Here is a 109989-nt window from a genome sequence, read left to right as displayed (position 1 = left end):
TTCGGCGATGCGGCTCGGCGTCACCGATTTCGGGATGACCACGAGCCCATTGTCGATGTGCCAGCGAATGATGATTTGCGCGGGCGTCTTGCCGTGCCGTTGCGCGATTTTCGCGATCGTGCCGTCCGAGAGCAGCTGGCCTTGGCCGAGCGGGCTCCAGGACTGGGTCGCGATGCCGCGCGCCGCATGGGCCTCGCGCAGGGCGCGCTGCTGAAAGCGGGGGTGAAGCTCGATCTGGTTCAGAACGGGCGCGACGCCGGTCTCGCCGATCAGCCTGTCGAGATGCTCGGCCGTGAAGTTGGAAACGCCGATGGATTTCGCCCGGCCTTCCTCCCTCAGGCGAATGAATGCCTTCCATGTGTCCACGAAGAGACCGCGTGCGGGCGAGGGCCAGTGGATGAGGTAGAGATGGACATGATCCGTGCCGAGCCGCTTGAGGCTTTCCTCGAATGCGCGCAGCGTGCTGTCGAAACCCTGATTCTCGTTCCAGAGCTTGGTGGTGAGGAAGACGTCGTCTCGCGTCACCGATCCCTTTCGTAGACCCTCACCGACGCCGCGCTCGTTCTCGTAGATCGCGGCCGTGTCCACATGGCGATAGCCGACATTCAGGGCCTCGGCCACCGCGCCCGTGGCCGTGTCGTCCGGCACTTGCCATACGCCGAGGCCGACCTGCGGGATGGACCGGCCATCGTTCAGGGGGATCGAGGTCTGTTCGCTCATCGCATCGTCTCCAGTCGATCTGCCCGCCGCCTGTGATTGGTCAGGCGGACTTACGGAAGCTTCCGAAGCAGACAGTTCGGGCGGAACGGGGAAAAGTCGAGAGGGCCAGCCTCGCTTGCCGTGCGGCGGCTGGCCGATCTCACGCGAGCTCGGCCGACCGGACGATGTGAAGACCGGGACGGGCGGTGAGGACCGCGTCGAGAAGCCGGCTGGCGATGCGCTCGGCCGGATTGATGCGCAGAGCCTTGGGAAGGATCGGTCCGGCCGCGCCGGCGAGCGTAAGCGCGATGCGCTCCATCGCGCGATGCTCGGACCGCTCGCCGCCGATCAGCCCCGGCCGTAGGATCGTCGCGGACGAAAAGCCCAGTTCCTTCACCGCCTGTTCGGTCTCGCCCTTGACCCGAGGATAGAGAAAAGGCGAGCCGGCGTTGGCGCCTGCTGCTGAAACGAGCGCAAGGGTCGGCGTGCCCTGCGCGCGCGCCAGCCGCAGGGCGCTGAGGGTGAGGTCATGATCGACATGCCGGAAAGCCGCTGCCGAACCCGCCTTTCTTCGCGTCGTTCCGAGCGCTGAGATTACGGCCTCGGCTGCCCACCATTCCGCCTGCTCGGGAAGGTGCTCGAAGTCGATCTGCGCCGCCCGCAGTTTTCCCTGCGCGGGAATGGCACGGCGTACGGGCGCGATGATCTCTGTGAGGCGAGGATCGCGCAGCGCCTGCTTGAGAACCTCACCGCCGACCAGACCCGTCGCGCCCAGCAAGAGAAGCCTCATTCCCGTCCCTCCCTCGTTTGGCTCTGCTCACCTTAGAAGCCGCGCCACGAGGGCGCCAAGCAATCCCTCGGGAACAATCGCGCGGTTGCATCTCTTGGCCCTTCATCACGAAGCGAGCCTCGTTTCTCAGCACGGAAGAAAGAATGTTCGGAAGTCACAAGAAGGTCCGTTACGCCGTCGTCGCGGGCGGCCAGATCTCGCAGCAGGCGTTCATGCCCGGCATCGCCCGCACCAGCAATTCGGAACTGACGGCGCTCGTCACGGGCGATCCGGTGAAGGCCGACAAGCTGGCCAAGCTCTACGGCATCAAGGCCTGGAGCTACGAGCAGTATGGCGAACTGCTCGCCTCGGGCGAGGTGGACGCGGTGTATGTCGCGACCCCCAATTTCCTGCATCTCTCCTATGCCGTCCCGACGCTCGAAGCCGGCATCCACGTTCTTCTGGAGAAGCCCATGGCCGCCAGCGTCGAGGAGGCCGAGGCCATCCTCGCCGCGCAGAGGAAGGGGGGCGCCAAGCTGATGATCGCCTATCGCCTGCATCACGAGCCGGGAACGGTGGAGATGATCACCCGCGCCCGCAAGGGCGAGTTCGGCGAGTTGCGCAGCTTCGTTTCGACTTTCACCCAGAACATCCGCGAGGAGAATTCGCGCGGCCACAACGGCTATTGGTGCGGCCCGGTGCCGGACATGGGGACCTATCCCTTGAACGCCGTGCGCAACCTGTTCGGTCTGGAGCCGATCGCGGTGCATGCCGTCGGGACCAAGACGCCCAGCCGCGGTTTCAACTTTCACGATACGGTGGCGGTGACGCTACTTTTCCCCGGCGATCGCGTCGGGCAGTTCACGGTGAGCTACGCAACCGCACCCTCGGAATCCTTCGACCTCGTCGGCCGCACGGCGAGCATCCATGCCTCGCCCTGCTTCATGTTTGGGCCGAGCACCGGCATCACCTATGTCGAGAAGACCGACGCTGGCGAGACGAAGCACGAGTTCGACCCGGTCGAGCAGTTCGGAAACGAAACCGAATATTTCTCCGACTGCATCCTGAACGACCGCCAGCCGGAAGCCGACGGCGAGGAGGGCCTCCTCGACATGCGCGTCCTCGCCGCCGTCGAACGCTCCTTGGAGACAGGGGAAACGGTGATGCTCGAGCCGAGGACGCGCGATCGCCATGTCGAGCCGGACCAGGCGCGCAAGCTGAAGCCGGCGAAGGCGCCGAGCGAGGACGAGATGATCAACATCATTCCGCAGTCGGCTTAGGCGAGTTTTGAACAGGCGGCGCGCGCGGTGTGTTTCGCCGCGCCGCCCGTTCGCCGCCTGAAGCGTTGTCAAACCGGAACGTAGGTCGAGGCCTTGACCCGCTTCAAGGTGAAACTCGTGCTGATGGAGCGCACGTTCGGCAGTTCCGTCAGCGCGTTTTTCACGGTCGCCTCGTAGTCGCGAACGCTGCGCGACACGACCTGCAGGAGATAGTCGTGCTCGCCGCTCAGCGAATAGCATTGGAGGATTTCGGGCACGTCGGCGACGGCCTTCTCGAACTCCTGCAGGCGCTCGCGTCTATGCTCGACGATCCTGACGAAACAGAACACCACGATATCGAAGCCCACCGCTTCGGGGTCCACGAGGTATCGCTTCTCGCTGACGATGCCGGCGTCCTGGAGCCTTTGGAGCCGGCGCCAACAGGGCGTGTGGCTGAGCCCGGTCTGCTCGCCGAGCTCGCGCATGGTCAGATCGGGCTTCTGCTGGATGACCCGAAGTATGCGCCGGTCCGCGTCGTCGATCTCCATCGGCGGGGCCTCCCGTCCCCTTGGATCACAGCCTGTCACCTCTGGTGGGCGCTCGGGAGGATGCGGTCCTCGGAGAACGTATCATTCTGGGACAGAATCGCGAAATGAGTTTGAAACGGCTCTAAAAGAGGGACCGTGGCCTCTTCGCATCGTGCCAACGTCATGATGCTGGGAGGCACGTCATGACCAAGTTTCTGACGCTGGACGACAAGTACACGGCGGAGCAGGGCTCTGTTTTCCTGACTGGTATCCAAGCTCTGGTTCGCCTGCCGATGACGCAGATGCGGCGGGACCGGGCCGCTGGCCTCGACACCGGCACCTTCATCTCGGGCTATCGCGGCTCGCCGCTCGGCGGCTACGATCAGCAGCTCCTCAAAGCCCGCAAGTTCCTCGACCAGCATGACATCGTCTTCCAGCCCGGCCTGAACGAAGATCTCGCTGCGGCGGCCGTCTGGGGCAGCCAGCAGCTTCGCCTCTCGCCAGGGGCGAAGAAGGACGGCCTTCTCGGCCTCTGGTACGGCAAGGGGCCGGGTGTCGACCGCTGCGGCGACGTGTTCAAGCACGCCAATGCCGCAGGCACCGCGCGCCATGGCGGCGTGCTGGCCATTGCCGGCGACGATCACACCTGCAAGTCCTCCTCGATCCCGCACCAGTCCGACCACGCCTTCATCTCGGCGGTGATGCCGGTTCTCTATCCATCGTCGGTTCACGAGTTCTTGGAACTCGGCCTGCTCGGCGTCGCCATGTCGCGCTATTCCGGCTGCTGGGTGGGTTTCAAGGTCATTTCCGAGACGGTGGAAACCTCGACTGTCGTCGATCTCGCGCAGGAGAAACGGCAGTTTGTGCTGCCCGGCGATTTCGACCTGCCGGAGGGCGGTCTGAACCTGCGCTGGCCCGACCCGCCGCTGGTGCAGGACGAGCGGTTGCAGGAACATAAGGCCTATGCCGCCATCGCCTTCGCGCGCGCCAATGGCGTGGACCAGGTTGTGGCGGACAGTCCGAACGCGCGCTTCGGCATCGTCGCCTCCGGCAAGGCCTATGAGGATGTGCGCCAGGCGCTGGCCGAGTTGGGCCTGCGCCAGCCAGAATGGGACGCGATCGGCCTGCGCTTCTACAAAGTGCGCATGCCCTGGCCGCTGGAGCCGCAGGGCATCAGGGCCTTTTCGCAAGGCCTGGAGGAGGTGCTGATCGTCGAGGAGCGGCGCGAGATCATCGAAAACCAGATCAAGCAGCAGCTTTTCAACTGGCGCGCCGACGTGCGACCGCGCATCATCGGCAAGTTCGACCACGACGACCATCCGTTCCTATCGCTTTCGGCGGGGCTGACGGTCTCCACCGTCGCGCGGGCGATCGCCGATCGTGTGCTGCGTCTCGACTTGCCGGCCCCCCTTGCCGCGCGCATCCGCGAGCGGCTGGCCGTCGTGGAGGCAGCGGAGGCGCGCGGCAGCGCCCACACGGCGCCGGTGATCCGCCTTCCGCATTACTGCCCCGGATGCCCGCACAACACCTCCACTCGCGTGCCGGAAGGCTCCAAGGCGATGGCCGGGATCGGCTGTCACTTTATGGTCCAGTGGATGGACCGCAACACCGAAACCTTCACCAATATGGGCGCGGAGGGCGTGCCCTGGACGGCGATCGGGCGCTTCACTGAGGAGCGTCACCGCTTCGTCAACCTGGGCGATGGGACTTACTTCCATTCCGGTCATCTGGCGATCCGCCAGTCCGTCGCCGCCGGTGCGAACATCACCTACAAGATCCTTTACAACGACGCCGTCGCCATGACGGGCGGCCAGCCGATCGACGGCGTGCTGACGCCGCAACAGATCACGCATCAGATGCAATACGAGGGCGTCGCGCGCATCGTCCTCATGTCCGACCGGCCGGACGTCTACAGCCCGACGGAACTGGCGCCGGGGACCGAGATTCGACACCGCGACGAGATCGACGTCGTGATGCGTGAGTTGCGCGAGGTGCCGGGCGTCACGGTGATCGTCTACGAGCAGACCTGCGCCGCCGAGAAACGGCGTCGGCGCAAGCGCGGCACGGCGGTCGATCCCGACATCCGGCTCTGGATCAATCCGGCCGTCTGCGAGGGCTGTGGGGACTGCTCGCAGACCTCCAACTGTATCGCGGTGGAGCCGGAAGAGACCGAGATGGGGCGCAAGCGCCGCATCAACCAATCCGCCTGCAACAAGGACCTTTCCTGCGCCAAGGGCTTCTGCCCGTCCTTCGTCACCGTGCGCGGCGCCAAGCCGAAGCGTCGCGAGGCGCTGGGTCGCCCGGATACCGCCGCGCTGCCCGAGCCGACGCTGCCGGAGATCGACCGCGCCTGGAACATCGCCGTCACCGGCGTCGGCGGCAGCGGGGTCTTGACCATCGGCGCGCTGCTCGGCATGGCCGCGCATCTGGAAGGCAAGATCCCGATGATCCTCGACATGGCGGGTCTCGCCCAGAAGGGCGGCGCCGTTCTCAGCCATGTGCGCATCGCGCGGGCCGACCGGCCGGTCGCCGCACCGCGCATCGCGGCGGGGGGCGCCGATCTGCTTCTGGCCGCCGACTCCGTCGTGGCGGCGTCGAAGGACAGCATCGTCCTTTGCGATCCCGCCCGCACCCACGCCGTTCTCAACACGCGGACCATGCCCGTTTCGGATTTCGTGCGGCAGCGCGACTTTGACTTCAAGGAAGCGGCGGTCGAGCGCACGGTGGAGCGGGCCGTCCGCCACCGCGAGAATTTCCGCAATTTCTCCGGGCTCGCCGTCGCTCTGTATGGCGACGAGATCGGGGCCAACATGCTGATGCTGGGCTACGCCTGGCAGAAGGGCTTGGTGCCGCTGGAGCGCCAGTCAATTACCCAGGCGATCGAGATCAACGCGGTTTCGGTGCCCTTCAACCTCGCGGCCTTCGACTGGGGCCGGATTCTGGCCGACGATCCCGCCGCGATCGCGCATCTGATGGAGGATGAGGAGCGCCCGAAGCCTCTGGCGGAGATGACCAACGAGGAAATCATCGCCCATCGCAAGGCGCATCTCACCGCCTATCAGAATTCGGCTCTCGCGCGGCGCTACGGCAAGCGGGTGGAGCGCTTCGCACGCGCCTCTGCGCAATGGGACGAGAAGGGCGATCTCGCTCGCGCCGTCGCCATCGGCTACGCGAAGGTGCTGGCCTACAAGGACGAGTACGAGGTCGCGCGCCTTTACAGCGAACCGAGCTTCCGCGAAGGGCTCCAAAAGACGTTCGACGGCTCCTTGCGCCTATCCCTCAACCTCGCGCCGCCCATGCTGCCGGGCACGGACGCCAATGGGAGGCCGAAGAAGCGCGAGTTCGGCGCCTGGATACTGCCGGTCTTCGGCCTGCTCGCCCGCTTCAAGCGTCTGCGCGGCACAGCGTTCGATCCGTTCGGGCGCACGGCCGACCGCAAGCTCGAGCGCCGGCTCATCGCGCTTTACGAGGCTGATCTCGATTTCGCCGAAGCGCACGTGTCTCCCCTGACCTTTGCCCCGACCAAGGCGCTGCTGGGGCTGGCCCAGGACATCCGCGGATTCGGCCCGGTGAAGGAGGCGGCCTTCGAAAAGGCCATGGCGAGGCGCGAGGCGCTGCGCGCCGAGATCGAGGCGGCGCGGGGGGCGCTGGTGGCGATCGCGGCGGAATGAGTTCGAGTTCGGGAGGACGCTGATGTTCAACAATTCCATGGTGTTCGACCTCGGCGACGAGGTGAACGCGCTGCGCGATATGGTTCACCACTGGTCGCAGGAGCGGCTGAAGCCGATCGCGGCCGAGATCGACCGCACCAACAGCTTTCCGAACGAGCTCTGGCGCGAGATGGGCGCGCTCGGGCTTCTCGGAATCACAGTGGAGGAGGAGTTCGGAGGCGCGGCCATGGGCTATCTCGCCCATGTCGTGGCGGTGGAGGAGATCGCCCGGGCCAGTGCTTCCGTCTCGCTTTCCTACGGCGCGCATTCCAATCTCTGCGTCAACCAGATCCGCTTGAACGGCTCGCCCGAACAGAGGGCGCGCACCTTGCCCAAGCTCGTTTCGGGCGAGCATGTCGGGGCGCTCGCCATGTCGGAGGCAGGGGCGGGGTCCGATGTCGTTTCCATGCAGCTCAGGGCCGAGAAGCGCGGCGACCGCTATGTCCTGAACGGCACCAAATATTGGATCACCAATGGCCCCGATGCGACGACGCTCGTGGTCTATGCCAAGACCGACCCGGCGGCGGGCTCGCGCGGCATCACCGCCTTCCTGATCGAACGCGGGATGCAGGGCTTTTCCTCCTCGCCGCATTTCGACAAGATCGGGATGCGCGGCTCCAACACGGCTGAACTTCTGTTCGAGAATGTCGAAGTTCCCTTCAAGAACGTGCTGGGTGAGGAGGGGCGGGGCGTCCGGGTCCTGATGTCAGGGCTGGATTATGAGCGCGTCGTCCTGTCGGGCATCGGCCTCGGCGTCATGGCCGCCTGCATGGACGAGATCATGCCCTACATGGTCGAGCGCCGGCAGTTCGGCCAGCCGATCGGCTCGTTCCAGATCATGCAGGCCAAGATCGCCGACATCTACACCAAGCTGAACTCGGCGCGAGCCTATGTCTACGAAGTGGCGCGCGCCTGCGACCGGGGGCGGGTGACGCGCCAGGACGCGGCGGCCTGCGTCCTCTATGCCTCCGAGGAGGCGATGAACGTCGCGCATCAGGCCGTGCAGGCCATGGGCGGCGCCGGCTACATGAACGAGATGCCGGTCTCGCGCCTGTTCCGCGATGCCAAGCTGATGGAGATCGGGGCGGGAACCAGCGAAATCCGCCGGATGCTGATCGGCCGCGAACTGGTCGGGGCGCAGCGCTGATGGGCGTTCTCCGGTCGAAACTCGTCGCCGGCTCGGCCCAGTTCGCCGCCAACCGGGCCGCCCATCTCGTGAGCATCGCCGAGATCGAACGTGTCGCCGAGACGGTGCAGGCCGGCGGCAGCCCCTCCGCCCGCGCGCGGCATGTCGAGCGCGGTAAGCTCCTGCCGCGTGACAGGGTGAACCATCTCCTGGACCCCGGCTCGCCCTTTCTCGAAATCGGCACCTTCGCCGCGCATGGGCTCTATGACGACGCCGTTCCCTCGGCTGGAATGGTCGCCGGCATCGGCCGGGTCTCGGGTCGCGAGGTCATGGTTCTCGCCAACGACGCCACGGTAAAGGGCGGCACCTACTTTCCGCTGACCGTGAAGAAGCATTTGCGGGCGCAGGAAATCGCAGCCGAAAACCGCTTGCCCTGCCTCTATCTCGTGGATTCGGGCGGCGCGAACCTGCCCTACCAGGACGAGGTCTTCGCCGATCGCGACCATTTCGGCCGCATCTTCTTCAACCAGGCGCGCATGTCGGCGGCCGGCATTCCACAGATCGCGGTGGTCATGGGCTCCTGCACGGCGGGCGGCGCCTATGTCCCGGCCATGTCGGACGTCACCATTATCGTGCGCGAGCAGGGCACGATCTTCCTCGCCGGGCCGCCCCTGGTGAAAGCCGCGACGGGCGAGTTGGTTACGGCCGAGGATCTCGGCGGCGGCGACGTTCACACCCGCCTGTCCGGCGTTGCGGACGCTTTGGCCGAAGACGACCGGCACGCGCTGGCGCTGGCGCGCCAAGCGGTCGCCAGCCTCAACTCCGAGAAGCGGGCCGCCCCTGCGCTTCAAGCGCCCGAAGAGCCGGCCTACGACCCGGAGGAGATCCTGGGCGCCGTGCCCGCCGATCTGCGCACCCCCTACGACATTCGCGAGGTGATCGCCCGGATCGTCGACGGCTCGCGCTTCGACGAGTTCAAGGCGCGCTATGGCGAGACGCTGGTCTGCGGCTTCGCCCATGTGTTCGGCATTCCCGTCGGCATCGTCGCCAACAATGGCGTTCTCTTTTCCGAAGGCGCGCTCAAGGGCGCGCACTTCGTCGAGCTCTGCTCCCAGCGCTTCATTCCGCTGGTCTTCCTCCAGAACATCACAGGCTTCATGGTCGGGCGCAAATACGAAGCGGGCGGCATCGCCAAGGACGGCGCCAAGCTCGTGACCGCCGTCGCGACCACCGCCGTGCCGAAGGTGACCATGCTGGTCGGCGGCTCCTTCGGCGCCGGCAATTACGGGATGGCCGGTCGGGCCTATTCGCCCCGCTTCCTCTGGACCTGGCCGAACAGCCGCATCTCGGTGATGGGCGGCGAGCAGGCGGCGGGGGTTCTGGCAGATGTGCGCCGCGCCGCCATGGCGAAAGCCGGACGCGACTGGTCCACCGAGGAGGAGGAGGCGTTCAAGCGGCCGACCGTCGAGATGTTCGAGACGCAGTCCCGCCCGCTCTACGCCTCCGCTCGTCTGTGGGACGATGGGATCGTGGACCCGCGCAGGAGCCGCGAAGTCCTGGCGCTGTCGCTGTCGGCTTCGCTGAACGCGCCGATCGAGCCCACGCGCTTCGGCCTGTTTCGGATGTGAGGAGAGGCGCGATGTTTCATAAACTCCTCGTCGCGAACCGGAGCGAAATCGCGGTTCGCGTCATGAAGACGGCCCGGCGGATGGGCATCCGCACGGTCGCCATCCATTCCGATGCCGATCGGAACGCGCTGCATGTGCGCGCCGCCGACGAGGCCGTGCTGATCGGCCCCGCGCCCGTCAGTGAGAGCTATCTCAAGGGCGAGGCCATCGTTGAGGCCGCGCGCCGGACGGGCGCGGAGGCCATTCACCCCGGCTATGGATTCCTGTCGGAGAATCCTGGCTTCGTGGAAGCGGTCGAGGCGGCGGGCCTCGTCTTCGTGGGGCCGCCCGCTTCGGCCATTCGCGCCATGGGCCTGAAGGATGCGGCCAAGCGCCTGATGGAAGCGGCCGGGGTGCCAGTGGTTCCCGGCTATCACGGCGTCGACCAGCAGACGGAGACCCTACGACGCGAGGCCGCCGCGATCGGCTATCCCGTCCTCATCAAGGCGCGGGCCGGCGGCGGCGGCAAGGGCATGCGACTGGTGGAGCGGCCGGCGGATTTCGCGGCCGCTCTGGAGGGCGCGCGGCGCGAAGGGCAGGCGAGCTTCGGCGATCCTGCGGTTCTGATCGAGCGTTATGTCACCGCGCCTCGCCATGTCGAGATCCAGGTCTTTGCCGATGGCCATGGCCATGTCGTTCATCTTTTCGAGCGCGACTGCTCGCTGCAGCGCCGGCACCAGAAGGTCATCGAGGAAGCGCCGGCGCCGGGCATGACCGAGGAGGTTCGCGAGGCCATGGGCCGCGCCGCCGTGGAGGCCGCGCGCGCCATCAGCTATCGTGGCGCCGGCACGGTGGAATTCATCGCCGACGGCTCGCAGGGGCTGAGGCCGGACCGGTTCTGGTTCATGGAGATGAACACGCGGCTCCAGGTGGAGCATCCCGTCTCCGAGGCGATTACCGGGCTCGACTTCGTGGAGCTGCAACTGCGCGTCGCGGCCGGAGAGGAGCTTCCCTTCCGGCAGGAGGACTTGCGCATTCGCGGGCACGCTGTCGAGGCGCGGCTTTATGCCGAGGATGTCACCAGGGGCTTTCTTCCCGCGACGGGCCGGCTCGACCATCTCCGCTTTCCCCCGGCCGCAGCGTTCGAACCCAGCCCCTTGCGCATCGACAGCGGCGTCGAGGAGGGGGACGAGATCACGCCCTGGTACGACCCGATGATCGCCAAGGTGATCGTCCACGGAAGCGATCGGCCGGCCGCTCTCAGAGCACTAGCCGAGGCGCTGAACGGGATCGAAGTCGCCGGCACGGTCACCAATATCGCCTTCCTCGCCCGCCTTGCGCGGGAGGCGAATTTCGTGGCGGGAGATGTCGATACCGGTCTGATCGGGCGCGCCGGGGAAGCGCTGCTTCGAGCGGGCGAACCCTCGGCGGACGCGCCAATTGTGGCCGGCTTGGCGCTCGCTGGACTGCTCGATCCACCCGAGGGAAACGATCCCTGGTCGCGCCTGCGCGGTTTTCGGTCCTGGGGCCGACCGGACTTTGCCTTACGACTGGTGCGGGACGGAGAGGAAATCGAACTCTCGCTGGCGCTGATCGAAGGGGGCGTGCGCCTTTCCGACGGCGCGACGGTCCGGCTTCACCGCGACGGGGCACGGGTCGTGGTGGAACGCGAGGGCCATCGCCGCTCCCTCGGGCTCGTGGTGAAGGGAAGCCGCGCGACGGTCTTCGAGGCCGGGGGCGCGGCGACCTATTCGCTGCCCGACCCGCTCGACAGAACCAGGGGGAACGCTGCGGGCGGAAACGCCATCTTGGCCCCGATGCCCGGCCTTGTGACAAAGCTGTGGGTTTGCGCGGGCGAGCGGGTCTCAACCGGTGATCCCGTCGCGGTGATCGAGGCCATGAAGATGGAGCACACGCTTAACTCGCCTCGCGACGGGGTGATCGGCGAAATCCTCGTCGCCGAAGGGGCGCAGGTCAGCGACGGCGACAGTCTCGCGGTTTTGGAGCCTGCGGCGGATGGGTGAGCGGGTTGTACTGTTCGAGATGGGTCCGCGCGACGGGTTGCAGAACGAGGCACGAGCGATCCCCACAGCGGACAAGATCCGCCTGATCGATCTCCTCTCGGCCGCAGGCCTCTCGAAGATCGAGACCACAAGCTTTGTCAGCCCCAAATGGGTGCCGCAGATGGCGGATGCGTCCGAGGTTCTGGCAGGCATCTCCCGGCGTTCCGGCGTCACCTACGCCGCGCTGACGCCCAATCTACGCGGGCTGGAGAGAGCCATCGCGGCCAGGGCCAATGAGGTCGCGGTCTTCGCCTCCGCTTCGCAAGGCTTTTCCCGCGCCAACATCAATTGCTCGATTGCCGAAAGCCTGGCGCGCTATGCCGGCGTCATCAAGGCGGCGAAAGCGGCAGGGCTGCCGGTGCGCGGCTATGTCTCCTGCATCACGGATTGCCCCTATGACGGGCTTGTAGAGCCAACGGCCGTGAGTGCTGTTGCAAACGCGCTTCTCGACCTCGGCTGCTACGAGGTGAGCCTTGGCGACACGCTCGGCCGGGCGACGCCGGAGAGAGTCGGCCGGCTCCTGCATCACCTCCTGTCCGAGCTGCCGGCGGCGCGGCTGGCGGCCCATTTCCACGACACGTCGGGCCGGGCGCTCGAAAATCTGGAGGTCGCCTTGGGAGCGGGGCTGCGCAGTTTCGATGCCTCCGTGGCGGGGCTGGGCGGCTGCCCTTTCGCGCCCGGGGCCAAGGGCAATGTGGCGACCGAGGCCGTCGTGGCGCGCCTTGCCAAACTCGGTTTCGAGACCGGCATCAACACTTCTCGGCTGGCCGAGGCCGCCGCATTCGCTCAGAGCTTGAGGAGCCCGGCATGAGCTACGAGACCTTGGCCGTGGAGAAGGGCGCGCACGGCGTCGTGACGCTCACCCTGAACCGGCCGGAAAAGCGCAACGCGCTGTCGGCTGCGATGATCGGCGACCTGACGCGGTTTGCCGCCGAGTTGAACGAGGAAACGGGCGTCCGCGCCGTTGTGCTGCGTGGGGCCGGCGAGGTGTTCTGCGCGGGCGGGGATCTGGGCTGGATGAAGGCGCAGGTCGAGGCGGATCGGGCGACGCGCATGGACGAGGCACGCAAGCTCGCCGGCATGTTGAAGGCGCTGAACGAGTTGCAGACTCCGCTGATCGGCGCGATCCACGGCGCGGCCATGGGCGGGGGCGCGGGTCTCGTCAGCGTCTGCGATGTCGCGGTCGCGACCTCCGACGCGCGCTTCGGCTTCACCGAAACCCGCCTCGGCCTCATCCCAGCGACGATCGGACCCTATGTCATCGCACGGCTCGGCGAAGGCAGGGCGCTGCGGGTTTTCATGTCGGGGCGGGTGTTCGGCAGCGAAGAGGCGGCGAGCCTCGGTCTCGTGGCACGCGTGGTCGAGCCTTCGTCGCTCGATCAGGCCATCCGTGAGGAGGTCGCACCCTATCTTGCGGCCGCGCCCGGCGCGGTGGCGCGCGCGAAGGCGCTGGCGCGGCGGTTGGGCTCAGCCATCGACGAGACTGCGATCGAGGTTTCGATCGCGGCTCTCGCGGATTGTTGGGAAACGGAGGAGGCGCGGGCGGGCATCTCCGCGTTTCTGGAGAAGCGTTCGCCGCCTTGGGCGATCGCCTCGGCGTAATAGTCGGGCGGCACCGCCCAACCATCCCGCCTTACGCGTCAGGCCGCCTCGTAGTCCTTCGCGCCCGTCTTGGCCGCTGCTGCGCCCCGATCGCCCCGCCAGCCCAGCGCCGGCGCGACATGGGTCAGGATGCTTTCGATCACATGCGCGTTGTAGGCGACGCCGAGCTGGTTCGGCACGGTGAGAAGCAGCGTGTCCGCCTCCGCAATGGCCTCGTCTGCCCTCAGGTGCTCGATCAGGCGATCGGGCTCCGCCGCATAGGACCGCCCGAACACCGCGCGCATGTTGTCGATCACGCCGACCTGATCGGTGCTGTCACCACGACCGAAATAGGCCCGGTCCTCGTCGTTCACGAGCGCGAAGATCGAGCGCGAGACGGACACGCGCGGCGTCCTCGCATGGCCGGCCTCCTTCCACGCCTCGCGATAGGCCCTGATCTGCCGCGCTTGCTGGACATGGAACGGCTCGCCCGTCTCGTCCGCCTTCAGCGTCGAGCTTTGGAGGTTCATGCCCTGCTTGGCCGCCCAGATGGCGGTGGCGTCTGACGCCGAACCCCACCAGATGCGCTCGCGCAGGCCGTCTGAATGCGGTTCGATCCGAAGGAGGCCCGGAGGGTTTGGGAACATCGGGCGCGGGCTCGGCTCGGCGAAGCCTTCGCCCTTGAGGAGTTCGAGGAAGACCTCCGCGTGCCGACGGCCCATGTCGGCGTCGCTTTCGCCCGGCGCGGGCTGAAAGCCGAAATGACGCCAGCCGTCCACGACCTGTTCGGGCGAGCCTCGGCTCAGGCCGAGCTGAAGACGGCCGCCGGCGATGAGGTCGGCCGAGCCCGCGTCTTCCGCCATGTAGAACGGATTCTCGTAGCGCATGTCGATGACGCCGGTGCCGATCTCGATCCGGCTCGTCTTCGCGCCGACCGCCGCAAGAAGCGGGAAGGGCGAGGCGAGCTGGCGCGCGAAGTGATGGACGCGGAAGTAAGCGCCGTCCGCGCCGAGCTCCTCCGCCGCGACGGCGAGGTCGATGGACTGGAGCAGCGTGTCGGCGGCGGAGCGGGTGCCCGATCGCGGCGAGGGCGACCAGTGGCCGAAGGAAAGGAAGCCGATCTTTTTCATGCGATGGTTCTCGCGGCAAATCGGGACCAGCGCGCACACGCTCCGATCACGATGGAAGAACGTGCGCCCCGGCGTGCAGATGCGCAGCCAAGACCTCGTCCGTATGCACCGCAACTTAAGCTGCCTCTGGCCCGATATGAACGGCAACCGATGATGAAGCAGTGTTCAGTTCTAGTGAACGATCAACCGGTCATTTGACATTTCGATACTTGTCATTCGTTCGCAGAAGAGCATCACCAACGGCGCGCTCGGCCTCGACCGATCAAGCCGTGTCTTATGCGTCGTCGCCGTTCTGGTCTGTCGAGTTTGCCGTGTCGGACTCGCCATTTCGCCGTTCGACTATCGCGGCGTGAATGCCGGGTCGTTTCGCAAGCCTAGCGACGCTATTGCGAACGCTGTCGGGAGACACGCGGACGAGCTGCACCACGAGATCGTTCTGGCCGTTTTGGCCGATCGTTTCCCTGACGCGCCGGATCTGTCCGCCCCGGACCTGAAGAAGGCTTTTCAGGTCTCCGGGCGAAACCGCATCATGGTCGGCCCGGATGCGCACCACGCAGCTTTAAAGACGCGTGCGATAGGCGTCCTCAAGCGGTTTCATTCCGGCGAGGATCACGAGAATGATGACCGTCGCGGCCCCTGCGGCGAAATACAGCCCGCCACCCGCGGCCAGCCCCAGCGCCGCCACGGCCCAGATGCTGGCGGCCGTAGTCAACCCGCGTACGATGTTTCCCCTGAGGAGGATCGCGCCGGCCCCCAGAAATCCGACGCCGGAGACGACTTGCGCCGCGATACGGGAGGGATCAAGCGTCACATGCTCCATCTCGGTCGCGTGCTGGAAGCCATAGGCCGACACGATCATGAAGAGACATGCGCCGACGCAGACCAGCATGTGCGTTCGTATGCCGGCCGACCAGAGAAGCCGCTCGCGCTCGAAGCCGATGAAACTGCCAAGGGCTGCGGCGGTCAGAAGCCGCAGGACGATGTCGCCATTCGAGATCATTGCCGGCTAATGATCACGCGCGCGTGAGGTTCCCGTGGGCGGACTCGAGGTCCGCGCCTGGAGCAGGCAGTGCTATCCGACATGATCGGACTGACGCTCGGCTCTCTCGGAGCCCATGCATTCCTCAGCCTATTCGTGCCGCCTCGATCGCGGCAACATCGATCTTGCGCATGGTCATCATCGCCTCGAACGCGCGTCGCGCTTCCTCGCCGCCGGCCGCCAAGGCCTCGGTCAAGACACGCGGCGTGATCTGCCAGGACAGGCCCCAGCGATCCCGGCACCATCCGCAGGCGCTTTCCTGGCCGCCATTGCCGACGATCGCGTTCCAGTACCGGTCGGTTTCCGCCTGGTCGTCCGTCGCGATCTGGAAGGAGAAGGCCTCGCTGTGCTTGAACGCCGGCCCGCCGTTGAGCCCAAGGCACGGCACGCCCGCGACCGTGAATTCGACGGTCAAGACATCGCCCGCCTTGCCGGACGGAAAGTCGCTCGGCGCGCGATGGACCGCCGTCACCGCGCTGTCGGGAAAGGTCTCGGCATAGAAGCGCGCGGCCGCCTCGGCCTCGCGATCGAACCATAGGCAGATCGTGGTCTTGGGGCTCATGCGTCCTCCTCCATAACCGAGCCTGAAGGTTCGGCTTTTCCCATCACGCCGGCCAGATCGTCAGGTCAGATACCGGCGGAACCAGTCGATGGTGCGGGTCCAGGCGAGCTCGGCCGCCGCCTGATCGTAGCGCGGCGTCGAGTCGTTGTGGAAGCCGTGGTTCACGCCGGGATAGATATGAGCCTCATAGGTCTTGCCGTTCGCCTTCAGGGCGGCCTCGTAGGCGGGCCAGCCCTCGTTGATGCGCGTGTCGAGTTCGGCATAGTGGATTAGAAGCGGTGCCCGAATGCGGGGCACGTCCTCCGCCCTCGGCTGGCGTCCATAGAAGGGCACGGCGGCGCCGAGATCAGGCCGCGCCACGGCCGCCGCGTTGGTGACGCCGCCGCCATAGCAGAAGCCGGTGATGCCGATCCGCCCCGTCGTCGCCTCGTGCCCGGTCAGGAAATCCACGGCCGCGAGGAAGTCGTTCATTAGCTTTTCGGGATCGACCTCCGCCTGCAGCTCGCGCCCCTTCTCGTCGTTTCCGGGATAGAGTCCGACCGACGTGAGCCCATCGGGCGCGAGCGCGACGAAGCCGGCCTTGGCCACGCGGCGCGCGACGTCCTCGATATAGGGGTTGAGGCCTCGGTTCTCGTGCACCACGACAACGCCCGGCACCTTGCCGGTCGCCTTAGCCGGCTTCACGAGATAGGCTCGCACCTCGCCATGCCCGTCGGGCGAGGGGTACATGATGTATTCGGGGACGATCTCGGGATCGGTGAACTCGACCTGAGTGGCCAGCGCGTAGTCCGGGCTGAGAGCCGTGAGGATCGCGGCCGCCGTCAGTCCGCCGACCGCGAACTTGGCCGCTCGCTCCAGAAACTCGCGCTTCGTGACGCGGCCATGGGCATAGCCGTCGTAGAGCTCAAGAAGCTCGGGATGGAAGTCCTTGGCCGTCAGGCGTTGGGTCATGAATCATCCTCCTGCCGAGACTTGAGCATCCTTCGCAATGCTTAGCAACGACGGGAGCGGGGTCGCCGCGTCGCGACCATGCGCGCAATTGTCTCGGAAGGGTTCGGGCGATTCGCCGTCGAAGCGCTCCGAACTTCCATCGCGAGCGGGGCAAGCTCAAGTGTGCGAGTACGCCACATGGAATCTTAAACCGTTTCATTCCGGGTTCTGGGCCTCGTGCGAAGCCGACCCTCCTGACAGGACGGCCCGGTTCGGCCAAAAAAGGGGCCGGGGCTGGCCGTTCGGGAACAGCCGTGCTCAGTTCGTTGCTGGCGATCCGTCTTGAGGAGGCCTTCCGGCGCCGATGTGCGGCGGGGGATGAGGTGACGGTTCGCCCAATGCGGACGAGGCATCGATCCAACGTTCGGCTCACCCGGTGGGCCGCGCAGGCGGATCGTGCCGTGTCATCCGACGGCTCGGCGGAGGCTGGTTGCAGGCTTCGCCGCCGGCCGGTTTCGCGCCTGCCTGTGATCCCTGCCGGATCGGGGCCAGCTCGAATTCTATCGACCGCCACGGCGGTCCAGTCTGAGGGAGTGGGAGAGACATGAAATTCGGTGTGCCCCGGGAGGTCCGGGCGGGCGAGCGGCGCGTGGCGCTGACGCCGGAAAGCGTCGGGCGGCTCGGCAAGTTGGGTTACGAATGCCTGGTGGAAACCGGCGCCGGAGATGCCGCGCGCTTTTCCGACGAAGCCTATGCCGCAGCCGGCGCTAGGGTGGTGCCCGATGCCGCTGCGCTCTGGGCCGATGCCGACATCGTCGCCAAGGTTCGCCCGCCGGAGTCGGAGGAGGTCGAGAAGACCCGCTCCGGTCAGATCCTCATATCTTTCCTTTACCCCGCTCAGAGCCCCGAGCTGCTGGAAAGCCTTCGCGAGAAGGGCGTCACCGCGCTCGCCATGGACATGGTGCCGCGCATCAGCCGCGCCCAGAAGATGGACGCTCTGTCCTCCATGGCCAACATCGCCGGCTATCGAGCCGTGATCGAGGCGGGCAACCAGTTCGGCCGCTTCTTCACCGGACAGATCACGGCGGCCGGCAAGGTGCCGCCGGCCAAGGTGCTGGTGATCGGCGCGGGCGTCGCCGGGCTCGCCGCCATCGGCACAGCGCAGTCGCTGGGCGCGCAGGTGCGCGCCTTCGACGTGCGGCCGGAGGTGGCCGAGCAGATCCAGTCCATGGGCGCCGAGTTCCTGTTTCTCGACTTCGCGGATGCCGCCGACGGCGCGGCGACCGGCGGCTATGCCGCGCCCTCCAGCCCGGAGTTCCGCGCCAAGCAGCTCGAACTCTTCCGCGCCCAGGCGCCGGAGGTCGACATCGTCATCACAACGGCCCTCATTCCCGGCCGCGACGCGCCCAAGCTGTGGCTCGCCGACATGGTCGAGGCGATGAAGCCCGGCTCGATCGTGGTGGATCTCGCCGCCGAACGGGGCGGAAATTGCGATCTCACCGTGCCCGACGAGGTGATCGAGACCGCGAACGGGGTTCGGATCGTCGGCTACACCGACTATCCCAGCCGCATGGCGACCCAGGCCTCGACGCTCTACGCCACCAACATCCGCCACATGATGGACGACTTGACGCCGAACAAGGACGGCGTGCCGGTGGTCAACATGGAAGACGACGTCATTCGCGGCGCGACGGTGACGCACGCCGGCGCCATCACCTATCCTCCGCCGCCGCCCAGGATCCAGGCCATCGCCCGGCAGCCGGCCAAGAAGGCGGTCGAAGAAACGGCAGGCGAAAAGGCGCTGCGCGAAGCGGCGAGCGCCAAGAAGGCGGGCCAGCGACAGGTCATGCTGCTGGCGGCCGGCGCCGTTCTTCTCATGCTGATCGGCCTCACGGCGCCGCCGAGCTTCCTGCAGCACTTCGTGGTCTTCGCCCTGTCCTGCTTCGTCGGCTACCACGTCATCTGGAACGTCAGCCATGCGCTGCACACGCCGCTGATGGCGGTGACCAACGCGGTCTCCTCCATCATCATTCTCGGCGCGCTGCTGCAGATCGGCTCGTCCGGCTGGATCGTGACGATCCTGGCCGGGCTCGCCATCCTCATGGCGTCCGTCAACATCTTCGGTGGGTTCATGGTGACCCGCCGGATGCTGAAAATGTTCCAGAAGAGCTGAGCGGGGAGCCGATCACATGAGCCAAGGTCTCGTCGGCGCGTCCTATATCGTCGCCTCCATCCTCTTCATCCTGTCCCTGGGCGGCCTGTCCAACCAGGAAAGCGCCAAGCGCGCCGTGTGGTACGGCATCGTCGGAATGGCGCTGGCCGTCTTCGCCACCATCACCGGGCCCGCCGTCGGCGCGCTCTGGCTGGTCGTGCCGCTTATCGTCATCGGCGGCCTCACTGGCGGCTGGCTCGCCGGCCGCGTGCAGATGACGCAGATGCCTGAGCTCGTCGCCGCTCTCCATTCCTTCGTCGGGCTGGCCGCCGTGTTCATCGGCTTCAACGCCGATATCGAGGCGGCCCATGTCGCTCATGCGCTGGCCACCGGCACAGGCGACCTTCTCACGGGCTTCGCCGCGACGCTCGCCCATAAGACGCCGGTGGAACTGTCGATCATGCGTGTCGAGGTGTTCCTCGGCGTGTTCATCGGCGCCGTCACCTTCACCGGCTCGGTGGTCGCCTACGGCAAGCTCTCGGGGCGCCTGGATTCCAAGGCGCTGGTCCTGCCCAATCGGCATGCGATCAATCTGGCGGGCCTCGTCGTCAGCCTGATCCTAGGCCTTGTCTACTTCAACGGGGCCGGCATCTGGACGCTGATCCTCGTCGCGATCCTGGCGGGCGCGCTCGGCTGGCATCTCATCATGGCGATCGGTGGGGCGGATATGCCCGTCGTCGTTTCCATGCTGAACAGCTATTCCGGCTGGGCGGCGGCGGCGATCGGCTTCACGCTGTCGAACGATCTCCTGATCGTCACCGGCGCGCTGGTCGGCTCGTCGGGCGCCATCCTCTCCTACATCATGTGCCGGGCGATGAACCGGAACTTCGTCTCGGTCATTCTGGGCGGCTGGGGCGGCACGTCCGGCCCGGCGCAGGAGATCACGGGCGAGCAGATCGCCATCGATGTCGACGGCGTGGCGCAAGCGCTGGAGGACGCGGACTCGATCGTCATCGTTCCCGGCTACGGCATGGCGGTGGCCCAGGCTCAAGGCTCGATCTCGGAGCTGACCCGGCGTCTTCGGGCCAAGGGCAAGACGGTGCGCTTCGCGATCCACCCGGTCGCCGGGCGCCTGCCTGGGCACATGAACGTGCTCTTGGCGGAAGCCAAGGTGCCCTACGACATCGTTCTGGAAATGGACGAGATCAACGAGGACTTCCCGACCACGGACGTCGCGATCGTCGTCGGCTCGAACGACATCGTGAACCCGGCGGCGGAAGAGGACCCGAACTCCCCGATCGCCGGCATGCCGGTGATCGAGGTCTGGAAGGCGCGCCGGGTGATCGTCTCCAAGCGCGGGCAGGGTACGGGCTATTCCGGGATCGAGAACCCGCTCTTCTACAAGGAGAACACGCGGATGTTCTACGGCGATGCCAAGAAGTCCATCGACGACCTGCTGAAGCTGGTCTGAACCGAAAGGGCGGAGCGCCGGGCAACCGCGCTCCGCCTTCTCTTACGCGCTGGGGCGTCTCAACGTTGACTGGTTCGAGCTCGCGCAAAGCTTGCCGGATCGCCAGCGATAGAATCAAAATTCGATGGGAGGGAAACGCGGATCGATCGGCAGCCGATGAGAAGCTGCTCTAGGTCCGAACGGCCGCCATCCCGTTACGGAGCAAACGCCTGCCCGCACGACAGTCGGTCATGAGAAAACTCTCATCCGATCTGGAGGCGAGAGGGAAACAACGCACAAACTGGCAAATGACAGGAAATCGAAGGCAGCGAAGCGCCGACTACGAGTCTAATGTGCAGGCCAGAAAAGCCTGACGATACACTCGCATTCGCATCGTAAGTTGCTGATTTAATGGTGGGCGCGACAGGGATCGAACCTGTGACCCCCTCGGTGTGAACGCGGGGGCCGTAACCCGAAATGCCCGTGTGGCCTGGGTTTGCGCTCTCCACTCGATACCATGAATGCCCGTTTGTTCCCGGTCGGTAATTCGCGGCAATTCGCGGTGGTTTCGGTGTTCATGCCGGAGAAAGGCACATGCGTCATGGTGCCCGTTCCTACATTTGCGAGGAATCATGGCAGACGAAAAAGCCCCGTTTTGGGAGCACCCGGATATCTGGCCTGACGAATATCTCTATATGCAAGCCGTCGCGGAGAGCATGCAGCAGCACGCCCTGATGGATAGGCTTGCCGCCGTCGCCGCCGACCCGGTCTACGAACTGAAGAGCCTGTTCGGCGTGAACCACCGCACCGCGGAGAGGTGGATCAGCGGGAACACCACGATGCGCCGTCCGCTGCAGCTGAAACTCGCCCATGCTCTAGTCGGAATCGCCGAAGCGCAGACGAAATTGCAGGCGATGGACGCCCGCGAACGCCTTTTTTTCCAGATTGCGAGCACACGCGTACAATTGGACCCACTCCCTAAAGACTAGGTCCACCTCTCTGTGTTCTTATCCTTCTCAAGACGGCACAGGCCGCACTTTGAAGGAATTGAACCGGATGCCCGACCACTCCCCAGACGAATTCCGTCTGTACGCCCAGCGCTATCTCCGCGACGTCGCCGCCCGCGCCGAACTCGACCGCCGGATCCTCGCCGGCGAACCCCCAGCGCTGGAGGATGTGCTCTCCGGCCATCCCCCGACCAGCGGCTCTCTGGCACTCGATGTCCGCGGTTTCGCGATCCTATGGGCCGAGTTCCTGCGCACGTCGCAGTCGCACAACACGCTCTCCGTCAAGCTCCTCCCGCTCGTCGAGAAGCTCGAGGTCGTCCCCGCGGCCGCGACGATCCGTGCCGTGTGGAAGCACGTCGGCGCGCTTCCAGGCCACCATACTGTGTTTCCTCCCCACACGAAGACGCGCTTGGCATGGTACGCCGCGCTCGTCGGCTGCGACGGCGCGGCCGCGCAGATCCTGTCGATCGCCGATCCCCTCGCGACCGTCTGGCGCCGCGCATACTCAGCCGGCCTCGCGAGCAACGTAGTTTTCGCCGACCCGATCAACGCCGATGCGGATTTCCAGAATCAGATCCTTGGCGCCGGCATCCTCGAGCTCGCGACCCAGGCCGAGCAGCTGAGCCGCTTCCTGCCGTTCGTCACAAACCAGATCTCGGCCGAGGGCATCCTCGAGTTCGACGACCAGGTTCCCGAGCATGATGCGCTGGACGACGCCGATACGGAGGAGGCGTTCTCGATCGTGAAGGAGCTGCGCTCCGGCGCTCCGGCGGCCCTCCCGACGCACCAGGTCCTTCGCCCCGTCGACGGCCACAAGACGTCAGAGAAGCGCGACATCAGCAAGATGTATCAGGCGCTGACGGCACCGATGCCGCTCCACCGCTTCACGTACCAGCATACCCCCACGCTCGAACGCCAGTGGCCGCACGCGGTCTCGATCATCCGTGCGATCGCGTCGGAGCTCCGCTACGGCCAGCCCATCCGCTTCAAGCCTGTCCTCCTCGTCGGCGGCCCCGGCACCGGCAAGACCTCGCTGGCGATCGCGATCGCCGAGCTTCTCGGCCTGCGCACGATCATCTACCCGTGCGCCAGCTCGGCCGACAATTCCTTCGGGGGCACGCCATCGCGTTGGTCGACCGCCTCAGCGTCGACGCCGCTCGAGCTCATCCGCCAGTCCGGTATCGCGAACCCGATCGTAATCCTCGACGAGATCGAGAAGGCGGGAAACCACCGCAGCGGCAACCTCGAGGCGGCTCTGCTGCCGTTCCTCGAGCCTCACACGTCCAGCCGCTACCACGAGACGGCGCTCGACATGTCGGCCGACCTCTCGCAGGTCAACTACATCGCCACCTGCAACTCGCTCGACGGCCTGACGGCGCCGCTCCGCGACCGCTTCCGCATCCTTCGCATGCCGGATCCCGGGCCGGAGCACATCGGAACGCTGGTCCGTCGAATCGTGGAAGACATCGCGCTCGAGACCGGCCAGGAGGGCCTTCTGCCGCCGCTCGACCCCGACGAGGAGGACGTTCTCCGCCGTATCTGGACCGGGGGATCGCTACGTTCCCTGCGCCGCGCCGTCGACACCATGATCACGGTCCGCTCGAAGTTCGAGGTGCGTCAATGATCCTTGCTCTTGCGCCCGACGTCGCCGCCCGCGTGGCCGAAATCGAAGCCCGCGAGGGCATCCCAGCCATCGAGTTCGCCCACCAGGCCATCTCGGTGTGGAGCATGCTCCGCACGCGGGACCAGCGCGCCGGCATGGGTTTCTGCATCCTGCAGAGCGCCGTCTACGACGACATCCTGAAGGGCCGCGACGCGCCGCCCAAGCCCTGAAATCTTTCTACGGCGTATGCGACGCCGTAGCTCCTGACATCGGCAAGGAGGCCGGCATGACCAGTACTCGACTCTGGATTCAAAGCGACATCCACAACGACGTCGGACCGTATGCTCTGCCGAAGGGCGTCGAGGCCGACGTCGCGATCGTCGCCGGCGACGTTGGCGGCCGCCTCTCCGGGCAGGCCCGTCTCTGGCTCGAGAAGAATGCGCCGGCGGACATGCCGCTGCTCGTCGTCGCCGGTAACCACGACTTCTACGGCGCCTCGCTCGACGACGAGGTCGCCCGCTTCCGTCGGAAGACGACCATGGGCGACCGCATCCAGGTCCTCGACGGCGACAGCACGATCATTGGCGGCGTCCGCTTCGTAGGCGCCACGCTCTGGACCGACTTCAACAGCTACGGCGATGGCTACACCTCGCAGCGCGACTTCATGGCCTACATGACCGACTGGCGTGCAATTCGTTGGGAAGGGCGCAAGCATACGCGCCACATCCGGCATTACATCGATGCGCACCACCGCCAGCTGCGCGCCATCGAAGCAGTGCTCTCGACGCCATTCGACGGCCCGACGGTCGTGATCACGCACCACGCGCCGTCGGTCCGTTCGCTCGAGGACGGCAAGGCGACGAAGGCGCTGGACGCCGCCTACGCCTCCGACCTCGACGACCTCATCCGCCGCTTCGAACCCGACCTCTGGATCCACGGGCACGTCCACCATTGCTTGGACTACATGCTCGGGCGCACGCGGGTGGTCTGCAATCCGAGGGGCTACGTCATGAAGCACGCTTCGCCGAAGTCGCTGCCGACGATCGAGAACCGGCAGTTCAACCCCGGTCTCGTCCTCGACGTCGAGGTCGGCCCTCGTCCGGGCTACGACGCCGCGACCGTCGACCATGCGTGGGACCATCCGGACATCTTCCTCTCCCGCGTGTCGCCGCCGATAGCGTCGACGCGGGCAGACCATGCCGAATGGCCGCGCGAAGCCGCCGATATCCGCGACGAGAACGACGAGCCGCAAGGGCCGACGGTCTGATGCGCATCCACGTCCTCTCCGACCTCCACATGGCCTCCGACGCCGACAAGGCGCGTGCGCCCGCACCCGTGGACGCCGACGTCGTCGTCCTCGCCGGCGACATCCTCGATTCGCCGGCGGACGCCGTGGCGTGGGCGCGGGCGCACTTCCCGCAGCCCGTCGTCGTCGTGGCGGGCAACCACGAATTCTTCGGGTTGGGCCTGATCTCCGCCGTCCGCGCAGGGCAGGCGGCCTCGGACGACCGCGTCCATTTCCTCGAGAACGACGCCGTCGTCATCGGCGGGACGCGCTTCCTCGGCGCGACGCTGTGGACTGACTTCGAGCTACACGGCTTCGAGAACCGCGACCAGTCGATGCGCGCCGCCCGCGCCGACATGCTCGACTACCACCAGATCTACGAGGACGAACCGATGGGCGGGGCGATGGCGTCGCGCTTCACTCCGGCGTCGTCCATCCAGAAGCACCAGGCGTCGCGGGAATGGCTGCGCGAGATGCTGGCGACGCCCTTCGAAGGTCCTACGGTCGTCGTCACGCATCACGCGCCGCACCCGTTCTCCGTCGCGCCGCTCTGGCAAGGCCACTATCTGACGCCCTGCTTCGCCTCGGACCTCGAGATGCTCATCCTTTCGGGGCAGCCCGACCTCTGGATTCACGGGCACACGCACGAATCGTTCGACTACCGGTTCGGCGCCACGCGGATCGTCTGCAATCCGAAGGGCCTCGGCACGGGCAACCGAAACTTCCGGCCCGGCATGGTCGTCGAGGTGAACCGGCGGAACGATCACGTCGCGACGCTGTCCGCGCTGGTCGCCGGCGAGATCGGATGGGAGGAGGCGAAGCGCCGACTCGGGATCGTGGACGAATGGGCCATCCGGCGCGACGTAGTCGGCATGCGGCCCTGGACGGTCGTCTGCGGTCGGTACGGCGTGCCCGTCGAAGCCGTCGCCGCCGTCCATCGCCTGACGCGGCCGGAACCGATGGTCTGGCCGGAGGCGATCGGCCCCGAGTTCGACGAGCGGTCGCGGACGGCGGCGACGGTCCTGTCCCGGCTGGACGTCGAGCCGTTGCTGGCGGCGATCTACGAAGACGAGGGCGACACGAAGGAGGCGAAGCCATGAGCCACGAAGACCACGTCCGCCGCCTGGCCGCGTCGAAAGGCTTCGATCGCACCATCCCGAACAGCGGCGTCCTCCCGGCGACGTCGTCGACGTCTTCGTCGCCGGCGGGACGACGCGGTCGGACCTCCTCATGCGCCTGCGCCGCATGCCCGAGCGTCCCGAGCCCATCCTCGACCTCGACGCCATGGAGAGCGTCCTCGACCTCCTCGAACGCTACGACGAGCTGCGGCGCACGGTTACGCGCTTCTGGGTCGTCGACGAGGCGGCGGGTCGCGTCAGCCGCGTCGACTGCGGCGCCGGCCGTCCCGTCGTCAAGCACACGCCGATCTGAAACCCGACATCCATGGAGAAGACCATGCGACTCATCCTCGCCACCCTCCTGCTCGCCTGCGCCATGCCGGCGGCGGCCGCGGACCGATACTCCGGACACTACCAGCGCGAATGCGGGCCGCACGTATGCGAGCTGCGCATGCTGCCGAGCGGGCGCGACAGCTGGCATCTGAAATGGACGGCGACGGACCCGCGGGACCACACGCTGACGCCGGTGTGCGAGTTCGAGACCGAGGTCGAGCTCGGGAGCGCGGTGGTCGGCGGGACGACGGTGACGGGGATCGCGGTCGGGGAGGCGCAGGGGCGTCCGTTCGGGGTGTTCGACCTCGATCCGGGGCGCGTCTCGATCAGCAGCAGCTGGGAGGCATGCACCGGATTGGCGCCGAAGGGGATCTACGAGAGCGTCGGGGACGAGTAGCTCGACGACGCCGAGGAAGCTAAAGCGAACGATGATCTCTTATCGTTCTGGAACCGAGGCGTTATCGTTGCTCCATCAGTGATTTGATGGGGTTGTCCTTGTTCAATTTGATGGTCGGGTTCACGCGGGTCGCAGAGGGGCGATCCAGCCTCGAGGTTGGTCGAGTCTTCGAATACACGGAGGCAGCAGTGAAGGCGCAGTTCTCGGTGGGGAATGCGCTTCGCCTCGACGACATGAAGAGGCTACCGTGCCTCATGATGGATGAGGGCTTCGGCGACGAAGTTGCTCGCGTCGGGCGCATAATGTCGGCCAACGTCGAACGTGGAGAGGTTCGTCTCGAGGTCGCCTTCGAGCACGGCATACCTTCGGTAAGGAACGGCGACATCTACGCTCGCATGGCCGACTTCGGCATGGATGAATGGGAATTCCGTCGAACGCATTGGGCGATCAAGGATATCGATCTGTATCGAACGATCCTTCGCTTGGATCGTCCGCAGCGAAAGGGGCCGACGCTGTTCCGGGTTGCCGATCCTGAGAAGATCGAGAATCTCCAGATCTCGGTCATGATGCCATTCGATCAACGCTGTGCCGGTGTCTACGACGATATCAAGGCGATGGCGCAAGCCAACGGATTGAAGTGCAACCGGGCTGACGACATCTGGCAGAACGATCATATCCTGGCAGATATCGTGTCCCTGATCGACCGGTCCCGCATCGTGATCCTGGATCTGACAGGCAAGAATCGCAACGTTCTCTATGAAGCCGGCATCGCTCACGCTCTCGGAAGGCAGACGATCCTTCTGACACAGAATGCGGATGACGTACCGTTCGATCTAAAGCCAATTAGGTACATACCCTACCTCAACAACGCTGAAGGGCGTGCAGGCATGATCGCGCAGCTTCTCGACCGCATTCACCAGATCTACAACGCCGGCCCTTAACCGAACGGCGGCCGCTGCTGCGGCTGCGCACCACCCGCCGCCGAACCTCCCGGAGCGGCCGCGGCTGGGCCTGGCGCGCCCGCGAAGGGCATGCCGGGCTTCGGCACCATCGCCCCGGCCTGACCGGTGCTTCCCGGCATCCCCTGACCCATGTTCGGTCCGCCCATCTGCTGGAACGGCATCCCTGGAACGCCACCGGCGGGCGGCTGCGGCTGCTGCATCCCCGGCGCCGGCATGCCTCCGGGTATCGCACCCGGCATCGCGGGCGCGGGCATGAAGCCGGCACCGAGCGGAGGCGCGGACCTCATCGCGGCCGGACCCGGGCTGGCGGTCTGAATCGGGGCCATCAAACCTTCCTTGGCGAGGGCCTCGGCGAGGGGGGAAGCGGTGCCGCCGGCGGGCGGGGCGGACTGGAACGGCATCATGTCGATATCCTCAGTTCTGGAACGGTGCGCGGGAGCGCGGCTCTGCGCCGGACTCAATGTTGGTGGCGGTCGTGCCGGCGCGGGCGAAGGCGTTCGCGATCTTCTCCCATTCGACGGGAGACGCGTTCGGATCGAGGCGCTGCAGCAGGATTCTGGCGCGGTCCGGATTGAGAAGGGCGTCCTCGAGGATGTCCTCGACCCGCGACAGCCCGTTCTGCTTCATGATCGACAGCATCTTAGCCGCGCCGGCCGTCAGACCGCCCGCGACGGCGCCCGGCAGCCCGCCGGCGAGGAAGCCGACGCCGCCGAGCCCGAGCCCGCCGCCCTTCGATCCCGACGCCTGGAGGACGCGGCTCAAAACTGAGCCGACGTCCTGCGCCGTGTTCGACTGCCCCGGAATCTTGACGGCCGTCAGCGACCGGTTCGACCGCTGGATGTCGGCCGCGATCGCGCCGAACGTGTCAAGCTCCGCGTCCGTGAAGCCCGCCGCCTTCAGCGTGGCGCGGTTGCCGCCGACGAACGTCTGGAAGGCGTCGCTCTTCAGGAGCGCCTCGCCGGACGTCGCCGCCTCGGTGTTCGAGACGAGCTTCCCCTTCATGTGGTCGACCACCGCCCGGCGGAGGCCCTGCTGCGCGTCCGGATCGCCGGCCACCGCGCCCGCGATCTTCGTCATGCGGGACACGCCGTCGCGCGAGTTGAAGATGCCGCCGATCGTCTTCGTCACGTCGGCCGGATCGTCCAGCTTCATCAGCGAGCCGAGGACGCCCTTCTCGTAATCCGCGAGGCTCTTCGTGCGCGAAGCCGCGACCTCGGCCATGGCCGTCGAGGCCGTGCCGGCGTCCGCGAACTTCCGGTCGAGATCCGGGAAGGCGCGCAACGCGTCGGCGTGCTGCTGCCGGAACGAGGCCAGGCGCGCCGCGTCGAGCGTCCCGTCGGCCGACAGGGCGGTCTTGCGCAGACGGTCGACGACGTAGCCCTGGAGCGCGTCGCGGGCGGCCTGATCGCCGACGGCCTTGCGGAACGTGTTGACCGCGTCGAACGACCTGGGCTCGCCGTAGAAGATACGTCCGGGAACGGCCGACGCCGGCATGTCGTACGGCGAGGAATCCATCGGGCGGGCGCGGATCGGCCCGAGCGTCGGGTTGTCGAACGTCTCGAACCGGTCCTTCGTCGCCTTGTTGGCGGCCGAAAGTCGGTCGCGGGCCGCCTGGTCGAAGGTCGGCAGACTGCCGTCCGCGAAGGGCGCGCCGGACGCGGCGTTGTCGAGGTCGTCGACCAGGGACGAACCGAGGAGGCCGAGACGGCGGTGCGCCGGCGTCTCGCCGTTGTCGATGCGCTCCTTCTTGCCGGCGTTGTAGATCCGGGACTTGAGAGCCTGGACGTCGGAGAACGGCATCTGATCGCCGATGCCCTTGATCGATCCGATTATGTCGGCCTCGTCGCCCTCCATCGGCTTGGCGAACTTCGAGTGCGTCGCCACCAGATCGTTCGCACGCGAGCGCAGGCCGGGCAGGCCGAGCGTCAGCGTCCCGTCCGGATCGACCGAATCCCACAGGCCGCGCTCGGCGTCCTTCACGACGCGCCGGTCCGCCTCGAGCCCGAGCCGCATGGTGTCGCCCGCGACGTCCGGCGTCATGCCCGGTCCGACCGCGTCCGTCGCCCGGCGGGCGGTGTTCGTCGCGTCGTCGAGCAGGCTCTGCGTCGATCGGTCGAGGTCGTCGAAGCCGAGGCGCGCCGCGGCCGCCACGGACTCCGCCGCGCCGCCGGTCTCGACGCCGCCCATGGTGCCGAGGCGTGCGCTGTTCTGCGCCGCACGACGATCCTGGAACGGGGCAGGGGCACGCGTCGCCGCAGCCCGCTCCAGTCCGCCGACTCCCATATCGCCCGTCAGCTGGAACGTCGTCGGAGCCGATCCCGGCACGAGGTCCGGCGTCGGCGAGGCGAGAGCCGCACGCAGGCCGACCAGATCGGAAGCGCCCGAGCCGAGCTTCTCCGCCGCCAGGCGCTCCTGGCCCGACTTCGTGAACGGGACGATCGCCGTCCTCCCGGCCGATACCGTCTTTCCGATGACCGGTGCGGCCGCCGAGACGCCGGCGCCGAGACCGAGGCCGAGCACGGCACCCGTACCGGCGCGTTCGACGCTGTCGCCGAGGCCTTCGCCCGAGCCGAAGCCGGCGATGCCGCCTTGAAGCGCGCCGTCGGCCGCGGCCACGCCGACCTTGGCCAGGCGCGTCGTCGCGGCGGGTAGGGCGGTCGCGACGGACGCGGCTCCGGTCATCAGGCCGCCGGACAGCTCGCCGGCGAGAGCCGCGCCGCCGTGGTTCTCCCGGGCCGTATCCATGGACCGGCGGGACAGGTCGCGGGCGCGGCCGTAGCTGTCCGCGATCCGATCAAGGATCCCTTTGTCCTCGTCCTCGCCGGAGAACGCCCCGATGCCGAGTTCGACGGGCGTCAGCAGGGCGCCGGTCAGCTCGTCCATCAGGCCGAGCGACATGCCCTGCGCCGCGCCTTGCTGGAACGCGTCCATGCCGCCGCGATCCTCGGTGGCCGCACGCAGCTGGAAGTCGCGGAAAGACCGAGGGTCGGCGATGCGCCGCTTCTCGATCTCTGCCTGGGCCGCGGCGGCCGCCTCCTTCCGGCGTGCGAGTTCGGCTGCAGCGGCCTCCGCGGTGATGGCGGGGGCCGCGACGGGTGCCGGTGCCTGCACGGTGCCGCGACGACGGGCGAGCTCGGCGGCGGCCTGTTCTGCCGTGATCTGCATGTCAGCCACCCCTCGCGATTCGTTCGAGGTCCTCGTCGCTCATCGAGGAGAAGTCCGGACCCGCCGCCGACGCGCTGCCGGCAGCCGGAGCCGCCCCCGAGGTCTCCTCGAACGGGCGGTTCTCGAGCTTGGCCTGCGCCCGGGCGCGACCCTGCATGACGACCTCCTTGAGACCGTTCAGAGCGCGGCGGTAGTCGTCCTCGCTCTGCGCCGAATCGAGCGCCGCGATGGCCTGAGTGGCCTTGAGACCCTCGATTTCGGTTATCGCGCCGCCGCCGCGGAGGCTCTCGAACGCCTGCAGGAAGGCCTGGCCCTCGAGCTGCTTCATGCGGGACTTCGTGCCGTAAGTCGCCGTCCCGGGAATGGCGCCCAGGATCTTGCCCGAAAGACCCGTCGCCGATCCGAGATTGCCGTCGTTCAGGATCCCGTCGATCGTCCCCATCATCGTGTCGGCCGCGGTCAGCGCCTTGGGTGCGTCGGCGATAGCCTGCGCGGCGATGCCGCCGGCCTTCTTCCCGCCCTCGGTCTCGAAAGCCTTCTCGTAGAGCGACGTGGGATTCACGCCGTCCGGCGTCTCGAGCCGGCGCAGCTTGCCGTCCTTGGTCTGCTGGAGCGCGACGGGGTTGCCGTCCGCGTCCTTGCCCCACACGGTCTGCAGGCCGCCGGCGTCGCCTGTCGAAGCCGTGGCCTTCGACGCGGCGATCTGGGCGCGTGCCACTTCCGGACCGAGCAGCAGGGTGTCAAGGCGGGCCTGGTAGCTGTCCTTGTCCAGGTCGCGCTGCATGTCGAGCCCGGCGAGCTCGGCCGACTTGCCGGCGAGGCCCGCTTCCGCCGTCGCGATCGACTTCAGCTTGTCCGCCTCGAAGTTCGCGACCGTCTGACCGGCGTCGAAGCGCTTCGCCGCAATGCCGAGATCGCGGGCCTGGCGCGCCATGTAACCCTTACCGATGGCGGCGAACGGCGAGTTCTCCTTGGCCGCGAGCTGGGCCATCAGGGCGTCGTAGCGCTCGTCGCCGGTGCCCTCGCCGAGGCGGGTGGTGGCGAGCGGGTCGAACGAGAACCCGGCCAGGTCGATGTCGGCGAGCGACCTAGCCGTGTCGGCCGAATCGTCCAGGAACTCCTTGGACTGGTCGAACAGCTCGTCCGACTCCTTGAAGTCGGGCGTGGAGGCCTTCGGCTTCGCGACCTCGTCCGGGATCTCGATCAGCGCGGCGCCGTCGGCGGTGACGCGGTTTACGAAGCGGCCAAGACCCTTCTCGAGAGCGGCGTCGGGGTCGATGCGGGTCGCGGGCGAGGAGATCGCGGTCGCGAGGTCCATGGTCGCGAGGTCGGGCTTCCTCGTCGGGCGCCGGCGGAAGGCGTCGACCCGGCCGAGGTATCCGGAGTCCATCGGCAGGCCGAGCGTGTCGAAGCCGGACCCGACGAGACCGCCGTCCGCGTAGCCCACGAGGCCGCCGTTCCGGTACGACGCGGCGATGCGGGCGAGGGGATCGTCCCCGCGCACGACGCCGCCGTCGGCATACATGCCGACGGGCGTCTGCACGCCGCCGCCCGCATACGCTCCGCCGGCGAGCGCCTGGTCGATGTTGACCTTCGCCATGCCGGTGACGCCCTTGATGAAGTCCGCGAAGGGTCCGGTGACGGCGTTCGTCTCGCTGAAGTTCGACCCCGCGCCGTCGCCCATGCTCACCTTCCCGCTCGTCGGCTCGTAGCGGTAGGACTGCACCTGCCAGGCCTCGCTGCCGGCGATGGGGCCGAAGCGCGAGGCGGGCAGGCTGACGACGTAGGCGCCGCCGTCGATCGCGTCGACCGTCGCGGAAATGGCCTGCTCCTTGTCCGTCGTCCAAGTGTAGGTCTGGCTGATGGACGGATTGCTTCCGCCCTCGAACACGGGCGCGGAAGCGGAGGCCGGCTTCGAGGACAGGAGGTTGATGGACGACGCGATCTGATTCGCCTGGGCCGGCGTGATGGCCAGCGGTTCGCGTCCCGCCGCGACGAGGTCGGGGCGGGTGAAGGCGAACGACGACGAGGCCAGCGCCGACGCCGAGACCTTGACGTCGGGCGACGTCGCCGTCGGCGTGTAGCTGACGGACGGAATGGCGGTTCCGTCCTTGTCGAACAGGTTGCCGTTCGGGTCGTTGTAGGAGCCGTCCGGATTCACGGTCGAGCCGGGGGGCGGAGTCACCGGGGTGCCGGTCGTCGGAGGCGTGGTCGGGTCGGTCGTGCCGGGCGTGGTCGTCCCCCCGGGAGACGTGGTGCCGGGCGTGGTCGTTCCTCCGGGCGTGGTCGTACCCTGCGTCGTGGTGCCGGCGACGGGCTTCCACGAACCGTTCTCGAGCTTGTACTCCTTGCCGTCGGCGCCCCAGACGGTCCCCGTCGTCGGGTTCTTCCAGCCGTTGATCGACGGATCCCACACGACTCCGGCCGGAATCGTCGACGGCTTCTGCGGCGGCTCCGTCGAACCGGGCGCCTGGCCGCCGATCGTCGTCTGGCCCGTGCCGGTCGTCGTCTTCGTTCCGCTCTGGTTGTAGACGTCGCCCGTCTTCGGATCGACCCACGTGCCCTGCGTCCCCGTCGGCGAACCGGTCTTGGGAGGCGTCCAGACGGCGCCGGTCGGCACCGTCGACGGCTTCGTAGGCGCGGGATACGGCTGCTCGTAGCCGGGCAGATTGCCGCCAGTGCTCGGAGTCGTCGTGCCGGGCGTGGTCGTGCCGCCGGGGGTCGTGGTGCCCGGCGTCTTCGTTCCCCCGTTCTCGAGCTCCTTCTTCTCGGCGTCGGACAAGCCCTCCTGCTGCGTCTGCTTCGTCAGGTTAGTCTTCGACTGCTCGTTCGACTGCGTGTTCGTCGTCGACTGGTTGGTCTTCGTCGAGGTCGTCGTGCCGACGTTCAGAATCTGCGCGAGCGCAGTCAGCCGCTCCAACGGCAAACCGGACTGCTTCACGGCCATCTCGAACTTGCCCTGCGCGAGCTGAGCCATCAGCTCGGCCGCCGACATCTTTGAATTTGCGATGCTGAGCTCGTTCGCGACGCCGGTCTTGAGCTTCTCCAGCTCGAACTTGTCGGCGTTCTGGTTCGCGCCGATGGCCGTCGACGCGTTCCCGCTCTCGATCTGCTCGCGCGAGACGTCGGCGCCCTGGTTGGCCTTGTCGGCGTCCAGCTTGCGGCCCTGGTCCGAGGTGAAGGCGGCGAACGCCTTGTCGTAGCCGTCAGAAAGGAGCTTGGCGCCGGTCTGCGTCTTGAGCGACGCCTGGTCTGCCGCAAGCTGTCCAGCCGCGATCTGGCCGCGGCTACCGAAGGACCCGGCCTTTGCGAGCTTGGCGTCGAGAGCGGCCTTCTCCTCGGCCTGGCTCTTCGTCAGCGCGGTCATCTGGCTGTCGTAGACTGCTGACTGGTACGGATTGGCGTACTGGTCGTATGCCGACTTGCTCCACGTCCCCGTGCCGACATCGCGCACGTTCACGTTCCCGAGCGAGCCGAGCCACTGGGCGTTAGAGGTCTGCTGGAGCTGTCCGAGCTTGTCGGAATAGCCCTGCGCACCGGCCGTGCCGTTCGTCGTCAGACCCGAGACGGCGTCGACCGCCTTCTGGTACTCGCCGGGAACCTGGGGCTGACCGTTCGGACCAAGGTACTGTCCGACAAGCGTCGTCGCTCCCGCGCCAACGGCGCCGGCGAGTCCCTCGAACGCCCCGGTGTAGCTGCGCGAGTCCGTCGTCGAGCCAGCTTCCTGCGTCTGGCCCGTGCCCGACGTCGCGCCGGTCGTCCCCTGCGTGGTCGCGGGACCGGCGATGAGGTCCGGCACGTAGTCCTGCCATTTGAAGCCCGTGGCGGTCGCGGCAGCTCCGGTCGTGGCCATCAGCGCGGTCCCTTCAGTCGTTCGATCAGAGCCCACAGGCCTTCCTCGCCCAGCGCCTCGGCGGCCGCCGGCGGGAGCACGTGCTCGCCACGGGATATTTTGATTTCTTGGAACGGCGCGTCGGACGCGGTCCGGGGCAGGGCGGAATCAACGAGGCCGAGGACCTCGCCGCCCGTCTTCGTGTCGCCGGCGCCGATCGCGCTGACGTCGGCCGCGGGCACGACGAAGGAGCCGATCGGCACGGAGGTGACGATCGTGTCCGATCGGCCTCCGCGCTCGGCTCTCAAAGCGTCGGCGCGTGCAAAGATTTCGTCGAGACCCACCGGCACCCCCCAATGGGGAGAAACTACCAACCGAAAGGTCTAACTCGAAGGTCAGACTTTCGTCTGAGGATCGAACTGTTTCATGTGGTCCTCCCAAGGATACGACGACAGGCGATCCTCGTCCGTAGTCAGGAAGACAATGTGGCAAACGATGGCCACGACATCCTTGAGGAAGCCCTCGAAATCCACTCGCCCCGAGCCATCATGCGCGAACTCGTTTCGGATCCGTTTGAGCTCGACCATGCGACGCGCCGCGATCTCCGGCACGTCGGGACCAGCAATTCCGAAGTGCTTCCCGAATGCGGCTTGCGCCGTTGTGACTTGGTTCGGATCACGGAGATCGGCGAAACCCTTCACGTCCTCGTGCCAAGCCTTGTTGCGCGAGATCGAGCCGGGACTGACGATGGCGGCGACATCGTTCCCGAAAACCTCCAGCAGTGTGAAGACGTACGAGGAACCTGCAGCATCAAGAGGAAAACTGTCGATGTATGCCCCGAGTTCATGCGAACCCAGCGGTACGTCCTCCGGCATGAAGTTGTCGTCGTCCCATCGGTTCGGACGCCTGAGAATGTTCTGACGGTCCGCAAGAACGCCTGTTCCGTGAATCGCGATCTGGTCGTCGAGGTGCGCGACTTCCTCCTCGAAGTCGCGGAAGCCGGAAGCATTCTTGCGGAGTAGGTACTGCTGGATCCGCATCGTCGTTGCGAGCGTCAGCATGGTGTCCAGCTGGCCGATGGCCAGCTTCAGGATCTCGCGTTGCTGCTGCTGATTCGTTGTCGCCAAGGTCAGGTCCTCCTTACACACACGTTGTGCGAGAACCTACCGGCCGGCAAGCCACAGGCTCAGATCCAACGGACCTCCGTACCCGTCGTCACGCCCAAGCGGTACCCATCCGGGTGATCCGGACATTGAAAGAGATATCCCGACCGGCCGACGCCGACGCTGTCCACGGCCTCGAACGGGACAGTCGGCAGGTAGCTCTCCGACTCGGGCTTCCGCAGCGCCGCGACCAGGTCCGAGAGAAACCGATCCAGCGCCGCGATCCCGGTCCTTGGCGAGTTGGGGATCCTCATCGACGCGGCCCCTGCGACGTGTCGACCCTCGGCAGCCCGAGGCGCCAGGCGTCGGCCGTTCCGTCCGAGAAGACCTCGAGCGCGAACTGGCGGCCCTGAACCCTCGGATCGAACCTCAGCTTCTCCGGTGTCAAGATCCACGGGCCCTTCACGCGGTCCGGAAGCTCGGGCCAGCGCTTCGAGATGACCCGCACTTTGATCGCGCCGGTCAGCCTGCAGTCCAGGTGCACCCGGTTCAGGTTCACGCAGAACTCCCCGTCGCCGTTCTCGTCGGCGAGTTCCGACGGCGCGAAGCGGACGAAGGCCGTGATTGGCTCGCCGTCGAACGATGTCCCGACGTCCTGCGCCACGACTTTACCGTCCGCCCGAACCGCCATGGCATATCCCATCACCGACAGGTCGCCGGACGTCGTCATGTCGTGCGTTCCGACGCTCCAGCCGAGCCGGGGATTCGCCGCGGCCTCCTTCGTGTCCAAGCGGATGTACCGGTCGCCGGCGTAGAAGGTAACGGCTGAGAACCTGGAGTCGGTGCACGCGAAGGCCTTGTAGGCCTGAACCGGATCGACGGTCAGCCACGACGTGACGGGGCAGTCGACCTCTCGGGGCTTGCCTCCTGCCATGCCGTAGACGACGTTGCCCGGACCCAGCCACCAGCACTCGCCGTCGGCGCGCACGACGACGGCGTTCGGCGAGACCAGGCCGCAGTTGTCCGAGATCGTATCGAACCGGTAGAACTGCGACGGATCGCCGGTCGCGCTCCCGCCGTAGACGGCCGTGTCCGTCCACACGACGACGCCGGCATCGGTCGCGAAGCCCGCGACGATGTAGCTTCCGCGGCCGAAGCGGTCGTCGCCAGCATTGTTCGCGCTCGACGGCGTCCACATGTCCAAGTCGCCCACGTTGCACCAACGCACCGCCAACGGGTCGTAGACGCCGTCGAGGTGCGTGCACCCGAACGCCATGAGCACCCGTTCCGCGGTGACGCAGAGCCAGTCGATATGCGCCGGGGCATTCGGCACGACGACGGCGCGCTTCGAGGGATTGGGATCCCACCGGAAGAGCGGCCCGCCGATCGGCGCCGCGACGAGCGTCTCGCCGAACGTGTCGAGGCTCCATACACGGGGCAGGAACGCCGCCCGCGTGTCGTAGCTTATGTTCGCGCCGAAAGGGCCGACGCCGTAGCCGCCGACGCCGTAGCCGCCCGGAAGGACGCCGTCCTCGCGGCCCGGGAGGAGTGTCGGCACGACGGTCACGTCGCCGTTGCCGACGGTATCGACGATGAAGGCATCGGCCTCGACCGAGACGACGCGGCAGGCCCGATAGGCGTCGACCGTCGGCGTCCCGCCGGCGGAGGCGGTCGAGGCCGCGACCTCGTCGAGGTGGAGGACGAGCGTGTCGGGTCCGGCCGCGAGGACCGTGCGCAGGCCGTTGACGTTCTCGCCGTCGACGGGCGTCGCGCCGGCGATCTTCAGGAGCGTGTTGTCCGGCAGGCCGTGACCGCCGGCCGAGACGAGGACCTGGGACAGGCCGGCCGCAGTGCGGAAGGGATCGGCCGGCAGGACGAGGGTCGAGCCGACGCCGCCGCCGCGGACGTGGACGAGCTGACCCGGACGGACGCCGTGGCCGGGGGCGAAGATCCTGGATCCCTGGATCGTGCCGTCGAAGCTCGCGAGGGTGGGAGTGACGTCGTGGACGCGCTTCTCGACGACGACGAAAATCCCTTCCGTCGAGCCGAGCGCCGTGAGGGCCTGGCCGCGGACGGTGGTCCACTGCCTCTGCGACCGGGTCTTACCGGGGACGAGGAAGCCCGGGCAGGCGTCGACGTAGCCGCCGCGCATCTCCGCCTTCCCCTCCACCCACCTGATATGGTTGGAGGCGGTGGCGAAGCCTTGGCTGGCATACGGCGTGTCATCCGTGACGACGCCCGGGAACGTCTTGAAGTGTCTCAGCACTGGATCCAGGTCCCCTCGTAGGCGACGAAGCGCGCCGTCCGACCGGCGCCGATGCGGACGGAGGTCGTGTCCCCGTCCCAGAATGCCGCGACGATGCGGCGGCCTCCGGTGGTCAGCGTCCGGCCGAGCGTCGCCAGGCCGCGGCGCTGGATCCGGCTCTGGATGGGACCGGTGATCGTCGAGCCGTTCGGCCCGGCCGAGACGACGATCCAGTCGCCCGGCGTCGGCGCCGGGAGCACCGCGTCCGCAAGCGTCGACATCAGCGAGACCGTCCGGCGCTTCACTGGATTCGCCGTCGGCACGTCCACGGCGATGGGATCGCGATCGACGACGCGCCGGATCGTCCCGTCGAGCATGTGCACCGTGGACAGGCCGGCCGGCAGCTCGACGAAGCTGCGCGATGTGCGCAGGACGACGCCGGCCGCGTCGCATGAGACGAAACGGACGCCGGCGAACTCCGGCACGAAGATCGTCCGCGCATCGCCTACCACGTGCCAGACGCGCCGGCGCAGGTCGTCGGACGAACCGGTGCGGGCGACGATGCTGCCGGACGCGATGGTGGCGGCGCCGTCCATCGCCTCGTCGATCGAGGACAGCACGGCATTGACGCCGACCGCCGCCCAGATCCCGACGCCCTCGCCGGTGCGGGTCAGCTCGAACCTATTCAGGGGCGTGGCGTCACGGACCTCAGACACGGGTCACCCCTGCGGTCTCGCTCATGACGACGATGCCCGACGCCGATCCGACGAGGCGCGCCGACGCGCCGGCGGCGAAGCGGACGTTGCCGACCTGCGCGGCGGCCGTGGCCTTGACGTCGACGTAGCCGCCCGGCGGGATGACGGCCGGGACCGTGCCGGCGACGAGCACCAGGCCGGACAGGTGCGAAGCCCCGATCGCCGCCGGATACGCAAAGACCGCGACGCTCGTGTTCTTCGCCGACGAGTGCACCGACAGGGGCTGCGCCAGGAGGACGGAGAAGCCGGCGGGAACCTGCACCGTCGTCGTGCCGTCGGTCGCGCTGAAGGGATCCTGCGCCAGGACGTAGTAGACCTTCTCCACGGCGGGAATCGTCAGCTTGCCGCCGCCGGTCGTCCGGAGCACGCGCCGGCGCGCCTCGTCCTCGACGAAGTCGGAGGCGACCAGAACGTGTCCGCCGGCCGTCAGGTCGACCGCGAGGCTGCCGTCCAAGGCCGCGTCGATATTGCGGAAGTTCCGGTTGAGCTTGTCGCCCCAGGTGTCCAGGTTCGATCCGTAGTCCATGAGCTCGAGGCGGTTGCGCTGCGTCGCGGTGCTCATGCGGCTTCTCCCGGCTGGTACTCGTCCTCCTCGGACTCGGCGTTCAGCGCGGAGACGAAGCGGCCGTACTCGTCCTCGTGCAGGGCCTTCGTCGCCGCCTTCTCGTCGTCGTGCAGGAAGGACGCGGCCCGTGCGCAGGCGGCGTGGAGGAGGGCGTCGTAGGCGTTCTCCGACAGCCAGTTCGTCGGGTTCTGAGGCGACAGACCGACCAGCCGACGCTTGTAGAGAAGCTCGAACGGATAGTCCGCGTCGGGCGTGCGGGCGACGCGCCAGGAGTTCGTGGACCGGACCGCGTAGAACTTCGGCCGACCGACAAGCGAGATTCGCGGCGCGAACTCGTCGAGGAAGGATATCGTCCGACGGCGCAGCACGACGGTCTCGCCCGCGTCGACGATCGCGAGTCGGCGGACGCCGATCAGATCGGTCGGGATGGAGAGCGCAGACTGGCCGGCGTAGATCGTGCCGGTCGCTTCGGCATAGAGCGCACGGTGCTGCAGATCGCGGCTCAGGCGCTCCTCGGCCGACCGGATGATGGACGGGAGTTCGTCGACGAGCTCGTCCTCGTCGGAGTTCAGCCAGCGCGGGATCGCGAGGGCCAGCTCGTTGAAGTCAGTCAAAGTAGCCTCCCATGTCGACCGCGAACCGGATCGTCGCCGTTTCGCGGTCGGCTTCGAGCGCGTTCAGGAGCAGCTGCTCGTACTCGGCCTTGAGCGTCTGGATGAGGAAGCGGAGGTTCTCGTTCTTCTCGGCCGCCTGCTTCGCGAGCCGCTTCAGGCCGAGCTGGTACGCCAGCCCCGCCGCGGCGGAGGCGAGGAAGCGCTCCGGGACGTCGACCAAGTCCGACATCGACGACACTGCGGTCGCCTCGCGGATCCGCCAGACGTGCAGCTCGCCTGCGAAGTCGGGCAGGGGAGAGATGCGGAGGACGGGCGCGTCGCGGCGCCGCTCGACGAGGTACGAGCACGGGCGGCCTGCGGCGCTCTTCTCCTCGACGTCGACCCAGGACGTCAGGCCGATCCGCTGAATGGTACGGTCCCGACCGTCGATGCGGACGAACGCCTCGACGACGTCGGTCGTGTCGGCGGGAAGGGTGGTCGCCGCGGCCAACGGCACGACGATCTCGTCGAGCTGCCACATCTGACAGCCGCGGTTCGCCCAGTCCGAGAACAGAAGCCGGAGCGCGAGGCGGCCTTCGCGGGCGGTGAAGCCTGCCACGGCCTCGCCGCCGATGCGGCCGGACGCCTCTTCGAAGAGCTCGTCGTAGTCGAGGCGGGTGCTCATGCGGACGCCTCCGTACGTTCGACGACCTCGTAGACGGCCGGCACCGGTCGCAGCGCCGTCGAGGGAGGGAAGGCGACGGGCGGCTCGGGAATCGGATCGACGACGCGGCAGACGGTGTACGTGTCCGCCGGCAGCGCGAGCAGATCGGGAAGCTGGCTGTCGGCATGCGTCGAGAGGACGAGGCCTGGCCGCTCGGCGTGGATCAGGAAAAGCACGGCTTCCACCTCAATACGTCGCGATGAACGAATTCTTGTTGTTCAGTGTGTTCGCCGGCGGCGAGTAGACGCTCGCGATGAAGCTGCCGACGGTCAGACGGGCGTTGACGTCCACTAAGACGTCGTTCTGGTTGCCGAGAGCGACGCCGCCGTAGACGTGACCGTCGGCCTGCCGGATCCCGATGAGACCGGAGTTGCCGTTCCCGCAGAACAGGGCCTCCTGAGGAGAGCCGGCGTTGCCGTACTGGTTCAGCTTCGAGAAGATGACGTAGCAGCCGTCGCCGTTCGCGTTCGTCTGGACGCGCCCGAGCTGGAGCTCCGACTGGACCGCGATGATGCCAGAAGCGTCGTTGTTGCAGCTCGAGAATGAGCCGCGGAGCATGCCGTACCGGTCGACGGTGATGCCGGGCCCGCCGTGGCAGACGAAAAGGTCGCAGCGCGGGTTGTCGGTCGTGACCTCGCGCCGGATCGTGCGCAGGACGCCACCCGACGAGACGCGGATGACGCCGAAGGCGGCGTTCGCCGTCGGCGAGCCGTTCGGACGGAATCCGACGTTGAAGAAGGTCGGCGACCGGACGCCCTTGAGCTCCATCGTCTGCGACGTCCGGACCTGGACCGGGACCTTCATCAGCAAATAGTTAGCCGGGTTCGCGGGGATGAAGCTGGTCAGCGTCCGCACGCGCAGGGTGACGACGTTGCCGGCGACCGCCGTGATGAGGCAGTTGCCTACGTTCTGGTACTCGGCGCTGTTCGACTGCGCCACGATCAGCCTGACGTCCACCTGGTCGCCGACGGAGAAGACGGCGCCGTTGGGCACGGTCCAGGCGTGGCGATAGTCCCTCGAATTGCCCGAGACGGCGACGGCGGAGGGCTGGACTTCGACCCCGGCGGGGCCGAAGAAGTCCACCCAGCTCCAGTCCTCGCCGGGCTGGAATGTCAGGTTCTCGACGTAGATGCCGGCGGCGATGTTGACGGTGACGCGGGCGTCCGGATCCCGGTTAGCGACGCGGAGCGCGGCGATCGCGGCCGAGAGCGTCGTCCAGTCTCCGCCCGGGCCGACCGTGCGTACGTTCGCGCCCTTCAGCCGTGCGGCGACGTTCGCCGCGGCTTCGAGCGTGACGATGCGGGTTTCATGGTCGGCGACCGATGCGGCCAGCGCATCGACGTCAGCGTCGTCGGCCTTGCCCTCCAGGTCCTCCCGGATCTGGGCCACGTCGTCGAAGAGCTGCGTCACGTCGCCGGCGACGTCGGCGAGGTCGGTCCCGAGCTGCGCGAAGGTGACCGCGGTCTCTCCCGCGTCGGCCTTGCCCTCCAGCTCCTCGCGCACGTCCGCGACGTCGTCGAAGAGCTGCACCACGTCGGCCGACAGGTCCTCGACGGTCGCGACGAGCTCGGGATCGACGCCGAATCCGTTGGTCGACCGGCGGTACAGAGCTCCGCCGATCTCGACGAGGGCGAAACCGTCGAGCTGCGTCTGCGGCAGGTCCTGGACTTCCACGTCCGCCATGTCGTTGATCCCCCGACGCGAAATTACGTGCCGCCCCGTCCATCTCGAAGCGGCGGCAAAGAAAAAGGCCGGGGCCTCGCGGCACCGGCCCTTCCTTCCTCCCTGCGCGGTCCCCCAACCGCGCCGAGCTCAGGCTCCGACGGAGCCGTAGACCTTGTGGACGTCGCCGATGTTCACGCCGTAGCGCTCGGTCGCCTTATAGGCCGTGTTGCCGGTCTCGAAGTCGCCGTGCATGCCGCGCTCGAGGGCGTTGCGGGTCTTGTGGATGAAACCACGGTCCGCATCGGTCATGATGAACCAGGCGGTCGAGGAGGTCAGGTACCGTAGGACCTTCGCGTCCGTGCCGTACGTGCCCTCGATCTTGAGCGCGTTCGCCGTGTTGTTCGGCGTGTTGACCTGGCCGTTGGATCGCAGGATCCGGACCGCGTCGTACTTGAGCTCCGACGGGATCACGATGTCCTTGGCCTTCAGCGAGATCTTCAGGCCGCGCTGGTCGGTCGCCTTCGAGATGAAGATATCCGCGTCCTCGAGCGCCGCCTCGGAGAACTGCGCGTCGGGAAGCCGGTTCGACCAGACCTGCCCGCCCATGCCGAAGCCCGCCATCGGGTGGTCCGTCGCGATGATCGGCTTCTTGTCGAAGTCCGGGCGGACGCGGGTGAAGGCGGAGTTGAGCAGGTAGGCGTGGATGAGCTCGCGGGCCTCGCGGAACGAGACGCCGAGCATCTTCGATAGCTTGGTCGTGAGGCTCTCGCCCTGGCCGTCCTCGATCATCCGCTTGGTGATCTTGAAGCCGGAGCCGAACTCGGACCAGAGGAAGCGCGTGACGAATCCGTCCTTGGCGATGTCGTAGGTGATCGCTTCGCCTTCGCCGAGCTCGGTCGGAAGACCGAAGCCGGTCAGGCCGGACTCCTCCTCGAAGGCGGCCGCGGCGCCGTCCTCGACGTCGTACCAGCTCTTCCACTCTTCAGGCCCCTTGGCCGTGTGGTCGTCGAACGAGCGGTCGAGGATCGGCAGGACCCTGCGCCGGAAGTTGGCGGTCGTGATGATGTTGGACATGGGTCGGTTTCCCCCTCGACCGGATTACAGGATTTCGACGACGAGGATCGCGACGTCGCCCGGCACGTTGCCGACCTTCTTCGAGAATCCCTTGACGCGGACGGCGGTGCCGGGGGTAGCTGCCGAGGCGACGTTGAGGACGACGGCGGACGAACCGTTGAGGTGCGATCCGGCGGTCATCGTGAGATTGCACGCCTTGCCCACGATGTTGGAAGGCGCGGCGGCGTCGGTGGAGATCTCGCATTCGAGACCCGAGGTCTCGGTCGCGACGAGGAGCTTCACGTCGGTCGTGACGGTGCCGGCGACCCAGCTCTTCTCGACGCGGTACTCGTTGCGCGAGTCGACGAGGTGGACGCCCATGAAGATGCCGTCCACGACGGCGCCGTCCGAGCGGACGTACGTGCCGTCGGCGGCGATCTTCAGCGGGTCGCCGAGGAAGATGTCGGTGTTGTAGCCGGACGCGATGCCGCCCTTCACCTCGCTCGTGCGGATGTAGCCCGACGTGTGGCGGACGGCCCTGAGGCCCTTGGACTGCGGCATGGATCGATCCCCCGGCTCGAACTGTCCGGCGCTCGCTGCGCCTGCGGGATCCCCCGATCCCTTCGATGACGGAAGTGTACGACGCCGCCCCGTCCATCTCGAAGCGGCGTCGTCGAAAAAAATCGCGGGCCCCGTTATCCGGTCGTGCGGCCCGCGGTCCGGATCACATCGTGAGCTTCAGCTCTGGCGTCAGGACGAGGCCCTCGCCGCCCTGGTCGGAGATCGACATCTTCTTGCGGATGGCCTGCACCGACGCGTCGGCGCGAGCGATGCGGGCCCGGGAACGCGGCGCGACGTAGTCGTCCTCGACGGCCTCGGCCTCGACCGCCGCGGCCTCGTCCTTCGGTTTCGCCGGCGCCTTGGCCTTCCTCGGCGCCTTCGTCTCGGTTCCGTCGCTCATGCGTAAGCTCCCCGGTATCATCCGATCATCCGTCTCCTGACTATTTACGATGTCGCCACGTCCAACTCGAATACCCCCGAACGAAAAAAGCGGCCCGGAGGCCGCTTTTCTTCGTCCGACGCAGTCGATCAGGCCGACGGCCGCTCCAGTAGGGCGAGCGGCACGATGTCCTCGATCATCTGGAGGGTGCAGTCGTCGCGCGTGAAGCGGAGCCCTTTCGTCATCGGAATGAGCACGACGTCCCCGGGGCGCAGCTTGGCGCCGCCCACCCATTCGACCCCGGTCTCGCGGTTGCGCCAGGCGTCGTCGCCGACCTTCAGAACCTTCGCCTCGGTGCACTGGTAAGCCTCGGCCTCGACCTGCGCGACGTGCTTGATGATCGACGTGCCTGCGTAGGTCTGCGAGACCTTGGCGTGCTGGACGACGAGGCGATGGCCGAGCGGGATGGGCACGTCGGAGACGGGCGGGAAACGCGGATCGGTCTTCGGCAGGGCCGAGACGGGACCGCCGACGGCGAGGACGGGGGACTGGGTGTTCAACTGTCTTCTCCTTCTTCGGGTTCTTCTTCGATCTCTCCCTCGGCCGTCATGGCCTCGTAGGAGCCGAGGACGCTGACCCACACTGTGTCGAGCGCCCGGATCTCGGCGCACTGCGCCAGATACTGGGAATGGTCGGGCAGGGAGCCGTCGAGAACCCCGGCGGCGATCGAGGCCTTGCGTTCCAGGAGGAGTTCCTGGACACGCTCCATGAGACGGCGTGCGTCGCTCAAAGGACGACCTCCGGTGCCTTGTTCGCGGCGTCGAACGCCGCCTTCTCGCGGGCGTCGGCCGAACGTCGCTCGGCCTCCTCGCGCTGCATCGACGCCTCGGTTACGAGGTTCGCCGCCTTCGCCTCGATCTCGGCCACGGCGATGCGCTCGCGGCTCGCCAGCTCGGCGAACTTGAGCTCGCCGGTCTGGATGATCTGCGTGTCGCGCTGCTGCAGCTTGCGGTTCTCGATCTCGATCCGCGTCTTCGCGTCCTCCTGCACGGCGACGACGGCCGGATCGGAGGCGCGACGGGTCTGCGCGAGACGGGCGGCCGCCTCGGCCGCGACCATGGCGGACTGCCACAGCATCGGGTCGACCTCGGGCGGCTGCTGGCCCGTGATGCGGGCGATCTCGTCCAGGACGCCCTGCGCCGTGTGGTCGGCATGGCAGGCGAGGACGGACGGCAGGGCCTTCTCCAGCGCCTTGGCGTAGGACGGATCCTGCAGGACCTGCTCGTAGAACGCCTTGTGGGCATCGTGGTTCTGGCCCGGATACGCCCGCGTCGGCTGCCCGCGCAGAATGGCCGCGAACTCCTCCTGGGGCTGCATCGGCGGGGGCGGCTGCGGCTGCTCCTCCTTGGGGAACATGGCCTCCGGATCCTCGACGCCGAGCGCCTTGGACATGGTGATGAACGCCGAGCGCAGATCGACCTTCACGCCGAGAGAGTTGGCGAGCTGGGCCATCTGGACGACGGCCTGGGCCTGGGTCACGCGCTGGACCGACGACCAAGTGGACGGGTCGGAGGCCGTCACGAGGATCAGGACGTCGTCGAAGTCCTCCTTCTGGACGCCGTCGTCGCCCTCCGCCGGCATCCAGTCGCGGGTCACGCGCTGGAACAGACGGAGTTCCTGCGCGAAGCTCCGATGCTGACGCAGGTGGATCGAAGCGAACACGATCGAGCCCTGCTCGACGAGCGCCATCGTGGTTCCCACCGGCGCCTGCTCGGACGCGTCCGCCAGGCCCTTGATCGCGACGGAGGCGAACTCGCTGCCCTCGGACACCATGAACTGCAGGAGCGAGAACAGCGTCGCCGACGGCCCGGCGACGGGCAGGGGCATGAAGTGCTTGCGGATGTCCCTGTCGCCGCCGGTGGTCGGAAGCGTGACGTTCGTGAAGCCGAGCGGCTCGAGCTTCAGCTTGCCGCCCTTCGTGACGCCGGCGCTCTTGTCGGCCAGACCGGTCGGCATGTTCTGGAGGACGGCCGAATCCATCAGGGCCCGCAGCGAGCCGGTCGCGGCCGACGACAGGCCGCCGATGAGGTGGAAGAGGCCGATGCCCCAGAAGCCCTCCCACGGGAGGTAGCGATAGTGGACGAAGTGCTGGATCGGCTGCATCGCGCCGTCGGCGGGATCCCAGTTCCGCCGGACCATGCACACGGTCTCGGTGTCGGGATGGATCACGACGACGTAAGGGCGCTCCTCCTCCTCGTCCTCGACGGCCCACCAGCAATGGACCTCGTAGAAGACGTAGCGATCGTCGTCCTCGCTGGACTTCGACTGTCCGGTGACGCGCTGGGCGTGCTTCTTCGACTGCGACTCGGGACGGCGACTCTCGTCGCCGCGCTCGTCGAGATCGAAGCGCTTCCACAGGCCGCTGCGGAAGTTGAGGTCCACCTCGTGCTTGTGCAGGCGCAGGATGTGCGTGTTCCGGGGCGAGGACTGGAGCGTCGTCGCGGAATACGGGACAGCGAAATCTCCGGTCGCGATCGTCTCGGACACGGCCCCGTCGGGACCCTGACGGACCTTGCGGATGACGCTGCCGGCCAGCGGAAGACGGATGAACGCCTGCTCGAGCGATTCCGAATAGCCGCAGCCGCCGGACGACAGGATGCGCCGGTTGGCGTAGACCTCGGCGCGGCGAAGCGATCCGGACGCCTCGTCGTAGCCCTCGCTCGGAACGGCGCGGACGGCGCCGCCGGCGGGCAGCAGCTCGCGTGTGATGCGGGACTGGAAGTCGACGCAGGCCTGCGCGAGGAGGGGATGTCGTACGGTCGACGAACCGGCGAATGCACCCGTGCGGATTTCGTCCCTATCGATGCCCATCGCTTCCATGCCCTTCAGCATGAAGCGGTCGTGCCTGTCCCGTTCCTCGATGTCGGTATCGACGCGGTCGACGAGCTCGGAGGCGATCTTCTTCAGATCGTCCACGTCGAGCGTCGTAACGAGGTTCGCGAAGTGGTCCTCGGGCTCGTCCGCGTCGGACGACGCCGCGTCGAGGTCCTCGAGCTCGACCTCCTCCATGTCGCGGAACATGTCTAGCGGATCCACCGGCGCGAACTCGCCGAACTCCTTGCTTCCCATGTGCATTCTCCCCCGTCGTACGGTCTTTTACAAGTTCATCACTCGAACCTCAACGGCGATCACGCGTAGAGCGGCTCCGTCTCGTCCTCGTCGTCGTCCCAGCCGTTATCGTCCTTCTCCTCGGGGGGCTCGGCCGAGATCGCCTGGTGGAACTCGCGGTCCGACTCCTTGCCCAACCAACCCTCGTTGCGCAGGAACGTCAGGGCCTGGCTCGTCGAGTCGACGTAGTCGTCCGACGGCACGCCCTCGTCGCCGAACTTCTCGCATTCCGTGATCACCTCGTCGGCCGTCGGCACGAAGATCCGTCCGTCCTGCGGATGGTCGTAGACGCGGGCGAAGACGGCTCCCTCGGCGAACAGATCGCTGACGGCGTGGGCGCGCATGAGCTTGGAGTCGTGGCCGGGATTGTACGGCACGCACGGCACGCCGGCGGCGTTCAGCTCCTGGATCAGGCTCTGTCCGGAGCCCTTGTCCTCGATCAGCGTCGTGACCTCGCATGCCTCGCCGGCCATCCCGATCCACTTCTCGCGCTCGAGGTAGGCGGCGCGCTTGAGGTGCGGGAAATCCAACTTCTTCTTCCAGGAATCGAGCAGGAGGGTGACCCATTCCGGACGGATGACGCCCTTTCGGCGCACGCCCACCCGCAGGGCGCCCCAGACGGTGCAGGCGGTCGAATCCGACTCCTTCTTCGACTTGAAGGCGGTGTCGAAGCTAACGACGATGTGCGCCGGCGGAGGAACGCGGGGCTGGTCCCATTGCGCCCACCATTTCCTCTTGATCGGGTTCTTGAGGTCGGACTCGTCCAGGATCTCGGCGAAGATCTCCTGGCGGCCGAGCGGCGTGTTCATGTACCGCAGGAGGCGGCGCTGCTGCGTCGGCGGCAGGTTCGCGAGGTTCTCGAGCGTCGTGCCGATCGTCAGCTTCGTGAACTTGTCGGCCTCGATGTCGCGGATCAGGCGCATCGGCTTCGGCGTCGTCGTGATCATCGTCCACGGCTTCTCGCCGAGGCGGAGACAGAAGTTGTACATGTCCCAGGCTTCCTGCGCTTTGGCACCGGCGGCGCAGACTTCGTCGAGCCATCCCGCATGGAAGCTGGGCCCGCGAAGACGGTCCGGGCTCTCCATCGGAAAGCCCTGCAGGATCGTTCCGTTGTGGAGGTGGATCTCGTTGTAGGACTTGTGGTGTTCGGCGATGGCGTATGCCGGGATCACCTTCGCCAGACCGTCCTTGCCCTCGAACGCGTCTCGGCGGAGCGTCGCGGCCGTCGGCGACAGCACCGCCATGCGCGACCCGGGGTTCTTCAGGGCGGCGATGCCGAAGTTGTGGCTGCCGCAGAAGTTCTTCCCGAAGCCGCGCCCGCATCTCAAGACCCAGACGTCCCAGTCGCCGCCCGGCATGATCTGCTTCGGCCGCGCCTTCTTCAGGAAGTCGGACTGCATCTGGATCGCCGCCTTCGTGCAGACGTCCATCTCCGGATCGGCAAGAACCGCCGCCAGGTCCTCCGCGGACAGCCCTCCGCTCAGTTCGGTCATCGTAAAATCCCCCGTTACGCCATTGTAGCGAGCGGATGATCCATCTCGAAGCGCCTACTTCGCTTCGGCGTCCCACTTCGGCTTCTTCGGAAGGGGCGGGAGGACCGCCGTCTTCTTCACGTTCAGCATCGTGGCCTTGCCGTTCGAGAGGCCGTCGTCGAAGGCGGTCAGTGTCGGGATCAGCGCGTTCTCCGCATCGGCGTCGCGCAGGAAGCCCTCGGCGTCGATCGTCTTGCCGCTGTCGCGCAGCTGGTCGGCGAGCTTGTCGAGGGCGGCGAAGACGTTCGTGCGGGTCACCGTGACGCGTTCCTCGGTCTCGATCTTGGCCTGCAGCGTGATCTCGGCCTTGGTCTCCTTCTTCTGTATCCAGCCCGCCTTCCTCTCCGCGATGAAGACCTGCGCCCTGACGCGGTCGCCCTTCTCGCCGGTCAGGGCGGTCTGGAAGAGCTCCGAGTTGTTGCGCAGGATGATCCGCGCCTCGGCGTGCTCCAGGTAGTCCCCGAAGATGTCCAGGAAGCGCGACGTCGAGATCGGCAGGCCGTCCGTCGGCGAGAGCACGCAGGCCGCCATCTGGTCCTCCGTCATGCCGGACAGGACCGCGACGCCGACCTGCGTCTCGAACAGCTCGTAGATCCGGGCGTTCTCCTCGTGCTCGCTCGCGAACTCGTAGACGGAATAGAGCTGCGCTTCCGACGGCACGACCTGATCGATGCCGACGTAGGCGGCGGCCTCGTCCTTCTGGATCTGTTCGGGATCGTCGCCGGCGGCGACGCGCCGCTGGATGCGGGCGCGTCGATAGTCGTTGGCGAGCTTCCTAGACATTGACGCGCCTCGCCCGCGCTTCCGCCGCGAGCAGCTCGATCGCCCGCGCCAGATCCTCCACCGCGTCGATGCCGCGCTTCGCAGTGCGGCCGCCGTCCTCGACGCAGTCGACAACACCTTGGATGGCGTCGCGGATGCCCTCGAACACCACGCGGTCGCCGGCCGCCATCACGTAGATCGGCTCCTGGCGGATGGCCGCGGTGCCGATCGGATCGGGCCGGCGCTTCTGCACGACCGTGCCCAGGAACACGAAAAGCGCCGGCAGCGCCGTGCCCAACAGCACGACCCAGAGTTCGTTCGGAATGCCCAACATGTCTTCGCTCCCCCTATGCGAATGCGATCAGCGTCGGGAGACGCGGACGATGTCCTTGCCACAGCGGTACGCGCTGAGGCTCTCGAATGCGGCCAGGAGGCCGTAGACGACGATGGCGGTGGAGGTCTGGTAGTCCCAGAAGAACGTCGAGAGGGTCCCGCCTCGCTGGACGAAGACCGAGACGTCGGTCGCGACGAAAAGGGCGACGAGGCCGCACCAGATTGCCGATCCCACCATCGCGCCGGCGGCGCGGAAGAAGGGCGTCCTCCGCCAGCGGCCGTTCACGTAGAGCGCGGCGGCGCGCATGATGCCGACGGCGAGCATGGTCCACCCGAGCGCGTTCTCCGCCACGACGTGGCCGAACGCCTGGAAGGCTTCGCGCTGGAAAAGCGACTGCGGCTGCAGAAGTACCAGGCCCCAGCCGATCAAGGCCAAGGCCGCATACCATTCCATGGTCCGCTGCGGGTGCGGCGGCACGGTTCTGATGAGTGTGGTGTCGGACATCGTTTCGAGTTCCCCCTGCCGACGGGTATACATGCGCGTAGGGCGAACTCGAACTGGAGTGTTTACGAGGTGGGCGCGAAATTGATCGAGCACGTGATCCATGATTTGTCCCCTCTGATCCAGCAAGACGTTCTGACGGGAAGGCTTACGGTCGCGGATTTGTTGCAGCACCTGGCCCGGAAGGGGGTCGTCGTTTCGCGGGAATACCTCGTCTCGCAGATCGGGACCGGACTCGAGGCGATGGAGAAGGCCGGCCGCACCGGAGCCCTTTCTCGCGAGCGTTGGGTCGATCCCGTCGTCCTTAAACTGTCCGACCGCCTGAAGTTCGCGGACATGCATCCGTCCGTCGCAAAGCGGTACCAGGACCTGACCGGCAAGGCGGAAACGTACTGGGACGTCGTCTGCCGGGCACGCGTCCAGGAGCCGCCAGTGACCCTCGCCGACCGTCGCCGGACCGCCCGCGACCGTCACCGCCGGAGTCTCGCTTCTTAACGGAAAAACTAACCCTTGTAGTAGGTTAGGACGACACGTATCCATCCCACATCAGGTCGGGGGACCTGTTTGCATCGGGGGATGCGTGAAGGGGTCAGCCATCCATTTCGGCGACGGCACCATCGGTGTCGCGACCGAGTACTACGGTCGGATGAGGTCGACGAGGGAGATCCTCGTCGACGACGCCGCCGATCCACGGACGCTGGCCCGCGCCTACGCGCAGATGTTCGAAGCCGTCGACGTCGCCCGCTTCGTCGTCTGGTCCGGACGGGCGACCGTGCCGATGCTGACGTTGCTTCGGACGCTCTGCGGGTTGTGCGGCGTCGACCTCGTTCACGTCGGCTCGAAGGAGTTCCGCCGGCGGTTCTCGGCGGACACGTGGATGACCCGCGACGGGTGGCTGAAGGCCGCCCACGACCATCAGCAATTCGTCTTTGGAAGATTTACGAGCGACGCGGAGGCGACCGCGACGGCGCTCCTCGAGCTCGCATGCAGGGACGTCCTCGGGAAGGGCCTGCAGGGGTGGGAGAGAACGCCATGAGGTTCGTCGAGGACTGGAAGTCCATCCTCCGGAAGGCTTGGTCGATCCGCTTCATGGGCGCGGCCTTCCTGCTCTCGGTCGCCGAGTACGCGCTGCCCTTCTTCACCGACGTCATTCCCGACCACCTCCTGGGACTCCTCGGGGGCGCGGCCGCCGGCGGTGCCTTCGTCGCGAGGCTGGTCGCCCAAGCCAATCTGTCGAACGGGGGAAAGCAGCAGTGAGGATCCTGGATCTCTTCAAGTCGGCGCCGAAGGCGGTGCCCAAGATCGTGCCGAAGACCACCTCCGGTCGCGTCCTGACCGGCGGCGCCGCGATGACAGCGATGGCGGTCGCGCTGATCGGAGACTTCGAGGGCCTCCGGACGGAAGCCTACAAGGACATCGTGGGCATCCCGACCGTCTGCTACGGCGAGACCCGCGGCGTGAAGATGGGCGACAGCCGCACGAAGGCGGAATGCGACGACATGCTCGTGGCTAGCCTCCTGACCTTCGAGAAGGGTATGAACGCCTGCCTCGTCTCGCCCGAGACCCTACCGGTGAAGGTGAGGGTGGCGATGCTCTCCGTCACCTACAACGTCGGCTACGGCCAGCGCGGCTTCTGCGGAAGCTCCATGGCCAAGCGCATCAACGCAGGCGACGTCCGCGGCGCGTGCGACGCCCTCCTGCGATGGAACCGCGCCGGCGGCCGCGAGGTGAAGGGCCTGACCAGGCGCCGGGTCGAGGAGCGGAAGCTCTGTCTGGAAGGGATCGCCGGATGAGCGACCGTCTCTTCGCGATCTTGGACCGCGCCGTCCCGTCGATCCCATGGTCGATGATCGCGCCGCACGAAGCGCAGGCGCAGGTGAACCACCATCAGACGCTCGACCGTCTCGACGCCCGCGGCGGTCTCACGCCGTGCGAGGCGATCGCCGTCCTCGAGGACAGGTCGTGGAGCCGAATGACACAGCCGGCCGCCCAAGCCGCGCTCGTCGAGGCCGTCCGCCGGCATCGGAGCGCCGCGTGATCGCCCTCGCGCTGCGCCACTGGAGCGCCATCCTCGTCGCGGCCGTCGCCGCGGCGTTCCTCTTCGTCTCCGGACGCGCCGACCAGGCCGAACGGAAGACGCTCCGGAGCGAGATCGCCGGCATCGCCGGGGCGCAAGCCGAGTCCGAGAAGACCATCACCATCCTTAAAGCCGAAGCGGTCCGGCGGGACGTCGTCCTCGCTGGCATGAGGGCCCAGCGCGTCCGCGACCGGAAGGAGCTCGAGGACGCGATTGTCGCCGCCGCGGCCGCCAAGGGCACCGCCCGGGACGGACCGCTCGCACCCGTCACCAAGGAATACCTCCGGCGCCTGCGCGGTCCGGATCGCTGAAACGAGAAGGCCGTCCGAGGGGGAATGAGACGGCCTTCGCAGATGAGGGCATTTCGAAATGCGGAAACGTGAATTGGCCCTCCGGGGGAGGGGTCGGAGCCGGGGCGACAGGGGGATCGTCGCGTCGGCCGCTTGCTTCCTTGCCATGGTGAATAGCGCCTACGCGGATTCGGTTCCGCCGGCGCCGACCGAATCTCCACGGCCGGTACGCCGGCAGGACGAACTGTTCAACGGCCGCCGGCCGGACGTATGGCAGCTCCTCGTCCTCGTGGACGGTCAGATCCGTCGGCGGGTCTCCACGGCAGACCGGAACGCCTGCCACCTCGTCGCGTCGGCCGTCGCGGTGGAGCTCATCGCCGATCCCGCCCTGGTGGCGCATCCGGACCGCGTCCGCATCACGTGCGAGCCCGACCGGCCGGGAGCTGTCGCATGAGGACGGTCGCGGCGATCGCCGTCGTGCTCGCCCTCGCGGGATGCCAGACGACGCGCACGGTCACGACGGCCGTCCCGCTGGCCGAACGCATCCCGCTCGAGCTCCGGTCCTGCGCGGCAGAGCCCGGCGCCCCGGATCCGGACGCCTCCACCCAGGCCGACCTCGTCGCGTGGACGGCGCGGCTGCGGGATGCCGGCGCGGACTGTCGGGCCAAGGTCGGCGCGCTCGACGAGCTGGTGGGGAGGTCCTGATGTCGGATGCGAGCCTGCACGCCTGGCACGGCAACGAGTCCCTGTGGAGCGACAGGGTGACCTTCGTCCCGAAGCCCGAGAAGGTCCGGTCTCTGATCGCGAGCCATGGCCGGGAGGCGGCGGAGGAACGGTGGGGCAGGCGGGTCGTGCTCGCCGTCCTGAAGGCGGAAAAACACCAGATCCGCGTCGTCGCGAAGGCGCGGGCGCGGCACGAGAGGCGACACCCCGAAATGTGAAAGCCGCCCTGATCCGGAGACCAATCCGGGGGGCGGCTTTCGGAGACCGGAGGCCAGTGAGACCCCCCGATTCTCTGCGGAATACTAGGGGGTATCGACTCTCGCGTCAACAATCGGCATGCTGAGCGAATCGGGCGTCCTGAGATACCCCGTTTTACAAACCGGCCTGACCAGCCGGCCACCAGTGAGCCGAGAAATTGCACCCCCAACCCCTCCTTTCCCCCACTCCGTTCTATCCGGCCTACGGCGACGACCAGGATTTCCCGATCCCGATGGAGGACATCGGGCCGACCGTCGGCGAGCCGTACGAACACTCCCAGATCCCGCTTTCCATGCGGTACGAGCACCGGCCCTTCTGGCTCGCCCTGTGCGAGGTACTGGAATGCGCCGAGACGACCGCCGCGATCGCCTTGGCGGCGTATTTCGCGGCGAAGGTCAGCGGCCGCTGGATCAGCTACTCGGCCCGGGCCGAGCACTACGTCTGGAAGAAGGTCCTCGACCGGAACAAGGACAAGGCCGCCGCGCTCCGCGATCCGGAATTCGTGCAGCGCGAGCCGTCGAAGGTCTACACGTGGCGTCTGGTCATGCAGGGCATCGAGCACCTTAAGGCCCTCGATCTGATCGACGACTGGCGCCAGAAGCCCGGCGTCGAGGGCTGGAGGAGCTGCTTCCGCCCGACGAAGGCGCTCCTCGACATCGTCGCCGGCGTGATCGCCAAGGTCGGCGTTCCGAAGGCGCAGAGGCCGGATCCGAAGAGCCTCGTCCAGCTTCGCGACAAGACGGGCGAGCTGATCGACTTCAGGGAGACCGCCGAGACGAAGAAGTGGCGGCGCATCGCCGAGGGACTGAACGAGTGGCTGCGCGAGGCCGACGTCTCTACGGGATCGGCTTGCCTCGTCCGGATCTTCAACCTCGACCTTTCACGCGGCGGGCGGTTCTACGCCACCGGCGGCGCCTGGCAGGTCCTGAAGAAGGCGGAGCGACGGAAGATCCTCATCGGCGGCGAGGCGGTCTGCGAGCTCGACTACGCGACGATCCATCCGACGATGGCATACGCGATGGTGGGCCTGATGCCACCGCAAGACAGCTACGACATCGGCGGCGGCTGGGACCGGAAGCTGGTCAAGGCGGCGATGATGACCGCCCTGAACGCCAAATCGTTCGACGAGGCGATGAAGTCGGTCGCGGGGAACAAGAGGATCGGCGCGATCCCGAGATCGAGGGAGGCGAGGATCCGGGCGACGAGCCTCCTGAACAGGATCCGGCAGGTGCACTGGCAGATCGAGAACCTGTTCTTCTCGGACGCGGGAGCGACGTTCATGCTCCGGGATGCGGAGATGGCCGAGTTCGTCCTGACGAGCCTGATGAGGAAGGGCGTGACGTGCCTTCCCATCCACGACTCCTTCCTCGTCCAGCGGTCGCAGAGGGACGTCCTGAGGGACGCCATGATGGAAGCGGCGGATCGAGCGAAGATGCCGTGGATCGGGATCGAGGAGCCCGTCTGAAAAGGTGTATTCTGACTGTGGCAGGAATGTCACGTTTTGAGGGGTCAGATTCAACGATATCAACGGTTTGGAGCTGAAATGTTCCACATATAGCTGCTCTGGCTCCTGGGAGGCTGGAAGGTAGGCTCCGCCGGGCGGTCCTAGTCGCCTCTCCGAAACCGAAATCTTACCTACCGTCGCCGGAGTCGATTCCAGGGGTCAGCGACTCCGACTCGCGTAGGCGGCCCGGATGGGCAGGGAAGCCATCCAGGAGACCTCAGGATCGCTCTCCGGACAGAGGTAGTCCGACCTCTTTAAAGCCGATCTCAGCCCTCTTCCGTTCGAATCCGAGACCTTGTCCGAACGGAAGCGGAATCGCCCACAGGAAGCCGGGAGCTGGAACCAGGGAGGCGCTCCCTTCCTCCGGTCATCGTTCTTCTCGGGCCGAAGGCCCTATCCCTGGATGACGAACATCGCGGGAGGAGGCGAAGCCGACCAGCCTTCGGAACAGAATAACCGACCGTATGACGATAACCGTTGATCGTATCGATCCGCATGCGTATCCTCCGTCGCGAACGTCGAAGGGGGTCGCATGAGGGAGGACGCAGCATACCGGGCCAGGGCTCTCGGCTCCCTCCGCCGCCGTGCGAAGCGGTTGGACCTTTCGACGACGGACCGTTCCCTCTCGCCACTCCTGCCCGTCACCTGCGACCACGACGCAGTCCTGCGCCACGCCGACCTACGCAGCCTCCGCTTCGGCGACGGCGCCGTCCGTCAGGTCCTGTCCGTCGGTGTCGACGTCTTCGCCTCGCTCCTCGGCGTCGCCGCCAGAAGCCTGTACCGCTGGATCGCCGACGGTCAGATGCCTTCCGCCTTGGCCGTCGAGGCATCGACCCGTCGGCCGCGCTACACCGTCGCCGAGGTCTGCGTGTACGGCCGGCTCGTCGAGGCCGTCGTCCTGGCGCACCGCCTCGTCGACGGTAGGAGGCTGTTCGACCCGGCGATCTCGCCAGCGGGGCAGCTCTACGCGGCTCGGGTGGAGATCGCCCGCCACGTCCTGCAGGTGCGCCCGTGAAGGCCGCGGCGCCGGCCGTCCGGACCTCCGCCGACGTCCTGGCGAAGCTCGGTAGGGCCGGGCTCGGCCACACGATCCTCGACGCGTCCCGTCCCGACGTCGACCACCGCCGCCACATCCCGACCGGGATCTACGAGCTCGACAGGATGTGCATGGGCGGGATCCCCGCCAGCGCCATCACTCAGGTCGTCGGACGGCAGGGATCGGGGAAGAGCTCGCTCTGCGACCGTATCACCGCCTCGGCGCAGCGGATCTGGCCGGAGCACAAGGTCGCCCGCGTCGACGTCGAGGGGACGCAGGATTTCGAATGGGCCGCCCTGCACGGCGTCGACCCGTCGAGGGTGATCCTCTCGCGGCCGGAGACGGCCGAGGACGCCATGAACACGTCGGAGGAGCTCGTCCGGGCTTCGGACGTCTCGATCGTCATCGTGGACAGCGTGGCGGCCATGATGCCGTCGGCGATGTCGATGCGGTCGATCGGCGACACGATCCCAGGCGTCCGCGCAAGGCTCGTCAACGAATTCCTGACCCGTGTCGGCAGCGCCATCGTCGAGGCCCGCAACGCCGGCCGGACGGTCACGCTCGTGGTCGTGAACCAGTACAGGCAGCGTTTCGTCGTCCGCGGCGACGTCAGGACGATCCCCGGCGGGGAGGGGCTCAACTACTTCCCCAGCTTCACCGTCTCGATGGACGGCTTCACGCACTACGGCAAGGACGCTTTCGGCGACGAGGCCGCGATGCGCCTGGAGATGACCTTCCAGCGCCTGAAGTCGAAGCTCGGCAGCGGGACGAAGGAGGGCAAGGCGACGATGATCTTGGATCCGTCGCACCCGCTCGGACTCGGCGCCATCGACCAGGCCGACGACATCCTCGATTTCACCGACAAGCGGGGTCTCACCGCCCGCCCGTCCACCGTCCGCTGCGATCTCGGCGCCTTCTCGACGGCGACGTTCAGGACGCTCCGCGACAGGGCCGACCACCTGCGCGCCGATCCGGCGCTCCAGCAGACGATCTACGACGCCGCCATCAGCGCTTGGCGCGTCGAGCGAGGCAAGGGCGCCGGCGAATGGAAGGCAGCGGCATGATCGACGACATCGACGAGGGCGACCGCATCCTTTTCTGTTGCTCCTGCGGCGCGGAGATCTATGCCGCCGAGGATTACGAGGTTCGGGACGGCGATTTCGTCTGCGACGGCTGCGCCGACGATGATTTCGACGAGGCCGGCTTCTGATGCCGTTCTCCCGCCTCCCGCCCGGCCTGCGCAACGCCCGCCGCCACGAACGCGACGTCGCCGCCTCCATCGGCGGCCGCCTGACGGCTATGTCCGGCGCCGGACCCGAGAAGGGCGACGTCGCCAGCCAGATTCTCGTCGTCGAGTGCAAGTCGACGAGCCGCGCCTCGTTCGCCATCTCGCCGGCCCTGATGGACCGCATCACCTCGACCGCGGCGCAGACCTCCCGCCGCGGCGTCCTTCACGTGCGCTTCGTCGACGCCTCCGGCCGAACGCTCCGCCAGTACGGCGTCGTCGAGGCCGACCTTCTGGAAGACCTCGCATGAGCAACCTCGGCTTCTCCCCCTCCGCCCCCCGGTCGCCCGCCTTCGGCGCCATGGCCCGACGCATGTCGCCCCAGTCGAAGGCCCTGCGCATGCGCCTGGTCGCGCTCGAGGACGAGGACCTTCGCCGCGTCGCCGCCGACGTCGGCTCGACGAGGTGGTCCGTCCAGGACCTCATGAACTGGGGCAGCGACAACCAGACCTGGGAGCGAGTCCACGCGGCGATCGACGCCCTGACGCCGCCGGAGGAGGTGGCGCCGCCGGCGGACATCGTTACGGCGCTCGTCGAGGAGCATTTCGCGGAGGATGCTCGCCGGCCGGCGTCCGTCGATCCCATCGAGGATCCCGAGCCCGCTCTCTCGGAGCCGAGCATAGACCGCTTCGCCGTCGCCCGCCGGTCGGACGGCGTCGAGCTCGGCGACGACGACCGCGCCCTTCTGGCCCGTGCGCAGGACCTGGCCGGTTCGGCCGACTTCATGGCGTTGGGCGAGGCGCTCGCCGCCCTGGTCAACGGCGGCGTCCATCGGCGTCTCGGCTACGCGGACGAGCGTTCGGCCGTCGCGGCGTTCCTCGAAACCGAAGCCGGCGTCGCGGGCCGTAAGGCCATGTACATCCTGCGCATCGGCCGTCGGCTGTCGGGTTCGCCGTTGCGGTCAAGGATCGAGAAGCTCGGGTGGACGAAGGCGAAGGAAATCGCCGGCCTGAAGGACGAGAGCCTTCACAAGGACGCTGTCGCGTTCGCCGAGACCCATGGCGTCAGGGACCTCGTGGAGCACTGCCGGCGGCTTCGGGACGGCGAACCGAAGACCGGCTCGCACCGCCGCCTCGTCCTCACCGTCACCGCGTCGGGCGAAGGCATGATCCGCCAGGCCCTCGACACCGTCCGCCGGCGTTCGGGCAAGCCCGACCTCAGCGACGGTTTCGCCCTGCAGCTCGCGGTCGCGGAGTGGCTCCTGTCGGAAGGCGACCTGTCGCTCGCGGAAGGGATCGCCGCCCTCGAGGAGCGTTTCGGCGTCAAACTCGTCGAATCTCGCGAATAGGTTAACTACCCTAGTGACACCTGACAATGAACCTGCTACGAATTCGTTAAGACGGAGACCTGGAATGTCCGCTACCCCCGAAACCGCGACCGAGACGCTGACCACGAGCGATCCCAACCTGCTGAACCGGCAGATCTTCGGGTCGTTCATGCGCCGTCTGCGTTCCGACGCCGACATGACCCGGGCAGAGTTCGCCCGGCGCATCGGCTGCTCGGGACCTCTGATCTCCCAGACCGAGTCCGGCGTCAACACGCCGAACAAGAGGGTCGAGGACATGCTGGTCGGGCTGTACCCGTACCAGGAGTCCGAAATCCGGCTCCTGGCCGCGGTCGCACGGCTCTCGTCCGGCACGCACGCGGATGACTTCCAGCTTTTCGTGCGAGCGACTTCCGCCCGCGCAGCCTGACACGAAGTGGCGCGGGCTGGCCGTCCCGACGTCGCGTGTAAAACGGCCAACGAACCAGTAGCGACAACTCCAACACAGGGCACCCCCATGTCCGCCAGAGCCAACCTCTCGCACCGCGAGAACTACGATGTGACCGTCGAGGGCCTGAACGCCCTCCTGGTCACCGCCGAGGACCTCCTCTCCGGCCTGACCGTCGCCGACAGCCTCCAGATGATCCGCCAGATGCGCAAGCGCTTCGAGGAGCTCGAGAAGGCGCCGGCGGAGTTCGTGAAGCTCTCCGACAAGCCCACGAAGGGCGTCGGCTGCGTCGCCACTCGGAACCTGATCCCGGGCGGGACGCAGTGGAAGCAGGTCGCCGAGAAGGTCGCCGCCGACGCCGGCGTCGCGCTCGACGACGCGTTCCTAGCGCCGTTCAAGAACAAGGCGGCGTACCGCGTCGACCTGACCGAGGCTACGGCCGAGCAGGGGGCACTCTGATGGGCGTCCGTGCAGGCTACAAGCAGTGGACCGCGGAGGAGGACGAAGCCCTCCGCCTCCATTCCCTCCTCAAGACGCCGGGTCCGGTCGTCGCCGACCAGTTCGGCGTCTCCGTCGGCGCCGTGCAGACCCGTATGACCCGCCTCGGCGCGTCGCAGCAGCTGACGCAGTTCCAGCGCGACCGCATCGTCGAGCTGCACCGCGTCGAGAAGTACCGTCTCAGCCGCATCGCCCAGCGCGTCGGCGTTTCGAAGGATCAGGCGGCCGTCGTGCTGCAGCAGGCGGGCTTCGAGGTCGAGACGCCGAGGATCCCGCTCGGGACCGTCGTCAACGCCCGGAAGTCCATCGATGCCCGGCATTTCTTCACGCCCCAGGAGGACGAGACGATCCGGACCAGGATGCTGGCCGGGCATGCCGTCGCCGACATCGCGATCGGGCTCGGGCAGCAGAGGGCGAGCGTCCAGAACAGGGCGACGTACCTGGGCCTGAAGGTCCGCGAGATCGCGAAGGCTCGCGCCGCCGCCGGTCCCGATGCTCCGAACGTTTCCGAGGATCCAGGTCGCACCGGGGAGGGTGGGTGGACCGTCGACATGATGGTCGGCATCGAGAAGCTCTGGGCCGATGGCAAGGACTCGCGCACGATCGCGAAGGTCCTCGGCTGCGGCGTCGTGCAGGTCGACCGCGAGATCGCGAAGATCCGCCGGAGGCATCAGGATGCCATCTCGGACCGCAGCACCGGCTATTCGACCATGGCGACGAAGAGCCGGGTCCTGGAGCTGCACGCAGAGGGCGCGACGTCGCTGCGCATCTCGCGGATCGTTCCCCTCACCATCGCGCAGATCGATGCCATGCTCGCGAAGGACGGCCGGACCCCGAACGCGACTCGGTCCTACGTGTCAGGCCGCTACGGCGTCGACATGCCGTATCCGGCTCCCCGCGACCTCGATGCCGAGCCGCTGAAGCTTCTCTACCCGTCCGACGTCGCGACGCCGGCGGACGAGATTGCCCAGTCCGCGCCCGAGATCGTCCACGAGGTCCCCGAGGCCCTGCCGGAGCAGGCGCCCGTGGTGGACGATATCCGGGACGCCAAGCCCGAAGTCGTCCAGCAGACCCAAACCGAAGCCGAACAGGAGACGACCATGTCCGCCGACACCACCGAACAGAATCCCTTCGGCGCTCCGTGGACGGACGCCGACCTGAAATACCTCTCGACGGCCGACGCGGCCGGGAAGTCCCTCGTGGAGATCGCGGGGCACCTCGGCCGCACCACCGCCGCGGTCAAGAAGAAGCGGTCTCTCGTGCGCGGACGGGCCGCCTCCTCGCCGAAGACCGCGGCGCCCGCCCTGGTCGTCGCCCTCGACGCGGAGATCGCCTCGATCGAGACGCGCATCGCGGCCGAGCAGCGGTCCTTGAAGATGATGAAGGACCTCAGGGGAACGCTGGACGGGACGAGGACGGCATGACCGGCCCCGACCTTCCCGATTGGGACGCGGAGCAGACGGCCCGCGCCCGGTATCTCGACCGGGTCGGCACCCCGATCGAGCGCATCGCGCAGGAGGCCGGCGTTCCGGCCTCCGTCGCCCGGTCCCGCATCGACGAGGCCGTCCGGCGTGGGCCGGTCGTCCCCGTCGGGATGATCGAGGCGATGGATGTCTACCTGGCGTTCCTCGGCATCGACGGAGCGGTCGCGTGAGCGCCCGCCGGTACGTACGCTTCAAGGTCTCGGACCACGCCATGTTGCGCTGGATCGACCGGGTGGAGCGCATCGGCGTCGAAGCCGTGCGGGACCGCCTCGGCGGCCTCGACGACGGGGAACTGCTCCATCACCTCGGCGCCGAGATGGGACTGCCCGTCCACGACATGCGCCGGCGGATCGTCGGCAGTCTCTTCGACGTGAACGCACCGCAGGACGGGATCGCCGAGATCGGCGGCGTCCTGGCCATCCTTGTCGAGGGAACCGTAGTCACGACGTACCCGAAGAAGCCGGGCGAGGCCCGCCCGAAGCCGCGGGGTCGTTCCGGCCCCCGCTTCATGACCCGCGAGACCCGCGTCGCCGTCAGGCGGGAGAGGGGGGGCAACCGCGGCCTCGTCGGCATGGACGCCGACTGATCCCCAACCCACGAAAGGATATCGACCATGGCCAACATCCCCTGGAACGAAGACGACGTCGCCAGAATCCGCCGGATGGCCGACGCCGGCCGCAGCGCGTCGGAGATCGCCTCGGAATTCCCCGGCACGACCCGCAACGCGATCATCGGCTTGTGTCACCGCAAGGGCATCCAGCTGCGGCAGCGGGCCAAGGTCCTGACCCTCGTCGGCGCCAAGCTCGACGAAGCCCGCCGTCTGGCCGAGAAGGGTCGGTCCGCGGAGGAGATCTCGTCGCGCTTCGGCGTGCCCCGGCGGACCGTGCTGCCGTCGCTGCGCAAGTCCGGGACCGCGATCACGACCCTGGCGCCGCGTCCCATCCCGTCGCCGATGCCGCCGAAGAGGTCCAAGACCGCGAGGACGGCCGTCGTCCTTCCGCTCCTGCCGGCGGACTCTACGCGGGCCTTCGCCGACAAGGTCCTGACGATGAAGCAGCTGGACGAGGTCGCCGCCGAGAAGGCGCGTCTTCGGGTCGAGCGCGACCGGATCCTCGCGGAGGCCTTCCGCCCGACGGCGCTGGCCCGGCCGGTCGTCGCCGCTTCGGGCTGCCGGTGGCCTCTCTGGTCGGCCAACGCGACGCTGTCGGAGAAGCTCGTCTGCGGTCATCGTCGGCGCCGTCCCGCACCTCGCCGTCGACGGCCGGAAGATCCGCGTCGTCCGGAAGGCCGCATCCGTGATCGCTCTCTCCATCGCGGCGACGGGCAGGGCGGTCGAGGAACTCGATCGCCAGATCCTGACGTCGCACGGCATGACGCCGGGCGGGATGGACGTCGTCGAGGCGTATCTCGGGGCCGCCGGCGGGACGCTGCCGGAGGTCCGTTGGCAGAGCCACGTCGACCTGGAGGACCTGGCCGCGAACATCGCGTTCGAACTTTCGGACCTCGACCGCAACATGATGGGCGAAGGCGCATACCGCGAGCGGCAACTGCTCGGGATCCTCAACGCGCTCGCTGCCCACGGGACGCGGCACCAGACCATCCGCCGCATTCCCGATTCCACCGACCGCGCTGCGTAAAAGCGCCAACGAACGAGACCTGCGATCATGACCACCCTGAAGCCCGTCGTCATCGGCCGCCACACGCTGGCGTGCAACACCGATGCCTACATCCTCTCCCGCCGTCCTGAAGTGGCGGCCGCCCTTGGCATCCCGGATCGGCAGGTGCAGGTCGTCCTGCACGACCTCCTCTTCCACATGCAGCGCCACCGGCATCCGGAAGAGATCACGTTCCCGGTCCACGCCGGGGACGCGTCCGGCGCCAAGGTGAAGTTCCGCATCCACGCGTCGCCGAGCTTCTACACGATCAGCCGCGACGACGATGTCGTCCGGGTGTTCGGGAAGTCGTCGGCGGGAGCATCGCAATCGGCTCCGCCCGCCGTCCAGGTCTCCGGCGCCGGCGTCTCGATCTCCGTGTCCGGCATTTCGGTCGATCGCCTGCGCGCCGTCGCGGATCTGCTCCAGTTCGGCACGTCGCCGGCGGAGCCGCAGCTGCACGAGGGCGAGAGCGCGGCGATCGAACAGGCGGCCTTGACGAAGGACCAGGCGGCGGCGAGAGCGGCTTCCGGTGTCACCATCTTGGATTACGCGCCCGATTACGTCCCGCCGGTGCCGACACCGAAGGACGGCCTGACCGATGCCGAGAAGGCGCAGCTTGAGAACGGCGGCGAGACGAGGGAGGTCCTCTGGAAGCGTCTCGACGCCGAAGCGCTCGAGCTCGACAAGCGCCTCTTTGACCTGGCGGCGTTCGTGAAGTCCGCCGACTACCGTCGTCTGGCCGACATCGACCGGGATCTCCTGGTTTCCCAAGAGGCCGCGATGCGCACGTACCTTCGCGTCCTCGAGACCCGTCGGAGGAGGGTCGGTCAGAACTTCGGAGCAGAGCCCACCATCACCTTCCGCTGATCCCGCCGGCGGCTGCTCCGGCGGCCGCCTCGATCCCCTTGCGCCATCGAGGCACCCATGTCCGACACCGACGCCCAAACCACGCTGACCACCGCTGAGATCGAGCGCGAAGACATCCTTGCGGCCGCCGTCGTCGAGGGGCGCGGCGACGACCCCTTCCTGGAGCCCGGCGACGATCCGAATCCGGCGCCGATCGAGGAGCCGATGACGCACACCGCACCGATCGCATTCATGCTCCTACTCGTCCGCCCCCGTCGCGGCGAGCCGGCGTTCGAAATGATCTGGACCGAGGGCGGCGGACTCGGCCAGGACGATCTCGTCGTGCCGGCGGACGTTCCGTCGGGCTACGTCGTCTGCGAGGACGCGGCCGTCCGGGTCGTCGGCGAGGAGAAGGACGAGCAGCGCGGCATCGTGCGGCGGGCCTACGGCGTCGTCGGCACCTGGAGGACGGCGCGGCTCGAGGACTTCGAGACCCGTCCGGGCAAGTGGTTCCGGGTCGGTGGTCTCGAATTCCCAGAAACGCTGCGCGCCGTCTTCCAGAACGGCTACGAGCAGGGGAATCGGCGCGTCGTCGAGAGCGTGAAGCACGCGATCGGCCTCGACGGATCGGAGGGCTGAGGAGGTGAGCGATGTCGCCACCCATCCCCGTATTGTCGCCGATGTCGGTCGAATCTGGGCCTACACGTTCCGGGAGTTCTACGCCGAAGCGGGGAGCCCGGACGAAGCCATTCTCGTCTCGGTGACGAAGACGTTCGCTCGCGCCATGGTCCGAGGAGATCTTCCCGCGAGGCCCGAAGAGCGCTGCCAGTCCTGTCGCGGCTACCGCTATCCGAAGGAGCTCCGCGAGATGGTCGCCATCGCGGCGGACGCGATGGAAAGGTTGGATGGTCCGTCCTCGTCAGGGTGGCCCCTGACGCCAACGCAGTACGGCGTCCTGCCGATTGTGGACTGGATCCGTTCCGTCCGCCAGGACGATCCTCGCCGCTACGCAAAGCTTCCGCGCATGAACTATCAGGCTCTCTGGCAGGCCCAGGACCGCTGGCATGCCGCCCTCGCGAAGCGGAAGACCGAGGCCGCCGCGGTCGACCTGGCTTCGTGCCCGGTCCTCCACCGGTACGACGACGGCTGGGCATGGGTGTGGGTCCGGACGGATGCGGAGCGAGACGCTGAAGGCGATGCCATGGGCCACTGCGTCGGGCAGGGCAGCTACGACAGGCTCGGCCGCGGCGGCGCGATCGTCTCGCTGCGCGATCCCGCCGGCCGACCGCACGTCACCGTGCAGATCGCAGGCGTGCGCCGCATGCAGGCGCAGGGCCGCGCCAACACGCCGCCGGCGGAGAAGTATGCGGCCCGGATCGCCGACGCGACCGTGCGCGTCGGCGCGGCGGTCACCGAATACGGGCAACCGCGCTGGCTCGACGATGTCGAAGCGATGGCGATCGTCACGGAGCACGTCGCCCGGAACGTCAGGAAGACGGGCCACGGCCCGGTCATGAGAATCGAAATCCAGCATGGCGTGCCGGCGCAGATCGCCCGGGCGATCGCGGGTCGTTGAGGAGAGGAGAGCAAGATGAGCAACGAAGAGAACGTAATGGCGACGTTGGGCACCACCACGCCGCCCGTCGTGCCAAGTGCGTTCGAGACCGAGTGGATGGCTAAGAACCCGTGGTTCGACAAGAAGGGGACCGATGTTCGATCCGTCAACGTTCGTCGTATCGCCGACCGTCTGCATCGCGAGGGTTATTCGGCCAACAGTCCCGCCATCTGGCGAGAGCTGGATCGCGAGTTGGCCGAGCTCGGCGACTCCGGGACCGTCTGCGTCAGGACCATGGATTTCGGCGGCGCGCTGCGGATGATGCAGGTCGGCGACCGGGTCTCCCGGCTGGGCTGGAACGGCAACAAGCTGCCGGGCGCTGGCGACGAGCCGCGCCTTTGGATCTGTAGCGGTGACCGTCAGGTCGACCTGCCCGCGGACAAGTTCTGGAATCCGCACACTAGGGCGTTCGCCGAACGGAACGGCGGGAAGGCGGACGTGCTGCCGTACCTGCTGATGAAGACCGCCGACGACAAGATCTTGATGGGGTGGTCGGCATCCAGCACCGACATTCTAGCCGCCGATTGGTTCATCGTACCGGAAACCGAGATCGAGAAGGTGCGCGGGTTCGACATTCCGGGCACGCCGTCGCGGCGGATCGTCGAGGAGGTCGAGTATCCCATCGAAGGCTTCGGATCGGCGTCGATCGAGGGCGAGGCATCGTCCTACGACGTCGCCCAGGAGGGCGTCACCCGGCGGGTCTGGACCTCGAACTACGCTCCGGGCGTCTACGCCTCTGGCGATCCGGCCGCCGTCGGCACGTCGACGCTGCCCATGGACTAGAAGCGCTACGAGGAGCTGCGCGAGAGCGGGGCCCGGAGGGGCATCCTCCCCTTCAAAATGATCGTCGCCGCCAGGATCGTCGCCGGCATGTCGGCGGATCCTGTGGAGATCGTCGAGGCCGAGCGGATGCTTGCGGCGGCGTTCGCGGCGAGGAGGGCGGCGCCATGACGATCAAGGTCGCCCGAATGGGTAGGCTGCCCGAGCACAATCCCTTCGCCGGCACCTGCTCCCACTGCCGGACGGCGATCGAGTGTGTCCGCGCTGACGGGGACTTCCAGGAAGGCGACTTCCGGGACCAGCACGACCACAGACATCTGAACGTCAGGTGCCCGACGTGCGGCGGCACGATCCACGCCTATTCAGTGAAGTCGGAGTGAAAAAGTAGTAAGATCGACACCCGACCTTCCGCGATGAAGCTACGTTTCCCGTTCCTTCTTCATCGTGACCAAGAGACGTTCGCGTGTAAGACGTGCGAGTTCCTTGTCAGTCTCCTTTCTCCTACCTTCGGGCGACGAACTTCGCAAGCCGGCGATCGCCTTGGCAATCGGCGCTTCGAGCTTTACAAAATGCTCCTTCCGAACCCGATCGAGCCGCCGCAGCTCACTCAGGTGGACTATAAACGACAACAACAAGTATCGGTTGTTTCGGAACTTCTCCGTTAGCGCCGTTGCGGTGACCGGTGTCGCCGGAAGTCGAAGGTCGGCGACCAAGCTCGTTCGGAAGAACTCGTAGATCTTCGGCTCGTTCTCTCCGTTCGGCGATGGTTCAGACAGCTGTCGTTCGAGCTTTTCAGTTCCCAATGCCCCGGACAGCAGCTTCACGTGCACGTGCGGCAGCATGAGCATCATCTTGCGTAGAAGAGTTGTGTCGCTCATGCCATGCGGAGCCTGGACTTCGTAGAGGGCTCCGTTGATCCTGATACGCCGTTCCTTTGCGAGCCGCGGCGCCAGCCTCAGCGACGCTACAAGGAGGATCGCCCAACCACGCCAGATCTCAGACAGATGCTCACGCTTCGTCGCGTCGGGAATCAACTCCATGTTCTTGATCAGTCCCGAATAAAGGAAGAGCGACAGTAGGATCTTGTCTCCATCCTCCGTGATGCTCGGACGAAAGACCTCCTGTCGGTCTTCGGCATCTGTCGGTATTTCCGTCTCCAGCTCGGCATCCTTCTCCGCCTCGGACAGCGGGGGCGAGGCGATTTCGCGTTCAAGTACTGAAACGGAGTCCTCGTCATCCCTAGGCAAGACGATCGAATCGAACTGGTTGAGATCCAGCTTTTCGAGGCCGGTCCATGTTTCGGCCAGAATTCGTTTGTGACGTTCCGCGATCTGAGTGATCAGCGCAACGTCGTTTCTCAGTTTGCCGGCGTAGTACTGTATCTCGTTGACGTACCTTAGATAGTGTTCGTCCGAGACGACCCATTCCTTGAACTCAGGGTCCGTAGTCATGCGGAGCGCGATAAAGTACTCCAAAACGCCGCGGTATCTGAAGCTAATTCTTGCCTCCGACCGCTCAACGAAGATGCGTGCCGACAGGAATTCGGCGAGGAGATCGTCGACCGGTTGGATGAGGCCGACGTTCTCTATGTAACTTCTCATCTCGGTCCGGACCGCTTCGCGGCTTGGAATGTAGTCGTCGTTTCGCGCCATCCATGCCGCAATGGACGAAAGCAGACTTGTCTTGTTAGTGTAGTCGAACGTTTCGCGTCGGCTTTGATCGATCGCGGCTTTCCTGAGTGTCGAGTCCACGAACTGTTCCATCAACACGGAACGGTTGATTGGTGAGAAGTTATATTTCTCTGCCAGGATCTCGATTAGGATCGAGCCGTTGGCCGCCGTGAACGGCAGATTGATCTCGCGGAACTCGTCCTGCAGCCGATCCAGCCAACCCTCGACATCGGTGCAGCGATCATCCTTGGCGAGCAGCTGGCGCATGTCGTTGCGGCGGAGTTCGAGAACCTCCACGAACTCGAACCTGACCGGCAGCTCCGGGTCAATCGAAGCCCCCATCTTCGTAGCGGAATACTGAGGACTGGAGATTACGTATCTCGCCTTCGGATACCGTTCAACGAAGTCACGAACGACCTTCATGCGCTTGCCGTCGTGGAACATCACATCGTCGATCATGACGCAGGCGTGTCCAAGCTTGAGGAGCGACTCGAGGTCGTTCGCATCAGGCGTTTCCTCGCACCCGGCCTTAGCTTTCCTCAGCATATTATCGGCATTCACGCTGATGTCGGCGAAGTCGATCAGGACCGGCACCCTCGGGAACCTCACCATCGGCGCATCGCTAAGCAGGCGGTAGCGTAATTCGCGCAGAAGCGTGGTGCGCCCGTACTCGGCGCGTGCGTAGAGGATTAGATTCGCGTCGCCTTCGACGACCTCCTTGAATTGGATCGGCGTTTCGGCCTGGACCTTCGTGTCGTCCCCCGACTCTTCCTGGATGAACGTGCGCCTCAGCGGTGGGGCAACGAACCGATCGTGCGACTCGAGATCGCCATGGCTCGCGTTCTCGCGGCCGAGCAGCGCCTCGAGAGCCGGTCCACGCAGATGATCGCGAAACGCGGCTTCGTCTACCGGAGCGGCGATCTTGCGGAAGTGTTCGCGTGCCTCCTGGGAGGGCCACCAACGTCCCTCCCTTACGACGTCGGTGCCCTCGTCGAACTCGTCGCGGTCCTTGAAGTACGATCGGACGAGGATCTCCGCGTGACCGTTGCTGCGGTCGAGGGTGATCAGGGAATAGCCGTTGTAGTACTCCTTGCGGCTGGTGAAGATCGCGCCGGCCTGATCCGTCATGACCTCTCCGCGAAGTCCGACGATGTTGCGCGGTTGCGGATCGTGCATGTGGCCGAACAGATGGATCTGCGCGTGCTTCGTAATCTCGGCTTCGAGATAGCGGGCCGACTGTTCGCTGAGATGCGCGAGCGGATGGTGCGTGACGAAGATGCGCAGCGAGCCTTCCTTGAGGACGCCGACCGCATCCATAACGGCATATTCCGGAACGACTAGATTGCGCTCGTCTCTGTCATGCGACTTGTGGCCGCCGGTCGATAGTACGGCCGTGTTGAACGTTACGACATCTACGTTCAGCGCTTCGATGTGATCGACCGTGACGAATGCGTTGGTGAGCTTACGTGCGCTACCTCGAAAACCCGTGCTAAGAAACTTTTCGAGGTCTAGGTAATTCGCAAATTTCTCGGCGACAGCGGCGTCAAAGGCCCGGGCTTCGTGCAACTCGTTGAATTTTTCGGTTTCGTCCTGCTTGCCAACGAGCGCCCGCCACTCCCGAGTTTCGGTCTCGAACTTCTGCAAACCCACCCAAGAAAGATCGTGATTGCCAGCCGCGATGTAGATGCGCTCGTCGCTGCAGCCTGTCGCTTTGGAAACTCGGTCCAAAAGGAAATCGTAGGCGACGTCGTGGAGATCCGTTCCCGCAGCCTGAACTAGGTCGCCAGTGAACATTACGAGATCTGGTTTGCGGTGGCCTATGCATATGCTCCGAAGGTCGGCCACGAGCGCGTCAACGATCGGTTTCTGCTCCCGGATTCGTCGGGAGGAGTAGTGGAAGTCGCTGATGTGGAGGATTGTGAAAAGGGAACTGTTAGCCATTCAGTGACGATATTGCCGACCTTCCGGTTCTACAAGCTACAACCTTCGGTTCGACGTTCGTCTGGCGGTAGAATTGTATAAGCATCCACAACTATCATAATTTCTCCTGACACCTAGCCTTCCGCAACCCAGCTGGCCACACATTGCGGTACGTCAAACGGGACGCGCGACTGCACGTCGTGCTGCTGCGCACGATCAAAAACCGCCCGCCGATCATGTCGGCGCAGCATGCCGTCTTGGTGCGGTCCTTCGTCGTGCCGATCAGGATGGTCGCAGGCTAGTCTAAACGCCTGCACTCCTTGCCATCAGCGACGACGGCGTCGAAGTCGATAAGCCCGCCCATGGTCTCTTCCCGGAAATTGCCGCGTGCGAAATCGGCGTCCAGCAGTCGTACGGGCGAATCTAGCGAGTTCTCGGCAGGCCGGGATATCGACGAGGCGACGACCCGCAGCCCGTCGTCCGACCTCCAGACCGTTCCGAATCGCACCGTTTCCGCGTCCTCAGCCGGCGCCTCGCCCTCGGCGCGGGTCACCAGGAGGGCGTCGGTCCCGTCCGTCGTAATCCGGACGAAGCGGCGGTTGGCCTTCAGACCGTCGGTGCCGAGGCCGTAGCTCTCGCAGACCATTGAAGCCGCGCCGGCATCGGTCGCCATCGCGAGCACGGCGATCGCCAGCATCGTCCTCATTCCGCTTCTCCGTGCACGCAGTTCGCCAGGACGACCTCGTAGACTGTCACCGCAGCCGGGTTGTCGAAATCGCCGGGGTTGTCCGCCATGAACCGCCGGAGGTCGATCACCCGCTCGTCGTCGGTCCTCGCCTTGAGGCAGGCCTTCACGGCCTCGTCGCACGCCGCCGGCACGGAGAGGAAGGGCAGGGTGCGCAGGCCGTCGGCGTAGCCCCGAAGGAAGATCTTCAGGTCTCCGTCCGACATGGCGGCGAGGTTCCGCGTCGGGACACTGCCGGCCTGGAGCTTCACCTCGACGGTCGGAAGGACGCAGCCGGGCGCGGCGGCGGTGGGACCGGAAGCGACCACCAGCAGGACGACGAGGGCAGGGCGCATGAGCGATTCTCCGGATTGCCGTGCTGGATGATCGGACGAACGAGTCTTCGAGTCCACGACGGGCGATGGAGTGACCCAAGCTGTCGCCGATGCTAGCCTCGGTGGGTATCGGTCGGAGTCGGCATGTCGGACGCAGTCGCAGTCGTAGTCGAAGAGCAGCTTGAGATGGCCGAGCTGATCGCCGCGCCCGTCGGCCCACGCAGCCGCCACTTCCTCATCGACAGCAACGTCTTCATCAAGGAGCGGGTGAACTTGGACAGCCGGCTCTTTAACGAGCTGAAGGCCGCTGTCGAGGAGTTCGACCTGGTGCTCCACTTCGATCTGCTGATCCTGTTCGAGGTGACCCGGTGGCTGACGGAGCAGATGGAGGAGATGGCGCGGGAGCAGCGCAAGAACGCCAAGCACATTGAGTCATGGAACAAGCGTTTCCCGCTGGACGCCGTCGCGATCGGGCCCTCGATCGACGTCTCCGCCGCCGTGACCTCCGTTAGGTCCAGGTTCGTCCTGCGCCTCCTGTGGCAATACCGTGCCGTGCAGCACGACCTCGATACGATCGAGCTGCCCGGGATCCTCGAGCGATACATGGCTCGCCAGGCGCCGTTCGAGGCGCGGGAGAGCAAGGAGTTTCCGGACGCCTTCATCGTCGATGCAGCCAGGACGTGGGCGTGGGAGAACAATGCCGACGTGCATATCGTCACCCTCGACGAGGCGATGCTCGCACATGCCGGTTCGACGCCTATGCTCGTACCCGTCAAGGGCCTGCCGGCGTTCCTCGCCATGCTCGCCGAGGCGAAGGACCCCGAGGTCGTCGCGCTGATCGATCGGATCGTGGACGAGCAGGACTTCATCGACCAGCTCTTCCATCGAATGGACGTCGCGCTGCGGACGGCGGAATTCGTCTACCGTGGCACGAGCCTGGAGGCGGCCACGGTCGACGGGACGGAACTCCGGGAGATCGGGCTGACGGAAAATTGGAAGGTCTTATCAGTCCACGGACCGATCGTCGCCATGACCGCCAGGTTCCAGGCCCTTGTCGGCCTGGAGGTCGATTGGGTCGGTCAGATCGAGGATGAGGACGGCGGGCGTGCGCACGGTCGGGATGAATGGGACGACGAAGTGAAAGGCCGCTTCTTCGTCCAGTACGACCGCCTGTTCCACAACGTCGTAAGGGTCGAGATCCTCACGTCGCTCGACTTCGGAGAGCCGTACGATGAATACGACGACGACTATTTCGATAACGATCGGTGATGTCGGTCCACGACGGATAGTTCTTCAGCGAGGCACGGGGCTGCACGTCACGTCCATTCGGACGCTGGAGTACGGCCGGCCAATCACGCATGCAGAGGAGTCTGTCCTGGCACGTAACTTCGGCGTCCAGCCGGACGAGTTCACGCGCTGACCATAGCGATAGGAGAGGTCGCCACCGCGATCAGGTCGTCTCGAACTTGTTGTGAGGCGTCTTCAGCACGAAGGCGGCATACATCTCCAACATCGACTGCGTGATCGCATCCTCGATCTCGACGTAGCGGAACGTCATCGTCCGGACCTGGCCCTTCGCCAGCTCGAACGCCGCCATGAACTCCGGATTCTCCTCGAGCCACTTCCGCGAGCCTTCGCCCTGCTGGTAGGTCGGCTTGTCCCAGCCGGTAGCCTTGCGTGCCAGGAGGAAGGCGAAGCCCGCCGACTGCGTCTTCGAATACTCCTTCCGATGACCGGACAGCCGTTTCCTCAGGTTGCGCGTCCGGCCGACGTAGAGCGGGCCGTCCGCGTTGGTGAAGAGATAGACGCCGGCGGCTTCCGGCGGCTTGGACTTGGGGTCAGCATCTGAGATCGGCGGGCAGGCCATCAACATGGCGTGGAGGGGCGCCAGGCGCTCCACGAGCTTCGCAAATTCCGGATCGAGGGCGGCCGGCTTCTCCGTACGGGTAGTCATGGGACGCGAAGGCTCTCCAACTGCGCAGCATCCGTAGGTGGCAGGAAAACAAGATCTTTTCACCGAAATCCACAGCGGCAGATCGGCATCTATTCCTATTCGCAATGTTCACGATATGTTCGATCGCTAGGTTGACCGAGTCGCGCCCTGGGAATCTAGCATGCTCCATCTCTCGAACCGTCCCCATCCGATCACGGCCATACCGCCCGGCTTCCGCCTCCGCGTCGTCGCGTCCGCCGGTGCCGGCTTTCCCTCGCCGGCTCAGGACTGGGAAGACGACGCCCTCTCGCTGATCGAGCTCCTGCGCATCGACCGGCCGGCGGCCTTCGTCTTCCGGATATCCGGATCGAGCATGGTCGAGGCCGGGATCGAGGACCACGACATCGTCGTCGTAGACCGGGACGCCAGGCAGCGCAACGGCTCCATCGTGATCGCGACCGTCGAGGGCGGGTTCGTCTGCCGGCAGCTCTGCATTAAGTCGGGCGTCGCGTATCTGGAGCACCGCAACAGCCGCCTGACGTACCCGATCTGCATCTGCGACGAGACCGTCGAGATTTTCGGCGTCGTCCGTGCCAGCGTCCGGGATCACCAGCGATGACGTGGGCCTTGGTCGACGTCGAGAACTTCTACGTCTCGTCCGAGCGCGTCTTCGATCCGAAGCTCCGCGGCGTGCCCGTCCTCGTCCTATCGAACGGCGACCACTGCGCGATCGCGAGGTCGGCCGAGGCGAAGGCGTTCGGCGTCAAGATGGGCGCCCCCGTCTTCAAGATGCGCGACCTGATCCGCAAGCACGGCTTCGAACTGCGGTCCTCGAACTACGAGCTCTACAGCGACATGAACCGGCGCTTCAACGCCGTGATCGCCGAGTTTTCGGACCAGATCGAGATCTACTCAATCGACGAGTCGTGGTTCCGGCTGCCGGTCCGCCCGGACGGCCTCGGCGATACGGCGACGGCCTTGGCGGTGATCGCCAAGATCAAGCGGGACACCGGCCTGCCGACGCGCATCGGCCTCGGCCCGACCCGCACCCTGTCCAAGGTCGCTAACGGGCTGGCTAAGGCGGGCGAGAAGGTCTTCGGCGGCGTGATCGACCTCCACGACTTCGAGCTGCGCAAGCGCCTCTTCCAGAACTGGCCCGTCGAAGAGGTATGGGGCATCGGCCGCGCTCTGGCGGAGCGTCTGCGCCCGCTCGGGATCCGGACGACGGCCGATCTGGCGGCGATGGACCCGCACCAGGCGCGCAGCGTCGGCACGGTCGTGCTGGAGCGGCTGGTGCGGGAGCTGAACGGGATCGGAGACGAGCAGCTCGTGGTCGAGCCTGAGAAGCGCCAGGCGACGGCCGTGACGCGTATGTTCGGCGAGCCCGTCACCGACCTGGACAGCCTGCGCGAGGCCATGGCGCGGCGGGCGGCGAGGGCGGCCGAGAAGATCCGGGAGCAAGGCAGCGTCGCCGGCCGGCTGATCGGCTTCGCGCACGGGAACGGCCGGAAGGCGAACGCGCCTAGCGCGCAGCGGTCCTGCCGCCTGTCGCCACCAACGAACGATACCCGCATGATCGTGAAGTGGGCGAGCCGCATGGTGGAGAGCATGTGGCAACCCGGCGGCGTCTACACGAAGTGCGGCGTGATGCTCGAGGACCTGACGGATCAGGGGCGGGAACAGACGGACATGTTCGCGGCGATCGACGGCCGGGGAGCGGACCTGATGTCGGCGATGGACACTCTGAACGCCAGGTTCGGTCGCGAGGCCGTCGCGCTCGGCGCCGCCGGCATCGGCGCTCGATCCTTCGACACGAAGCGTGCGATGAAGAGCCCCGCATGGACGACGCGGCTGGCGGAAATCCCGGTCGCGAAGTGAGGAGGACGGAATGAATCTTACGGGCGCCGCCGGCGAGCACTACGTGATGAGCCAGCTCCTGCGACGCGACTTCATCGCCGCGCTCGCGCCCGTCGGCGTGCCCAACACGGACATCGTCGTCACGGACGCCGTCGGCGACCGCCTTGCATCACTACAGGTGAAGTCCCGTCGTGAGCTTGGCGGGGACGGTGGTTGGCACATGGGCAAAAAGCACGAGGCGATCGTCGGCGAACTGTTGTTCTACTGCTTCGTCGATTTTGGCGTCGATCTGAAGGCGCATCCGAGATGTTGGGTGCTGCCAAGCGCAGTAGTCGCCGAGACCATTCGCGAGTCGTATCGGGTTTGGCTCTCGACACCGGGAAAGGGTGGTAGGATGCGCAACTCGACGGATCACCGGCGCTTCCTTCCGAACTTCGATCGAACCGGCATCTCGATCGAGCGCGGGGCAGGATGGCTGGACCCGTATGAGGACAACTGGGAGCAGTTGCGCGGTGTCGTCTGACTCCACGCAGCGGCCGAACCCTGCCATCCTGCCGACGGGAAAGCTTCGGGAGGATTCGATGGCATCTAAAAAAGACGCTTCAATTACGGTTCTGCTGACGTACCCCTCACATCGCCAATTTTTCGGATCGGGCCCAATCGAGCCCAGCCGTTCCTACTATCATGACCGTAAGATGTCCCTCTGGACGGCGAACGGGTCGTTGACGGCCGACGTCTGGATGACGATCGAAGACGCCCCGAAGTTCGTCGACGCCATGGTCGCGGCAGCGCTGAACTACTCTGCCGCAGGATATCACAGCGCCCAGAATCGGGCTCTACGAGAGATGCGGAGCGAGACCAAAGACGACCGGAAGGCGGCACGCGTGGAACTGGCGGACGCGTTCGAAGCGGCCGCAAAACGACTGAGGGAATCCAAGAAGCCGTGACCGGGGCAGATAAGACCATGCGGTGGGAGTAGGACGGAATGGGATTGATCTCGATCGCAGCGTTGCTGATCTCGGGCGCGGCCACCGCCGTATCGGGATCGTGGTTCGATCATCGCGCTTGGCGCGTTCTGGTGTTCCTCGTCTCCACCGTGATCGGGTGGGTGGCAGCCTGGACGCTTGCGTTCCAAACCGACAAGGATCTCCTGATTCCGGCAATCGGGCAGGGCTTCTGGCTCTCTGCCATCGGAGCCGCGCTGGGCATGTGGGTCCGCCGTAGATATGCGACCGGGAAACCCATCATAAGTGCCCGCGGCATCGGCACGGTCGTAGTTGTGTGCCTTGCCGTCGCCGCCGGATACGGGGTCGGTCTCACCGTTTCCGGGATGAAGCAGACGACGTATCTGATCGGCGTGGAGCCGATCGATGCGACGAACGAGACCGAGGTCTTGCGCTGGATCGACGCCCCTGACCGCGACGTCGTGCATCGATGGGGCCAAGTCGCACTGCATGGAATGCACTGGAATTTGACGATCCCCTATACGTCCGCGTGCGTCAGCGGATTGTCCGCATTCCTCCTTCGACGACGCGGACGCGCCCCGAGCGGTGAGAATGCGGAGCGAGTCAAAGCGGACGGTTAACCGCACCCGGACCTCGAGCTTGCGCTTCTCGGCGCCATCGTCATAGCCTCCTCTCGATCGGCACAGGCCGGAACACGAAGGCGGACGAGCCTGCATGCGAGACCACTCCCATCACGAGGTCCGTCTGGGCGATATCCGGACTGCCTTCCGCGTTTTGTCCGCCTACGGCCGGATCGACCCGGCGACCGCCGGCGCCGTCGCGAAGGCGATGTGCCGCGCCGTCGCCCGCAACACGTGCGGCCTGCGCCTTGTGCCGTGCCGCATCTACGGCCGCCGAGGCCTACCGGCGCCCGAGGACCTGCCATCCGAGATCGCCGAATGGCAGCACCGCGCCGTCGAAGCCGGGTTCTTCTACCGCTTCGACCAGCGCGACCTACGGATGGTGCGCGACTGGGTGCTGAGCACGCGGGAGCGCGACCCGAGGCTCTACGGGAAGATTCCGCGCATGGACTGGCCGGCGATCCGCGCCCATGCCGAGCGCCGGCACGCCCGCATCGCGAAGGCCGCCGCCAGAACGATCGGCAGGGCCGCGACGCCCGGTCACGTCATCCTGCGCCTCGACGGCGGCTGGACCTGGCATCTTTTGGACACGCCCGAACTCCTCGACGCCGAAGGGGCGAGCATGGCGCACTGCGTCGGCGGCGGGAACTACGATCGCGACTGCCTGATATTCTCGCTCCGCGATCCGGCCGGCGTCTCGCACGCGACTGTGGAGTTCGTCGTCGGAGGCGGCCGGATTTCGCTGGCCAACGAGGCGGGGCCACGGAACGCCAGGCTCGGCGACGAGCACAACGCCGCGATCCTCCGGCTCATCCGCCAGATCGGTGCCTACGAGCCCGGACGGTCGATACCCTGAGATCTTGCGTCGCTACGGCGTATGCATGATGCGCCGGCGCATGGCCGGAGACAGATGGCGAAAGGCCTGCACATGTCCGACCCCCGCTTGACCGACGTCCTCTGGATCCATTCCCGTCTGCGCCGGCCGCCGTTCGGAGACATCGAAAGTCCCGTGGTGCTCCATGTCGTCCGACAGATCGCCAAGGCCGTCGCGACGCGGACGTATCCGCACTACCTTGAAGTCGCTCCCCAGCCGTACGCGTACGGAAAGCAGTATGCCCATCTCGCCGCCAGGACGTTCGCGCAGAGCCGCGTTCTGGAGCGCATGTCGGCCGAAGCCGCGAAGGCCGCCGTCCTGCACATTCCCCCGGGATGGGATCTGGACCCGATCGGCGACTGGATCGCGCATGTCGAGAGGACCGAGCCGGAGGTCTGGGACGCCATAACCCGCATGTCGTTCTCGGAGATCGACCGCCGGCAGCGCGCCTGGCATCTCGGAATGCAGGAAGCGGCCCAGATCGTCGCCGCCGAGGCCGAGGTCGTGCACCGCTACGACGACAACGGATGGACCTGGCAGCACCTGCGGACGAAGGCGCAGCGGCAGGAGGAGGGGCGCGTCATGCAGCATTGCGTCGGCAGCGTCAGCTTCGACGGCCTGGAACCGACAAGCGGAGTCTTCTCCCTTCGCGACGCCGACGGCCGGTCGCAGGCCACCGTGCTCCTGCACGGCACCTGGATCGCGCAGGCGTACGGACCCAGTAACGAGCAGCCGTCCGACGACGCCATTCTCAAGATCGACGAACTCCGGTTTCATCTCGGCGAGAACCTCAGCGCCGGCGTCTGCGCCTGGACGGGCGACGGCGAATTCCCGGCCGGATGGGAAGCCGTCCAGCTCGACCCGATGCCGACCGAGGAGACGGAAGAGGAGCGCGCCCGCAGACTCGATTTCTGACCCGTGAGAGCGGATCCGTCCCTTTCGCGGCTCGACGCCGAAACAGCCACCAGAGGCCCCGAGGATTCGTCCTGCGGGGCCGTTTCCGTGTCCGGCGGCGTCCCGCCCCATGCAAACAACTGCAATCAGGCCGATTCAGTCCGTTTTCGGGCCCAGAGTCACGAAACCCGAGTCAGATGAATCCGGACGCGGGCGGCGAGGGGCGGCTGGAGCCTTTGTGGCGCAAGGGTTTCGGCGTCCCATGCAGACAACTGCAATCGGCGCGTTTTTTCGACTGCAATCGCTCCATGCACACAGGGCGGCGGACGGGGCGGATTCGGCGGCGGAATCGCCCGGAGCGGCGGGGGAAAGGGGAGGAGCGGCGGCAGAGGGGAACGTGTGCAGGAGGCAGACGGGAAAAGTGTTTGCCACGCATACGGGGAGGGGGCCGGAATTTTGAAAACGGTGCGTGTCTTCAGAGGGGTCATGTGCCCTCTATCACGACGGCGAACCCCCTCCCCCCGGCGGGCGGCCCCGGGCGGCGGCGGGGGGTCGGCGGCGGCCCCGATACGGCGGCGCTCGGACGTGCGCGCATGCCCGAAACCCTTGCGGCGCAGGCGTTTCGGCCTCGTCGGCATACGTCCGATAAGCGAACGTTATCGGACGTATGGGGCTGGATGCGATGGGTGTGCACGGTATGCGGACCCTTGGGCAGCGGGCATGCGGGATGGAGAACGGGCGGGCGCGCAGGCGGGCAGGCGGGCGCACGGGATATGGGGCGGGCGTGCGTGGATGGGGCGGAGCCTGGCCCGGGGGATCATCCCGACATCGGCTGCGGAGTCTTCCGTCTGCGTCCGGCATCGGCGTCAGCGATCGTCCTGTCCCGTCTGCATCCTGCACTAGGCGCGTCCGCCGTCCTGCCTCGTTCGGCTGCGTCCTGCCCATGCATGGCTGCGCTCGCAGGCGGCGGCGCCTTGCGCCCTGCCGCCGCCTGCCCACTCTGGCTGCGTCCTGGTCGGCTACGGCTGCGTCGGGCAGGAACGGCGGCGCTGCGTCGTGTGCGGCTGCGTGTCGGCCGGCCGGCGCCTTGCGCCCTGCCGTCCGGCCGGTATCGTGCGGCGTCGAGGAGCCACGCATGCAGACCTTCTACACCCGAGTCGTCCCGTTCGCCGTGTTCGCGTTCGTCCTCTGGATGGGCATCGGCGCCTTGGACAGGATCGACGCCAAGGTCGCGAAGGCGTGCGGCCGGGTCGAGAACTGCGTGACGATCGGCGACGAGCGCTACCTGCTGTCCATCGCCGTGCTTCTGGCGGCGGGCGTGCTGGCCTGGGCGAGCGTCCGCTTCAACACGTCTGTGGAGCGGTAGCGCGATGGGCTTCGTCTTCCTGCTGATGCTGGCGGCGATGGTCGGTGTCGGCGTCTGGGCGTTCGCGACCGACGCGGGCAAGCGTGCCGAGTACCTGGCGGAATGGCGCGCCTCTCCGATCTCGACCACGGCGACGCTCGTCTTCGTCGCGCTGACGCTGCTGTTCTTCGCGTGCGTGTTCGTGCCGCCGTTGGGCATGGTCGAGATCAGGATCGACCGCGAACGGTGGCACCTCTGGAGCCTGACGGGGATCACCCTGATCGGCTACGTCGCCGTCGTCCTCGTCGTGATGCTCGTGCTGGAGAGCAGGCGGGAAAGCGAGAAGAAGCGTCGGCGCGGCCGTTGACGGTCTGTGTGCATGGCCGACGGGCGCACGGGCGTTCGCATGCGTGGGCAGGATGCATACACCTTTCCGCGTGGGCAGGATGCAGACGGCGGCGCGGCGACAGGCGGGCGTGTGCATGGCCGACGGGAGCGGCGGCGGCGAGGGCGGTGCTGCGAAGGGGATCAGGATATACTGGAGGATACGGTGCGACGCGTCGGCCGGTCGTCCGACACGTGCAGGTGTCTATGGCTGCGCTGCGTCGATGCAGGGCGGCGTTCCGGTCGGATGCGCGTCAGAACAGGTACGCGAACGCGGACGCGTCTCTGCGGTCCTGCTCGATCTCTTCAGGCGTCGGCTCGGGCGGCTCCTCGATCGGATCAGCCGGCGGCCTGTACGCCTCGGCGAGCTCAAGCAGGGCGCGGCGGCTCGGAGCCCTGAGCAGGGCGTCGTAGGTCGGATGCCGGAGGACGTGGAACCGCTCCTCGGCGAGGCGGGGGAAGCGGGCGACCTGTCGGCCGTTGTGCTTCTTCGGTCGGGCGAGCAGGCCCACGAACCGGAAGACGTCCATGCCGTCGTGCCTCGACTGTTCGACGGCGAGCGGCATGAAGAAATGCTCGACGAGGTCCAACGCGTCGAAGTGCTCCTGCGCCTCCTCGACGGTCTCGATTTGATAGGAGACCTGAGCGCCGTAGATGTCTCGACCCTCTCGCACGGGCGCGACGTCGGCGGTCCCACGCTCGGCAGGGTAGAACTCCACTCCGAGCCACGGATCGATGACGGCGACATGCGCCTCGATGCGCTTCTCGATGTCGAGCGCCCGGTCGATGCGGCCGATGTCCAGCGTGCGGTCCGCCTCCATCGCGGCGAGGGCCTTCCGGCCGGCGACGGTCAGGATGGAGGCGCCCGGGTTTCTCGGGATCCAGCCCTTGCGGTTCATGTCGTTGAATCGGTCGGGGGCCCGCGCCGAATTAGGCATCGTGCGGGCGCCGTCGAAGCCCTGTTCGGCGAGTCTATTCAGCAGGGCGTAGTCGTATTCGGCAGGTGTCGTCATCGTCTTCCCTTCGATCCTGCCGCGAGGATCGAAGGGATCGCTTACCGTGAGGTGAACGGCCGGATCAGCCGGCGGCGATCTTCGCGAGCGCGTCTCCGGCGGCGAGGCGACGCTCGTACTCGTCGATCGCGGCGAGCTCGGCGCGCAGGCTGTCCCGGAGCATCGCGAGGTCCAGCCCTTCCGCGACCAGGCGCAGGACTTTTCGACCGTAGAGGTCGGACGAGAAGCCGCTTGTGGTCGGAACGCCGGCGGCGAGCATCGGCGGGACGTGCGCGGGGACGGGCGAGACGCGGTCGCGCCAACGCTCGATCGTCCTGCGGGAGCAACCGAGGACGACGGAGAGGGGGGCGATCCAGTCGGGACCGAAGAGCGCCGCGGCGCTCTCCTTCCAGTCGGTCGTTGGGGTCATGGTCATGATTAGAAGCCCCCGAGGACGGTGCGGTAGTTCTCGATCCAGTAGCTGGCCTTCTTCGCCCGCTTCAGCGCCGCGTTCTTCGGCTCGCGCTTCTGGACGGCGTCGCGGATGCGGAGCGCCCAGGCGACCTGCTTCGGCGAGCCGGTCAGCAGCGGCAGGCCTTCGACGACCTGCTGGCCTTCGGTCTCGACCTTCGCCGCCTCGGCGGTAAGCGTGGCCTTCTTCTCGGCGAGCTCGGCCTCGCGGCGGGCGGCTTCGATCTTCATACGCTCCAGGCGCTCGCGCTCCTCGACGACGAGACGCGCCTGACGCGCTTCCTCGGCGACGCGGGCCTGCTCGGCGCGGACCTGGGCCAGTTCGTAGCCGACGGGGAAGAGGGCGCGCTTCACGGTCTCGATCGTGCTCGCCGGAACGATCTTCGTGACGCCGTCGAACGTGGAGACGTAGTACGTGACGGCCCGCGTCGACGACACGTTCACTCCGTCCATCCGATACAGCCGGTTTGCTTCCAGTTGCCACGAGATCCAGCCGCTCCTCCGCGACCCGGACATGCCCTCGGACGTGTACTGCATCCGCCGCACGTCGCCGTAGTCGCGGTAGACGGAGACCGTCGGCGTGATCGCGCCGCCGCCCCGGATGTAGTTCGTGTACTCAAGATCGGCGCGGACGTAGCCCTCGCGCCCGACCTCGATGCGTTCGCGGACCGGAGCGGCCGGCTTGCGGGCGTCGGCCCAGGCGGTGGCGAGGGCGGCGCGGAAGAAGTGGCGGGCCTTGCCGCCGAAGCGGGCGGCCGCGGCGCGGGCGGAGGCCCAGGCGGCGGTCATGACAGCGGCGAGGGAGATGGTGGTGGCGGTCGTGGTCATCGGAGCGTCTCCAGAAGGGCAGGCCCAATGCCTTCACCCATGTCGTATACATATACGACAGCACCTCGCGGTGTCAACATGCTATGCGACAGAATTGAGGCGAATCCGCTCAGTCGGGCTGCGGCAGGATCGGCTCGATGTCCGCATAGCCGATCTCGCCGACGACGGTCGCGATCATGTCGTCGAGAGCGGACAGCATGAGGAGGTCGTCGTAGTCCAGGCCGTCGAGCGCGGGATAGCGGCCTCGGGTCCGGCGGTACGCCTCTGCGAGAGCGGCGTGATAGAGAGCGGCGCTGTCCGACATCAGAAGCCTGCGCCGATCGCCGCATCCTCGACGTCGTCCTCGGCCGTGCGCGGCGCCGGTGCAGCATGGACGAGCGCCTGGTCGGGTCGGCAGGCGCGCTCCGTCCGTAGCTTGAGACAGCGCTTCACGCCACGCTCCGTCGGTGCCGACACCCAGCTTCCGTCGACAAGGCACTGCATCATGTATCGCTCGGCGAGCTCTATCCGCCCGAAATCGTCGATGAGGCCGCGCACGAGGTGCAGCACGCTGCCGTCCAGCAAGATCCGGGCCGTGTCCGAGAGCGCAAAGAGAGCTCCCGGCGTCTGCGTGCCGAGGAGCCGGGCGGCCTCGTCGAAGGCGGCCTCGTCGTACCAGACGTGCAGACCAGGCTCCGTGGGGTAGCCGCGGCCGTTCGCGCCCTTCGCGGTGTAGCTGGCGCGTGCCGTTTCGCTCGGCGTCGCTGTAAGACGGACGCGGGCACCTCGTCTGCGGTCGAGCCATTCTCTGATCGCGTCGCGCTGCCGGTTCGTCCGGTCGTATGCCCCGTCGGCCTCCAACGCCGCGAGAGCCGAGACGCCTTTCGCCGTCAGGGTGTAGTCGGGGTAGATGCCGACGCCGCGCTCGATCGAGATGAAGCCGCCGATCTCGAGGGCGTGGTAGGCCTTTGCCATCGGGTGCGTGGACATGCCTTGACCTCGATCGCGCCGAGAGAATTCGCGGACACGCTGCAGGATCCGGTAGCGGTAGGGGGTCAGTTCGGCCGCGTCGCTCATGCCGGCAGCCTTTCTATCGGGACGCCTTCGACCGGCAGGGCCGTCGCCGTCTTCTCCGTCAGCGCCACGCCGATCGCCTCTCGCCAGCCGCGGTAGCCGTCGGCGGCGATGCCCTTCTTCGCAAGCCACCAGCGCTCCTCAGGCTTCATCGACATCCAGTTCAGGGTCGCAGCCCTGATCTCGTTCGACAGCCTGGTCTCAGTCGCGAAAAGAAGGACGAGCAACTCGAGGCCGAGCAGTCGTTCGAGGTGGTTGTGGCCGGGCTTCCAGCGCGAGACCTTGATTTTACGTTCCTTCAGGCGGCGGTTGAGCTCGGCCTCCGCCGGCGCGGCGACGACGCTCCAGACGGACTTCGTCGTCGTGAAGCGCAGCTCGCGGACTCCCGGCGAGAGTTCTTCGTAGACGTGGACCTTGGCGAGGTCGTACCGCCAAGTCGGGACGTCGACAATGAAGCCGGCCGTTTCGGGATCGACGGGACGGCCGAATCCGCGGGTCTCCGGCATCCGGGGCTTCTTGGCGATCGCGCTCATGCGGCTTCTCCTTCCTGTGCGGTGACGATCGGCTCAACCACGCGTCTCGCGACGAGCCGGTCCGCGATGTGGGCGGCGCCCGGCTCCTCGATGGTGGCGATCATGCCGTTCGGCTTCCTGACCGGCTCCGGCCGGGACCACTTACCTTGGGCGTTCTTCCAAGCCGGCATCGCCGGCGTCGGCACCCAGCCGTGGCGGGCGAGCATCTCGACGACGTTCGGGACGCGGCGGTGCTGCTCCGTCGCGGCTGTCCGAATCTTCCCGTACCCGGGCTCGAGGCGCAGGACGAACGTGCGCAGCGGCTTGGCCGCGTCGGCGGCCACGGTCTTCTCGGCGAGTACCGCGATGAGGCGAGAGAGGGCGACGTGCTTGCCCTCGGCCTTCGTCGAGGTCGCGGCGTCGCCGGACCGCACACGCGCATGCCACGTGCCTTCGACAAGCCGCACGGTGCACGGCTGGCGGTTGAGCAGCATGTGGCCGTCGTCGGCCGGCATCCGGAGCGTCAGCTCGTTGAAGCCCTTGCGGCGTGCAAGCGCGTTGGCGACCGCGGACACGGTGACGTCGGACGCGTGGTCGGCGCCGCCGTTCAGGGCGACCGTGACGCTGGGCGGTAGAAGGAGAGGCGCGTTCGTCATGCAGCCCTCCCGGTGCTGAAGTCCTCGACGATGCCGGCGAGGTGCCTGAGCATTGCGAAGCGGGGGGAGTCGCTCAGCAGGAGCGGGTTCGCCCGGCGGCGGATGTCGGCGACGATCCGCTCGGCGGCGCCGGGCTGCTGGAGGTCGCGGTAGGCCCGGCCGAAGGTGGCCTTGTAGTCGTCGCCGGCCTTGTGGACGGCCTTCGCGGCGGCGTGGGCGGCGGTGAAGAGAGAGGTACTGGCCATCTGGTGAATCCTCGATCGGATGCGAAGAGGGCCCGCCGGAGCGGGCCCTGTCGGATCAGGCGGCGATGTCTTCGAGATCGTCGGAGCGGTTCGCCTTGGCGCGCTCGCGGATGGCGGCGGCGCGGGCCGGCCACGTCTCGGCGTCCCACTCGGCGTACGCCTTCTCGGCGCCGGCCATCTGTTTCGCGGTCACGCCCATCCGACGGGCCTCCTTCCGGACGTCGGCGATGTCCTGGTGGATCGTCTCGACCTCGTGCGGCAGGCATGTCTTGAGCTCGTCCTCGAGGCGCTCGATGCGCTGGCGGAAGCTGAGGTGGGTCGCGACGCGGAACTCGCGGTCGGAAGCGAGCAGGGTCTTCTTGTGCTTCTCGGTGCGGATCTCGGAAGAGGTGCGCTTGGCCATGGGTGTGTCCTTCGATGCTGGGTGTCGGCATCTGCGTGCCGTGATCGAACTATGCGCCTTCGTTAACCAATAATAAATATACCAATTACTGTCACAAACGAGAATCTTATGCCGCGTTATATCGCGTCCCGTATGCGCTGCAGCACCACCATGTCGACGATCGCCTTCGCGACGGCGGAGACCCGTTCCCGCCGTCCGTCTGGCAGATCCGCGAGCGCCATGAAGCGGCGAGCGATCTTTTTCAGATCGCGGTGGCAGACGGTCGCGAGTTCGCCGTTCGGGTCGATCCGATGCCAGTCCACGCGCATCCAGTCCTGCTCGCCGTAGACCCGGCCGTAGGCGGTGACGCATTGGAGCACGGTTTCGTGCGGCGCTCCCGACGCGTCGGCGACGTGCATCGCGTAGCCCGTCAGCTCGCCGGAAAGAGCCGCGACGGCGGGGAGGGGATCGGTCCCGTCGCCGACGCCGAGGACGTCGTTCAGGGCGTCGAGGACGTCGCCGTGCATGGACGGACCGTAGTCATGCCGGCACGTCGCCTGCGCATGCGTCTCGACGAGGAGGGGCCAGAGGGCGAGGATGTAGAAGGTCCGTTTGACCAGCCAGGACGGCTCGGCCGGCTCGGCGTGCGCCTCTTCGAGCGCCAGGCAGACATCGGGTCTGTCGGCGATACGCAGGAACTCTGCGGCGGCGAGGAGGCGGGACATGCGACGTTCTCGATATAGAAGTGGATAGGGTGCAGGCGCCCGCCGTTCGGCAGACGCCGGCAGTCAGTCGTCGCGCTCGGCCGGGCTCATCTGCGCGATCTCGGACCTCAGGTTCTCCGAGATCCACCTCGTCGTGATCGCCGTCTCGCCGGGCGGCACGGCGGGCAGCAGCGTCTCGAGGCGGACGCCGTCGCGCTCGACGTCGACGTCCATCAGCGTCTCGCCGAACGCGACGAAGGGCGCCTTGGCGACGAGGCGATATGGGCCGGCGTCGCACCAGCCGCCGAGAGGCAGCCGGGCTTCGGGGGAGGCGTCGAGGACGTCGAGGATGGCGAGCGTCGAGCGCATCAGACGTCGGCCGGAAGCGAGACGGCGGCGCCGACGGTGACGTTGATGCTGCCCTCGATGACGATCCTGCCGGCGGCGGCGAGACGCTCGAGGGCCTGAAACCCGTCCTCGACGTCGTCGAGGTGGACGTGCTGCTCCAGGATTTCGTTCGAGTTCACGCGCGGGCGCCCCTCGGACCGGAGGCGGGCGAGGGAGGCTAGGATCTCGGCGTCGATGTCGTCCTGCAGGGTCATGTGTGCGTCTCGCTGGAGTGGAAAGCGGAAAGGGCGGCCGAAGCCGCCCTCGATGATCAGGCCGCGTCGGACCAAGTGCCGTCGTGTTCGCGATCGTCCTCGGCCCAAGCGACGACGGACCGGTAGTCCTGGAAGTGCGCGACCGACACGAACATCCGCCCGTCTTCGATCTCGCGGCCGACGTGGATCTTGTGATCGCGGTCGGGATCGCGGCCGACGATGATCAGGTCCTCGTCCCGCGCCTTCAGCGCCTTCTCGGCGGCTTCTTCGGACACGTCGGCGTCGTCGATGACGTCCACCGCGAGCGCGGCGGCTGCGACGACGAACGGGTCCACGATCCAGTACTCGTGCTCGGGCAGCAGGTTCTTCTCCTCGAGATCCTTCAGCACGTCGTCGATGTCCGGCTGGGCGCCGCAGCCGTCGAGGTAGGCCTCGACGAACTGCTCGATCTCCGAGCGCAGCTCCAGCGCCCGCCGCATCTCGAGGACGTCCATCGTGTCGAGCGTGCCGTCGCGGAGCGGAGATGCCCAGTCGCGGTTGATGTTGCCGGAGAGTTCGACCGAGCCGGCGAGATTGCCGATCAGCCGCTGCAGCTCCCGTCCCTCGCGGTCGAGGAACTTGCCGGCTTCGCCGTCGGCGTCGGCCACGTCGTAGGCGTAGCGGTACTCGTGCTCGCCGTCGGACGTGACGATGTGCCCGCCTTCGCCGCTCCGGTGCGCGACGAGCAGGTCGTCGTAGTCGATGTCGGACAGGTAGACCTCGGGCGTCCGGACGTCGGCGCGGTCGAACTCGATGCCGGCCTTCGCGGCCACGGCGGCGATGGCGGCTTCGGTGTCGCCGTCGAGAGGAACGGCGGCCGAGATCAGCATACCGTTCAGAAGAGCGATCCGGTGGCGGGTGGTGATGTAACGGTCGGTCATGGGGGTGATCCTTGATGTGTGGGTTGATGCTGCCCCGGTCGGGGCGCGGCCGCCTTCCCGGCGGTGACCATGCGAAGGGGGCGGCTGGAGCCGCCCCGGGAGAACGTCAGTCGTAGTCGCGGTCGAGGTCGGCGCCGGCCATGCTGTCGCAGCGGCCCTCGAAGTCATCCTCGTCGCGGTCGTCGGCGTCCGTGAAGTGGATCTCATTCTGCAGCCCGAAGAGGCGGACCAGGGCGGTGTCGCGGGCGTTCTGGCCCTCCAGATCCTCGGCCAGAACCGACGGCACGAGGTGGACGCTGTAGCCGTCGTCGCCCGCTTCGAGGTCGGCAAGGTAGTAGCGGCGGGGCTCGGCGCCGTTCTGCCCGTCGATCTCCTTCGCGGCGTCGATGCCCGAGGTGCCGGGCTTGGCGACGTGCCAGACCCAGCCGCTGGCGTTGTCGACCAGGACGGTGCTGGCCTCGCCGCGGGCCGCGGCATTCTCGGCCGCGTGCTCGATGACGAGATCGGCCTCGGACCGGGCGCGCTCCTCCGTCAGCTCCGGCAGCGGGCCGTCGCGGTCCATGGTGTGCGAGAACACCACGCGGCCGAGGTCGTCGAGGAAGGCGAGGACGGTGCGGTAGCCGTCGAGGTACTCCGCGACCTCGACGCTGTAGACGACGTCGCGGTCGACGCTGGCGTGGGCGAGGGTGGCGCCCTCGACGCCGACCTGCTCGCCGGCGGAGTCGAACAGGAAGGAGAAGGAGGCGGGGCAGGCGGCGAGGGAAGCGTTGGCGGTCATTGTCTGACGATCCTGTCGTTTGCCCTGCGACTGATGCGGGCGGGTTGGTGTCGTACCGGTTAGCGAGGTCGTCTTCGCGACCTTCACCGACACAATTACACCTCCGGCCACACGACGCAATACCAGATAACGACAGATACGATGCTTTTGTAAAAAATTCGGACGGGCGTCGGCCGAGTCAGTCCAGGGCGGCGATCTGCTCGGCTGCCTCGGAGCCCTTCTGCGTGATGAAATACATGCCGTACGCGGTGGCGCGCTTCTCGGCGTAGCCGCCGGCGCAGAGGGCCTGGAGGCGCGAATAGGCCGCCTGCCGGGTCAAGCCCATGGCCTCCTTCACCTCCCCGAGCGAGCCCTTCCCGCCGATCTGATGCAGCGAGACGAGGGTGCGGGCACGTTCAAGATTGAGGCCCGCGTAGCCGTCAAGGACGGATTTCATGCTGAATGCCGAGCGCCCGAAGATCCGCGAGGTGGCGATCGAGATATGCTCCGATCGGGCAATGCTCGGACGCTCTTCCTTCGTCGCCTCGTATGCGGTCAGAAATTCTCCGAACAGGAGCTCCATGAGCTCAGTGACGCGAGGATTGATCTGCGTCGTCTGCGGAGGCAGGGCCGTCGGGCGCTTGCGTGGGGCGGGCTTGTCCATGCGATTCGTCTCCGGTGAGCTTGTATACCGAAGGGTTACATGGGCCGCGACGAAATGTAAATGGGTGGATGACGCCGTCGCGAGAGACGGGCACGGCATCCGCGACGTGGACTGGCGTGATGGTAAAGAAGGCCAGGCGGGGATGGTGGAGATAAGTGATTCCGTCGGCCGCGTAACGGTACCGCGTATGAAGAAGTAACGGGGGTGCTACCGGTATAGGGCCGCGTTTTCCGCCACCTCACGACGCGCCAGGCTGTACGACAGGCGCCCATCCCTGAGGCTGCGAAGGCGCAGACCGATCAGTCGCTCGGCCTTCCGCTTGTCGTAGCCCGCATCGACGAGCGCGGTCACGACGTCGCCGACGACGCGGGGCAGGTGCTGGACGGGGCAGGTGCGCAGGTAGGATTCGACGAGGAGGCGGTCGACCTCGCGCATGGCCGGCCGATCGGCGTTCGCGGCGCGCCAGTCGGCCGTCGCCTGCCGGGCACGCTCGCGACGGGCATTCTCTTGTGCAGCGATTTCGCGGGCCGTTGACAATTCCTTAGCCTTTCCGTGTTCTCTTCGCCTCAAGCCGGTCTCGGACCGCACCTGGATGGAGACGCTCCATGAACGCTCACAATTTCTGCCGCGGTTTCGAAGGCGCCATCTTCTCGATGGTCTCGGCCTCGATGGCCGCCCGTCAGACCGACACCGGCGGCCAGGAAGCCGTCGACCTCCTGACCTCCGCTCTCCGTCGCGAACGCCGCGAGACGGCCGCACTGCGCGCCCGCCTGGCCGAGCTCGAGACCGACCTCGTGTTCGCCCGCGAGACGATCAACGGGCTGCTCTAGCACGAGCTTCCTTCCTCAACTGCATCAGCACGGCCGCGCCGCGGTCGTTCGCAGCGGCGTTCGCTTGGGCACGGGCGGGCGCCGCCGGCGTTTCCGGCTCGTCGTCGAAGTTGGTGACCAAGCTCATCGGCAAGGTCTTCGTGCCGTTCAGATGCGCGTCCAGCTTCCGCAGGTCCGCGTTCGCGACGATGCCGAGCTGCAGCTGCGACAAGCTGCCCAACCAGGCGATCTTCCTCGCGTCGCCGGCGAAGGCGGGGTCGAGGTACCGCTTCGAGATCGTCGAGCTCTTCATCAGCTCCCGTGCCGCGTTCTGCACGCGGACCGCCTCGCGGCCTTCCGTCAGGGCGCGGGCCTGACGCGTCTCGGCCGACGTCGCCGTCGGCGCCTCCTCGTCGAGGACGTCCATCGCCTGGTCGGCGAGGGGGCGGGGACGCCAGATGATCTGACGGATGCCGTCTACGACGATCTCGATCGGCATCAATGCGATGGCGGCCAGCTTACGCAGTATGGCGCGGACGGCATTTCCGATGCTGCTCATTTCCCTGTCTCCGTTGGGTTTCCACGCGACAGAGGTGGCATACGGCGTAGAAAGTTTTCAGCGCGATCGAATCGAACTCGCCGACGGCAGGTCGCCGGAGAGTTACCGCGACGCGCCAACGAGTTATCCACAGCCCTGATCCTTGACGGCCGAACTTTAGTCCTTGGCGCGGATCCTTGAGCGCGATCTCCAATCCTTCCGGCCAATCCTTTGAAGTCAATTGGAACAATGGGTTAGCGTCTAGGTTACGTCGACTCGACTCCGCCCGGCGGGTTGCCGCAGGTTCCCACCACGACCGGCGCCGATGGGGTGCCGGCAGTGTCAGGATCTGCCCATGCGCTTCGCCCGTTCCGTCTCCGTCGCCGCCGTCCGCGCCGCCGTCCGCGATCTCGACCGGCCCGATCCCGCCTTGCACGCGGACGCCGAGGAGGGGGTCCGGGAGACGGCCGCCGCATTCGCCAAGAACGGCGAGCCCGGCCTGACCTACCTCGAGTCCTACGTGACGGCCGCCTTCGCCGACGCCGAGGCATCGCTCTACGGCGAGGAGGTCGAGGGGGGCGTGCGCGTCGTCGTCGAGGCGGAGGACGCGGCCGTGTCGGTCGGCGTCCTCCGCGACGTCAGGGAGCTCCAGATCGCGAGGATGTTCCTCGACATCGGTGCCGCGTCGGCCCTCGTCCACGCCGCTTGAGAATCGCGGGTACGGGCCGTAGGATGCCGGTCATTGGTGGTCCGCGCTTCGGCGTTGGGTTGTCGATACTGGAAACTCAGGCCGCTCCGGAAACGGGTGCGGCCTTTTTTCGTGGGGGATCCGGGATGAATGGCTACGCGACCTGCTGGTCGGTGAAGGTCGGCGTCGGCGCCCGCCCGCCGGCCGAGGTCGGACCCGAAGTCCCGCTGACCCTGCGCGAGGCCGCGGTGCTGCCCGAACTCGGCGGTCGCTTCTCCGCGAAGCAGCTGCGCACGGCAATTGGCAGCGGCGCGCTCGCGGCCGAGGACCACGGCGGCACGCTCTACGTGACGCGTGCTGGCCTCAGAGATTGGCGTGAAGCTTCAAGGGTGAAGCCTGTCCGCCACGTCCGCGAAACCGATGCGGACACGCAGACGGCGCTCCTCGCGGCCAGGGAAAGCGTCCGTCGCCTGCGCGGGAGTTAACCATCCCGTCAACCAGGTCTAGTGCGACCGACCTGCGACCCCTACCGTGCGCTGACCGGCACAGGCCGGACACTGTTGGCTACGGGCCTGGGAGACGACATGAACACAGCGCAACCGCCGCATTTGTGGCTTGAACCCGCACGTCGGGATAAGACGGGCAAGCTCACCCACAATGCGAAGTGGGTCATCATAGACGCGGGGAAGAAGAAGAGCACCGGCTGCAAAGCCCAGGATCATGCCGGCGCCGCGAGGGCTCTCGAACGGTATCTGGCCGAAAAGCATGCCGACAAGCCGTTGGCGAAAAGTCGTCCGGCGGCGGCAGTTCGGATCGCCGACGTCCTCCGGCACTACCTCGACGTCCGCGGCGAGAAGGTCGCGAGGCCGACGCACCTAGCGTTGCGGGTAGACCATCTTCTCGACTTCTGGGGCGATATGACTCTCGACGATGTCGACTCGAAGGCGTGCGCTCGCTACGTCCGTAGCCGGCAACCCTACGAAGGCGCGTCCCGCCGCGAACTGGAGGACCTCCGGGCGGCGATCGGGCTGGCGAAGCGTGACAATTTGTGCCGGGAAGAAGTCCTCGTCACGCTGCCAAAGAAGCCGAAGCCACGGACGGACTGGTTGGAACGCGACGTCGCCGCGCGGCTCATCTGGCACGCGTACCGGAAGCGCGAGCGCCAGGTCATCAGCCGCGGCCGCCGCAAGGGCGAGATCGTCGAGACGAGGAAGCGGCCGACCAGGCACATCGCTCGGTTCATCCTCTTCGGTCTCTACACCGGCACCCGGTCCCGCCGAATCTGGTCGGCCAGCTTCGAGAAGCGGGCCGACCACCCGTGGATCGATGTCGAGAACGGGATCTTCTACCGCGAAGCGCCGGGCGAGACCGCATCCGAGACGAAGCGGGCGCCGTCGATCCGCATCCCGAAGCGGCTTCTGGCGCACCTCGTCCGCTGGAAGAGCGGAGGCCACGATCCAAAGCAGGCGACGACCTTCCTTTGCGAGTACCATCGCGGAAAGCCCGGCGACCCGAAGAAGGCCTTCGCCCGTCTCGTGAAGGACGTCCTCGACGGAGACGTGAAGAGTGGCATCGTCCGGCATTCCCTCCGGCATACCGCCGCGACTTGGCTTCTCCAAGACGAGCAGGATCCGCACCGCGTCGCGGGCTACCTCGGCATGCGGACCGACACGCTGATCAGTGTCTACGGACACCATCATCCGGACTACCAGGACGAGATCGGCGAGTCGTTTTCGCGGGGTCGCGCAGGTCGGAAAAAGAAGGCTGCATAGGCCGACTATTCGCGACACCATTCGCGGTGTCGCGATCGCCCAGTGAAGAGCAAAACAGAAACTTTAAACTTTACAATGGGATCTGATGGTGGGCGCGACAGGGATCGAACCTGTGACCCCCTCGGTGTGAACGAGGTGCTCTCCCGCTGAGCTACGCGCCCGCTCCCGCCGGTCAATGCCGGCTAGCGGATTGAGGGTCGTATAGAACCGAATGGCCGGGGCGTCAATCGAAGATGCGCGTGATCGTCAAAAAGAGCGCCAACATATTGATATCAAATCGCTTTGACCTGACGTGCCGGTTTCGCCAGCATCGAATCGATCAGCTCCGGCGTCAGGTCGGCGAAGCGCTCGATGCTGCGCGTCGCGCCCGAGCGGGCCGTGGGGCCGGGGTCGTAGCCGAACAGCACGAGGATCGAGGGCAGACCGGTGGCGCGGGCTGCTTGGATGTCGGTGTCGGTGTCACCGACCATGATGGCGCTGCCGACCTCTCCGCCGACGCGCTCGATCGTCCCGAGAAGGTGCACGGGATCGGGCTTGCGGGCGCTGAACGTATCGGCGCCGCAGATCGCGGTGAAGCGCGCGGCGAGGCCCATCTCGTCCAGCAGGCGACGGGCGAGATGCTCGGTCTTGTTGGTGCAGATCGCTAGTCGCAGGCCGGCGGCCAACAGTCGGTCCAGCATCGCGAGACCGCCTGGAAAAAGGGCCGACTCGACGGCGATATGCGCTTCGTAATGGGCGAGGAAACAGCGCGTCTGCTCCGCCAGTTCCTCGGCCGAGAGCGCACGTGCGGCAAGACGATAGGCCTCGCGCAGCATTGCCTGCGCGCCGTGGCCGGCATGTGGGCGGACCACGTCCAGCGGCAGAGGGGGAAGGCCGACGCGCGACAGGCAGTTATTGAGACTGGCGGCGAGATCGGGCGCGGTATCCACCAGCGTGCCGTCGAGATCGAACACGACGGTCGGGCCCGAGTTGCCCGACTGGCAGGCGGGAACGGCTCGCGCACCGGCGAAGGTCTGAAGCGGGATCGGACGAACTGCGCTCATCATCGGACTTTGGCTGGAGAACGGACGAGGTCAAGCCGATCGGCTCGGGCCTCACCCCTTTGGGCCGCCTCGGCCGCCGTTCCATCGGCGGGCTGACGCGTCCCGGCCACAGTTTAACGGTTCGAAAACCAACAAACCCTTTATCCCCGCTCCCTTCCGAGCCCCTCCCGTTTGGCGCAACCGCCGCAATGGCGTAAAGCGGCGGGCAGCAAAAGGGCGCATGGGAGAACCAGCATGGATGCGGCGGCAATGAAGGACGAGGTGGGCCGCGCGGCCGCCGCCCACGTGGAGCCCGGCATGCGGCTCGGGATCGGCACGGGATCGACGGCCGAAGCCTTTATCCACGCGCTCGCCTCCCGAGTGTCGGAGGGGCTGCGCATCGTCGGTGTGCCGACGTCGGAGCGTAGCGCCAAGCTTTGCGCCGAACTCGGCATTCCGCTGGCGACGCTGGAAGAGCTGCCCGAACTCGACCTGACGATCGACGGCGCCGACGAGGTCGATCCGCAGCTGCGTCTGGTGAAGGGCGGGGGCGGTGCCCTGCTGCGCGAGAAGATCGTGGCCGCCGCCTCGGCGCGCATGCTGGTAATCGCCGACGGCACCAAGAAGGTGGCGCATCTCGGCGCCTTTCCGCTGCCGATCGAGGTCAACGGATTCGGCTTCGTGGCCACCACGCTCGCCATCGAAAAAGCGAGCGGAATGCTTGGTCTTTCCGGTCCGATCCAGCTTCGAATGGCGGGCGAGAAGCCCTTCATCACCGATGGCGGGCATCTCATCATCGACGCATCATTTGGCCTTATTCCCGATCCAGAAGCACTGTCAGCAGCTTTGCACGCCATTCCGGGCGTGGTCGAGCATGGGCTCTTTCTCGGATTGGCCAGCTCCGTGCTTCTTGCCGGACCGGACGGACTCGAGCGCCTCGGCGCACCGTGACGCCTGCGGGCCGCGGAAGCAGGTGGGGGCTTGCGGCTCGAACCGGAGTTTGGCACGGGTGCGCCGACCAGGAATTGATGGAGAAGGAAGTCCGATGGTTTTCAGCCGAACGCTGCGTGGCGGCCTCTATGCCGCCGTTGCCCTCGTGGGTCTCGCGGGCACGCCCGCTCTGGCGCAGGAGATCAGCCCGTCCCATCTGGCGGCCGCGCGCGAGGCTGTCGACTCGATCGACACGACCGAGCAGTTCGACCAGATCCTTCTCAACGCAGCGACGCAGATCAAGGCCGAGCTGATCGTCAATAACCCGGATCTTCAGTCGAAGATTTCCGAGATGGTGGACGACAGCGCCATCGGCCTGGCGCCGCGCCGCGCCGATCTCGAAAACGAAGTGGCGCGCATCTACGCCAAGATGTTCACCGAGCAGGAGCTGCGCGAGATCTCGCAGTTCTACAACTCGGAAGCCGGCCGCAAGCTCATCAAGCAGGGCCCGCAGGCCTCGCGCGAGATGATGGCCGCCGCCGATGTCTGGACCAACGGAATTGTGCGCGATCTTCGCGAGAGCGCTCAGAAGGGCATGCAGAAACTGGCGCCTGCCGGTGCGGCGCCCGCCAAGACCCAGTGACGACGACCGATCGTCCGCTATAAGACCTCGAGGGCGGCCTGTCGGCCGCCCTTTTGCTTGACGGGAGAGACGTGTTGGCTACGTCCGGTTTCGACTACGACCTGTTTGTCATCGGCGGTGGTTCGGGGGGCGTTCGCGCCGCGCGGCGAACGGCAGCCCTCGGTCGAAAGGTCGCGATCGCCGAAGAGTTTCGTTATGGCGGAACCTGCGTCATCCGGGGCTGCGTCCCCAAGAAGCTTCTCGTCTACGCGTCGCAATATTCCGAGTCCTTCGAGGACGCGGCAAGCTACGGCTGGTCGGTCGGGGAAACGAAGTTCGACTGGCCGAGCCTCATTGCCGCCAAGGATCGCGAGATCGATCGGCTCGAACAGATCTACCGTCGCAATCTTGAAAAGGCCGGCGCGGAGATCCTGAAGAGCCGCGCGGTCTTGGAAGGACCGAACGAGATCCGCCTGCTCGCGACCGACAAGGTGGTGACGGCGGAGCGCATTCTGATCGCGGCAGGCGGACGCGCCAATCCCTTCGCGGACATGCCGGGCGCCGAACATTGCATCACCTCGAACGAGGCCTTCCATCTCAACCGCCTGCCGGAGTCCATCGTGATTCTGGGCGGCGGGTACATCGCGGTGGAGTTCGCTAATATCTTCCTTGGCCTCGGCTCCGAGGTGACGCTGATCTATCGCGGCAAGGAAATCCTACAGGGTTTCGACGATGACCTGCGCCACGAGTTGCATCAGGCCATGGTGCGCAAGGGCTGTCGCATTCGCTGCGAAGACACGCTTGTTCGCGTCGACCAGAAGGCCGATGGGCGCTTCGAGGCCCATCTCAAGGGCGGCGAATGCCTGGACGCTGACGAGGTCATGCTCGCGGTGGGGCGCCAGCCCAACACGATCGATCTCGGATGCGAAAAGGCCGGCGTCGAGCTGGACCACAAGGGCTCGATCAAGGTCGACAGCTATTCCAAGACGACGGCCGAAAACATCTGGGCGATCGGCGACGTGACGGGTCGCATCCAGCTGACGCCTGTGGCGATCCACGAAGCCATGTGCTTCGTGGACACGGAGTTCCTGGGCAAGCCGACCGAGCCGGACTTCGACCTCATCCCCACAGCCGTCTTCTCGCAGCCCGAGATCGGAACGGTCGGCCTGACGGAAGCCCAGGCCGCCAAGGAGCTTGGCGATCTCGACATCTACCGGGCGCGCTTCAAGCCGATGCGTCATACCCTGACGGGCCGCGAGGAGTTCATGCTGATGAAGCTCGTCGTTGACGCCAAGTCCGGCGTGGTGGTCGGCGCGCATGTGCTGGGGCCTGATGCCGGCGAGCTCGGCCAGATGCTCGGCATCTGCGTGAAGGCGAAGTTGCGCAAGGACGATTTTGATCGCACCATGGCGCTGCACCCGTCTGCGGCCGAGGAACTGGTGACGATGTACGAGCCGAGCTACCGAATCCGGGAGGGAGCCCGCGTGGATGGCTGACGCGGAGTTTCCGATCCACCCGGACGATCCCGATCTCGAACGGCTCGCCCGCGAAGGGCGGGTGATCGCCTATTTCGGATATGGCTCGCTGGTGAACAAGCGGACGCTGCGCACCAAGTTTCTCGGCATCCGCCGCGCCGAGGTGCGCGGCTGGCGCCGCGCCTGGCTGCCTCGCAAAGGGCAGTCCATGGCGCTCCTCTCGGTGCGCCCGGAGGACGAGGCGGTGACGCAGGGCGTCGTCGTCTACGATCTGGCCGATCATCTGCCGGCGGTGGACGAGCGCGAAGCGGCCTATCACCGCCGGGTGGTGATGCCCGGCCATATCGCCGTTCGCGGCCATGCGCTGCCGGATGTGCCGCTTTTCATCTACGAGGGAAAGCCCGAGGAGCCGGACGCCGCCGAGGCAGGGGCCGCGATCCTGCAATCCTATCTCGACGCCGTTCTCCAGGGCTTCCTGTCTCTGTATGGCGAGGAAGGACTTCAGCGCTTCGTGGAGGAGACGGAAGGGTTCGAGACCGCCATTCTGACGGATCGCTCCGCCCCGCTCTATCCCCGTCCGGTCATGCTGGCGGAGGGGGAGGCCGCCTTATTCGATCGGCTCGTGTCTGCGCGCGGCGCGCGCTTCGTGGCGGTGTCCTGACGGGCGCGCGATAAACCCTTTGGTGACAAATCCTTCGGTTCGTGTCACACCGCCCCGACCGAGCGTCGATGGCCCTAGTTCGGCCTGCCGCGAAGCCGTCCCGAGAAACGCGAAACCCAAGGGGAGACGGCCGGACGACGTTCGGGTGAGGAGAGGTTCATGGCCAAGGATTGGAACCCCGCGAGCTGGCGCAGCAAGGCGATCGAGCAGGCACCGGCCTATCCCGACGCAAACGCTCTTGCCGAGACCGAAAAGCGCCTCGCCTCCTTTCCCCCGCTTGTGTTTGCAGGTGAGGCGCGGAAGCTGAAGCGGGCGCTCGGCGAGGTGGCCGAAGGGCGCGCTTTTCTGCTGCAGGGCGGCGACTGCGCCGAAAGCTTCGCCGAACACGGCGCCGACAACATTCGCGACTTCTTCCGTGCCTTCCTTCAGATGGCGGTGGTGCTGACCTTCGGCGCCTCGTCGCCTGTGGTGAAGGTCGGCCGGATCGCCGGCCAGTTCGCCAAGCCGCGCTCGTCGGGTATGGAAACGAAGAACGGCGTGTCGATGCCGTCCTATCGCGGCGACATCGTCAACGGCATCGAGTTCGACGAAGCCGCGCGCATTCCCAATCCCGAGCGGCAGGAAATGGCCTATCGCCAGTCGGCGGCGACGCTGAATCTTCTGCGCGCCTTCGCCCAGGGTGGCTACGCCAATCTCGACAATGTCCACCAGTGGATGCTCGGCTTCGTGTCGGGCTCGCCGCAGGCGGAGCGATACGGCCAGATCGCCGATCGCATCTCCGAGACCATGGCCTTCATGCGCGCCATCGGCATCGATTCGGAAACCCACCCCTCGCTGCGCGAGACGGATTTCTTCACGAGTCACGAGGCGCTTCTGCTCGGCTACGAGCAGGCTTTGACACGCGTCGATTCCACCAGCGGCGAATGGTACGCGACCTCGGGTCACATGATCTGGATCGGCGATCGCACGCGTCAGATCGACAATGCCCATGTCGAATACTGCCGTGGCATCCGCAATCCGCTCGGCCTCAAATGCGGACCCTCGCTGTCGAACGACGATCTCATTCGCCTGATCGACATCCTGAACCCGCAGAACGAGGCGGGCCGGCTGACCCTCATCACCCGCTTCGGGCACGACAAGGTCGGCGAGCATCTGCCGCGTCTGATCCGTGCGGTGGAGCGGGAAGGGCGCAAGGTCGTCTGGTCCTGCGACCCGATGCACGGCAACACGATCACCGTGAACGACTACAAGACGCGGCCCTTCGACCGCATCCTTAGCGAAGTGGAGGCCTTCTTCGCCGTCCACCGTGCCGAGGGCACCCATGCCGGCGGCATCCATGTCGAGATGACGGGCAAGGACGTGACCGAGTGCACGGGCGGCGGCTCGCGGCCGGTTCTGGCCGAAGACCTGTCGGACCGCTACCACACGCATTGCGACCCGCGCCTCAACGCCGATCAGGCGCTGGAGCTGTCCTTCCTCGTTGCCGAGCGCATCAAGAAGGAACACGAGGCGCGCCAGCCGAAGGCCGCCGTCAACTTCTGACGCTTCGGCACGTTCAGCAGACAGGAAAGGCCGGGTTCGCGAGAGCCCGGCCTTTTTCATGGGGGATTGAAACGAAGAGCGAAATCTCAGCGGTGCGGCTTGCGGTCCGTTGGGCCCTTGCCCGAACCGGACCCGGCATGGGCCTCAGCCGGTTCGCCGCGCTTGGCGGAACCCTGTCCCTTACGGTCGCGGCCGAGAATCCGGTCGCGCAGAACGGAGCCGCCCTGCTGCCAGGCGAAGAACCCAAGAAGCGCCAGGGCGAGAACGGCGAGGAAGATCATCATGCCGTGCTCCATCATCTCCAGATGCTGGAACACCGAGGCGATGGAATAGCCGAAGACATAGCCGATCGTGGTGAAAATGCCGGCCCAGATGGCGGCGCCCAAGAAGTTCAGGATCAGGAAGCGGGGAACGCTGATCGACGACAGGCCGAGCGCAATGAGGCCTGGCATTCTCAGACCGTAGATATAGCGGTTCACGATGACGAAATAGGCCTGAAACCGGTCCACGAGGCGCAGCGCCTTGGTGAATTTCGGCTTGCGCTTCCAGCGCGAAACCCAGTCGCTGTTCGAGAAGTATCGGGCGAACAGGAACACGGCGAGATCGCCGCAGAACGAGCCGATAAAGGCGAGGCTGCTCATTAGCCAAAGCGGGTGGGTTCCGCGATAGGCCAGGAAACCGCCGATGATCGCGAAAACTTCGCCCTCGAAGAACGTGCCCACGAAGACGATGCCAAGACCGAAACGGTCGATCAATGCAAGGATTTCGTTCACGCAAGCTCCGGTGACTCGGCAATCCCGAAGGGATCATCTGAGAGACCGCTCATGGCCTCTCCGCCCTATGTCGGGCGCCCCGCCGAATTTGCAAACGCTAAGTGCGCTCTGTCGCGTTCTGTTCCCGATTTGCCGACGCGGCTGTTGCCGTCGGGTCCCGCGCGGCGGATAAGGAGCGCGCGAACTGCCTCCTGCAGAGCACCGGGCCCATCTGCCGCCTTCGCGGGCGCTCGCGGAGACCCGCTAAGCTCGCAAACGCCTGAAGGAAGGATCGAGCCGTGCCGACCGATCTGCCGCCGCTCACCGACATCGTCAGCGCCTTCGTCTTTGCCGGCGCGCTATTCGTGCTGCGTTTCCAGCTGGCGCTGCATCGGCTTCGGCGCGAGAGTGGCATGAGGACGGGGTTCGATCTCGCCGATTTCGCCCGCGTGCGGCGCCAGGGCACGTTCGGCGAGGCGCACGAGCCGGAGCGCCGCCATGCCGCGCGGCAGCTCTATGTCGGCTTCGCCTTCCTCGTGATCGGGCTCGGTCTCTTCGCCTGGCATCTCGCCCAGCCGCTTTGGAGCCCGGCGATGCCGGGACCCGGGCTCGCCTGAGGGCCGTCGCGCATTGCGGGACGGCGGACCATGCGCTATCGCGCGGAGCATGAGCGTTTCCGTCCGTTTCGCCCCGTCTCCGACGGGCTATCTCCATATCGGCAATCTGCGCCCCGCCCTGTTCAACTGGCTGTTCGCACAGCGCGAGGGCGGCCGCTTCGTCCTGCGCTACGACGACACCGACGTCGAGCGGTCCAAGCGCGAATATGCCGACGCCATTCTGGAGGACATCGGCTGGATCGGCATCCGACCCGATCTCATCCTTCGTCAGTCCGACCGGATCGCGCTCTACGAAGCGGCGGCCGAGCAGCTTCGCGAGAAGGGCGTGCTCTATCCCTGCTTCGAGACGCCGGACGAGTTGGAGCGGCGGCGCAAGCGCCGCATGGCGCGCGGCCTTCCGCCGATCTATGGACGCGAGGCGCTGAGCCTCACCGCAGAGGAGCGAGCCGCATTTGAGGCGGAGGGCCGCCGTCCGCACTGGCGCTTTCTCTTGCCGAACTTCCAGAGCGACCCGCACACGCCCGAGCGAACCGAGGTGCATTGGGAAGATGTGGTTCGCGGTCGCCAGACCGTCGATCTCGCCTCGCTGTCCGACCCCGTGCTGGTGCGCGAGGACGGGACCTATCTCTACACGCTGCCTTCGGTGGTGGACGATGGGGAGCTGAAGATCAGCCACGTCCTGCGCGGCGACGACCATGTGACCAACACGGGCGTTCAGATCGCTTTGTTCGAAGCGCTCGACTTCGCCGTGCCGGCCTTTGGGCACTTCAATCTCTTGACGACGATCGACGGCGAGGGCCTGTCGAAGCGCACCGGTGCCCTGTCGCTGCGCACGCTGCGGACGGATGGCTACGAGCCCATGTCCGTCGCCTCGCTGGCCGTGCTGACGGGTCTCGCAGGCTCCATCGAGGCGATGCCCGATCTCGCCAGCCTTGGCAAACGGCTGGATTTCGGCGGCGTTTCGGCGTCGAGCTCCAAGTTCGACCCGGCCGAACTCGACCGGCTGAATGCCGAACTGGTTCACGCCATGCCGCACGAGGCGGTAGCGGATCGGCTTGCCGAGTGGGATGTGCCGGAAGCCGATCGGGCTGCGTTCTGGAACGCGGTTCGCGGCAACCTAACCAAGGTGGCGGATGCGGCCGCCTGGGCAGCGGTGATCTATCGCGGTCTTGATGCCAAGCCGGCCTTCGCGCCGGAGGACGCCGATTTCCTGCGCGCGGCCTTCGATCTTCTTCCGGCCGAGCCTTATGACCGGGCGACTTGGAAAAGCTGGACCGACGCGGTGAAGGCGTCGACCGGGCGCAAGGGCAAGAGCCTCTTCATGCCGCTTCGCCTCGCACTGACCGGGCTCGACCATGGGCCGGAACTCGCCGAGCTTCTGCCTCTGATCGGCCGCGAGCGGGCCTTGGCGCGCCGCCCCTGAGGGGCGACGCATCGCATCTTTAAATGGCCGGTCGCGTCAGCGACCGGTGTCCGCCTGCTGCACGGCCTGCGCCACTGCGATGGCCGCCATGTTGACGACGCCGCGCGAGGTGACCGACGGCGTCAGGATATGCGCCGGACTCGCCGCGCCGAGCAGGATCGGCCCGACATGCAGCGCGTCGGTCATCACCTTCACGACATTCATCGAGATATTGGCCGCATCGAGGGTCGGGAAGAGCAGGAGGTTCGCCTCTCCCGTCAGCGTCGATTCGGGCATGACGCGCTGCCGCAACGCCTGCGACAGCGCCGCATCGCCATGCATCTCGCCGTCGATCTCGAGCTCCGGCGCGCGCTGGCGAACCAGAGCCAGAGCTTCGCGCAGCTTCAAGGCGTCGGGGAAATCGCTCGTGCCGAAATTGGAGTGCGAGAGCAGGGCGGCGCGCGGCGTGATGCCGAAGCGGCGCACCTCGTTCGCGGCAAGGCAGGCGATCTCGGCCAGTTCCTCGGCGTTCGGGCTCTCCTGCACATAGGTGTCGCCGAAGAAGACCGTGCCATATTGCGAGATAAGGAGGCTGAGGCCCGACATGCGCTTCACGCCCGGCGCGATGCCGATCACCTGCTTGATGTCGCGAATGTGGCGCGAGAATCTGCCGCCCAAGCCGCAGATCAGAATGTCGGCGTCGCCGCGCGACACCGAAACGGCCGCGATGACGGTCGTGTTGGTGCGAACCAGGGCGCGGGCGGTGTCCGGGTTGACGCCGCGACGGCCGACCTTCGAGAAGTAGTGATCGACATAGTCGCGATAGCGCGGATCGTCCTCGGGGTTCACCACCTCAAAATCCTGATCCTGCCGGATGCGCAGCGCGAAGCGCTCCAGGCGGGACTGGATGACGCTGGGTCGGCCGACAAGGATAGGCTGGCAGATCTTCTCTTCCAGAAGCACCTGCGCGGCGCGCAGGACGCGCTCGTCCTCGCCATCGGCGAAGATGACGCGCTTGCCGGATTTGCGCGCGATCTGAAAGATCGGCTTCATCACGAGGCCGGAGCGGAAGACAAAGCGGTTCAGCTTGTCGATATAGGCGTCCCAATCCGCGATCGGACGCGACGCGACGCCGGAGTCCTCGGCCGCCTTGGCCACCGCCGGCGCGATCTTGAGAATCAGTCGGGGGTCGAAGGGCGAGGGAATGAGATAGTCTGGCCCGAAGACCGGTGTTTCCGAGCCATAGGCCTTGGCCGCGACCTCGGACACTTCCTCGCGCGCCAGGGCGGCGATCGCGTCCACCGTCGCGATCTTCATCTCTTCGTTGATCGTGGTCGCGCCGCAATCCAGCGCGCCGCGGAAGATGAAGGGGAAGCAGAGGACGTTGTTTACCTGGTTCGGGAAGTCCGAGCGGCCGGTGCAGATGATGGCGTCCGGGCGCACCTCGCGCGCAAGGTCCGGCATGATCTCCGGCGTCGGATTGGCGAGCGCCATGATCAGCGGGCGATCGGCCATCTTCTTGAGGAGTTCGGGCTTCAACACGCCGGCGGCGGAAAGGCCGAGGAAGATGTCGGCGCCCTCGATCACGTCGGCCAGCGAGCGGGCCTCGGTTTCCTGCGCATAGACCGCCATCCAGCGGTCCATACGCCCTTCGCGGCCCTTGTAGACCACGCCGTCCTTGTCGGTGCAGAAGATGTTCTCGACCTTCGCGCCGAGCGAGACGAGGAGGTTGAGGCAGGCGATGGCGGCCGCGCCCGCACCCGAGGTGACGATTTTCACGTCCTCGATGCGCTTGTCGCCGAGCAGCAGCGCGTTGCGCACCGCTGCCGAGACGATGATGGCCGTGCCGTGTTGGTCGTCATGGAAGACCGGGATGCCCATGCGGGCCCGCAGCCGTTCCTCGACCTCGAAACACTCCGGCGCCTTGATGTCTTCCAGGTTGATGCCGCCAAAGGTCGGCTCCAGCGCCGCCACGACATCGACGATCCGGTCGATCTCCTGCGCGTCGATCTCGATGTCGAAGACGTCGATATCGGCGAACTTCTTGAACAGGACGGCCTTGCCTTCCATCACCGGCTTGGAGGCGAGGGGGCCGATATTGCCAAGTCCCAGAACCGCCGTTCCGTTGCTGACGACGGCGACGAGATTGGCGCGGCTGGTGTAGTCGGCGGCGAGATTGGGGTCTTCGGCGATGGCAAGGCAAGGCGCGGCGACGCCAGGGGAATAGGCGAGCGCCAGATCGCGCTGGTTGCCGAGGGGCTTGGTCGCCTGGATCGCGAGCTTACCGGGCTTGGGGTGGCGGTGATAGAAGAGCGCCTGTTCGTTGAGGTCCGCGGCGGCGGCCTGCCGCTTGGTTTCTTCGGCGCTCATGCTCTCTCCAATCCTCAAGGGCGCTTCCGGCCGGGGCGAGGACCTGGCGGGCGACGCGATCAAAACCAGGACGCTCGCGGGCTTCGGATCGACCCGGGGGCCGCCGAAACGGAGCGAGAGGCGGGCCGGCGGGTGGGCTCGACCCGAGAGTTCGTCCTTTGGAATGCCTGTAGGACAGATGCGGCGCGGAGAGCAATCGCCAAGGCGCACGCCGCGCGGCGTCATACGGCTGCAACAGGGTTAAGGCAGATTAAGCCGTATACGGTCGAAGCGACGGACGGCACCCATGGAACAGTGGACGAACACGCGGCATGTGCGGACCTTGTTCCTGTCCGACATCCATCTCGGCTCGCGCGCCGCGCAGGCCGATCTTCTGATCGATTTCCTGCGCTGCCACGACGCGGAAAAGATCTATCTCGTCGGCGACATCGTAGACGGGTGGCGTCTGAAGCGCTCCTGGCACTGGCCCCAGTCGCACAACGACGTCGTGCAAAAGCTCCTGCGCAAGGCGCGCAAGGGCACCGAGATCATCTATGTGCCCGGCAATCACGACGACTTCCTGCGCGATTTCGTAGGTTCGCATTTCGGCGGCATCGAGGTTCGTCTGAACGACGTCCACGTCACCGCCAACGGCAAGCGCCTCCTGGTGATGCATGGCGACGAGTTCGACGTCGTGGTGCGCCATGCCAAGCTTATCGCCCATCTCGGTGACTGGGCCTATGACATGGCGATCGCCATCAATGTCGTCTTGAACTGGACGCGCCGTCGCCTCGGCTTCGGATACTGGTCCTTCTCCTCATGGGCCAAGGGCCGCGTGAAGCGCGCCGTCAACTTCATCGGCGCCTTCGAGGAGGCCCTGTCCGGCGAGGCCAAGCGGCAGGATTGCGAAGGCGTGATCTGCGGCCACATCCACCACCCCAAGATCGGAAACATGGGCGACATGCTCTATGTCAACACGGGCGACTGGGTGGAAAGCTGCTCGGCCATCGTCGAGCGTCACGACGGGACGCTTGAACTCGTCCATTGGACGGCGGTCGAGAAGGTCGATCCCGCGACCGACCCGCGCGTCGGCCTGCGCTTCCTCAAAGGGCGCGAGCGGCTGCCCGAGGCGGCGGAATAGCCTGCCAGGGCCGTTTGCCCGCGCGGGAGCGGTTTGGTAGGGAGGGGACGTCCAAGCCCCGAAAGCGCCCGCCATGCCCTCGCTCCCGCCGGCCTCTCCCGAATCGAGACGGGCCTTCGACCGGCGCATGTCCTTCGTCTTCGCCGGCAATTTCGTCTCGCTCGGTGTCTTCTATCCGTTCTTTCCCGTCTGGCTCGGCTATCAGGGGCTGGATGGAGACGAGATCGGCCTGATCCTGGCGATCCAGATCGGGCTTCGCGTTCTTGTCTGCCCGCCCGTGCTGCGCCGGGCCGATCGATCTAGCGACCGCGCCCATCTCCTGATCGCCGCCGGCTTCGCGAGCCTCGCCGCTTCCTGCCTGTTCTTCGTCGTGGACGGGATGGCGCAAGTCCTGATCGCGACACTGATCCTGGCGGCCGTCTGGTGTCCCGCGATTCCCTTGAGCGATGCGATCGCGCTTTCCGGCGTGCGCCGGCTCGGGTCGGACTACGGGCGATCGCGCCTTTGGGGGTCGATCGCCTTTATCGCGGCCAATGTCGCTGGCGGAGCCCTGCTCGGCCGCATCGGCCATGGCGGCTTTCCGATCGTCCTGACGCTCACCTTCCTCACCGCCGCTCTCGTCACGCTTTTCGCGCCGCGAATGGGGCAGCCGCGTCAGGCATCGCCGCTGCCGCTTTCGCCGACGCAGGAGCCTTGGCTTCCCGCGCGGTCCCTGGCCGATCGGTTCCGCCGCCTTGCGCCGGCTCCCGATCTCCGCCGCCTGCTGCCGCTGCTGCTGGCGATCGCGCTGATCCAGGCGAGCCACGCAATGCTGAACGGTTTCGCCTCGTTGCAATGGGCGCGGCTCGGCTACAGTCCGATCGAGATCGGCGTGTTCTGGGCGATCGGCGTCACGGCAGAGGTGGCCCTGTTCCGGCTGGCGGCCAAGCCTTTGCGTCGCTTCGGCGTGCGCGCCTTCCTGATCGCGGCAGCCGTCACGGCGGCGGCGAGATGGTCGCTTCTATCCACCGATCTCGGGCTCATCGGTTTCGCCATTCTGCAGACCACGCACGCGCTGACCTTCGCCGCGACGCATGTCTCGCTGCAAACGCTGATCGGCTCGTCCGTCGCGGAAAACCGCTTCGGGGCGGCGCAGGGGCTGAGCTTCGCGTTGCAGACGGTGCTGATGGCCGGCGCGACCTTTGGCGGCGGTCTTCTCTACAAGAGCCTCGAGGCCGGCGCCTTCTACGCGATGACGGCCCTGGCCCTGATGGCGCTCGGCCTTCTCCTCGTCGCGCCTCAGCCCCAGAGCGCAGGCTCCGGAGGCCAGACGAGCGAGCCTTCGTAGCGCAGCCCGTTCGGCCGGTCCTCGCGCAGCAGAAGCGGTCCGTCGAGATCGACCAGCTCGGCGCCCTTAGCCAGCAGCAGGGCCGGCGCCATGCCGAGCGAGGTGCCGACCATGCAGCCCACCATCACCCCGAACCCGAGCCGGCGCGCCTCCGCGAGGAACACCAGTCCTTCCGTCAGCCCGCCGGTCTTGTCGAGCTTGAGGTTCACGTAGTCGTAGCGCCCCACCAGCTCGTGCAGGTCGGCACTGCCATGAACGGATTCGTCGGCGCAGATCGGAACGGGATGCGGAGTGTGCGCCAGGATGGCGTCCTCATTCGCCGGCAGCGGCTGTTCCACAACGAAGGCGCCGATGCCGGCGGCCGCCAGGAGGTTGGCTTTCAGATTGTTCGGCGTCCAACCTTCGTTGGCGTCGATGATGAGCCGCGCTTGCGGAGCCGCCGCGCGCACCGCTTGCATCCGCGCCGGGTCCTCGTCTCCGCGCCCGACCTTCACCTTGAGCACCGCGCGATGCGCAACGGCGCGCGTGGCGGCGGCCATTTCCTCGGGCGAGCCGAGCGAGATCGTGTAGGCGGTTTCCACCGGTTGCAGGGCGCCGATGCCGGCGAGATCGGCCGCGCGCGCGCCCTTTCGCTTGGCTTCCAGGTCCCAAAAGGCGCAATCGAGCGCATTGCGCGCCGCGCCCGGCGGCAGCAGCGCCTGGAGGGACGCGCGGTCGAGCCCCGCGTCGATCGCCCCGCGCACGCTTTCGATCGCGCCCACGACGCTGTCCACGCTTTCGCCATAGCGGGCATAGGGGACGCACTCGCCGCGACCCGTCATGGTTCCGTCGGCAAGGGTGCAGGCCACGACCACCGCCTCGGTCTTGGCACCGCGAGCGATCGTGAATTGCTTGGCCAGCGAAAAAGCGTCCACTGTGACCGAAAGACGACTCGTCATTTTAATCCCTTACCCGATCTTAACGTCTCTATTCGGCGTCTGGCGCGAAGGCTAGGTGTCAACACGCGAAGTGGAAGAGCCTGGCTGGGCCATTCCCGCTCCATCACGGACTGAAACACCCGGCATGCTAGACAAACCAAAGCCTGACGAGCGAAGCGGACCGAGAGGCAACGAATCCTCTCCTCCGTCGATCGAGGCCGAAAAGGGCAAAGGCGGGATCGTCCTCAAACTGGGGGGCGACTGGCTGGCGCGCACGATCGGCACGATCGAGGACAAGATCGAGGAAACGAGCCGCGCCGACCTTGGCGGCACGGTGACGCTGGACTGTGGCGGCATCGGTCGCATGGACACGTCCGGCGCCTTCCTGATTGAGCGGCTGGCCCGCGAAATGGACGGCAAGGGCGGCAAGGTCGAGTTCCAGGGCGCCGAGAAGGACCAGACGCTGTTCGAGGCCGTGCGCAAGTCGCTCGACGTCAAGCGTCAGGCGCCGGCTCCCAAATCCACCAACCGTCTCACCGACTTCTTCGCCGCCATCGGCGAGAACATGTTCGCCATAGTCCGCGAAGTCGCGATGGGGCTGAACATCGTCGGCGCCGCGCTTTACGGCGCGGGCCGGCGCATGACCGGCCAGACGCAGATCCGCCCCGCCGCGATCGTCAACCAGATGGACCGCATGGGCGTTCGCGCCGTTCCGATCATCACGCTGATGAGTTTTCTGATCGGCGCTGTCATTGCGCAGCAGGGCGCCTTCCAGCTGCGCAATTTCGGCGCCGAAATCTTCGTGGTCGATCTCGTCGGCATCTTGCAGCTGCGCGAAATCGGCGTTCTTCTGACCGCCATCATGATCGCCGGCCGATCCGGCAGCGCTATCACCGCCGAGATCGGCTCGATGAAGATGCGCGAGGAGGTCGACGCTCTGCACGTCATCGGCCTTAACCCGATCGGCGTCCTGATCTTTCCGCGTCTCGTGGCGCTGGTGATCGTCCTGCCGCTCCTCGCCTTCATCGCCGACATCGCGGGTCTGCTGGGCGCGATCGTCGTCACCTGGATCTATTCCGGCATTCCCCCCGATGCCTTCATCACCCGGCTGCGCGGCGCCGTCGATGTCGCGACCGTCTTCGCCGGCCTGATCAAGGCACCGTTCATGGCCATCGTGATCGGCGTGGTCGCCTCCATGGAGGGCATGAAGGTCGGCGGCAGCGCCGAGAGCCTGGGTAAGCACGTCACGGCATCCGTCGTGAAGTCCATCTTCCTCGTCATCCTGATGGATGCCGTTTTTGCGATTTTCTATGCCGCCATCGGATACTGACAAGCGCGCTTCGGCCGACGACAAGGACATCATCATCCGCGCCACGGATGTGACGGTTCGCTTCGGCTCGAAGACCATTCTGGAAGGCCTGTCGCTCGACGTGCGGCGCGGCGAAATCCTAGGCTTCGTTGGCGCCTCGGGTACCGGCAAGTCCGTGCTGCTGCGCACGATCCTCGGTCTCAACCCCAAGCAGGGCGGCAAGATCGAGGTGTTTGGCACCGACTACGACAAGGCGAGCGAGGCCGAGCGCCTCGCCGTGGAACAGCGGTGGGGCGTCCTGTTCCAGCAAGGCGCGCTCTTCTCGTCGTTGACGGTCCTGGAGAACATCCAGGTTCCCATGCGCGAGTATCTCGACATCTCGCCCAAGCTCATGGAAGAGCTGGCGCGGCTGAAGATCGATCTGGTTGGGCTCGCACCGGACGCGGCGGAGAAGTTCCCCTCCGAGCTCTCGGGCGGCATGATAAAGCGCGCCGCGCTGGCCCGCGCCCTGGCGCTCGATCCCGACATTGTCTTCCTGGACGAACCCACTTCCGGCCTCGATCCGATCGGCGCCGCCGATTTCGACGAACTGATCATGACGCTGCGCGATACGCTGGGGCTCACCGTCTATATGGTGACCCACGATCTCGACAGCCTTTTCATGGCGTGCGATCGAATCGCGGTGCTCGGCAATAAGAAGGTCCTCGTGGAAGGCCCGCTCGAGACCATGCTCGAGAACGACGATCCCTGGGTGCGCTCCTATTTCCATGGCAAGCGTGCCCGCACCGTCGTGCCGAAGGACGAAAACCCGCATTATGCGGCAAAGGACAGTGATGGAAACTAGAGCGAACTATGTCCTCGTCGGCATCTTCACGGTTGTCGTCCTCGCGTTGAGCTTCGGCTTCGTCTACTGGTCCGCCAATGTCTCCGACCGGGACCAGCGCACGACGCTGCTGATCCGCATCGAAGGTTCGGTCTCCGGCCTCAGTCAGGGCAGCCAGGTTCTGTTCAACGGCCTGAATGTCGGCACGGTGCAGAGCCTGCGTATCGACCCCAACAATCCGCGTGTCGTGATCGCGACGACGCAGGTCGACCGCACGACGCCCATCACCACCTCCACCACCGCGACGATCGGCTTCCAGGGCCTGACGGGCATCGGCTTCATCGGCCTCACCGGCGGCAACGTCAACGATCGCAACATCCTGGCGTCGGCCTCCGAGCAGGGGACCACGCCGGTCATCCGCGCCAATCCGTCCGACGTCACCGACATTCTGGCGACAGCGCGCGACATCGCGGACCGGGCCAACAACATTCTTGGCGAGTTCGAATCGATCGTTCAGGCGGTCGGGCCGTCCGTTCGCACCACGGCCGAGAACGTCGCGCAGACCTCGACCAATGTTCGCACCTTCACGGACAGTCTGGCCGCGAACGCAGACCAGATCGACGACTTCCTCGGCAGCCTGGCGCGCCTGTCCACCAGCGCCAACAATGTCGCCGAGCGCCTGCCGCCGCTGATCGACCGGGTCGGCAATTTCATCGCCGCCCTCAACGTCGGCGCGGTGAACGACTCGATCCAGAACATCGCCGCCATTACGCAGACGGTGCGCGGCCAGACCGACAATGTCGTCACGGCTCTTCAGTCGATCGGCGACACGGCCCGCAGCCTGGGCTCGATCGGCGAAGTGATCCGGCAGAACACGCCGAGCGTCAACGCTTTCCTCGCGCGCCTCGATCCGATCAGCGATTCGGCGAACCGCGTGGCGCAGCGCCTCGACACCACGCTCGAGAACGTCAACCGCA

Annotated in this window: 123 protein-coding genes, 1 tRNA gene and 1 pseudogene (2 of these 125 cut by a window edge); 69 read left to right on the top strand and 56 right to left on the bottom strand. The window is 66.6% G+C overall.

All coding sequences use genetic code 11. The features are described 5' to 3' along the window. Nucleotides 1–720, bottom strand: partial view of an aldo/keto reductase gene (locus AUL32_RS16955; protein ID WP_062117399.1) — the 5' portion only. Its footprint begins 111 nt before the window's first position; only the first 720 of its 831 coding nucleotides appear in the window; the start codon lies at nt 718–720; its stop codon lies beyond the left edge, outside the window. A gap of 139 nt (nt 721–859) precedes the next feature. Further along, nucleotides 860–1489 carry an NAD(P)H-binding protein gene (locus AUL32_RS16950; RefSeq protein WP_062117397.1) on the bottom strand — a complete coding sequence of 210 codons (630 nt, stop codon included), beginning with the start codon at nt 1487–1489 and terminating at the stop codon, nt 860–862. A gap of 143 nt (nt 1490–1632) precedes the next feature. Between AUL32_RS16950 and AUL32_RS16945 the strand changes: the two genes are divergently transcribed. Then, complete coding sequence (locus AUL32_RS16945) at nt 1633–2748, top strand: Gfo/Idh/MocA family protein (protein WP_062117394.1); 1116 nt, start codon at nt 1633–1635, stop codon at nt 2746–2748. Nucleotides 2749–2816: 68 nt separating this feature from the next. Here the strand turns inward: AUL32_RS16945 and AUL32_RS16940 are convergent, their stop codons facing one another. Next, the gene (locus AUL32_RS16940; RefSeq protein WP_062117391.1) at nt 2817–3275 is read right to left on the bottom strand and encodes an Lrp/AsnC family transcriptional regulator; all 459 of its coding nucleotides are present in this window, start codon (nt 3273–3275) and stop codon (nt 2817–2819) included. 182 nt (nt 3276–3457) lie between these two features. Between AUL32_RS16940 and AUL32_RS16935 the strand changes: the two genes are divergently transcribed. From AUL32_RS16935 to AUL32_RS16910, 6 genes are read left to right on the top strand one after another with little or no spacing between them, the layout of a single operon-like run. Then, nucleotides 3458–6925, top strand: coding sequence for an indolepyruvate ferredoxin oxidoreductase family protein (locus AUL32_RS16935; RefSeq protein WP_062117389.1), 3468 nt, complete (start codon nt 3458–3460; stop codon nt 6923–6925). Nucleotides 6926–6947: 22 nt separating this feature from the next. Next, complete coding sequence (locus tag AUL32_RS16930; RefSeq protein WP_062117385.1) at nt 6948–8111, top strand: isovaleryl-CoA dehydrogenase; 1164 nt, start codon at nt 6948–6950, stop codon at nt 8109–8111. Continuing rightward, a complete protein-coding gene (locus AUL32_RS16925) occupies nt 8111–9718 on the top strand; it encodes a carboxyl transferase domain-containing protein (protein ID WP_062117382.1) in 1608 nt (535 codons plus the stop codon). The genes AUL32_RS16930 and AUL32_RS16925 overlap by 1 nt, the downstream gene beginning before the upstream one ends. Nucleotides 9719–9729: 11 nt before the next feature. Beyond that, the gene (locus AUL32_RS16920; protein ID WP_062117379.1) at nt 9730–11721 is read left to right on the top strand and encodes an acetyl-CoA carboxylase biotin carboxylase subunit; all 1992 of its coding nucleotides are present in this window, start codon (nt 9730–9732) and stop codon (nt 11719–11721) included. Beyond that, nucleotides 11714–12571 (top strand): hydroxymethylglutaryl-CoA lyase, encoded by an 858-nt coding sequence (locus AUL32_RS16915; protein ID WP_062117376.1) that lies wholly within the window; start codon nt 11714–11716, stop codon nt 12569–12571. The genes AUL32_RS16920 and AUL32_RS16915 overlap by 8 nt, the downstream gene beginning before the upstream one ends. Next, the gene (locus tag AUL32_RS16910; protein WP_062117373.1) at nt 12568–13362 is read left to right on the top strand and encodes a crotonase/enoyl-CoA hydratase family protein; all 795 of its coding nucleotides are present in this window, start codon (nt 12568–12570) and stop codon (nt 13360–13362) included. The genes AUL32_RS16915 and AUL32_RS16910 overlap by 4 nt, the downstream gene beginning before the upstream one ends. Before the next feature lie 38 nt (nt 13363–13400). Here the strand turns inward: AUL32_RS16910 and AUL32_RS16905 are convergent, their stop codons facing one another. The 4 genes from AUL32_RS16905 to yghX form a co-directional block, all read right to left on the bottom strand. Continuing rightward, nucleotides 13401–14471 carry an LLM class flavin-dependent oxidoreductase gene (locus AUL32_RS16905; RefSeq protein WP_062117370.1) on the bottom strand — a complete coding sequence of 357 codons (1071 nt, stop codon included), beginning with the start codon at nt 14469–14471 and terminating at the stop codon, nt 13401–13403. A 559-nt stretch (nt 14472–15030) separates the two neighbouring features. Further along, nucleotides 15031–15471, bottom strand: coding sequence for an MgtC/SapB family protein (locus tag AUL32_RS26045; protein ID WP_192847479.1), 441 nt, complete (start codon nt 15469–15471; stop codon nt 15031–15033). Between the two features lie 124 nt (nt 15472–15595). Beyond that, nucleotides 15596–16072, bottom strand: coding sequence for a VOC family protein (locus tag AUL32_RS16895; protein WP_062117366.1), 477 nt, complete (start codon nt 16070–16072; stop codon nt 15596–15598). A 60-nt stretch (nt 16073–16132) separates the two neighbouring features. Further along, complete coding sequence (gene yghX / locus AUL32_RS16890) at nt 16133–17023, bottom strand: YghX family hydrolase (protein WP_062117362.1); 891 nt, start codon at nt 17021–17023, stop codon at nt 16133–16135. 583 nt (nt 17024–17606) lie between these two features. Here yghX and AUL32_RS16885 point away from each other — a divergent pair. The 10 genes from AUL32_RS16885 to AUL32_RS26040 all read left to right on the top strand — a co-directional run bounded on the left by AUL32_RS16885 (nt 17607) and on the right by AUL32_RS26040 (nt 27288). Next, the gene (locus AUL32_RS16885; protein WP_062117358.1) at nt 17607–19175 is read left to right on the top strand and encodes a Re/Si-specific NAD(P)(+) transhydrogenase subunit alpha; all 1569 of its coding nucleotides are present in this window, start codon (nt 17607–17609) and stop codon (nt 19173–19175) included. A gap of 16 nt (nt 19176–19191) precedes the next feature. Then, complete coding sequence (locus AUL32_RS16880) at nt 19192–20625, top strand: NAD(P)(+) transhydrogenase (Re/Si-specific) subunit beta (RefSeq protein ID WP_062117355.1); 1434 nt, start codon at nt 19192–19194, stop codon at nt 20623–20625. A 611-nt stretch (nt 20626–21236) separates the two neighbouring features. Next, on the top strand, nt 21237–21593 hold the full coding sequence (locus AUL32_RS16870; RefSeq protein ID WP_062117352.1) for a hypothetical protein: 357 nt from the start codon (nt 21237–21239) through the stop codon (nt 21591–21593). A 67-nt stretch (nt 21594–21660) separates the two neighbouring features. Further along, entirely contained in the window at nt 21661–23235 is a 1575-nt protein-coding gene (locus AUL32_RS16865) for an AAA family ATPase (protein ID WP_062117349.1), read from the top strand. Then, entirely contained in the window at nt 23232–23444 is a 213-nt protein-coding gene (locus AUL32_RS16860; protein WP_062117346.1) for a hypothetical protein, read from the top strand. The genes AUL32_RS16865 and AUL32_RS16860 overlap by 4 nt, the downstream gene beginning before the upstream one ends. Before the next feature lie 56 nt (nt 23445–23500). Next, a complete protein-coding gene (locus AUL32_RS16855; RefSeq protein WP_062117343.1) occupies nt 23501–24481 on the top strand; it encodes a metallophosphoesterase in 981 nt (326 codons plus the stop codon). Continuing rightward, nucleotides 24418–25599 (top strand): metallophosphoesterase, encoded by a 1182-nt coding sequence (locus AUL32_RS24610; protein WP_306302897.1) that lies wholly within the window; start codon nt 24418–24420, stop codon nt 25597–25599. Before AUL32_RS16855 ends, AUL32_RS24610 begins: the two co-directional genes overlap by 64 nt. Before the next feature lie 130 nt (nt 25600–25729). Further along, nucleotides 25730–25930: a hypothetical protein gene (locus AUL32_RS16845; protein ID WP_062117340.1), complete on the top strand. Its 201-nt coding sequence runs from the start codon at nt 25730–25732 to the stop codon at nt 25928–25930. A gap of 12 nt (nt 25931–25942) precedes the next feature. Continuing rightward, nucleotides 25943–26347 (top strand): hypothetical protein, encoded by a 405-nt coding sequence (locus AUL32_RS16840; protein WP_062117338.1) that lies wholly within the window; start codon nt 25943–25945, stop codon nt 26345–26347. Nucleotides 26348–26535: 188 nt separating this feature from the next. Then, on the top strand, nt 26536–27288 hold the full coding sequence (locus tag AUL32_RS26040) for a hypothetical protein (RefSeq protein WP_244497934.1): 753 nt from the start codon (nt 26536–26538) through the stop codon (nt 27286–27288). On the opposite strand, the gene AUL32_RS16830 is transcribed toward AUL32_RS26040, so the two are convergent. The 22 genes from AUL32_RS16830 to AUL32_RS16720 all read right to left on the bottom strand — a co-directional run bounded on the left by AUL32_RS16830 (nt 27285) and on the right by AUL32_RS16720 (nt 50249). Next, nucleotides 27285–27713, bottom strand: coding sequence for a hypothetical protein (locus AUL32_RS16830; RefSeq protein ID WP_062117335.1), 429 nt, complete (start codon nt 27711–27713; stop codon nt 27285–27287). The two genes, AUL32_RS26040 and AUL32_RS16830, sit on opposite strands and share 4 nt — an antisense overlap. Nucleotides 27714–27723: 10 nt before the next feature. Beyond that, nucleotides 27724–30474 carry a hypothetical protein gene (locus AUL32_RS16825; protein WP_062117332.1) on the bottom strand — a complete coding sequence of 917 codons (2751 nt, stop codon included), beginning with the start codon at nt 30472–30474 and terminating at the stop codon, nt 27724–27726. A gap of 1 nt (nt 30475) precedes the next feature. Beyond that, the gene (locus AUL32_RS16820) at nt 30476–34327 is read right to left on the bottom strand and encodes a hypothetical protein (RefSeq protein WP_062117329.1); all 3852 of its coding nucleotides are present in this window, start codon (nt 34325–34327) and stop codon (nt 30476–30478) included. Beyond that, nucleotides 34327–34569 (bottom strand): hypothetical protein, encoded by a 243-nt coding sequence (locus tag AUL32_RS16815; protein WP_156421511.1) that lies wholly within the window; start codon nt 34567–34569, stop codon nt 34327–34329. The genes AUL32_RS16820 and AUL32_RS16815 overlap by 1 nt, the downstream gene beginning before the upstream one ends. Before the next feature lie 132 nt (nt 34570–34701). Continuing rightward, a complete protein-coding gene (locus AUL32_RS16810; protein ID WP_062117323.1) occupies nt 34702–35433 on the bottom strand; it encodes a hypothetical protein in 732 nt (243 codons plus the stop codon). Nucleotides 35434–35719: 286 nt separating this feature from the next. Next, complete coding sequence (locus AUL32_RS16800) at nt 35720–37675, bottom strand: hypothetical protein (protein WP_062117317.1); 1956 nt, start codon at nt 37673–37675, stop codon at nt 35720–35722. Beyond that, complete coding sequence (locus tag AUL32_RS16795) at nt 37669–38370, bottom strand: hypothetical protein (RefSeq protein ID WP_062117315.1); 702 nt, start codon at nt 38368–38370, stop codon at nt 37669–37671. The genes AUL32_RS16800 and AUL32_RS16795 overlap by 7 nt, the downstream gene beginning before the upstream one ends. Next, nucleotides 38363–38971, bottom strand: coding sequence for a hypothetical protein (locus tag AUL32_RS16790; protein WP_062117312.1), 609 nt, complete (start codon nt 38969–38971; stop codon nt 38363–38365). The genes AUL32_RS16795 and AUL32_RS16790 overlap by 8 nt, the downstream gene beginning before the upstream one ends. Then, on the bottom strand, nt 38968–39588 hold the full coding sequence (locus AUL32_RS16785; protein WP_062117300.1) for a phage adaptor protein: 621 nt from the start codon (nt 39586–39588) through the stop codon (nt 38968–38970). Before AUL32_RS16785 ends, AUL32_RS16790 begins: the two co-directional genes overlap by 4 nt. Continuing rightward, nucleotides 39581–40252, bottom strand: coding sequence for a phage adaptor protein (locus AUL32_RS16780; RefSeq protein WP_062117298.1), 672 nt, complete (start codon nt 40250–40252; stop codon nt 39581–39583). Before AUL32_RS16780 ends, AUL32_RS16785 begins: the two co-directional genes overlap by 8 nt. Continuing rightward, entirely contained in the window at nt 40249–40467 is a 219-nt protein-coding gene (locus tag AUL32_RS16775) for a hypothetical protein (RefSeq protein WP_156421510.1), read from the bottom strand. The genes AUL32_RS16780 and AUL32_RS16775 overlap by 4 nt, the downstream gene beginning before the upstream one ends. A 10-nt stretch (nt 40468–40477) precedes the next feature. Beyond that, nucleotides 40478–41974, bottom strand: coding sequence for a hypothetical protein (locus AUL32_RS16770; RefSeq protein ID WP_062117292.1), 1497 nt, complete (start codon nt 41972–41974; stop codon nt 40478–40480). Between the two features lie 129 nt (nt 41975–42103). Next, nucleotides 42104–43030 carry a hypothetical protein gene (locus AUL32_RS16765; RefSeq protein WP_062117289.1) on the bottom strand — a complete coding sequence of 309 codons (927 nt, stop codon included), beginning with the start codon at nt 43028–43030 and terminating at the stop codon, nt 42104–42106. A gap of 24 nt (nt 43031–43054) precedes the next feature. Then, nucleotides 43055–43570 carry a hypothetical protein gene (locus AUL32_RS16760; protein ID WP_062117286.1) on the bottom strand — a complete coding sequence of 172 codons (516 nt, stop codon included), beginning with the start codon at nt 43568–43570 and terminating at the stop codon, nt 43055–43057. Nucleotides 43571–43733: 163 nt separating this feature from the next. Continuing rightward, nucleotides 43734–43970 carry a hypothetical protein gene (locus tag AUL32_RS16755; protein ID WP_062117283.1) on the bottom strand — a complete coding sequence of 79 codons (237 nt, stop codon included), beginning with the start codon at nt 43968–43970 and terminating at the stop codon, nt 43734–43736. A gap of 128 nt (nt 43971–44098) precedes the next feature. Then, on the bottom strand, nt 44099–44509 hold the full coding sequence (locus tag AUL32_RS16750) for a hypothetical protein (RefSeq protein WP_062117280.1): 411 nt from the start codon (nt 44507–44509) through the stop codon (nt 44099–44101). Continuing rightward, complete coding sequence (locus AUL32_RS16745) at nt 44506–44739, bottom strand: hypothetical protein (protein ID WP_156421509.1); 234 nt, start codon at nt 44737–44739, stop codon at nt 44506–44508. The genes AUL32_RS16750 and AUL32_RS16745 overlap by 4 nt, the downstream gene beginning before the upstream one ends. After that, nucleotides 44736–47078, bottom strand: a complete 2343-nt coding sequence (locus AUL32_RS16740) for a cell envelope integrity protein TolA (RefSeq protein WP_062117274.1) — start codon at nt 47076–47078, stop codon at nt 44736–44738. The genes AUL32_RS16745 and AUL32_RS16740 overlap by 4 nt, the downstream gene beginning before the upstream one ends. A gap of 59 nt (nt 47079–47137) precedes the next feature. Next, the gene (locus tag AUL32_RS16735; RefSeq protein ID WP_062117270.1) at nt 47138–48610 is read right to left on the bottom strand and encodes a terminase large subunit domain-containing protein; all 1473 of its coding nucleotides are present in this window, start codon (nt 48608–48610) and stop codon (nt 47138–47140) included. A 54-nt stretch (nt 48611–48664) separates the two neighbouring features. Further along, nucleotides 48665–49432: a hypothetical protein gene (locus AUL32_RS16730; RefSeq protein ID WP_062117267.1), complete on the bottom strand. Its 768-nt coding sequence runs from the start codon at nt 49430–49432 to the stop codon at nt 48665–48667. Further along, nucleotides 49425–49745 (bottom strand): hypothetical protein, encoded by a 321-nt coding sequence (locus AUL32_RS16725; RefSeq protein WP_062117264.1) that lies wholly within the window; start codon nt 49743–49745, stop codon nt 49425–49427. The genes AUL32_RS16730 and AUL32_RS16725 overlap by 8 nt, the downstream gene beginning before the upstream one ends. Nucleotides 49746–49772: 27 nt before the next feature. Further along, entirely contained in the window at nt 49773–50249 is a 477-nt protein-coding gene (locus AUL32_RS16720; RefSeq protein ID WP_062117261.1) for a hypothetical protein, read from the bottom strand. 81 nt (nt 50250–50330) lie between these two features. Here AUL32_RS16720 and AUL32_RS16715 point away from each other — a divergent pair, with 81 nt between their 5' ends. The 26 genes and pseudogenes from AUL32_RS16715 to AUL32_RS16595 all read left to right on the top strand — a co-directional run bounded on the left by AUL32_RS16715 (nt 50331) and on the right by AUL32_RS16595 (nt 66012). Then, the gene (locus tag AUL32_RS16715) at nt 50331–50741 is read left to right on the top strand and encodes a hypothetical protein (protein WP_062117259.1); all 411 of its coding nucleotides are present in this window, start codon (nt 50331–50333) and stop codon (nt 50739–50741) included. 85 nt (nt 50742–50826) lie between these two features. Further along, entirely contained in the window at nt 50827–51282 is a 456-nt protein-coding gene (locus AUL32_RS16710; RefSeq protein ID WP_062117256.1) for a hypothetical protein, read from the top strand. Beyond that, a complete protein-coding gene (locus AUL32_RS16705) occupies nt 51279–51503 on the top strand; it encodes a hypothetical protein (RefSeq protein WP_062117253.1) in 225 nt (74 codons plus the stop codon). Before AUL32_RS16710 ends, AUL32_RS16705 begins: the two co-directional genes overlap by 4 nt. A gap of 92 nt (nt 51504–51595) precedes the next feature. Next, nucleotides 51596–52039: a lysozyme gene (locus AUL32_RS16700; RefSeq protein ID WP_062117498.1), complete on the top strand. Its 444-nt coding sequence runs from the start codon at nt 51596–51598 to the stop codon at nt 52037–52039. Further along, nucleotides 52036–52284, top strand: a complete 249-nt coding sequence (locus AUL32_RS16695; protein WP_062117250.1) for a hypothetical protein — start codon at nt 52036–52038, stop codon at nt 52282–52284. The genes AUL32_RS16700 and AUL32_RS16695 overlap by 4 nt, the downstream gene beginning before the upstream one ends. Next, on the top strand, nt 52281–52634 hold the full coding sequence (locus tag AUL32_RS16690; RefSeq protein ID WP_062117247.1) for a hypothetical protein: 354 nt from the start codon (nt 52281–52283) through the stop codon (nt 52632–52634). The genes AUL32_RS16695 and AUL32_RS16690 overlap by 4 nt, the downstream gene beginning before the upstream one ends. 145 nt (nt 52635–52779) lie before the next feature. Continuing rightward, nucleotides 52780–53067: a hypothetical protein gene (locus AUL32_RS16685; RefSeq protein WP_156421508.1), complete on the top strand. Its 288-nt coding sequence runs from the start codon at nt 52780–52782 to the stop codon at nt 53065–53067. Next, nucleotides 53064–53318, top strand: a complete 255-nt coding sequence (locus tag AUL32_RS16680; RefSeq protein ID WP_062117241.1) for a hypothetical protein — start codon at nt 53064–53066, stop codon at nt 53316–53318. Before AUL32_RS16685 ends, AUL32_RS16680 begins: the two co-directional genes overlap by 4 nt. Then, the gene (locus AUL32_RS16675; RefSeq protein WP_062117239.1) at nt 53318–53554 is read left to right on the top strand and encodes a hypothetical protein; all 237 of its coding nucleotides are present in this window, start codon (nt 53318–53320) and stop codon (nt 53552–53554) included. Before AUL32_RS16680 ends, AUL32_RS16675 begins: the two co-directional genes overlap by 1 nt. A 272-nt stretch (nt 53555–53826) precedes the next feature. Continuing rightward, the gene (locus AUL32_RS16670; RefSeq protein WP_156421507.1) at nt 53827–55059 is read left to right on the top strand and encodes a hypothetical protein; all 1233 of its coding nucleotides are present in this window, start codon (nt 53827–53829) and stop codon (nt 55057–55059) included. Nucleotides 55060–55693: 634 nt separating this feature from the next. Continuing rightward, nucleotides 55694–56113: a helix-turn-helix transcriptional regulator gene (locus AUL32_RS16665; protein WP_156421506.1), complete on the top strand. Its 420-nt coding sequence runs from the start codon at nt 55694–55696 to the stop codon at nt 56111–56113. Next, on the top strand, nt 56110–57198 hold the full coding sequence (locus tag AUL32_RS16660; protein WP_062117229.1) for an ATPase domain-containing protein: 1089 nt from the start codon (nt 56110–56112) through the stop codon (nt 57196–57198). The genes AUL32_RS16665 and AUL32_RS16660 overlap by 4 nt, the downstream gene beginning before the upstream one ends. Then, a complete protein-coding gene (locus AUL32_RS25305) occupies nt 57195–57344 on the top strand; it encodes a hypothetical protein (protein ID WP_156421505.1) in 150 nt (49 codons plus the stop codon). The genes AUL32_RS16660 and AUL32_RS25305 overlap by 4 nt, the downstream gene beginning before the upstream one ends. Beyond that, nucleotides 57344–57670, top strand: coding sequence for a hypothetical protein (locus AUL32_RS16655; protein WP_062117227.1), 327 nt, complete (start codon nt 57344–57346; stop codon nt 57668–57670). Before AUL32_RS25305 ends, AUL32_RS16655 begins: the two co-directional genes overlap by 1 nt. Beyond that, nucleotides 57667–58707: a hypothetical protein gene (locus AUL32_RS16650; protein WP_062117224.1), complete on the top strand. Its 1041-nt coding sequence runs from the start codon at nt 57667–57669 to the stop codon at nt 58705–58707. The genes AUL32_RS16655 and AUL32_RS16650 overlap by 4 nt, the downstream gene beginning before the upstream one ends. A gap of 64 nt (nt 58708–58771) precedes the next feature. Further along, a complete protein-coding gene (locus AUL32_RS16645; RefSeq protein ID WP_062117221.1) occupies nt 58772–59113 on the top strand; it encodes a helix-turn-helix domain-containing protein in 342 nt (113 codons plus the stop codon). An 87-nt stretch (nt 59114–59200) separates the two neighbouring features. After that, on the top strand, nt 59201–59590 hold the full coding sequence (locus tag AUL32_RS16640; RefSeq protein ID WP_062117218.1) for a hypothetical protein: 390 nt from the start codon (nt 59201–59203) through the stop codon (nt 59588–59590). Next, entirely contained in the window at nt 59590–61053 is a 1464-nt protein-coding gene (locus AUL32_RS16635; protein ID WP_062117215.1) for a hypothetical protein, read from the top strand. The genes AUL32_RS16640 and AUL32_RS16635 overlap by 1 nt, the downstream gene beginning before the upstream one ends. Continuing rightward, nucleotides 61050–61283 carry a hypothetical protein gene (locus AUL32_RS16630; protein WP_062117212.1) on the top strand — a complete coding sequence of 78 codons (234 nt, stop codon included), beginning with the start codon at nt 61050–61052 and terminating at the stop codon, nt 61281–61283. The genes AUL32_RS16635 and AUL32_RS16630 overlap by 4 nt, the downstream gene beginning before the upstream one ends. Then, entirely contained in the window at nt 61280–61699 is a 420-nt protein-coding gene (locus AUL32_RS16625) for a hypothetical protein (RefSeq protein WP_062117209.1), read from the top strand. The genes AUL32_RS16630 and AUL32_RS16625 overlap by 4 nt, the downstream gene beginning before the upstream one ends. Before the next feature lie 27 nt (nt 61700–61726). Beyond that, nucleotides 61727–62335 (top strand): annotated as a pseudogene (locus AUL32_RS26455) (GcrA family cell cycle regulator); the annotation flags it as partial. Nucleotides 62336–62408: 73 nt separating this feature from the next. Then, on the top strand, nt 62409–62750 hold the full coding sequence (locus AUL32_RS26035) for a hypothetical protein (protein WP_062117203.1): 342 nt from the start codon (nt 62409–62411) through the stop codon (nt 62748–62750). A gap of 27 nt (nt 62751–62777) precedes the next feature. After that, complete coding sequence (locus AUL32_RS16610) at nt 62778–63635, top strand: crAss001_48 related protein (RefSeq protein WP_062117200.1); 858 nt, start codon at nt 62778–62780, stop codon at nt 63633–63635. Between the two features lie 57 nt (nt 63636–63692). Beyond that, the gene (locus AUL32_RS16605) at nt 63693–64253 is read left to right on the top strand and encodes a hypothetical protein (protein ID WP_062117197.1); all 561 of its coding nucleotides are present in this window, start codon (nt 63693–63695) and stop codon (nt 64251–64253) included. Nucleotides 64254–64257: 4 nt separating this feature from the next. Beyond that, nucleotides 64258–65190, top strand: a complete 933-nt coding sequence (locus AUL32_RS16600; RefSeq protein ID WP_062117194.1) for a PcfJ domain-containing protein — start codon at nt 64258–64260, stop codon at nt 65188–65190. Between the two features lie 15 nt (nt 65191–65205). Next, nucleotides 65206–66012 carry a Thoeris anti-defense Tad2 family protein gene (locus AUL32_RS16595; protein ID WP_062117191.1) on the top strand — a complete coding sequence of 269 codons (807 nt, stop codon included), beginning with the start codon at nt 65206–65208 and terminating at the stop codon, nt 66010–66012. Between the two features lie 5 nt (nt 66013–66017). On the opposite strand, the gene AUL32_RS25295 is transcribed toward AUL32_RS16595, so the two are convergent. From AUL32_RS25295 to AUL32_RS16575, 4 genes are all read right to left on the bottom strand, one after another. Continuing rightward, entirely contained in the window at nt 66018–66326 is a 309-nt protein-coding gene (locus AUL32_RS25295) for a hypothetical protein (RefSeq protein WP_156421503.1), read from the bottom strand. Between the two features lie 102 nt (nt 66327–66428). After that, nucleotides 66429–69620: a metallophosphoesterase gene (locus AUL32_RS16585; RefSeq protein ID WP_062117185.1), complete on the bottom strand. Its 3192-nt coding sequence runs from the start codon at nt 69618–69620 to the stop codon at nt 66429–66431. 277 nt (nt 69621–69897) lie between these two features. Continuing rightward, entirely contained in the window at nt 69898–70296 is a 399-nt protein-coding gene (locus tag AUL32_RS16580; RefSeq protein WP_156421502.1) for a hypothetical protein, read from the bottom strand. Nucleotides 70297–70301: 5 nt separating this feature from the next. Then, on the bottom strand, nt 70302–70679 hold the full coding sequence (locus tag AUL32_RS16575; RefSeq protein ID WP_062117177.1) for a hypothetical protein: 378 nt from the start codon (nt 70677–70679) through the stop codon (nt 70302–70304). 165 nt (nt 70680–70844) lie between these two features. Here AUL32_RS16575 and AUL32_RS16570 point away from each other — a divergent pair, with 165 nt between their 5' ends. After that, the gene (locus AUL32_RS16570; protein WP_156421501.1) at nt 70845–71927 is read left to right on the top strand and encodes a PIN domain-containing protein; all 1083 of its coding nucleotides are present in this window, start codon (nt 70845–70847) and stop codon (nt 71925–71927) included. A gap of 181 nt (nt 71928–72108) precedes the next feature. Here AUL32_RS16570 and AUL32_RS16565 read toward each other — a convergent pair whose 3' ends face one another. Continuing rightward, on the bottom strand, nt 72109–72612 hold the full coding sequence (locus AUL32_RS16565) for a GIY-YIG nuclease family protein (RefSeq protein WP_062117170.1): 504 nt from the start codon (nt 72610–72612) through the stop codon (nt 72109–72111). 160 nt (nt 72613–72772) lie between these two features. On the opposite strand from AUL32_RS16565, the gene AUL32_RS16560 reads away from it, so the two are divergent. From AUL32_RS16560 to AUL32_RS16520, 9 genes are all read left to right on the top strand, one after another. Next, nucleotides 72773–73210: a LexA family protein gene (locus tag AUL32_RS16560; protein ID WP_062117167.1), complete on the top strand. Its 438-nt coding sequence runs from the start codon at nt 72773–72775 to the stop codon at nt 73208–73210. Then, nucleotides 73207–74469 (top strand): Y-family DNA polymerase, encoded by a 1263-nt coding sequence (locus tag AUL32_RS16555; protein WP_062117164.1) that lies wholly within the window; start codon nt 73207–73209, stop codon nt 74467–74469. The genes AUL32_RS16560 and AUL32_RS16555 overlap by 4 nt, the downstream gene beginning before the upstream one ends. Before the next feature lie 10 nt (nt 74470–74479). Beyond that, nucleotides 74480–74971, top strand: coding sequence for a hypothetical protein (locus tag AUL32_RS16550; protein ID WP_062117161.1), 492 nt, complete (start codon nt 74480–74482; stop codon nt 74969–74971). 172 nt (nt 74972–75143) lie between these two features. After that, on the top strand, nt 75144–75395 hold the full coding sequence (locus AUL32_RS16545) for a hypothetical protein (protein WP_062117158.1): 252 nt from the start codon (nt 75144–75146) through the stop codon (nt 75393–75395). Between the two features lie 38 nt (nt 75396–75433). Next, a complete protein-coding gene (locus AUL32_RS16540) occupies nt 75434–76033 on the top strand; it encodes a hypothetical protein (protein WP_062117156.1) in 600 nt (199 codons plus the stop codon). A 94-nt stretch (nt 76034–76127) separates the two neighbouring features. Next, nucleotides 76128–76889: a hypothetical protein gene (locus AUL32_RS16535; protein ID WP_062117153.1), complete on the top strand. Its 762-nt coding sequence runs from the start codon at nt 76128–76130 to the stop codon at nt 76887–76889. Nucleotides 76890–76961: 72 nt separating this feature from the next. After that, nucleotides 76962–77822 (top strand): hypothetical protein, encoded by an 861-nt coding sequence (locus AUL32_RS16530; protein WP_062117150.1) that lies wholly within the window; start codon nt 76962–76964, stop codon nt 77820–77822. 1114 nt (nt 77823–78936) lie between these two features. After that, nucleotides 78937–79167 carry a hypothetical protein gene (locus AUL32_RS16525; RefSeq protein ID WP_062117147.1) on the top strand — a complete coding sequence of 77 codons (231 nt, stop codon included), beginning with the start codon at nt 78937–78939 and terminating at the stop codon, nt 79165–79167. A gap of 4 nt (nt 79168–79171) precedes the next feature. Further along, nucleotides 79172–79513, top strand: coding sequence for a hypothetical protein (locus AUL32_RS16520; protein ID WP_062117145.1), 342 nt, complete (start codon nt 79172–79174; stop codon nt 79511–79513). A 271-nt stretch (nt 79514–79784) separates the two neighbouring features. On the opposite strand, the gene AUL32_RS16515 is transcribed toward AUL32_RS16520, so the two are convergent. The 16 genes from AUL32_RS16515 to AUL32_RS16440 all read right to left on the bottom strand — a co-directional run bounded on the left by AUL32_RS16515 (nt 79785) and on the right by AUL32_RS16440 (nt 88853). Next, entirely contained in the window at nt 79785–80543 is a 759-nt protein-coding gene (locus AUL32_RS16515) for a hypothetical protein (RefSeq protein ID WP_062117143.1), read from the bottom strand. Nucleotides 80544–80607: 64 nt separating this feature from the next. Continuing rightward, entirely contained in the window at nt 80608–80958 is a 351-nt protein-coding gene (locus tag AUL32_RS16510; protein ID WP_062117142.1) for a hypothetical protein, read from the bottom strand. A gap of 2 nt (nt 80959–80960) precedes the next feature. Continuing rightward, nucleotides 80961–81821, bottom strand: coding sequence for a hypothetical protein (locus AUL32_RS16505; protein ID WP_062117140.1), 861 nt, complete (start codon nt 81819–81821; stop codon nt 80961–80963). Between the two features lie 109 nt (nt 81822–81930). Further along, nucleotides 81931–82125 (bottom strand): hypothetical protein, encoded by a 195-nt coding sequence (locus AUL32_RS16500; RefSeq protein WP_062117137.1) that lies wholly within the window; start codon nt 82123–82125, stop codon nt 81931–81933. Then, entirely contained in the window at nt 82125–82877 is a 753-nt protein-coding gene (locus AUL32_RS16495) for a hypothetical protein (RefSeq protein WP_062117134.1), read from the bottom strand. Before AUL32_RS16495 ends, AUL32_RS16500 begins: the two co-directional genes overlap by 1 nt. Continuing rightward, on the bottom strand, nt 82874–83407 hold the full coding sequence (locus AUL32_RS16490; protein WP_062117131.1) for a DUF3780 domain-containing protein: 534 nt from the start codon (nt 83405–83407) through the stop codon (nt 82874–82876). The genes AUL32_RS16495 and AUL32_RS16490 overlap by 4 nt, the downstream gene beginning before the upstream one ends. Beyond that, on the bottom strand, nt 83404–84042 hold the full coding sequence (locus tag AUL32_RS16485; protein ID WP_062117128.1) for a hypothetical protein: 639 nt from the start codon (nt 84040–84042) through the stop codon (nt 83404–83406). The genes AUL32_RS16490 and AUL32_RS16485 overlap by 4 nt, the downstream gene beginning before the upstream one ends. Then, on the bottom strand, nt 84039–84287 hold the full coding sequence (locus AUL32_RS16480; protein ID WP_062117125.1) for a hypothetical protein: 249 nt from the start codon (nt 84285–84287) through the stop codon (nt 84039–84041). Before AUL32_RS16480 ends, AUL32_RS16485 begins: the two co-directional genes overlap by 4 nt. Nucleotides 84288–84342: 55 nt before the next feature. Further along, nucleotides 84343–84690: a hypothetical protein gene (locus AUL32_RS16475; protein ID WP_062117122.1), complete on the bottom strand. Its 348-nt coding sequence runs from the start codon at nt 84688–84690 to the stop codon at nt 84343–84345. Nucleotides 84691–84806: 116 nt separating this feature from the next. Continuing rightward, on the bottom strand, nt 84807–85394 hold the full coding sequence (locus AUL32_RS16470; protein ID WP_062117119.1) for a hypothetical protein: 588 nt from the start codon (nt 85392–85394) through the stop codon (nt 84807–84809). A gap of 63 nt (nt 85395–85457) precedes the next feature. After that, the gene (locus tag AUL32_RS16465; RefSeq protein WP_062117116.1) at nt 85458–85742 is read right to left on the bottom strand and encodes a hypothetical protein; all 285 of its coding nucleotides are present in this window, start codon (nt 85740–85742) and stop codon (nt 85458–85460) included. After that, nucleotides 85742–85975, bottom strand: coding sequence for a hypothetical protein (locus AUL32_RS16460; protein WP_156421500.1), 234 nt, complete (start codon nt 85973–85975; stop codon nt 85742–85744). The genes AUL32_RS16465 and AUL32_RS16460 overlap by 1 nt, the downstream gene beginning before the upstream one ends. 56 nt (nt 85976–86031) lie before the next feature. Continuing rightward, the gene (locus AUL32_RS16455; protein WP_062117110.1) at nt 86032–86895 is read right to left on the bottom strand and encodes a hypothetical protein; all 864 of its coding nucleotides are present in this window, start codon (nt 86893–86895) and stop codon (nt 86032–86034) included. 106 nt (nt 86896–87001) lie between these two features. Beyond that, on the bottom strand, nt 87002–87673 hold the full coding sequence (locus AUL32_RS16450; RefSeq protein WP_062117107.1) for a hypothetical protein: 672 nt from the start codon (nt 87671–87673) through the stop codon (nt 87002–87004). A 178-nt stretch (nt 87674–87851) separates the two neighbouring features. Continuing rightward, entirely contained in the window at nt 87852–88235 is a 384-nt protein-coding gene (locus AUL32_RS16445) for a MarR family transcriptional regulator (RefSeq protein ID WP_156421499.1), read from the bottom strand. A gap of 288 nt (nt 88236–88523) precedes the next feature. Then, complete coding sequence (locus AUL32_RS16440; protein WP_062117101.1) at nt 88524–88853, bottom strand: hypothetical protein; 330 nt, start codon at nt 88851–88853, stop codon at nt 88524–88526. Between the two features lie 68 nt (nt 88854–88921). Here AUL32_RS16440 and AUL32_RS16435 point away from each other — a divergent pair, with 68 nt between their 5' ends. Continuing rightward, entirely contained in the window at nt 88922–89146 is a 225-nt protein-coding gene (locus AUL32_RS16435; protein WP_062117098.1) for a hypothetical protein, read from the top strand. Here the strand turns inward: AUL32_RS16435 and AUL32_RS16430 are convergent. After that, nucleotides 89130–89684 carry a hypothetical protein gene (locus tag AUL32_RS16430; protein ID WP_062117093.1) on the bottom strand — a complete coding sequence of 185 codons (555 nt, stop codon included), beginning with the start codon at nt 89682–89684 and terminating at the stop codon, nt 89130–89132. The two genes, AUL32_RS16435 and AUL32_RS16430, sit on opposite strands and share 17 nt — an antisense overlap. Nucleotides 89685–90018: 334 nt before the next feature. Here AUL32_RS16430 and AUL32_RS16425 point away from each other — a divergent pair, with 334 nt between their 5' ends. The 3 genes from AUL32_RS16425 to AUL32_RS16415 all read left to right on the top strand — a co-directional run bounded on the left by AUL32_RS16425 (nt 90019) and on the right by AUL32_RS16415 (nt 92123). Next, nucleotides 90019–90372 (top strand): hypothetical protein, encoded by a 354-nt coding sequence (locus tag AUL32_RS16425; protein ID WP_062117091.1) that lies wholly within the window; start codon nt 90019–90021, stop codon nt 90370–90372. A 125-nt stretch (nt 90373–90497) separates the two neighbouring features. After that, nucleotides 90498–90836 carry a hypothetical protein gene (locus AUL32_RS16420; RefSeq protein WP_062117088.1) on the top strand — a complete coding sequence of 113 codons (339 nt, stop codon included), beginning with the start codon at nt 90498–90500 and terminating at the stop codon, nt 90834–90836. 99 nt (nt 90837–90935) lie between these two features. Then, nucleotides 90936–92123, top strand: a complete 1188-nt coding sequence (locus tag AUL32_RS16415) for a tyrosine-type recombinase/integrase (protein WP_062117086.1) — start codon at nt 90936–90938, stop codon at nt 92121–92123. A gap of 86 nt (nt 92124–92209) precedes the next feature. Here the strand turns inward: AUL32_RS16415 and AUL32_RS16410 are convergent. Both AUL32_RS16410 and gph read right to left on the bottom strand, forming a co-directional pair. Next, nucleotides 92210–92284 (bottom strand) — tRNA-Val (locus tag AUL32_RS16410). A gap of 111 nt (nt 92285–92395) precedes the next feature. Next, on the bottom strand, nt 92396–93166 hold the full coding sequence (gene gph, locus AUL32_RS16405; RefSeq protein ID WP_062117496.1) for a phosphoglycolate phosphatase: 771 nt from the start codon (nt 93164–93166) through the stop codon (nt 92396–92398). Nucleotides 93167–93400: 234 nt separating this feature from the next. Between gph and rpiA the strand changes: the two genes are divergently transcribed. The 5 genes from rpiA (at nt 93401) to AUL32_RS16380 (ending at nt 98375) form a co-directional block, all read left to right on the top strand. Beyond that, nucleotides 93401–94096, top strand: a complete 696-nt coding sequence (rpiA, locus tag AUL32_RS16400; RefSeq protein ID WP_062117083.1) for a ribose-5-phosphate isomerase RpiA — start codon at nt 93401–93403, stop codon at nt 94094–94096. Nucleotides 94097–94190: 94 nt separating this feature from the next. Further along, nucleotides 94191–94718 (top strand): DUF2059 domain-containing protein, encoded by a 528-nt coding sequence (locus tag AUL32_RS16395; RefSeq protein WP_061975836.1) that lies wholly within the window; start codon nt 94191–94193, stop codon nt 94716–94718. Between the two features lie 74 nt (nt 94719–94792). Continuing rightward, nucleotides 94793–96193, top strand: a complete 1401-nt coding sequence (gor, locus tag AUL32_RS16390; protein ID WP_062117080.1) for a glutathione-disulfide reductase — start codon at nt 94793–94795, stop codon at nt 96191–96193. Continuing rightward, nucleotides 96186–96833, top strand: a complete 648-nt coding sequence (locus AUL32_RS16385) for a gamma-glutamylcyclotransferase family protein (protein WP_061975840.1) — start codon at nt 96186–96188, stop codon at nt 96831–96833. The genes gor and AUL32_RS16385 overlap by 8 nt, the downstream gene beginning before the upstream one ends. Nucleotides 96834–96992: 159 nt before the next feature. Next, nucleotides 96993–98375, top strand: a complete 1383-nt coding sequence (locus tag AUL32_RS16380; protein WP_061975842.1) for a class II 3-deoxy-7-phosphoheptulonate synthase — start codon at nt 96993–96995, stop codon at nt 98373–98375. An 86-nt stretch (nt 98376–98461) separates the two neighbouring features. Here the strand turns inward: AUL32_RS16380 and AUL32_RS16375 are convergent, their stop codons facing one another. Next, nucleotides 98462–99148: a DedA family protein gene (locus AUL32_RS16375; RefSeq protein WP_062117077.1), complete on the bottom strand. Its 687-nt coding sequence runs from the start codon at nt 99146–99148 to the stop codon at nt 98462–98464. A 278-nt stretch (nt 99149–99426) separates the two neighbouring features. Between AUL32_RS16375 and AUL32_RS16370 the strand changes: the two genes are divergently transcribed. Together AUL32_RS16370 and gltX are read left to right on the top strand one after the other, a co-directional pair. After that, on the top strand, nt 99427–99744 hold the full coding sequence (locus AUL32_RS16370) for a hypothetical protein (RefSeq protein ID WP_062117074.1): 318 nt from the start codon (nt 99427–99429) through the stop codon (nt 99742–99744). A 49-nt stretch (nt 99745–99793) separates the two neighbouring features. Continuing rightward, entirely contained in the window at nt 99794–101167 is a 1374-nt protein-coding gene (gene gltX, locus AUL32_RS16365; protein WP_062117071.1) for a glutamate--tRNA ligase, read from the top strand. A 36-nt stretch (nt 101168–101203) separates the two neighbouring features. Here the strand turns inward: gltX and AUL32_RS16360 are convergent, their stop codons facing one another. Next, a complete protein-coding gene (locus tag AUL32_RS16360; protein ID WP_062117068.1) occupies nt 101204–103516 on the bottom strand; it encodes an NADP-dependent malic enzyme in 2313 nt (770 codons plus the stop codon). A 286-nt stretch (nt 103517–103802) separates the two neighbouring features. Between AUL32_RS16360 and AUL32_RS16355 the strand changes: the two genes are divergently transcribed. Beyond that, nucleotides 103803–104636 (top strand): UDP-2,3-diacylglucosamine diphosphatase, encoded by an 834-nt coding sequence (locus AUL32_RS16355; RefSeq protein WP_062117065.1) that lies wholly within the window; start codon nt 103803–103805, stop codon nt 104634–104636. A 73-nt stretch (nt 104637–104709) separates the two neighbouring features. Next, nucleotides 104710–105963, top strand: coding sequence for an MFS transporter (locus AUL32_RS16350; protein ID WP_062117062.1), 1254 nt, complete (start codon nt 104710–104712; stop codon nt 105961–105963). Here AUL32_RS16350 and dgcA read toward each other — a convergent pair. Beyond that, entirely contained in the window at nt 105915–106901 is a 987-nt protein-coding gene (dgcA, locus tag AUL32_RS16345; RefSeq protein WP_062117059.1) for an N-acetyl-D-Glu racemase DgcA, read from the bottom strand. The two genes, AUL32_RS16350 and dgcA, sit on opposite strands and share 49 nt — an antisense overlap. A gap of 124 nt (nt 106902–107025) precedes the next feature. Between dgcA and AUL32_RS16340 the strand changes: the two genes are divergently transcribed. The 3 genes in view from AUL32_RS16340 to AUL32_RS16330 are tightly spaced (each overlapping or abutting the next) and all read left to right on the top strand, a layout consistent with a single transcriptional unit that may run on beyond the window. Continuing rightward, nucleotides 107026–108210, top strand: coding sequence for an ABC transporter permease (locus AUL32_RS16340; RefSeq protein ID WP_062117057.1), 1185 nt, complete (start codon nt 107026–107028; stop codon nt 108208–108210). Continuing rightward, the gene (locus AUL32_RS16335) at nt 108191–109033 is read left to right on the top strand and encodes an ABC transporter ATP-binding protein (RefSeq protein ID WP_061975859.1); all 843 of its coding nucleotides are present in this window, start codon (nt 108191–108193) and stop codon (nt 109031–109033) included. Before AUL32_RS16340 ends, AUL32_RS16335 begins: the two co-directional genes overlap by 20 nt. Beyond that, nucleotides 109023–109989 carry the 5' portion of an MlaD family protein gene (locus AUL32_RS16330; RefSeq protein ID WP_062117054.1) on the top strand. The gene runs 707 nt beyond the window's last position, so 967 of the gene's 1674 nt are visible here — the first part of the coding sequence; its start codon is at nt 109023–109025; the stop codon falls past the right edge of the window. Before AUL32_RS16335 ends, AUL32_RS16330 begins: the two co-directional genes overlap by 11 nt.

It is taken from the genome of Aureimonas sp. AU40, from assembly GCF_001463785.1.
Lineage (GTDB): Bacteria > Pseudomonadota > Alphaproteobacteria > Rhizobiales > Rhizobiaceae > Aureimonas.
This window is presented reverse-complemented; position numbering and strand designations above follow the sequence as displayed.

Excerpts from the sequence above, each read along its gene's own strand:
- AUL32_RS16935 (WP_062117389.1), top strand. The coding sequence starts at position 3,458 with ATGACCAAGTTTCTGACGCTGGACGACAAGTACACGGCGGAGCAGGGC.
- AUL32_RS16455 (WP_062117110.1), bottom strand. The coding sequence starts at position 86,895 with ATGACCGACCGTTACATCACCACCCGCCACCGGATCGCTCTTCTGAAC.
- AUL32_RS16655 (WP_062117227.1), top strand. The coding sequence starts at position 57,344 with ATGCCGTTCTCCCGCCTCCCGCCCGGCCTGCGCAACGCCCGCCGCCAC.
- AUL32_RS16420 (WP_062117088.1), top strand. The coding sequence starts at position 90,498 with ATGAATGGCTACGCGACCTGCTGGTCGGTGAAGGTCGGCGTCGGCGCC.
- AUL32_RS16780 (WP_062117298.1), bottom strand. The coding sequence starts at position 40,252 with ATGAGCACCCGCCTCGACTACGACGAGCTCTTCGAAGAGGCGTCCGGC.
- AUL32_RS16735 (WP_062117270.1), bottom strand. The coding sequence starts at position 48,610 with ATGACCGAACTGAGCGGAGGGCTGTCCGCGGAGGACCTGGCGGCGGTT.
- AUL32_RS16635 (WP_062117215.1), top strand. The coding sequence starts at position 59,590 with ATGGGCGTCCGTGCAGGCTACAAGCAGTGGACCGCGGAGGAGGACGAA.
- AUL32_RS16880 (WP_062117355.1), top strand. The coding sequence starts at position 19,192 with ATGAGCCAAGGTCTCGTCGGCGCGTCCTATATCGTCGCCTCCATCCTC.
- AUL32_RS16765 (WP_062117289.1), bottom strand. The coding sequence starts at position 43,030 with ATGTCCAACATCATCACGACCGCCAACTTCCGGCGCAGGGTCCTGCCG.
- AUL32_RS16335 (WP_061975859.1), top strand. The coding sequence starts at position 108,191 with ATGCCGCCATCGGATACTGACAAGCGCGCTTCGGCCGACGACAAGGAC.
- AUL32_RS16700 (WP_062117498.1), top strand. The coding sequence starts at position 51,596 with ATGACAGCGATGGCGGTCGCGCTGATCGGAGACTTCGAGGGCCTCCGG.
- gph (WP_062117496.1), bottom strand. The coding sequence starts at position 93,166 with ATGAGCGCAGTTCGTCCGATCCCGCTTCAGACCTTCGCCGGTGCGCGA.
- AUL32_RS16855 (WP_062117343.1), top strand. The coding sequence starts at position 23,501 with ATGACCAGTACTCGACTCTGGATTCAAAGCGACATCCACAACGACGTC.
- AUL32_RS16730 (WP_062117267.1), bottom strand. The coding sequence starts at position 49,432 with ATGTCTAGGAAGCTCGCCAACGACTATCGACGCGCCCGCATCCAGCGG.
- AUL32_RS16870 (WP_062117352.1), top strand. The coding sequence starts at position 21,237 with ATGGCAGACGAAAAAGCCCCGTTTTGGGAGCACCCGGATATCTGGCCT.
- AUL32_RS16770 (WP_062117292.1), bottom strand. The coding sequence starts at position 41,974 with ATGGCGGACGTGGAAGTCCAGGACCTGCCGCAGACGCAGCTCGACGGT.
- AUL32_RS16465 (WP_062117116.1), bottom strand. The coding sequence starts at position 85,742 with ATGCGCTCGACGCTCGCCATCCTCGACGTCCTCGACGCCTCCCCCGAA.
- AUL32_RS16885 (WP_062117358.1), top strand. The coding sequence starts at position 17,607 with ATGAAATTCGGTGTGCCCCGGGAGGTCCGGGCGGGCGAGCGGCGCGTG.
- AUL32_RS16930 (WP_062117385.1), top strand. The coding sequence starts at position 6,948 with ATGTTCAACAATTCCATGGTGTTCGACCTCGGCGACGAGGTGAACGCG.
- AUL32_RS16675 (WP_062117239.1), top strand. The coding sequence starts at position 53,318 with ATGTCGGATGCGAGCCTGCACGCCTGGCACGGCAACGAGTCCCTGTGG.
- AUL32_RS16340 (WP_062117057.1), top strand. The coding sequence starts at position 107,026 with ATGCTAGACAAACCAAAGCCTGACGAGCGAAGCGGACCGAGAGGCAAC.
- AUL32_RS16920 (WP_062117379.1), top strand. The coding sequence starts at position 9,730 with ATGTTTCATAAACTCCTCGTCGCGAACCGGAGCGAAATCGCGGTTCGC.
- dgcA (WP_062117059.1), bottom strand. The coding sequence starts at position 106,901 with ATGACGAGTCGTCTTTCGGTCACAGTGGACGCTTTTTCGCTGGCCAAG.
- AUL32_RS16865 (WP_062117349.1), top strand. The coding sequence starts at position 21,661 with ATGCCCGACCACTCCCCAGACGAATTCCGTCTGTACGCCCAGCGCTAT.
- AUL32_RS24610 (WP_306302897.1), top strand. The coding sequence starts at position 24,418 with ATGGCCGCGCGAAGCCGCCGATATCCGCGACGAGAACGACGAGCCGCA.
- AUL32_RS16515 (WP_062117143.1), bottom strand. The coding sequence starts at position 80,543 with ATGACGACACCTGCCGAATACGACTACGCCCTGCTGAATAGACTCGCC.
- AUL32_RS16695 (WP_062117250.1), top strand. The coding sequence starts at position 52,036 with ATGAGCGACCGTCTCTTCGCGATCTTGGACCGCGCCGTCCCGTCGATC.
- AUL32_RS16485 (WP_062117128.1), bottom strand. The coding sequence starts at position 84,042 with ATGACGAACGCGCCTCTCCTTCTACCGCCCAGCGTCACGGTCGCCCTG.
- gltX (WP_062117071.1), top strand. The coding sequence starts at position 99,794 with ATGAGCGTTTCCGTCCGTTTCGCCCCGTCTCCGACGGGCTATCTCCAT.
- AUL32_RS16720 (WP_062117261.1), bottom strand. The coding sequence starts at position 50,249 with ATGTCCGACACCACACTCATCAGAACCGTGCCGCCGCACCCGCAGCGG.
- AUL32_RS16395 (WP_061975836.1), top strand. The coding sequence starts at position 94,191 with ATGGTTTTCAGCCGAACGCTGCGTGGCGGCCTCTATGCCGCCGTTGCC.
- AUL32_RS16610 (WP_062117200.1), top strand. The coding sequence starts at position 62,778 with ATGACCACCCTGAAGCCCGTCGTCATCGGCCGCCACACGCTGGCGTGC.
- AUL32_RS16570 (WP_156421501.1), top strand. The coding sequence starts at position 70,845 with ATGGCCGAGCTGATCGCCGCGCCCGTCGGCCCACGCAGCCGCCACTTC.
- AUL32_RS16845 (WP_062117340.1), top strand. The coding sequence starts at position 25,730 with ATGCGCCTGCGCCGCATGCCCGAGCGTCCCGAGCCCATCCTCGACCTC.
- AUL32_RS16685 (WP_156421508.1), top strand. The coding sequence starts at position 52,780 with ATGGTGAATAGCGCCTACGCGGATTCGGTTCCGCCGGCGCCGACCGAA.
- AUL32_RS16360 (WP_062117068.1), bottom strand. The coding sequence starts at position 103,516 with ATGAGCGCCGAAGAAACCAAGCGGCAGGCCGCCGCCGCGGACCTCAAC.
- AUL32_RS16905 (WP_062117370.1), bottom strand. The coding sequence starts at position 14,471 with ATGAAAAAGATCGGCTTCCTTTCCTTCGGCCACTGGTCGCCCTCGCCG.
- AUL32_RS16825 (WP_062117332.1), bottom strand. The coding sequence starts at position 30,474 with ATGCAGATCACGGCAGAACAGGCCGCCGCCGAGCTCGCCCGTCGTCGC.
- AUL32_RS16595 (WP_062117191.1), top strand. The coding sequence starts at position 65,206 with ATGAGCAACGAAGAGAACGTAATGGCGACGTTGGGCACCACCACGCCG.
- AUL32_RS16520 (WP_062117145.1), top strand. The coding sequence starts at position 79,172 with ATGGGCTTCGTCTTCCTGCTGATGCTGGCGGCGATGGTCGGTGTCGGC.
- AUL32_RS16840 (WP_062117338.1), top strand. The coding sequence starts at position 25,943 with ATGGAGAAGACCATGCGACTCATCCTCGCCACCCTCCTGCTCGCCTGC.
- AUL32_RS16915 (WP_062117376.1), top strand. The coding sequence starts at position 11,714 with ATGGGTGAGCGGGTTGTACTGTTCGAGATGGGTCCGCGCGACGGGTTG.
- AUL32_RS16605 (WP_062117197.1), top strand. The coding sequence starts at position 63,693 with ATGTCCGACACCGACGCCCAAACCACGCTGACCACCGCTGAGATCGAG.
- AUL32_RS16630 (WP_062117212.1), top strand. The coding sequence starts at position 61,050 with ATGACCGGCCCCGACCTTCCCGATTGGGACGCGGAGCAGACGGCCCGC.
- AUL32_RS16575 (WP_062117177.1), bottom strand. The coding sequence starts at position 70,679 with ATGCGCCCTGCCCTCGTCGTCCTGCTGGTGGTCGCTTCCGGTCCCACC.
- AUL32_RS16430 (WP_062117093.1), bottom strand. The coding sequence starts at position 89,684 with ATGAGCAGCATCGGAAATGCCGTCCGCGCCATACTGCGTAAGCTGGCC.
- AUL32_RS16755 (WP_062117283.1), bottom strand. The coding sequence starts at position 43,970 with ATGAGCGACGGAACCGAGACGAAGGCGCCGAGGAAGGCCAAGGCGCCG.
- AUL32_RS16820 (WP_062117329.1), bottom strand. The coding sequence starts at position 34,327 with ATGGCCACGACCGGAGCTGCCGCGACCGCCACGGGCTTCAAATGGCAG.
- AUL32_RS16585 (WP_062117185.1), bottom strand. The coding sequence starts at position 69,620 with ATGGCTAACAGTTCCCTTTTCACAATCCTCCACATCAGCGACTTCCAC.
- AUL32_RS16425 (WP_062117091.1), top strand. The coding sequence starts at position 90,019 with ATGCGCTTCGCCCGTTCCGTCTCCGTCGCCGCCGTCCGCGCCGCCGTC.
- AUL32_RS16910 (WP_062117373.1), top strand. The coding sequence starts at position 12,568 with ATGAGCTACGAGACCTTGGCCGTGGAGAAGGGCGCGCACGGCGTCGTG.
- AUL32_RS16705 (WP_062117253.1), top strand. The coding sequence starts at position 51,279 with ATGAGGTTCGTCGAGGACTGGAAGTCCATCCTCCGGAAGGCTTGGTCG.
- yghX (WP_062117362.1), bottom strand. The coding sequence starts at position 17,023 with ATGACCCAACGCCTGACGGCCAAGGACTTCCATCCCGAGCTTCTTGAG.
- AUL32_RS16945 (WP_062117394.1), top strand. The coding sequence starts at position 1,633 with ATGTTCGGAAGTCACAAGAAGGTCCGTTACGCCGTCGTCGCGGGCGGC.
- AUL32_RS16530 (WP_062117150.1), top strand. The coding sequence starts at position 76,962 with ATGTCCGACCCCCGCTTGACCGACGTCCTCTGGATCCATTCCCGTCTG.
- AUL32_RS16460 (WP_156421500.1), bottom strand. The coding sequence starts at position 85,975 with ATGACCCTGCAGGACGACATCGACGCCGAGATCCTAGCCTCCCTCGCC.
- AUL32_RS16725 (WP_062117264.1), bottom strand. The coding sequence starts at position 49,745 with ATGTTGGGCATTCCGAACGAACTCTGGGTCGTGCTGTTGGGCACGGCG.
- AUL32_RS16760 (WP_062117286.1), bottom strand. The coding sequence starts at position 43,570 with ATGCCGCAGTCCAAGGGCCTCAGGGCCGTCCGCCACACGTCGGGCTAC.
- AUL32_RS16350 (WP_062117062.1), top strand. The coding sequence starts at position 104,710 with ATGCCCTCGCTCCCGCCGGCCTCTCCCGAATCGAGACGGGCCTTCGAC.
- AUL32_RS16470 (WP_062117119.1), bottom strand. The coding sequence starts at position 85,394 with ATGTCCCGCCTCCTCGCCGCCGCAGAGTTCCTGCGTATCGCCGACAGA.
- AUL32_RS16525 (WP_062117147.1), top strand. The coding sequence starts at position 78,937 with ATGCAGACCTTCTACACCCGAGTCGTCCCGTTCGCCGTGTTCGCGTTC.
- AUL32_RS16895 (WP_062117366.1), bottom strand. The coding sequence starts at position 16,072 with ATGAGCCCCAAGACCACGATCTGCCTATGGTTCGATCGCGAGGCCGAG.
- AUL32_RS16540 (WP_062117156.1), top strand. The coding sequence starts at position 75,434 with ATGGGATTGATCTCGATCGCAGCGTTGCTGATCTCGGGCGCGGCCACC.
- AUL32_RS16950 (WP_062117397.1), bottom strand. The coding sequence starts at position 1,489 with ATGAGGCTTCTCTTGCTGGGCGCGACGGGTCTGGTCGGCGGTGAGGTT.
- AUL32_RS16415 (WP_062117086.1), top strand. The coding sequence starts at position 90,936 with ATGAACACAGCGCAACCGCCGCATTTGTGGCTTGAACCCGCACGTCGG.
- rpiA (WP_062117083.1), top strand. The coding sequence starts at position 93,401 with ATGGATGCGGCGGCAATGAAGGACGAGGTGGGCCGCGCGGCCGCCGCC.
- AUL32_RS16495 (WP_062117134.1), bottom strand. The coding sequence starts at position 82,877 with ATGAGCGACGCGGCCGAACTGACCCCCTACCGCTACCGGATCCTGCAG.
- AUL32_RS16550 (WP_062117161.1), top strand. The coding sequence starts at position 74,480 with ATGAATCTTACGGGCGCCGCCGGCGAGCACTACGTGATGAGCCAGCTC.
- AUL32_RS16355 (WP_062117065.1), top strand. The coding sequence starts at position 103,803 with ATGGAACAGTGGACGAACACGCGGCATGTGCGGACCTTGTTCCTGTCC.
- AUL32_RS16680 (WP_062117241.1), top strand. The coding sequence starts at position 53,064 with ATGAGGACGGTCGCGGCGATCGCCGTCGTGCTCGCCCTCGCGGGATGC.
- AUL32_RS16670 (WP_156421507.1), top strand. The coding sequence starts at position 53,827 with ATGGAGGACATCGGGCCGACCGTCGGCGAGCCGTACGAACACTCCCAG.
- AUL32_RS16535 (WP_062117153.1), top strand. The coding sequence starts at position 76,128 with ATGCGAGACCACTCCCATCACGAGGTCCGTCTGGGCGATATCCGGACT.
- AUL32_RS25295 (WP_156421503.1), bottom strand. The coding sequence starts at position 66,326 with ATGTCTGTGGTCGTGCTGGTCCCGGAAGTCGCCTTCCTGGAAGTCCCC.
- AUL32_RS16830 (WP_062117335.1), bottom strand. The coding sequence starts at position 27,713 with ATGATGCCGTTCCAGTCCGCCCCGCCCGCCGGCGGCACCGCTTCCCCC.
- AUL32_RS16940 (WP_062117391.1), bottom strand. The coding sequence starts at position 3,275 with ATGGAGATCGACGACGCGGACCGGCGCATACTTCGGGTCATCCAGCAG.
- AUL32_RS16555 (WP_062117164.1), top strand. The coding sequence starts at position 73,207 with ATGACGTGGGCCTTGGTCGACGTCGAGAACTTCTACGTCTCGTCCGAG.
- AUL32_RS16490 (WP_062117131.1), bottom strand. The coding sequence starts at position 83,407 with ATGAGCGCGATCGCCAAGAAGCCCCGGATGCCGGAGACCCGCGGATTC.
- AUL32_RS16650 (WP_062117224.1), top strand. The coding sequence starts at position 57,667 with ATGAGCAACCTCGGCTTCTCCCCCTCCGCCCCCCGGTCGCCCGCCTTC.
- AUL32_RS16480 (WP_062117125.1), bottom strand. The coding sequence starts at position 84,287 with ATGGCCAGTACCTCTCTCTTCACCGCCGCCCACGCCGCCGCGAAGGCC.
- AUL32_RS16580 (WP_156421502.1), bottom strand. The coding sequence starts at position 70,296 with ATGCTGGCGATCGCCGTGCTCGCGATGGCGACCGATGCCGGCGCGGCT.
- AUL32_RS16445 (WP_156421499.1), bottom strand. The coding sequence starts at position 88,235 with ATGGAGCTCCTGTTCGGAGAATTTCTGACCGCATACGAGGCGACGAAG.
- AUL32_RS16740 (WP_062117274.1), bottom strand. The coding sequence starts at position 47,078 with ATGGGAAGCAAGGAGTTCGGCGAGTTCGCGCCGGTGGATCCGCTAGAC.
- AUL32_RS26045 (WP_192847479.1), bottom strand. The coding sequence starts at position 15,471 with ATGATCTCGAATGGCGACATCGTCCTGCGGCTTCTGACCGCCGCAGCC.
- AUL32_RS16385 (WP_061975840.1), top strand. The coding sequence starts at position 96,186 with ATGGCTGACGCGGAGTTTCCGATCCACCCGGACGATCCCGATCTCGAA.
- AUL32_RS16505 (WP_062117140.1), bottom strand. The coding sequence starts at position 81,821 with ATGACCACGACCGCCACCACCATCTCCCTCGCCGCTGTCATGACCGCC.
- AUL32_RS16545 (WP_062117158.1), top strand. The coding sequence starts at position 75,144 with ATGTCCCTCTGGACGGCGAACGGGTCGTTGACGGCCGACGTCTGGATG.
- AUL32_RS25305 (WP_156421505.1), top strand. The coding sequence starts at position 57,195 with ATGATCGACGACATCGACGAGGGCGACCGCATCCTTTTCTGTTGCTCC.
- AUL32_RS16560 (WP_062117167.1), top strand. The coding sequence starts at position 72,773 with ATGCTCCATCTCTCGAACCGTCCCCATCCGATCACGGCCATACCGCCC.
- AUL32_RS16435 (WP_062117098.1), top strand. The coding sequence starts at position 88,922 with ATGAACGCTCACAATTTCTGCCGCGGTTTCGAAGGCGCCATCTTCTCG.
- AUL32_RS16645 (WP_062117221.1), top strand. The coding sequence starts at position 58,772 with ATGTCCGCTACCCCCGAAACCGCGACCGAGACGCTGACCACGAGCGAT.
- AUL32_RS16500 (WP_062117137.1), bottom strand. The coding sequence starts at position 82,125 with ATGTCGGACAGCGCCGCTCTCTATCACGCCGCTCTCGCAGAGGCGTAC.
- AUL32_RS16640 (WP_062117218.1), top strand. The coding sequence starts at position 59,201 with ATGTCCGCCAGAGCCAACCTCTCGCACCGCGAGAACTACGATGTGACC.
- AUL32_RS16565 (WP_062117170.1), bottom strand. The coding sequence starts at position 72,612 with ATGACTACCCGTACGGAGAAGCCGGCCGCCCTCGATCCGGAATTTGCG.
- AUL32_RS16380 (WP_061975842.1), top strand. The coding sequence starts at position 96,993 with ATGGCCAAGGATTGGAACCCCGCGAGCTGGCGCAGCAAGGCGATCGAG.
- AUL32_RS16510 (WP_062117142.1), bottom strand. The coding sequence starts at position 80,958 with ATGACCATGACCCCAACGACCGACTGGAAGGAGAGCGCCGCGGCGCTC.
- AUL32_RS16450 (WP_062117107.1), bottom strand. The coding sequence starts at position 87,673 with ATGACCGCCAACGCTTCCCTCGCCGCCTGCCCCGCCTCCTTCTCCTTC.
- AUL32_RS16860 (WP_062117346.1), top strand. The coding sequence starts at position 23,232 with ATGATCCTTGCTCTTGCGCCCGACGTCGCCGCCCGCGTGGCCGAAATC.
- AUL32_RS16475 (WP_062117122.1), bottom strand. The coding sequence starts at position 84,690 with ATGGCCAAGCGCACCTCTTCCGAGATCCGCACCGAGAAGCACAAGAAG.
- AUL32_RS16925 (WP_062117382.1), top strand. The coding sequence starts at position 8,111 with ATGGGCGTTCTCCGGTCGAAACTCGTCGCCGGCTCGGCCCAGTTCGCC.
- AUL32_RS16790 (WP_062117312.1), bottom strand. The coding sequence starts at position 38,971 with ATGAGCACCGCGACGCAGCGCAACCGCCTCGAGCTCATGGACTACGGA.